The organism is Sphingomonas sp. S2-65 (genome assembly GCF_021513175.1).
In the GTDB taxonomy this organism is placed as follows: domain Bacteria; phylum Pseudomonadota; class Alphaproteobacteria; order Sphingomonadales; family Sphingomonadaceae; genus Sphingomonas.
The window spans coordinates 2042501-2155799 of sequence record NZ_CP090953.1 but is presented as its reverse complement, the minus strand read 5'-3'; the positions used below and the strand labels follow the sequence as shown (position 1 = coordinate 2155799).

Sequence of the window (113299 nt, the reverse complement as noted above, 5' to 3'; positions counted from 1 at the left end):
CCCCGGCCGGCAACGGCGGAGACGCCGTGGCAGGCCTGCCGCCTTGCGTCTTGCCCCTTGTCGCGAGCGCGGGTCAAGTTCCCCTTTGGATTGCTAAGGATCAATCCCTGCCTTACTTCGGGACGGGGTAACGGGGGTGCCAAGTGACGTTGAATGTACGGGCAGCTTCCGGGGCCGGAAGGTCTGTCGCCCGAGGCGCAAGGCCGGCGCGCGGGGCGCAACACATTCTCGCCCTGGACGGGCTCCGGGGCATCGCCGCGCTCGCGATCATTCTCTACCATCGGCGCTGGTGGGCGGCGAGCGACCGGGATTTCCTGCAACACGCCTATCTGGCGGTCGACTTCTTCTTTCTGCTGAGCGGGCTCGTGATTGCGCGCGCCTATGAAGCCGGTTTGCACAGCGGGGCGATGCGGTGGACGGACTTCGCCTTGCTACGCGTCGTCCGCCTTTACCCGCTTCTGGTGATTGGCGCGCTTCTCGGTGCCTTGTTCCTCTGCCTGCGCGGCGTCGCCGACCAAGATTACGGCCTCGTAGGGCGGGCGCTTGGTGGCTTGCCGTTCGCGGGATTGCTGCTGCCGCTTCCGCCGATGCTATTTGAGCTGCCCTTCGCTATGAATGAGCCTTCCTGGACGTTGTTCTTCGAGCTCGTGGCGAACCTCGCCTTCGCCCTTGCCGCACCGCGTCTGTCCAATCGCACGCTCGCGATCACGATCGCGATCTTCGCCGGCTTGCTGATCCTCGTCGCAGTCCAGTTCGACGGATTGAACACCGGCTGGCGCTGGGAAACGCTCCACGGCGGCGCGGCCCGTGTCGGCTTTTCCTTCCTCCTCGGTGTCGGGCTTCATCGGGCTGCCAGGTGCGGTCGCCTGCCGCGCCTCCAGGCTGGCTCCTGGTTGCCGGCCGTTTTGCTGGTGGCGGTGTTCTGTCCGTCCCTTTTCCCCCGCACCATGAACGCCAGCTATGACATAGCGGCGGCGATGTTGCTGTTTCCCGCCATTATCGTCCTCGGGTGTAATTGCCGGCCCACTACGCGAGTCGCGCCTCTTCTTCGGGGCGCGGGTCTGCTTTCGTATCCCGCTTATATCATCCATGTCCCGCTTCTGGCGCTGTACGAAGCAATGATTTGGCGGCTTGGCCTGCCCAATCTCGTTATGCTTGGTTTGGGAACGGCAGCTACGGGAGTCGCTGCCTGGCTCCTCGCGCGCTATTATGATGCGCCGGTGCGGAAGGTGCTCGGCATGCGCCTGGTGCGTCGTCGCACGACGCGATCACCCCAGGGCTGATGCAAGCGGCTCGCGCCGTTCGACAAGGCCAGCCATGCGAGATGGCGCGACGCTGCCGCCGAGCTTGCGTCGCGCGAGCAGCGCGAGGGTTGTCCGGGAGCCGACCAGTGCGCTCGAAAGGTGCCGCATCTCGCCGGCATCTGCGGGGACGGGTGGTCGCAGGCGCCAGAGGCCCCCGGCCAGCATGGCGCGAATGATCGCGCGGCCCACGCCGGGTTCGCGCGCGAGACGCTTCAAGCGATCAAGCACATCGGGATGAAGGGCATCGGCAAAGCCATGCTTGCCGTTAAGCATCCGGGCCGAGATCGCCGCCTGCAGCGGCAGGAATGGCAACTCGGGCGCTTGTCTTGCCGCGGCGTCGAGGTCCGATACTGCCAGATCCCACAGGCCATGCCGCGCCTGAACACAGGCACGCTGGAGGAGCGCGGCCCGGCGCACTTGGTCGTGGTTCTCGCCGTCGAACAGCCTCTCATAGGCCTCAAGCGGGACCTGGTCGCGAAGTCTGAGAAAGATCTGCCGGTCATAAACCTGCCATACGGCTTCGCTGGTGGCCGCGCTGTGAAGCGCACGCCCGGGACCGCGAACCCCGTCATGCTTGCGCTGGTCGAACATGAGCCTGTCGACAAAGACCATAGGAACCGCAAGTGCCAGGCGCACGAACATGTCATAATCGAGCGATCGCAGCATTGACTCGTCGAACGGTCCCACTGCGTCATAAGCCGCGCGTCGAACTAGCGCGGCATTGTGCATCACGAATGCGTCTTCAAGAAGGTGACGCAGGATCGAGCCCTCGGCAAGATCGGGCCAGTAGCCGGTGCCGAGATCAGTGCGCCTGCCGTGAGCATCCTCCCGAAAACGCGAATATCGCCCAAAGGCGCAGCCCGCGTCGGTGCGTTCCATCGTATTGAAGAGCGCATCGACCGCGCCCGGCCGCAGCACGTCGTCGTCGTCGCAGATCATCACGTGCGCGCCTGACGTCAGACGCAATCCCAGGTTGAGCGCCGCCGACTTTCCTGAATTTTCCTGGTAGACATAACCGACCCGCGGGTCTCTTCCAGACACGACCTCGCGCGTCGCGTCCGTCGATCCGTCGTCGATGACGAGCACTTCGTCGTCGCGCCCAAGCTGCGCTCCGATCGCATCAAGTGCCTGGGGCAGAAAACCCGCGCGATTATACGTGGGAACGAGGAAAGTTACGCGCTTCAATCCGGCACCCTGCGCGTGACCCTGGAGATGTCGTGGAGCCCGGATTCCCGACCGCTTGCCGCGCTTTGCCCGATGATGTCCTTTCGGGTTGTACCGGAGCCGCTCGGAGGTGTGAGCAAACCAAATTCCGTTTCCATGGCGCGAATCTGCCGGTCGTTGCCGCCGGAAATGTTGCCGACACGCAGGCCGGCCTCCTGGGTGCCAGGCCATTCGACAAGATCCAGCCAACCGTCTACTCGCCGGTGATTGGAGCCCTGTCGTTGCGCCATCCAGAAAAACCAAATGTCGTCCCCCTCGGGACAGAATCGGGTGAATGCGCACCTGTCGAGGACATCGGGATGCAGACTCGCCGGCGGGTATAAAATGCCGCCGACTCCAGTGGGGAAGAGCCGCCCGTCTTTTCCGGCAACAATCCGGGACGTTGCCGCTTCCCAATCCGTATAGGGCGCCAGGCGACCGTCCTCTCTGAAATGCAGCATATGCGCGCGCCAGGCGATGATCGCCGGATCTCCTGCTTCGTACCCGCGGACGAGCCCGGCCAGCCAGTCGGTCGGATAATAGACATCGTCGTCGGCCGTGACATGGAATGCGAGCGGAAATGCTTCCAGCGCGGGCACGAGTTTCTTGTAGGAGCGCAATTCCTCGCAAAGCCTGATCTCGAGCCCGTGCGCCGTAAGCGCCCTGCTTTCGTCCGGCAGTGTCGCCAGGTCGCCTGGTGCGAGCCAGAGGATGGTTCGGTCGGCCAGCAAGGATTGATCGAGCAAGCTGCGCAGCGTCAGGTGAAGCGAAGAGTAGCGCGCCCGATGAGAAGTGACGTTCACGACGAGCGCGCCAGGGAGTCCATGCCGCACGCCGCCGCGGTTGCTGGGAAAGGCCTCAACCGCACGCATCGCGGCATGCGTCGCTCGCCGCAGACGTGACCGTGCGAGCATTTGCCGAATCCGCCAGATGCCGCGCATCAAAACCCCCTGCTGCCTTTTCGGCGCTGGCTCCTAATCGGTCAATTGGTTGTTGCGCTGCAGCGACTCCCCGCTCGCCTATGCGCCGGTGACAGTCTATCGAGACACATAGGCATGGTCCTGCGTCATCGCCTGACGCGAAGGATTGCTCTCAGGAGTGCAGCTTGAAGATCCTGTATATCGTCCATGATCTCCATGATTCTGCCGTCGCGCGGCGGGTGCGCATGCTTCGCGAAGGTGGCGCCGATATATCGGTTGCAGGCTTTCGACGCCTCGAAAACCTGCCCGCGGAAGTTGCGGGCGCCGGCGTCATCGATCTCGGGCTCACTCGGGACGCACGCTTGGCGCATCGTGCGCTCGCAGTTCTGAAGCACACAGTGATGCCTGGAAAACTGATGGCAGCCGCACGCGACGCCGACGTCATCATCGGTCGGAATTTGGAAGCGCTGGCGCTCGCCTTGCGTATTCGTCGCGCCAACCCTGCGGCGGCAATCGTCTACGAGTGTCTCGACATCCACCGGATGCTCCTCGGACGGTCGCTTCCTGCTCGGCTCGTGCAGGGCATTGAGCAAACGCTGCTTGCTGGAGTCGATCTGCTCCTGACATCATCCCCTGCGTTCTTGCGCGAATACTTCAGCGGCCGCCCGGGCATGGCTGCGCCTGCGTTGCTTCTCGAGAACAAGCTCCTGAGGCTCGACAGCGCTCCACCGGTCTCGATTGCATCACCTCCGGGGCGGCCTTGGGTGATTGCGTGGTTCGGAATGCTTCGCTGTACGCGGACCTTCGAGATACTCGCAGGATTAGCCCGCCGCTACGAAGGAAGGGTCCAGATCCGGGTGGCCGGGCGACCATCGCCGGCAATTTTCCCCGACTTCGGGCAGCAGATCGCGAGCGTGCCGCACATGCACTATCTCGGGCCGTATCGAAGCGACGAGTTGCCGCAGCTATATGCTGGCTGTCATTTCGCCTGGGCAATCGACTATTTCGAGGAAGGGCTCAACTCGCGCTGGCTCCTTCCCAACCGGCTGTACGAGGCAGCGGCCTTCGGCGTGATTCCCATTGCCCTGGGTTCAGTCGAGACCGGACGGTGGCTCCGCGAGCGAGACGCAGGCCTTGTGGTCGACGATGCTCTTGAGGGACTTGAGGTGCTGGAGACGCTCGACAGCGGGAGGGTGGCGACCCTTGCGGCGGGCGTCGCCGCCATTCCTCAGGGGGATCTGATAGCAACCCGCGTCGATTGCGACGCTTTGGTTCGGGCCCTCGAGGCGGCGCGGCGATGACGATCAATCTTGCCGACATCCTCGTCGTCATTCCTTGCCTAAACGAAGAAGCGCATCTGCCCTCGCTGCTTGAGCAGTTGCTCACCGATGACGGAGACTTTCTTCTCGTTGTGGCGGACGGCGGAAGCGACGATCGAAGTCGCTCTATTGTGAAGGAGGTGGCTTCGCGCGACGCTCGGGTAGTTCTGATGGACAATCCCGGCAGGCTTCAGAGCTGCGGCGTCAATCGCGCGGTCCAGCAGCACGGGAACGGCCGCACCTTCCTCGTACGGATTGATGCGCATTGTGCATACCCAGCCGGTTATGTTCGCGGACTGGTTGCGACCGCAAGGCAAGTCGAGGCGGTGTCGGTGGTCGTGCCTATGGTCACCATGGGGGTGACCTGCTTCCAGAAGGCGTGCGCCGCCGCCCAAAACTCGGTGCTCGGTACAGGGGGATCCGCGCATCGGCATTTAGGTTCGGGTCGCTTCGTCGATCACGGGCACCACGCCTTGATGCGAATATCAGCATTTCGCCAGGTAGGCGGGTATGACGAGACCATGTCGCATAACGAGGATGCCGAACTCGACCATCGCCTGAGCAATCTCGGCGCCATTTGGCTCGAACCCAAGCACGCGATCACCTACTTTCCCCGCCGAGCGCCGCTGGGGCTTTGGAAGCAGTATCTGGGCTATGGGGGCGGTCGTGCGCGCACGCTTTGGCTTCACCGCATGCGCCCGCGGTTGCGCCAGATGCTTCCGCTGGCGGTTCCGGTGTCCATTCTGCTTGCCCCGGGCGCACTCTGGTGGCCGGTTCTCGCGCTGCCGTTGCTCGGCTGGCTTTCGCTTAGCCTCGCGGCAGGTATCGTGATCGGCGCCCGCACGCGGTCGCCATGCGAAATGCTGGCGGGGGTCGCCGCTATGATCATGCACCTAGCGTGGGGATGCGGCTTTCTGCTCGAATGGGCTCGACGCGGCGCGGCGCGCTAACCGGTCTGGTTGCTTCGCGGGTTATTGCCTGGGTCTCGTGCGCCGTGCGACGGCATCGCGGCCGGCCACCCGATCCCACGACGAGCGTCAGGTGGACGCCTGAATGTCGGCGGGACGAACAACAGCTTCAGAGCGGTGCGAGGCGCCAGAGCCGTGATCGCCACTGACCCCGCCAGGCTGATGATCGAAACGATGATCGGCGTGAGGACGCCAGCTTGGTGCAGCAAGGGGCTATTGAGGGTACCGAGCCACCAGGCAAGCGGGACCATAACAAGCAAATGGGTGAGATAGATAGGGAGCGTCATCCGGCCAAGACTGCCGAAGAGCCGCCGCGTGCCGCTCCATGATGCGAGCACTTCGCCCAAGAAGATGGCGCCATAGATGCCCGTCGCTACCGCCACAAAGCGAAGGATCCCGCCGCCGATTACGCCGGTAGCGAGGCGCGCAAGCAACGCGAGCATGATGAACGCCACGGCCGAGACGACGAAGGCCGGAAGCGGCGGAAGCCGCGAAGCTCGAACAATCCTTGGCTTGAACGCATAGCCAGCATAAAAATAAAAGAAGTAGGAGAGGGCGCCGCGAAGATAATAGTCGCTCGCGAGCAAGTGGAAGCCATACCGATCAAGATGCCAGGTAGTCATCCCAAGCATTGCCATTGCCACCCCGGCAGCGAGTGAGGCCCAGAGCCACGGAGAGCCCCGGCCGAGGACCTTGCCAAGAATCGCATAGGCTCCGAGGCTCCAGATGAACCAAAGATAGGACGACGGCAGGATGAACGCCGTGATCAGCTGCCACCAATATTTTCCATGTGCCGTGTCGTGGAAGTTTGGAAACAGCGCGAACAGCATCCAGTCGATAGGTACCCAGATGAGGAGCACCCACAGGATCGCTCTCAGTCTTCCGTGCCACAACGCTCCCCAACCACCATCGAGGTGCCGGCGCGAAAACATGCCGGATATGAGGAAGAACAACGGCATTCCAACCGGCGTAAAGATGCCGATCGCGTTTCGAAGCCACGCTTGTGCATACCCTGCACCTTCGACAAACAGCGCCCCATGCGAAAGGACGATGATCAGGATGATTAGCCCTTTCGCGGTGTCGGCCCAATGGAGCCTGCCCGCGACATCCTTCGCTCGATCGATATCCAAGTTCCACCCCCCGGCTTTAAAGCGAACATAGGGGCAAGGATCCGCGCATGTATAGCGCGGTTTGAACTCGTCGTGGGGAGAGCGATGCGAAATGAGACAGGTGGCCTTGGACCGCCGCGGTGCGCGAGTTGCGGATGGGAGCGGAGGCCGCTAGGCACATAGACGGTTTCGCTCTGACACCTGGTGCGAAATCCTAGCGGCGATTCTGTCGCGGAAGGCGTGGGCGACCGGCGGTCAGCCTAGCATAGAAACGGGCGGATACGCCATGACCGACGGAACCGTGATATTGGGCAGCCCGGACGGGTTCGGGCGCATCGCAGGGCCTCGCGCGCGCTCGCGGGCGCCCGCTATTGCCGTGCTCCTGATCGCCCTTGTGCTGGGTTTGCTGGCGACCGGCTATGGCTTGTGGCGCGCTCAACAGCCACCGGCGCGCGCGTCGGGCGGGCCGAGCGCGGTAGGGGATAGCGCGCGCCGTGCCCTGCCGCGTGAGCCGATGCCGAAAGTCGAGCCGCTCGCCCTCAAACCGGTCGCTCCCGACGACGCTCGGTCGATCAACGCCGCTGTTCCTTTCTCAACCGCGCCTAACCCGTTCGCCCGAGCCTTCCGCTTCGTCGGTGAAAATGCCGATCTCGCTCGCGCGACTGACTGTCTCGCCGCTGCGGTGCTGTACGAAGCGGGGAATGATGCCGTGGGCCAGAGGGCCGTCGCCCAGGTTGTGCTCAATCGCCTGAGGCACCCCGCTTTCCCGCACAGTGTCTGCGGCGTGGTCTTCCAGGGGCATGAACGCAACACAGGATGCCAGTTCAGCTTCACTTGCGACGGTGCTCTGGCCCGCCGGCCATCCCCGGCGCGTTGGGCGAGCGCCCGTGCCATAGCGGCTGGGGCGCTCGCCGGCAGCGTTTACGCGCCCGTCGGTCTCGCGACGCACTATCACACCGACTGGGTCGTTCCTTATTGGAGCTCGAGCCTCGAGAAGATTGCGGCGGTCAGCACCCATCTGTTCTTTCGGTGGAGCGGCGGCTGGGGCCAGCCACATGCCTTTGTCGCGAGCTACGCGGGAGCCGAACCGGTCATCGCCAAATTGGCCGCGCTGTCGCCGGCGCACCGCCCGTCCGACGCGCTCGCGCCGGAAGATGCTGCAGCGGACCTCGCGGCAGAAGCCATTCTGGAGATTGACTCAGCGCCATCCATCCGCAGCTTTTCTCCAATCGCCTCCAATCCAAACGCGTTTCTCGTGACCCTTGGACCGGACGTCTCGGCCGAAGACTATCCGCGGCTTGCCGGCGAGGCCTGCGGGGCGCGCCCTCGTTGCGTCTTCATGGCTTGGCGCGAGGCTGCGAAGACGCCCGCTGCACTCCCGGCTCCGACTTCGAGGCTCGAGGAGATGTCGTTCCACTATCTTCGTGATCCAGCCTTTTCCGGCCCACGCATGCGTTGGGACTGCGTGCGCGCCAAGCGGGCCGACCCCGCACAATGCTTGAGCAGGCAGGCCGGAGCTGCTGCGACCGCTAGCGGTTCCGCCACACCCTGAACGACGAAATAGACATGTCCCCCGAGCCATCGGTAAAGGCGCCACTTGTCTTCACCGCGACGTTCATGACAGGGTAAAATGGCTCAGAAAACGGGTTTCTGGCCTGATACGTTTCAATGCCATCGACGAACCAAGTGATATAGTCGCTCTGGATATCGAGTGCATAGCGATGCGCGGCGGATGCGATATTGCTGATGCCATACGCCGAAGTCGCATCCACCCACATGCTTCGCGTGAAGCTTCGCTGGTTGACTGGACCACCATGGATATTGGCGGAGATGTCGCGCTCGAAATCCCAGCTGGCATTTTGTCCGAAGCCTTCATAGACGTCGATTTCCGGCGGCCATCCACGAACACCGATCAACCAAAGCGCTGGCCAGGAGCCCCGGCGAGTGGGCATGGTCGCGACCCACTCATATTGTCCGTAGGTGAGCTGCGTTTCGGGAGTGTTGCGGCCGCTCAGCATCGCCGCGCCGTAGTAATAGCCCACGCCTCCATAGTTGATCGGCGTAGCCAATGCCTGGCTGTGCAGTACGAGTTTGCCGTCCTTCGTCGAGAATGGTGCCTCGGCCCCTGGGTGCAGGACATTGTCCAAGTACAATCCGTTCTCGCCATTCGCCGGCTGGGTGCGGCCATGGGTGAAGGAAGTCGAGAGCACGCCCGGACCACCCTTGTCGGACCAGCGCACGGTCGCCGGGTTCATGTCGTAGCTTAGCGTCCCGGTGGGGTGAAAGGTGCGGGGCGCGCGGAAACCGGTGTTGATTGGCGTCGACGGGGAAGCTCCAGCTATCGAGGTCAGGATAGCTGTCGAGGTGCCGGGATTGGCGCCCATCGGCGCCTCAGGGAAGCTGAGCTTGAAGTGCCCGCCTTCCTTGGTCTTCAAGATCTTGATAGTGACCGTCTGCACGAGAGGATCACCCGGGCGGAATACGATAAACTTATCCAGCCCCTGGAAATGGGTGCCGGATATCGCATAATTGGCACCGCTGCCATTCGCAGTCTTCACGCGCACGTGCACCGTGTTCGGCGTTGCACGATCGAGTCGAACCGGCACGTCGACCTGGGTAGCGTCCAACGGGTAAGTGAGGTCGCCTATCGATACCGTTGCCATTGCCGGGTAGGTATATTGCGCAATCGGCTCAAGCCCAGCAACAACTGAAGTGGTCGGCGTAGGGGTCGGAGAGGGAGTGGGGGCGGGGACTGGCACCGATGCGACTGGCGAAGTCAGCGCGGGCTCAGCCACGACGATCGCGCCAGATCCGCCCGGCTGGGCACCACCCGACCCCCCACAAGCGGAGAGAACGGAAAGCAGGACGGGAATACACACCATTTTGGAAGTCACCGGCATCATCCTGACAAGGGAGCGACACGCGCCCTTCATAGATCGATGTGGTAACTAAGGTATTAACTATGCGCTTCGTAGTTGGGGAGTCTCCGATAGGGAGCCCTTCGGAGTGGGCGCCTTCAGCCTTGGATCAGCCAAAGAATAGCGCCCCAGGCAAGCAGCGCCCCGACGAGCGCGACGGCCGCGCGAACGGGCCGAGGCCAGCGCCGAAGCACAGGTTCGGCGGTCTCCCATTCCGATGACCCTAGGAAAAGCGTCGTGACATTGGATTGCTCGAACGCAGCAGCGACCTGTTCGTCGGCTAGATATTGGAGGAACTCGCATCCATAATGATCCCCGGCTCGGCGCACTACCCGTGCCGCGAGGCTGCCGCGTCCCGGCAAGCCGAGATGGACGACGGCTCCGAGAGGAAGTTCTCGATCGCTCCGAACATTGAAGCCACTTTGCGAGAGATCGCTGACGGTCACATCGACCGGTTGCCGATCCGGGCCGCGCAAAGTGCTGGCCTCCTCAAGCATCCGCCGCCCGCCGACCCGACGCTCCCCGGTTTGCGAAGCCGCCCCGGGGGTAGATTTGAAAAGGCCCATCATGCTCATTGGCTAGGCGAAACTGGTTTCCGAAATGTTAACAGGAAGCGTGCATGTTGCTACAACGTTCGACGACTACGAACGACGCACGACACTGAGACAGCTTCGTTCCGCCGAGGAAACGATTTGCATTGAGATAATTTCTGAGCGAGGAAGTGTCTGGGTACGCAATGGTTAACGAGCAAAGTCTCGTAGGAGGGGCGATGAAAAACCGAGAGGTTCTGAGTCTTGGTCGTTCGCCAATCTCGCAATTTGATCGACCTGGTATCGCCGCCCCTTGGCTGCCCGACCACCCCGAACCTCCAAGGGCCTTGCGACAATTCCGGGGTATTCTCCTTGCGGCGTTGATTAGCGCGGTCATTTGGGAATTCGCTTTCGACGCCCTCTTTTGAGCGGAAGTCAGCCCGAACCGCGCGCCGTCAAGACGGCAGGTATCGTGAACACCAAAATCCGGACATACAGTGACAGCGACTGTGAGCGCGCGAAGGTCACGTCCATTGCGACGCGGCGACGATAAGAGACATTGTTGCGCCCACTGATCTGCCAAAGACCCGTGATTCCCGGGCGCACGCTTAGGTAATCGGTTACATACCGGCCGTAACGCCGCATCTCTGAATTGGTGATCGGGCGAGGCCCTACAAGGCTCATCTCGCCGGTCAGCACGTTCCAAAACTGCGGAAGCTCATCGAGGCTGCTCACCCGCAAAAAGCGTCCAACCAGCGTGATCCTTGGATCCTTCTTCAGCTTGTGGTCCCGTAGCCATTCCGCGCGGGCCTCCGGCGAGGTCGCAAGCAGCTCCTTCAGCCGCACGTCTGCATCGGTCACCATTGTCCTGAATTTGAGGCAATAGAATTTCTTGCCAATGTGTCCGACCCGTTCGTGACGGAACAGAATAGGCCCGCGATCGCCGACCAGCATCGCAAGCACGATCAGGATCAGGATTGGGGCGAAGAAGGCGAGCGCGAAGGCGGCGCCTCCGATGTCGATCGTGCGCGTCAGCCGCGACAGCCTCGGAGCGAATGCGGGCGCGTCGGAAGTAGCCGGTAGATGCGGCGCTATCGTTCCTTGCAGCATCATGGTCTTCCCCTGCACCCCGTCCTGCACGCGCGAGGCGATAGCCGCCTGCGTAGCGGCGCTGCATCCCTCTGTCGCTTGTGCGGACGGAGAATTCAAGGAGCCCCCTCGCATGTGCAGCACGATCTTGCGCGTGTCTGATCGCTGGCTCGGATCGGCCCGAGAAGCAATAACAAACGTGCAGATAATTGTTAGTTGTTGTTCGTATCCGGGACAGGAACGATCACGGCCTGAGTAGAAAGCAAGTTAGGAATAGTATGTAGACGGACTTTCGGCCTTGGAGTTCGCTGGAACAGCGCTCATGGAACGACCGGGTGCGCCCCTCGCATCTAGATGGCCAGTGCGCTCGACCGCCACGTCCCTTTCACCGATAGCCGCGTATGCCGCGCCAGCGCTTTCGGCTCCCGGGGCACTTTCCGGGCCGCGCACGCGAGGCCGGCCATCACCATCGTAGTCGAGAAGCTGAACGGGCCGAATGCCTGAGTCTCGATCGTGAGGCGCACTGCGACGTAGCTCAGATAGGCCGTGAAAAGTATGCCGAGATCTGTTGGAGCACGCGCCGTTCGGACGATCAGAAGGAAGAAATGGCTGAGCACTACCGTTGCGTACAGCATGAGCCCGACGATCCCGAGATGTACGAGGATTTCGATGAACGTGTTGTGGAAATTAAAACCAGTGCGCTCGCCGATACCGGCGAAGAGCCACAGTCCTTCGGCCTCGATGTTCCCATGATACCAGAACGCATTGTAGCCCAGACCAAGCGCAGGCCGGGTTTCGATAAGTGCAAACGCGCGCTCCCAGATATAGGTGCGGCCAGTCAATGTGGGATCCTTGCCCGTTGCTTCGAGCAGCGTTGCCGTCAAGGGTTCCCGCCAGAAGCTCTGCAGCGCAGCGGCGATCGCCGCCAATCCACCGAGCGCCAGAAAGCTTGCTGTACGCGTCTGAGAAGACAGGAGACGCGATATGTTCCATCCGACCATCGCGACCATCCCGAGGAGACACGCGACTAGCGCACCGGTCGATTCTGCCCGACGCAATATCCACAGGTCTGTCGAGAGAACCAGCAGGGCGAGCAGCGCGACGATGAGGCGCCGGTCGCGCAGCGACGATATGAGCATGGCGACACCCACGAGAACGCCAACGGCCGCCGTGTCGGCCGCCGTGTTCTTGCTCCCGAACAGCCCCGCAAAGGCCGTCGTCACCCGCGACGCACCACCGCCTCCCCATCCTACGTCGCGTCCGAAAAGAAGGTTCGATACCGCGAGAATTGCAAAGGCCGTGAAGATGCCGGCGAGCGCCTGCCTACGATCCGTGCCTGCGCCGATCGTCGCCCCGATCATCACGGTCAGGAAATACTGGACCCCGTAGTAGAACGTGCTCTCGGGTTTGAGCGACCACAGCGCTGAGAGCACGGCAAAGGCTGGCAGCAGCAGGATCGGGGCAATGGTGAGGAGAAGCCCTGGAAAGCTGCGCCAGCGAACAGCAATGTACGTTGGCATCAGCAGGAGGATTAGGAGAACGCCTTTGGCGCCGAAGCTGTAGGAGAACAGGATCGCACCAAGCGCGACGGCCGTCCACACCCCGTCGAACCATCGCAGCGGGTCGCCGGCGCCAGGACGATGCGGGGGACGCGCGATACCCGTAGTTGCTAACACCATTGGCTCGCCAGCTCAAAGTCGACGTTCAGAAGTAGCGCTCGCCGATCCGAACTGTGTCACCGGGGCGCAGCCACACGGGCTTGCCCTTGCCGAGCCGATACTCCACTTCCGGACCACCCAGGTGGCGCACGAACACCTTCGATTTGCTCGCGCGATAGGTGTAGCCGCCCGCTGTGGCGACGGCCTGCTCGACCGTCAGGTCCGTGGAGTAGGGATATTGGCCCGGACGGCTGACCTCCCCGAGGATGTAATAGGGGCGGTAGCTCAGCACCTCGATGCTCACTCGCGGATCGAGGATGTAGCCCGAAGCCAGCTTGTCGGCGATTGCTTTTTGCAGCTGGGCGACGTTCAGGCCCTTGGCGATGATGTTGCCGATCAGCGGAAAGGCGACGTCGCCCGCAGGGCCGACGGCATATTCGCCGTTCAGCGATTGCTCGCCATAGACCACGACACGGATCTTGTCGCCGGAATCAAGCGTGTACACGGGCGGTCGGTCGCCTGCGTCTTGCGCGAGGGCGCTCGCGGACGCCCAGAATGATCCCGCGGCGAGGACAAGCAGAAGAACCCGGATCAGGTTGCGAAACAACATGGCAATCACCCCACACGCACTGTCGGCGTGCCTATCACCTTGCACTGCGGCAGAAAAGGCGAATTGCTGGGAGTCTGTGCCAAGCTGAGGCGTTCCCGCTCAGGTGTCGGAGAGCCATGACTGCGTGGCGGTCGCGAGCGCGTTGGTATTGACGCCGGAACTTTGACCAGGATTGCCGGTCTGCCTGACTGACACGACCCAGTTCCGCGGTTCGTCGAGGATGACGGCGGAGAGCAGCCCGGTCCGGTATGCCCCAGTGTCGACCGCGATCCGATTGTGTCGGATTTCGGCTTCACCGACGATGGAATGCCCATGGACCACGATCGCGCCATAAGAGCGCTGATCGGCGAGGAACGCCTCGCGAATCCACAGCAGATCCTCACCGGATTGCCGATCCAGCTTGCGCCCAGGTCGCACCCCTGCATGGCAGAAGAAATAGTCTCCTATCCGCAACGATAGCGGCAGATCGCGAAGCCAATCGATTGTCTCGGGACCGATCGCCTGTGCGGCGCGTACCGCGAATGCGGGGCCAAATTCGTGCTGTTGCGGAGGCGGGGTGTCAAAGCTGGCGAGCGTCGCCGCGGCGCCGTGCGCGAGCCACAGGCGCTGCGCGGCCGTGTCTCCTTCGATGGTATGCAGCAGCGCCTGCTCGTGATTCCCCAGAAGCACGGTCGCGCGTTCGGATTGCCGGGTGACAGAACGCAGGAACCGCAGCACCCTCGCGCTGTCCGGGCCACGGTCGATGAAGTCCCCCAAGATGATGAGGCGGCTAGGAACCTCTGGTGTCGTCGCGATGTGCTGCTCGATTGCCTTGAGCAACGCGTCGAGCAGGTCCCAGCGCCCATGAACATCACCGATCGCAATGAGGCGCTGGCCTGCAGTTCGCGCGCGGCGGCTGCGCCAGCCGCGGATCATGGGCGCCTCGAATGCCCGACTGTGGATTTCGATCGCCATTGCCGCTGCTTACACCGGCCGTTCCATGGCGGCCAGTGTGCAGCCTGTGCGGAATGGAACATCGCCATGCCTATCCCGGTGTTGCCTGTGCGCGGCCGGACGCGTAAGCTCGGCTGGGCATGCGGTACCGGGGCCGGGCCATGCAGTACCGGGGATTTGAGTGGATCGGCCCTTCATCAGCTTTGCGATGGCCAATCATAATGGCGAGCGCTTCATTCGCGATGCGATCGGCTCCGCCCTCGCGCAACGAGGCGTCGATGTTGAGCTTCTCGTTGTCGACGATTGTTCCTCCGATCGAAGCCCGCTGATTCTGGAGGCCGCCGCTCGCGCCGATCCGCGAGTGCGCGCGTTCCGGCTCGACCAGAATCGTGGGCCCGCCGGCGCTCGCAACGTTGCCTTGGCGGCAGCCCGCGGCGACTGGTTCGCGGTCCTCGACAGCGACGACCTCTTGCATCCGGACCGCTCGCTCCGCCTGATAGCGGAGGCGGTGAATGCCGGCGCGGACATGATTGCCGACGACCTCCTGGTTTTCGATCACGAGCAAGCTGACGCGGTGCACATGCACCTGCGCCGGGACCGCCGACAGGGCAGCCAGTGGATCGAGTTGCCTGACTATCTCGCCGAAACGCGGATGTATGGCCGTCAGCCTAATCTCGGCTTTCTCAAGCCGATGTTCCGACTTGATTTCCTGCGCCGTGCCAAGCTTGTCTACAATGAAGACCTCCGCATCGCCGAAGATGATGATCTGGTGCTGCGCGCGCTCGTAGCCGGCGGGCGTTATCGACTGCTGCCGCAGCCAATGTATTTTTATCGCAAGCACGGCACGTCGATTTCGCACCGTCTCTCGCCTGCGAACGCCGGTCGAATGCTTGCAGCCGCTGCGATGCACGAGATGCTGCTTGTGGACGCGGGCGCGCCGGTGCTGCGAGCCTGGCGTGCGCGTATGCGCTCGCTTCGGCAAGCCCATGGCTTCACCATGCTGATCGACGCCCTCAAGCACAGAGATGCGGCAAAGGCACTCCGCACGGTAGTCGCAAATCCCCGAACCCTTTTGCTGCTGCGCCAGCCGATCGCCGCGAGGGTGCGACGTCTGCTGATGTACCTGCGGCCGAAGACTGCACGGCGGCCGACCGGGCCGGACGCAGTGCTGTTTGTCAGCCGCCAGCGCTTGATCGGTGCGACCAATGGCAGCTCGGCCTATCTTCTGGGGCTTGCCGGCGCGGTGCGCGCCGCCGGCCTCGTACCGCACCTTTTGCAGCCGTCGCCGCTGCTGTTCGGCCGCACGCCCTTCTTCCGCCTACGTTCCGAGATGGCAGTGTTCGAAACGATCATGGTCAGGCGGGGTTGGCGCGTCGGAAGCTGGCTCATCGCGGCTCGAGCGGGCATATTCGGCGCAGCGACACTCGCTGTCGCCAAGCGCGCTTTGCGGCGCGCCGGTTTCAAGGGGGCGTGGACTGCCGAGCGGCTCGCACCCTATGCGATCGCTGCGCCTTGGCTGGCGGAGGACGTGCAATATGTCGCGCGACATGGACGGGGGCGCGGCCATGTCGCGATCGCGGATTACGTCTTCCAGACCGAGGCGATCCCTTATCTCCTTGATCCCGGTCGACCGGCCGCGGTCGTTATGCACGACCTGTTCAGCGCGCGCGCAGGTCAGTTCAGCCCCGAGGCGGTCGACAGTGTTGCAGCCCTTGCCGAGGATGAGGAAATCGCCCTGCTGTCGAGAGCCGATGTCGTGATCGCGATACAGGCTGAGGAGGCGGCGTTCGTCTCGCTTAGGGTTCCAGCCAGCCAAGCGATCCTCGCACCCATGGCCGTGCCCGCCGTGCCCGATCCGCAACCTGGCGACGCCGAGACGCTCCTGTTCGTCGGAAGCAATACCGCACCCAATGTGCATGGCCTCACCTGGTTTCTGGAGAAGGTCTGGCCGCGTATTGCCGAGGCGGCGCCTGGAACCCGACTGTTTGTGGCGGGCACCGTCGGAAGCGCCGTCACTGCTCCTCATGGGGTTGAGCTGCTGGGGCTGGTTGACGATCTTGCCGCGCTCTACTCCCGCGCAGGCATCGTGATCTCGCCGTTGCGGCAGGGCTCGGGCCTCAAGATCAAGCTTGTCGAGGCGATTGCGCATGGCAAGGCCTGTGTCGTGACCAGCGTGACGCTTCAGGGTGTGGAAACGATCCTTTCGGACGCCGTCTTGCACATGGACGAGCCGGAGCAATTCGCCGACGCCATTCTCGTCCTGCAGCGCGACGATATCCAAAGGGGGGCATTGGCCACGCGCGCGCTGACGGCAGCCCGCACACATTTTGGCCCCGAAGCGGCATTTGCAGAATTCCGCCTGTGGTTGGCCAGCGCTCAGGAGACATGCTCAGGGCGGAGTCGCGAAACGCCACACGCGGATATAGTCGATCTCTATGCTGGCGGGGAAGCGCGTGCTGGCGTCGGGGTTTCCGGGCCATCTGCCTCCTATGGCAAGGTTGGCAATTAGGTGCATCGGCTGGTTCATGTCTGCGGGAGTCGGGATCGTGGCTACCTTCGCGCCGTCGACAAAATAGTCGATCGTGGCAGGTGTCCAGAGCGCGCCGTAGACGTGGAACCCGGTATCGTTCGCACGGGCACCCTTTTTTGTCACCGAAGCCGCAACGGTGGAATGAACGCTGTGGAAGGTCGTGGCTGGCTTGTCGCCATGGGCCTCGAGCACATCGATCTCCGGCGGCCACTTGCCGTTCGACGGAAGAAGCCAGAACGCCGGCCAGACCCCCTTGCCAGAGGACCAGCGGGTGCGGATTTCGAAATACCCGTAGGTCTGCGCGAAGCGGCCGCGCGTGGAGATCATCCCTGAGCTATATCGGACATTGCGGATTGCGCTGTCCCGGATTTTGGGCGGCTCGCGTCCGATCGCCTCCTGCACCGTGGCGAGCTGCGCAGGGCTCAGTGGGTTCGCAGTGATCGTCAGGACCCCGTTCCGCATCGTGAAGGGATCGATGCCGAGCGAGAGGAAGGACCGGTCGGCATAGACCTGCAACTCACGATTGCCCCACAGCGTCCGCTTGGCGATGCCGGGCTGATCGCGCGTCGGGTCGTAATAGGCGAAGATCCAGCGGTGTTCGTCAAGCGCGGCTGAATCAAATTCTTCGCGGAAGCTCGGCACCAGCCCCAAAGCAGCAGGAGGCCCGGCGCGAGGTGACCGAGCGGCATGATCCTGGGCCGAAAGGCCCGCCAGTGCGGCGCCGGCGATCGCGCAGGCTCCCGCGATCCACGAGGTGCGTCGTTTCATTCCTGCATCCTGACCCTGCCGGCCCGGCCTGTCCAGCCGCACCCGTTACTTGCCGCGCGCGGCGCGCCGCATCGAATTGGGGAGATCTGCCTGACACCTTGTTTGCCGATTCCTACGAACGCGGTAAGAGGGTGCAAGCGGGAAGAGTAAAAGGGGCGATTGTGTGAGGGGCGCGGGCATGCAGGCGCTTGGCCGTTCAGGTCGCCAGATCGTGCCGGTTAGTACTTTCCGCTTCGGCAGCTGGTGGTCCCGCGGGTTCCTGTTTGTGGCCGCGGCCCTTCTGGCCGCACCCCCGCTCGTCGCGCTCGCGACACGCTACTGGACAACGGCGCAGGGCGCTCAGGGCCCGATCATCCTCATGACCGGCGCGTGGGCCCTGGCTTATGAACTAAGGTGCCGCCCGCGCCTTCTCGCTCCTGGCGATCTTCTTCCTACAGTCGCCTGGCTGTCGGCGTCGCTGGGCCTCTATGTGCTGGCACGTATGATCGGACTGCTTGCGCTCGAATGCGTTGCTACCTGGTCCGCGCTCGTAGCAAGCCTGTACGGATGCGCCGGATGGCGCCTCGTGAGGGGGGGTGCGTTTCCGCTGCTATACCTGCTTTGCCTTGTGCCTTTGCCCTACACGCTCGAAGTCGCGGTCACCGGCGCTCTCAAGCTGGCGACCGCGGGCTGGGCAGTGCGTCTGCTTGGAGCGGAGGGCTGGGATGTCGCCAGTAGCGGCGGCATGCTGTACATCGACCAGTTCGAACTAGTGATGGAGGCGGCCTGCTCGGGCCTGAATTCGATATTCAGCCTGACCGCGATCGGCCTTTTCTATGTCTACTGGCAGCGGCGTAGAACGCTTGTGGAGGCGATAGTGCTCACCGCCGCGATCGTGCCGATCGCCATCGTGTCCAATGTCGCGCGCCTTGTGATCGTGCTGATCCTCGTCCATTATCGCGGGCAGCAGGTGTTGGCCACCATCTTGCACCCCGCGGCCGGCTTGCTGATGTTCGCAATCTCTCTGACTTTGTTGGTCGTGCTAGACGCGGCGCTTCCCAAGGCAAAGGCTGGGCGGCAATGAGCGAACTGGATCGCAGGGCCTTCCTGCTCGGCGGCATGCTCGTGGTCGGTGCCGCCGCCGCGGCCGCGGCGCGTCCCAGCCGGCGTGCTTCCCCGATATCACAACAGGCGCTCGAGCAGGCGATTCCGACCATGCTGGGCCCATATCGCAGCGTCGATAGCTTTGACGTGGTGCTTCCGCCCCAGGACGAGCTCAGCCGGCGCATCTATGACCGCTATATCGCTCGGGCCTATGTCGCGGCAGGGCGGCCGCCGATCGTGCTGGTCATCGCCTATGGAAGCACGCAAGATTATGGCTTCCAGCTGCATCGCCCAGAGACCTGCTACCCGGCCTCGGGCTGGGACCTCGGGCCGTCGCGGCAAGTCGCGCTGAGCCTTCCGGATGGTCGCGGCATCAATGGCAAGTCCATGTCGGCCGACCGTCCCGGCCGGCGCGAGCAACTCGTCTACTGGACCCGGATCGGCGGCAGTTTCCCGGTCGACTTGTGGCAAGGTCGGCTCGAAATCATGCGGGGCGCCCTCCACCGTCGCGTACCCGACGGGGTCCTCGTGCGGCTCTCGACAGACTCCCAGTCCCCAGCTGCCGCGATCGATACGCTGGTCGACTTCAACACGCGCCTTCTCGCTGCCCTGGCCCCCGAAGGGCGTGCGCTCCTGCTGGGGCCGTCATGAAAAATTGCAGCTCATCGGCGAAAGGCGCCTGGCCGAAGGCGCAATACGACATAGGTGATCGTGGCAAACAGAAGCAGGATTGCGCCCGGATGATAGCCGCTGTTCCCAGCCAGATTGGCGAGCGCGCAACCCGCAGCGGGCGGGAGATAGGCAAGCGGCGTGTCCCCCTCCACCTCGGGGCCAACCGAGCGCTGCAGGAACAGGCTCGCGATGACACCGAACAGCAAAACTGTGATCCAGTCATAGGGGGTATGCATGCGCTGCTCCGATGCGGATTGAACATGGCATTAGCCGCGGTATTGCGCAAACGCATCCCCGTGGCGGCAAGCGTCGTTGCTGGCCTGCTTCTTGCCGGGTGCGATGCCGAAGTTCCGGCCGGACAAGTCCTCGCGACAGTCGACAGCAAGGCTCTCACGCGTCGCGACCTGCAAGCCGAGCAGAAGGCTGCAGGCGAAACGGGGATTGTGGATCTCGCGGGACCGGCGGGCGTGGAGCGGCTTGTGTCGCGCGAACTGCTCGTACGCGCGGCGGAGGCACGTTCGCTTGCCCTCACTCCGGAATATCTCGCCGCGGTGCGGCGCAGCCGTGATGACGTCCTGATTGCCTTGCTGCGCGATCAGGTCGCAGCGGATCTGCGCACGCCTGCACCGGCCGAGCTGAACCAGTTCATCGCCGCACGACCCTGGATGTTCCGCGAGCGGGCGTTTCTTACCCTCGATGGCATATCCACAAATACCCTGCCGGGGGATCAGGCAAGCTTGCAGGCAATGCCGTCGCTCAACGATGCTGCCTTAGCACTAGCGGCATCCAGGCGTCCTGTTGCGCGCTGGCAGCGCCGCGTCGACACCGCGGAACTGCCAGCCGGCGATGCGCGGCAGCTTGCCTCCGCAGGCGTTGACGCGGCTGTTGTACTCGTAGGAGCCGAGCGCACCCGCATCGTGCGCGTCCTGCGGCGCGAGCCGGTGCCCATCACCGGCGAGCAAGCGGTGGCTGTCGCCGACGCTGTTGTGCGCCGCACCAAGCTCGAACGTGCCCTCGATGCGGTAATCGCGCGCGAGCGAAGGCAGGCCACTGTCCGATATCAGGAAGGATTTGGTCCGGCCCGGCAATGACGTCGCTGGTGAGCAACGAAGAAACGTGCGAACGTCTTCTAGGGCGGCGCAGCCGCTGCCTTGGGGAAGTACCATGACTGGCCAATCAGAGACGCTCGCTCCGCGCAAGCCCGTCGTGACGGTGATGCGATTGTTGCTCGCCTGGCTTGCTGTGGTCGCCGCATTTTTTGCATGGCAAACTGCCGAATATCAGGGCCTAGTAGCGCGTTTTGCAGAATGGCAGTTTAGCCGCTTCGGTGGCTTCTACCCGCTGGCATCGTTACTGTTGCTCGTCTTCCTGTTCGGTGCCCCGGTTCTGTATACGCTTTCGGCACGGGCCCACAGGCAGAATGGCAACATCGGTACGCCCTTCTCGCAGGCCCGCGCCCTGTTTCGCTTCCTCGCCTGGGTCGCCCTGACAATGGGCCTAGCCGCCAGCGTTGCGCTGTTGCTCGCCGTCACGGCATCGATGGGTTCGGGAGCTCCGGTCACACTCGATCTGGCTTCCGCGCGAGGGGTGATCCCGGACAACGGCCCTGCAACGCTCAAGGGCACTGTCCTCCTTGATCGTGTCGCAACGATGGGTGCTGACACGCCGCTCGGCGGGTGGGAAGTGCGGTTCGTGCCTGTCGTGGGGGGGCGCGGTGGGCCTATCCGATTTTTCGTGCAAACGCGCGAGCCGCTCGGCAAGGCCACGGCCGCTTCGGTAACCGGGTCTCTGCAGCGCAACGGCCTTCGTGGGGACCTGATTCCGCTTTTCACCAATGCTGGGTACCGTGTCTCGACGCCGCATTACGTGCTCTACACGGACGCTAGGGCCATGCGGGTTCCCTATCTGTGGACCGCGCTGCAATATGGCCTAGTCGCCCTGGTGTTCGGTCTGGCGGCATGGTTCCAGCACCGGCGGAGCCGAAGGCTTCATCCGCGCACGCCCAATGCTGCGCGACCTGCTCTTTGAGCGTCATAATCATATGCGTTTACCAAACCTTCAGGCCTATGTGCGATATCGCTGCTCATGGTGGACGAGCGTCTTCTCTGGCTGATGGCGATGGTAGCGGCCTCTTCCGCGGTTCTCGCCGCGTCGCGCGATGCCGGGCCGCGAGGGGCCTCCGCCGCGATGGCCGTTACGCCGTTAGGCGAGGCGGAAGAGGCGGTGATCGAGGGTGCGCGGGTCGTCGTAAAGCGCGCGCCAGATGGGCTCTTCTATGTTAATGGAATGGTCAACGGGACTCGGATCCGATTTCTCGTCGATACAGGCGCGACGGCGCTCGTTCTGGCACCACAGGATGCAGCGCGCGCCGGCGTCGTTTCGTTGTCCAGCCAACCTGCGGGCGAGTTGCAGACTGCCGCGGGTGCTACGTCGATGGGCTGGGCAAGTGCTCGAAGCCTGGAAATAGCCGGTCGTACGCTGTCGAAAGTTCGGGCGGCCGTGCCCGGCAGTCATCTGAAGGTCTCGTTGCTTGGTCAAGATGTGCTGCGCAGACTCGGCTCTATTACCCTCGACGACGACCGCCTCGTGATTGCCGCGAGCACAACGTCCGCTAGGCCGGACTGAGCCTCTCGTCGATCCGGTACAGAGCCGTCGCAGCCAAGGCCGAGCGACGGCGCCGGCGCAGCGATGTTCCTACGAAACCGATGCCCAGGATCATCAACGCCCAAGTACCCGGCTCGGGAACCGCGCCAGGGCCGGGGGACGGCGGCAGCACGGGATTGCCGGGGATTCCCGGTTGCGGATCGGTCGGATCGGACGGGTTAACCGGGTCGGCAGGATTGTTGGGTGCAGTCGGCGTCGGGGTCAACACCGGGCCATCTGGATTTGACGGCGTCCCTTGTCCACCCGAAGGGGCCGGGGCTGGGGGGGTGGCCGGAGCGCCGCTCGGCGCTGGCGTCGGCACAGTCACCGGAGGGTTCGAGCCGCTACGAAACACAACACCGCCCGGTAGTCCAATAAAGCTTGCTATCTGGGGCGCCGATGTGCCCCCGCGGCCGCCCTGGAGGTCCTGCGGCAGCAGCGAGAGCAGGCCCTGTTCAACGAGTGGCCCGGTCTCCTGATCACCCGCCAGCACGCTGCCGTCAGCAGGAGCGGGCGCAGTGGCGGATGCGCCGAGGTCTGCGGCGTTCGAACCGGGCATCCGTCCGCGACGAGTGCGCGCGAGCTTGTCGACCCGGGTGCCAATTCCGCTGAGCGTCGAAGGGGTTGCCACAGTGGCGGCGAACGCGCTCGCTTCGGTCTCCGCAATCGAGGCCGCCGGCATCACGAGTTCACGTTCGTTCCGGAATGCAAAGGCGAGGACAAGCGTGAGTCCGGCAACCGTCAACGCGAGCTTTCGCTGCGCGCGCAGCTCCGAAGGTGCAGCAGAGGCGGATTCGGACGTCATGCTGCAAGCAGCGTAGGCCCGGCAGCAATGCGACGCAACCGCCGATTGTGGGTCACCGTCCCATCGCGGGAAATCCTGCAGGCGCCGGTAACCCGCGAGATCTTCAAGCCGGGAGGTTTGATCCATCGACTGGGCGGGGCGCGCCGGCGTTCAACGGACGGCAAGCAAGGCACGCCGGAGCGGGCCAGCGCAGATTGGGCAATGACCGATGAAGCATTCGCGGAAGGCCCGTTCAGAAGACTGAGCACCTTCTCGTGAGGACTGCGAGGCTGAATTGAGTTCCTGCATTCTCGCAAGAGACCTTGACGTGGTTACGACGGGGTCGGGACCAGCCCAATCAGTCGCTACCTTGGGTTCGTAACACGCGCCTGGGGAGCATGTTGACCGCCCAGCCGTTATGTACTTTGCGTTACACTGGCGCCCGGGGAGGCCCGAGCACTGCGAGTCATCGTCGACTGCGGAACGAGGGGCGACATATGTGGCAGGTGACCTGCGTCAAGCACACAATGAAGGCGGCCTTGCCCTTTAGCCACCAAGTCCGCACCTGGTGGCGCAGATCACATCCTACGCAGATCGGGCCGCAGCACGAGAGCGTCGTCGAAGGCGGATTTGACCATGTCCGCATGCTGCGCAAAGGTGGGCTTGCGCTTGACGGTTCCAGGATTCTCGAAATCGGATCGGGTTGGTTTCCGATCATCCCGCTGATGCTGCGGGTCGCCGGCGCACGAACAGTCTATATGGCAGACGCCTATCCGCTTCTGGATGCAGCCGGCGTGCGGCAGGCACTCGCGTTCCTGTCGGCCAACGAGAGTCGTATTTCTTCGGGGCTTGAGGTCGGGTGTGAGCGGATGGCCGAGCTTGTCGCGGCAGCAGATCGCGCAGAAGGGAAGGATCTGCCTGCGTTGCTCGAGCAGCTCGGCATTGTATATCTCGCTCCATTCGACGTTGAACGGGAGATGCCAGTCGTCGACGCGATCGTCAGTCATACAGCGCTGGAGCATATCCCTCCCTCGGCCATCGAGGATCTCGTGCGCGCCGTTCACTCTGGACTGCGCAAAGGCGGGCTCATGTCGCATGGGATCGACAACACCGATCACCGCGCCCACAACGACCGGCGCCTTTCACGCTTCGACTTCTTGAAATATGACGGCTGGGTTTGGCGATTATTTTGCCTCGATCCGCAAGACTACACAAACCGATTACGCCATTCGGAATATATGGCCTTGTTCGAACGCAACGGTCATCGCGTCATCGCCGAGTCCACCTTTGTGGATCGGAGGGCAATGGCGTCGCTTACCAGAGCACGGCTTGCAGCCCCCTTCAAGGACAGGCCCCGAGAGGATTTGGCTACCGCGTGGTCCCACATCCTCACGCGCAGCCACACCCGTGACGATTGGCATGGATGTTAAGGGAGCACGGCTCGTGGGACTAGGGTGGAGACGAGGGAGGTCGGGCGTCCGCCGTAGCGGGCGTGCCGATCATTTAGCGGCCGGACATGATCTCGATGGTGTGCGGCGCCTGTCGCGGCGCTTGTCGTAGCTGATGAGGCCAAGCCGGGATGTTGGACCTGGATGCACGGCTGAATAGCCCGGCCTCCGGTGCCTCCCTGAACCTATCGGCATCGTAGCCGCCGTATCCCAGGAACCACGGCGCGTTCAGCAGGCCGCTCGGCAGCGCTGCTACGCAGGATTTATCGCTGACCGCATGGGCGTCAGGAGCAGCTAAAAAAGAAAGTCTTTCCCACCGGGGACGACCGCAGTGCGATGTTGATGCCGCTCTTCGTGCAGCCGATCAACCGCCGACGTCCTCCTTGCTAAAGCCCACATTCGATGCTGCGCGGTGGGTCTCCGGGGGCGGAGGCTTTCATCTGGTATTCGGCTCGTCCTTGGCCGCAGCCAACCTTGCATCATCCGCACCGAAAAGCCGATCTTGCTCCAGAGCTTCCTTGGTTTGCGAGCCTCTTGCTCGGCTCAGCGTTCCTCCCCGCATCGCGCCATTGCAGGCGTCGCGATCGACGGAGCCGCCGATGCCGCTACACGTCCCGGGGCTTGCCGCAGCTCTCGGAAAGTGAACTCGATGACATCCCCTGTGCTCATCCGTCCGTCCTCAAGGGTTGCTCTGCCAATTCCTTCAGGGGAGCCTCTTTAGGGTCGCGCTTTTCACGTCGGTGGCTCATCACCTAGGCGATGATTAGTGCGAAGAGCGCCCAAAGTGCCAGTGAAAGGCCCAGTCCGACTACAATGCCCTGAGGGCCCTTGATCCGTTTCAAGCGAGGAATGACTGCAGACTGTCTGACGATGCGATTGAAGTGCACGTGCGTCGTGACGCTGGGAGTCCGCATAAAAGACCGACGGTGGTGGGGCATCATTCGTCCGGTAGGTGATCGACTTGTCATCATGGCGTCCTCATGGGCCGTGACATATACCAAGTCTCCACTCCGCCTGTGGTTCCAAAGCTCTACTCCAGCCGACCTGGCTGGCGCGCAGTTTTGATACCCGCGGTTCTGATCTCCATAGTCGGGGAGCTCGCAGGATGCGAAGCACTGGGTGATCCTTGGAGGCAGCATGCGTTGGTTGCCGACGCCAGGCGAGGCGTCGAAGGAAGGCGAGCCTGCACTCTCGGCTGCTTGCGGTAGCTGCGTGATCCACAACTCCCGGGTGGAACCAGGATTACTATGGGAAAAAACCGCTGATCGTCGGTAGCGCGGGCCTCGTCTATCAAACATCATAGGTTAGGAACTGGGCGTCTTCAGTATATCTGCTTTTAAAGTGCTTGGTGATTGCGTTTGTCTGTGAGAGGGTTGCGTCATAAAACTGTAACAGGCGGACGGGGGGATCATGCGTCTCGAACTCGTTGTAGCTCGCAAAGGCCTTGTCACGGCGATGGCCTTATCGATCGGCGTGATGGTGATCTTTGGTGCAGTCGCCGACGTGATTCTCATGACCTACCCAGGCCCAACCCTGCAGGAGACGCTCCACCGGCTTTCTCTGATGCGAGATGACAGCATCCCTACTTGGGTCTCATCGTTTCTACTGCTCGGCTGCGGAGTGTTGCTGGCGGTTTCAGCGCGGGCAGCTGCGGAGAGTTCGCCTCTCTACGTAAAGAGTTGGTTGCTTCTCGCCTTGGTGTTCCTCTGCCTGTCGATCGATGAAGTGGCGATGGTCCACGAGTTGACCGGAATCATCTTGAGGAAGGTTGATCCGTCGGTACGTCAGCTGGGGAGCGTATTTCGCTATAGCTGGGTTCTTGTCGCCGTTCCTGTCCTGGCCGTTCTCGGCGCGGTTTTGCTGCGCTGGTTCCTTTCGCTAGATCCGCGCACCAAAATCCAGTTTACCCTGGCAGGCATACTCTACCTTGGAGGCGCCGTCGGAATGGAAATGATCAACGCAGGCTTGGAATCGGCTGCGGATGGTCACAACGGTCCGCTTTATGCTCTATCAACCGCGCTTGAAGAAACGCTGGAGTGCGTAGGCCTTTTGACCTTCATCCATGCGTTAATGGATCGCCTCTCGCGAATCTCCGCCGTGGTTGTTTGTTCCTTCGCACCGGCACGGACGAAAGTCGAAGATCGCGCTATCCCGATGTCGACGATGTTAGGGCAAGAAGCAGATGGCCAAGGCTCGCTGCAGCCTGAGCGCTCGCGTTGCTGCGGGCACTCGCCCCTCGTTTAAGGGAGCAGCTCATCGGCCGGCGGCACCGGGAGACCCGGCCAATCTCCGGCTTGACCGAATCGCTTGGGCAAAGGGACTTAATGGGAACACTGGAGTCGTCACCGCGCGCGATCCTTTAGCCCTTGTGGTGGAACGGCGGCTGAATCCGCGGGCAAGCAGCCGAAAGTCCGGTTTCTGGGACCTTCGGCTGCCCTGCATTTGCTCGAGAAAGGGACTATCGAGCATTTGCATGCTATCATGGCGAAAAAAGCGGGGAAGCCGCGCAAGTTCCGAGCCGATCCCGATCCGGGACTAGGCGGCCCATTGCAAGATCGTGGCAATGGCGGAAACCAGTATGGTGGCTCCCATCGCAGTGCACAGAAGGCCCAGCGCAAGTGCTTCCAGGCGTTGCAGGCGGCTCATTGCGACGTCCGCATCTCCGGGTTCAGAGCGTCGTAGGCAGCGGCTATCTCACGCCAACGCTGAACACCTGCCACATCGCCGGCAACTGCCAGGTCACGCACGCGCCCAGCTATGAACGCCACTGACGCCACGCCGTGGATCCGCTCGACCGCAAGCGCCTCAGCCAGCCGCTCCTCTCGGGGTGTCATATCGGCCTCGGCGGCCGTGAATGGCCGGGCACCGTCGCAGCACTGCTCCCCGGAGTGATGGCCACGGTCACTCGCAGCCGATTCCATCCCCATCCCGGTCAAGCTTGCGACTGTACCCGGGGTCTCCACGACGGACCGGTGCCGCACCGGCCGCACGTGCTTGCGAGCAGTTCGCGAAATATGCGCCCTCGCCAGACTGGATCGCAGTCCTGCGCGCCGTAGAAGCACCAGGCGCGGTCCGCTTCCGACGCTGCGTATCAGCCGGCGCGGTGGTGATGGTTGCCACGAGAGCGAGAAACCCGATCGCCGATGGTACCATCCTGATCCCCTGTTGGAGAGGAAGGCGCCCGCCACGATCAAAGGCGGCGGGCGTCGACAAAGTCATTGCGGGTTGGGGCCGACCGGCACGACCATCGGCGCGGGTGAAGAACCGCTGAAAGACACCGGCAAATCCTCTTCCACGAACGCGGTGATGTGACTTCCCGTAGGGATGCTTGCGCTCGTACCGGTAAGAAAGAAACCCGCCACGGGCACCAGCACCGCTGCGCCGACGACGCCAGCCGTTCCCGTGACACCCTTATCGTCAACTTGACCCGTTAGCCGGATCTGAACGCCGTTCGCACGGACGTAGAGGATGCGCGCCTCGATCTTCCCCGACTTGCCCCACATGCCCTTGTTGCGGACGTGGGTGATCTCGCCCACTGCCGGGCTGCCGACCGGGATCACGACTTGGCCATCGACCATGACGGGCTCTGCCACTTCGAGGTTGAAGCGCTGACCGACCCGCAACTTCTTACCTTTGGTAGTGAGTGCTTCAACTGTTCGAAGGGGAACAGAGGTGCCCGAACGCAAGATGGACGAAGTAGGCGCGGCTACCCGTGCGCTTGAACCCGCGTTGATCACCGTGGCTTGCGGCGGCTGAATGCTCGCGGTTGTTTGAGCGCGCACAGCAGGCGCGAACAAGAACGCTGCCGCAGCAGCTCCTGCCAAATATCTCATTATATCCTCCCCTGTCTTGACGACAGGCGAAGTCACACCTTTGGCGATGTTCGTGTCAAGAAGAACCTCGCCGAAGATGACAGCAGGATAGGCGAGAAAAACCATCTTGGGACGGAACAGTCTGGCGCGCCCTCCATTATGGATGTAAATACATCCAAATCCCCCGGATGAACCCTGGGTCGCGCGGCCGGATAGTCCGCTATCCGGCCGCATAATCCTACGGTGCGAAGCTAGGTCGGAGCGATGCGTCCGCGCAAGATGTGCAGCCACTTCAAAAGCGAGGCCTTGGCAGCAGGAGTCAGCGCTACGAATCTACGTCGGGAATCTTTTACGTCGGGGGTTTGTTCGATAAGCCCGCGCTCGGATAGCGTGCCGATCCACCGCAGCGCAGTTGTGGGTGGGACGGCTGCGGCAATGCAGCAACTGCTGACACTCACCTTTCTTCCTCGTTCGCCTGCAATGAAGAGGTCCAGAAGGATGTCCCAGCCGGGTTCACCGAAAAGATCGGAGTGGCCGGAAAAGCACGTATCGCGTGCTCGGCGTGCGTCATAGATGCGGCTTGCCAGCTCGACGACAGAGACCTGTGTCGAATCGGTTGGCGCGTGACTTTCAAGCTGGCGATAATGGGTAAGCACGCCTTCCAGGTCGGAAAGCACGCTATCGACGGTCAGCGCGCCGCCACGATATGCATCAGTAGCCATGCTGGCGCTCCCGCTCGCGACGGTGGGCGGTCGTCAACGGTCTACCCTGGAGGACCAAGCGCGCGCGCACGACGGCTGAATTGTAAGGATCGCTTAAGGTTGCTGCTGACATGAACCTCGCCGCATGAACCTTTCTTATGATCGCGCCCGCGCTCTTGCCGATGAGATAATCGGCATTTGCCACGCCCTGGGCGATCCGCATGCCGGAGACTGCGTCGAAGTAGGGATCGAGCATCTTGCCAGGACCCTGCAGATCAGTTCGTTGCGTGAGGAAGCGGCGCCTTGGGGTCATTCACAGGATTCCCTCTCGCCGAAAGCTGATCACGCCACTCCTGGCGACGACTAAGTGGTCGTGCAGGCTCATGTCGACCAGCTTGCAGGCCAGGGCTAACTTACGCGTCATGTCCTTGTCGGCGGCGCTGGGAGTCGGATCGCCCGAGGGGTGATTGTGGATCAGGATCAAGCCCGCGGCGCCGATCTGCATGCCGTGATAGAGCACGTCTCGAACATAGAGCGTCGCCGCATCCAGGGCTCCCTGACTGACGAACTCATGAAGCAGCTCGTTCTTGGTGTTCAGGTAGAGCACATGGATCTGTTCGGTGCTCTCATGCTGCAGCATGGTCCGGAGATAGATTTCCAGGTCGTTCGAGTTGCCGATGCGCAGCCTGGCCGGGATCTTCTCTCGCAGGAGCGACAGGTGGGCGCGGTGTACCGCGGACAGAAGTCCGGCGACCTCGGCCCTGCCTTCGAGCTGCGAGGCCAGGAAGTTGGTATCCGCAGCGATAGTCGCGCTCAACGAGCCGTTGGTCTTGATCAGATCCCGGGCGAGGTCTCCCGAGCGGGAGTCGAAGAAGGGCCGGAGGAGCTGCTCCAGGGCGCGTCGTGACCGCGATGCCGCAAGCGCGCGGAATGGAGAAAGGTAGCTATGACCAGGAGCACTACCATGGCGTAGCTCCAGAACGCGCTCGTCACCCAATAAAGAAAGGGGAACAGCTTGGGATCCAGCATCCTGAGCAGATGCCCCGCTACCTGAACTGTCTGCAATCCCATCAAAAGAATCGGCCACAACCTGTTCGCCTTTATCATCAAGGCGAGGAAGGCGATCAGCATCGCGGCATCGACCGCGAGCACGCCAAGCTCGACATTGGCCCAGCGGGCTGCCGCCGGTGACGCTGCCAAGGCAGAGCCGACCGCGCCCGCGATAAAGATAGCTGCCGTTGTTCGCTCCGGGGCTCCCCCTCGCCAGAAGGCATAAGAGAGACTGGCGAGCAGAAGCAGCAGGAAGATCTGGACGTGGGGCATGCCGGCAGCGGACCACCGGCATGCCCGCGCGTCAAGCCGCTGCCACCAGCCGCAACGAAGCTGCTTCTTGTCCAGCCTCCGCGGTCTTCGGAAACGGAGGGCAGGGCCACAGGTCGCCCCAGGATGTAGGAGTGGCCCCTAGCTTCGCGGCAATCGCGCCGAACTGCAGGTGCGCCGCGACGATCGCCTTACGCGTTTCGAATGCCGCGTCCATGGCTGTCTGAAGCTGGTCGAACGCAGCTTGGGTTGCATGCGGCGGCAGCTCGATGCGCTGCGTCTCGGCGGCCGTGACACTGACCAGATCGGCCAGATTGCGGATGTTGGTGTCCGCACCCCTCTCGCCGGCAATGATTGCCTTTGCGACAGCAATGATCGAGCTTTCGTGCTGATGATTGGACATGCGCTTCCCCTTTCCCGCGGAGCGCCTGCTTCGCGGGTTGCATTGTTTCGACAACGGCGGAGAGCTAGTTCAGCAGAACCCGGCCGACGCCGAGAATCGCATAAAGAAAGAGACTAAGGCCACCGAATAGCATGACGGCCGCCAGCGCCGCGAACAGCGCCAAGGCGACGCGCCCCGTGGTTCCGATGTCCTTTGGCTCTACCTCACCGAACAGGCGGAGAAGACCGGTCCAGGTGGGGGGGGCGGCGACTTCAAACGAAGCACGAACCTCCTGAACCTGGCTGCCTTGGCTCCCTCCATCAGCTTCTGCCGAAACGTTGAATGAGGCTGGAATCGTGGTGTAGACAATCTCTGGCGGATCACATGTGACTCGGTCATATCCGCCCTCGGCGTAGATCCTTGCCGCCTCCTCGCGCGTGCTGGCACCAAGGATCGATCTGGCGCGGTCGAGGCGCTGGTCGATCGCGGTTTTGGACACTCCCAGCAGACGCGCCATCTCCTTGGACGTTCGGCCATCCCGAACCAGCATCAGGCAATCGATCTGGGGCTGGGTCAGTTCGTCTAGAGCTGGCATGCGAGCGAATCTTCCATCGGAGAAACCTCTTCAACAGCGCAGATGCGATGACGTCAAATCGCACTGCACTGCTGGCCGCCCGCAGTGGCGTGGGCGCGCGCTATCGGCGGCACGGCCGTAAATTGTAGCGTGTCACGAACTTGGGCCATTGCGCCACCGCACCCGCTGCGAGAAGTGCACACCGCAAGTCCTGTCCGCAAGGGGTCACGATCCTAGCCACCAACCGATCGTGGCTCCGACCGACAACCTCGTAGCGTAGCGCAGGCGCACGCACGATCAGGTGCCCGGTCAGACGTTTGCCGGTCACGGTGGCACCGAGCAGCCTCACGGTTACCTCGCGAGCCTTCGACGCCGACATGGCTGGGCAGGGATAATCGCGAGGGCAGGGCTTACCCTTCAGTTCGCGGCTGTTAACCCCAGCCACACGCAGCTTGGTCCCGTCTGCGCAGGTGAAGGTGTCGGCGTCATAGATCAGGGTGGGACTGCAGCTACGCAGCGCTGCGGCAGCAAGGAAGGTCAGCATGCCATCTACTGACCGGAGCGCAGCCGGGGGGCTAGAGCGAAACGCGACGTAGATGATCCACGCCCCGGCTGCGGAGACGAGGAGCATGACACCAGCTACCGTGCGGTCGCTAGAGTGGAGTTCAGCTGGATGCCACCCGGCGTTCGGACCCGGTGGGTCCTCGCCGCTGCGGCGCGCGTGGCGCGAAGATCTGGAGACGTAAGCAACAAGGCGAACGCCGCTTCGCTCAGGCGGCTATTGCGTGGGCGTCGTGTGCTTGAAGATGCCGAGCCGCACCAATAGAAAGGCCGGGAACCGGCCGAGCGAGGCTGCCAATGCGCGTTCTGGGCACCCCGCGGCGCGATGCGTGAAGGGGCGCGGGACCAGCGGTGCGCGCACTGCGTCTGTAAACAGCCACAGGGTTCGCGCACTTTCCGTTTCCTCGCGCATGCTTGCTTGCCTCGGACCGGGGGCGCGGCGGCGGCTGGCGCACGGATTGCGCGCGCACGCCGCCGCGCCTGCGGTGTCGGCAAGAGCGCGTCCTTGCTTGTTGCGCATCACGTTGCCCCCGACCGCGCTCTACGGCGTTGGGCGCCGCCGGGCCGCGCTCCGCGCGTCCCGGCCCTGCGGGTGACGATCGCTGGCGCATGGGCTGCGGACGGCGCTGGCGCGCCGAAGTCGCTCGGCCGGTCCCGGTCAAGCGGGTTGGCCGCCGCGCCCTTCTAGGCCCGCTCGGGCGGGCCGCAACCCGGGCGCTGCCCGGGTCCTCCACTGCCATTCCGGCCTTGCAGGTGCGTCCCGCCCTGCACCGCGGGCCTTCAGGGCTTCCTCGCCGCCCACCCCGCTTTCCGGGGCCGGTTGCGGCTTTTGAGTGAGGAGGGTGGATCGTGGCCAAGGATCGCGGGCGTCGGATGCGGGGAGAGGTGGACGAGCGCGGGGCGCGCGCCTCCCTCTATGACGAGGTCACCGCGCGCGTGGTTGCCGAGTTGGAGGCCGGGCGCTTTCCCTGGGTGCAGCCTTGGGAGGCTGCCGCCGCTGAGCCGGGCCTGCCGCGCAACGCCGCCTCCAACCGCGCCTATTCGGGGATCAACGTCCTGATCCTGTGGGGCTCGGGTGTAGCGCACGGCTATGCCTCACAGGGCTGGCTGACCTTCCGGCAGGCGCTGGAGGCGGGCGGGTGGGTGCGCAAAGGCGAGCGCGGGACCTGCGTGGTCTATGCCGACAAGTACACGCCAGACTCCGAGAAGGAGCGGGTGGCGAGCGAGGGCGGCGAGGCCCGCGCGGTGCCCTTTCTCAAGCGCTTCACCGTCTTCAACGTCGCGCAGTGCGACGGGCTGCCCGAGCGGATGCTCGCCCGTGCCGAGCCACTGCCGCCGCGCGAGATCGTGCCCGTCGCCGAGGCGCTGATCGAAGCGAGCGGCGCGGACTTCCGGGTCGGCGGAGCGCAGGCCTATTACGCGCCCGGCACCGACCATGTGCAGGTGCCGCCGCAGCCGGCCTTCCGCCACCAGGTCGACTATTACCGCACCGCGTTGCACGAACTCGGCCACTGGACCGGCCATGCCAGCCGCCTCGCGCGCGACCTGACCAGCCCATTCGGGAGCGCGGGCTATGCCCGCGAGGAGCTGGTCGCCGAGCTTGGCTCGGCCTTTCTCTGCGCCGCCCTCGGGATCCAACCGAGCGTCCGCCATGCCGACTATCTGAGCAGCTGGCTCGAAGTGCTGCGCGCCGACAACCGCGCGATCTTCCGTGCCGCCAGCCTCGCCAGCAAGGCCGCCGACTATCTGCTCGGCTTCCATGCGGGGGCTTCGGCGGTGGGAGAGGCGGCATGAGCCTGCTCACCCCCGAGCTTCGCGCCGCCCTGCGCGCGCAATATCGCAGCGACGCCACGGACAAGCGCCCGCTCGCCAAGCTGTACCACCCGCTCTCCGCCGCGACATGGCTGGCGAGCGAGCTGTCCGACGACGGCGACGCGCTGTTCGGGCTCGCGGACCTTGGTTTCGGCTGTCCCGAACTCGGCTGGTTTTCACTTCACGAGGTCGAGTCGCTGCGCCTGCCCTTCGGGCTGCGCATCGAGCGCGACCCACATTTCTCGACCGATCTGTCGCTGTCCGACTGGGCGGCATGGGCCCGCAAGACGGGCTCGATCCTCTGGGCTGAGGCACTGCTGCGCCGCGCGCGCGCGGCCGCATCGGAGCTGGCCGACCGGTTTCCGCGGTCCTGAGGGCGGGAAGGCGTGCGGCGCGCCTTTCCGCCGCTTTTCACGCGCCGGTCCCTTCGGATCCTGACGGATGGCGCCCACGAGGAGCAAGGTCATGAAACTCGACTTCATTCCGCTCGACCGCCTCTATGTCGACAAGGCGAACATGCGCTTCGCCAAGCGCCTGCCCGATGTCGCCGACATACTGCCGAGCGTGCGCAAGCGCGGCATCCTCCAGACGTTGATCGTGCGTCCGGGCAAAGACGAGCGCTTCGGCATCCTCGCGGGCGCGCGACGCTTCCGCGCCGCCGGGATCGTCGCCGCCGAACTCGCAAGCGCGGACGAGGACGCGCCAGAGCCGTACCTCCTGCCGTGCGCGATCCTCGATCCCGGCGACGATGCCGGCGCCGTCGAGGCGTCGCTGATCGAGAACCTGGCTCGGCTCGACCCCGACGAAGTCACGCGCTGGGAAACATTCGTCCGGCTCGTCAAGGAAGGCAGGTCGCCCGACGAGATCGCCGACACCTTCGCGCTGCCGGTGCTCGCCGTCCGCCGCACGCTCGCGCTCGGCAACCTACTGCCGCGCATCCGCGACCTCTATCGCCGCGACAAGATCGACGGCGCGACGGTGCGGCACCTGACGCTCGCCAGCAAGGCACGGCAGAAGGACTGGCTGGCGCTGTGGGACGCGCCCGACACCCACTGCCCGACGGGCTGGCAGCTGCGCGGTTGGCTGTTTGGCGGGCAGGCGATCTGCGCCAGCTACGCCCTGTTCGATGTCGAGGCGAGCGGCGTCGCCTTGGTCGCCGACCTGTTCAACGAACAGCGCTACCTCGCCGATGCCGACGCCGACGCCTTCTGGAAGGCGCAGAACGAAGCCATCGAGCGCGGCGCGTCGCCTATCTGGAGGCGGGCTGGACGGGCGTCGAGATCGTGCCGCCGAGCGAGCACTTCCAGGGCTGGGAATATGAGAAGACCCCCAAGCGCAAGGGCGGGCGCGTCTTTATCGACGTGCGCGCCAGCGGCGAGATCGTGTTCCACGAGGGCTATCTCAGCCGCAAGGAAGCGAGCCGCATCGCGCGCGGCGAGGTGCCGCAGGCGAGCCCCAGGCCGGTGCGTCCGGAGATCACAGGGCCGATGCAGGCCTATCTCGACCTGCATCGTCATGCCGCCGTGCGCGCCGCGCTGCTCGACCGCCCGCATGTCGCGCTGCGGCTGATGGTCGCGCATGCCATTGCGGACTCGCCCTTCTGGCACGTCTCCGCCGAGCCCCAGCAGGCGCGCAGCGATGCGGTGCAGGAATCGATCGAATGCTGTCGCGGCGAGACGGTGTTCGATGCCAAGCGCCGCGCACTGCTCGGCCTGCTCGGCTTCGATCCCGAGGCGCCGACGGTGTGTGGCGGCCAGGTCGAAGGTGCGGAAGGGGACCGGCTGACTGCTATCTTCCTTCGCCTGCTCGACTTGCCCGACCCAGCTGTGATGGACGTCGTGGCAGTGCTGATCGGCGAGACGCTCGCCGCCGGGAGCCCGGCGGTCGAGGCGGTCGGGATCGAGCTGGGCGTCAACATGGCGCGCTGGTGGCAGGCCGACGAAGCCTTCCTTGAGTTGCTCCGCGACAAGGAAGTGCTCACCTGCATCGTCGCCGATGTCGCCGGCAACATGGTCGCCAACGCCAACGACGGCGAGAAGGGGAAGACGCTCCGCAAGATCATCGCCGATCATCTCGGCGGCGTGGACGGACGCGCCAAGGTCGACAAGTGGGTGCCGCGCTGGATGGCCTTCCCGCCCTCCACCTATACCACGCGCGGCGGCGTCGGCACCGTGTCTGCTTATGCCAGGGCCGAGGCGGCGCGGCCCGCCGCGCCGGCGCCCGAACCGCAGGCGATCGCCGCATGACCCTGTCCGGGGCGGCGTCCCGCCGCCCCGCTTTTTCCTGGCTATCTGCCCGCGTGCCGGATGACCTTCTTAGTCACGCCGCACAGCGAACATGGGTCGAGCCGGCGCTCGAACCCGCCGCTTCCCGCAAGCTCGCGGGTCTTGTGGTTGGCGTGCTGCCGGACGCTAAGGCCGAGCCGCTCAGTGATGCAGTCGTCGCACACCGGCTCGGGCGCCAGCCGCTCGATCAGTGCCCGGACCTGGTCCAATATTGTCATTATGCTCCCCCTGGCTTCCGCCTTGTAGCGCGTTCGGCGGGGCAGCACAGCCGGGCTGGGGCGAGCCGGATGCCGTGCGTCGGCCATGCCGGTGGGAAGCCTGGAGCACCCCCTTGTGCTGCACGCAGCGCAGGCGGCCTCTTCCACGATGGCCGTCTGGCACCGCGCGGCCTGAGGCCAGCAACGGCGTCGCCGGCTTTCTTCCCCGGCTCGGGGCTTCGCCCCTGCGCCTTCCTCGCGAGGCAAGAAAGCCAGCTTTGGCCGTCCTCCGCTGCGCTGCGGCCCGGCTCCGTTCGGCCGGGTGCATGCCGGCCGCTGGCGGTGCCTGCTCGACGCCATCGAGGCCGCACTGGCGCGGCTTCGAGCAACCAAGGAGAAGTATCATGGCGACCATCGGCAGCTTCACTCGGGACGACAACGGCGTGTTCACCGGCACCATCCGGACCCTGACACTCAACGCCAAGGCGAGCATCAAGCCCTCGAGCAAGGATCACGACAAGGCCCCCGACTACCGGGTCACGACCTCGGCAGGCGTCGAGTTCGGCGCCGGCTGGACCAAGACCTCGCGCGAGGACCGGCCCTATGTCTCGGTCAAGCTCGACGATCCCTCGCTCCCCGCCCCGATCTACGCGACCCTGGTCGAGGGCGAGGGCGGCCAGCACAACCTCATCTGGTCGCGCTGAGCAGCAAGCGCCTCGCGCCATCCGGCGCGGGGCGCACCGCCACGGGGGTGTCGAAATGCGGGCACGCGGTTTTCGACACTCTTCGCGAGGTGCCCGTCCTGCCAACTCCGGTGCCGTTCGAAGCAACGGGATGCAGGGCATGGACAGCGACGACATCGACCGGGCGACCCGCGCGAGGCGCGGCTCGCCCTTCCTCAATACCGACCAGGCGGCGGCCTATCTGGGGCTGTCGGGGCGCTCGCTGAAGCGCTTGCGGGTGCGCGGCGAGGGGCCGGTGTTCCGTCGCCACTGCCGCTTCGTCCAATACCATATCGATGACCTCGACGCGTGGAGCCGCGAGCACAGCGCCAAGGGAATCCGCTCGTGAAGCGGCCGGGAAGCCCCACCGAGGCGCCGCTGCTCGCCTGGGGCGAGGCCCGCTTCGCCCACCGCCAGCGCCGGCTCCACCATCTGCGCCTTGCCGTGCTCGGCGGCGCCGGGCTGGTGCTGCTCGTGGTTCCGCCACTCTATGCCCCCGCGCCCCGGCTGGTCTGGAACGCCAGCGCGAGCGCACCCATCGGGCTCTACTGGGTGTGGCCCGGCGACGCGCCGGCGCTCGGCGACATGGCGGTCGCCTGGGCGCCTGCACGCTGGCGCGCGCTCGCCGGTCGGCGCCATTACCTCCCGGCCAACGTGCCGCTGGTGAAGCGCGTCGTCGCCGTACAGGATGACTTCGTCTGCGCCTCCGGCCCCCAAGTTCTCGTCGAGGGCAGGCTCGTCGCGACCCGGCTGGCCCGCGACCCGAGCGGACGAGAACTGCCCTGGTGGCAGGGCTGCCGCCGGCTCGCGCCGGGCGAGTATCTGCTGCTGATGGACGCGCCGGGCTCGTTCGACGGGCGCTATTTCGGTATCACCGGCCACCGCGACCTGATCGGACGCGCGAGGCTGATATGGTGACCTTGCGCATGGTCGCCGCGGGGCTGTGCCTCGTCGCCCCTTCGGCGCAGGCCCAGGTGTCGCGCTGGTCGGCGGAGATCACCGCCGCCGCCACGCGCTGCGGTGTGCCGGCAGACTGGATCGCGCGTGTCATGCAGGCCGAAAGCGGCGGCCGCACCCGCCTGGCCGGCCGGCCGATCCGCAGCCCAAAGGGCGCGATCGGGCTGATGCAGCTGATGCCGGGTACCTGGGCCGAGCTGCGGCGCGACCTCGGTCTCAGCGACGATCCCGACCAGCCCGCCGACAATATCGTCGCGGGCGCCTGCTACCTCCGGCGCATGCACGATCGCTTCGGCTATCCGGGACTGTTCGGCGCCTACAATGCCGGGCCCGCGCGCTATGCCGCCTGGCTCGCGGGACAAGCGTCGCTGCCGGGCGAGACGGTGGCGTATCTGCGCAATGTCGGCGATGCGACGGCGACATCGACAGCGGCCGCTAACCCTCGGACCGACACGCTGTTCCTCGTACGCCGCGAAGGTCAACAGGCTTCCCCATCCGCAGCCGGCCAGGCACCGGGAGCGGCGCTGTTCGTGCTTCGCCGGGAGGTACCGTGACGTGGCGAGGGTGGGAGGGCTCGTCGTGAAGCCCCAGCATGACGGCCGCCGAAGCGGCCCTCAAGGCCCATGGGTGCCCCCCAATTTGCTGCGCAAATCGGTTCCCCCCATGTCCGCTTCGCGGCGCCTGCGCTTGTGCTCCGGCGGCCCTGACCGCCGCTTCGCCGCCCGTCCCGAAAGCCTTGTCCTCGATGGTGAGGACCAAAAGCGGAGACAGGCAATGGCACAGGTTCAATCCATCTCGGCCGCGGCCGATCACGTAATGGCAGCGCTGGTTTCCGGGCTCGAGATCGAGTTCGGAAGGCCCGCAGGGACTGCCTTGGCGGCGCGGTTCCTCGCGGCCGAGGAAGTCGATTTCCACTGGGATGCACGGATTCAGGAATGCTGGATCGGCAGCTATTGCCGCGGCGACGACGCGGAGATCGAGCTCGATCGAGTGCGGATCCTCGGGCGGATCGACGGGCGCTGGTTCGTCGCGGTGATGCTCGTCGACGGTGACGGCAACGCACACGGGATGCTCGGCAGGCGCAGCTTCGGGCGCGCGAAGCCGGCGAAAGCGGCATTCGCGGATGCATGAATTCCGACCGCGATCGAGCCGGGAGGCGCTGCCGTGCAGGCGGCGTGTCCCGGCTTTGTTTTTGCGCCGGGTGAAGGGGGATCAGGGAAGGAAGGGAAAACAAGATAAAGGCAGCGTCTCGCGACACTGGCCAAGTAACTGTCTGCACATCGTTTTTCCGCGAGACGCGCGTCGTACGCCACGAGACATGTGCCGTAGTATTGGCGGAAAACCGTGGTTTGCTCCGCGGTTGCGCGAGACTCCGGGGGCGCGGCGGTGAGCGACGACGAGTTCACCCCCAGGTTCGGCAAGTCCAAGGGCAAGGACGGCAAGCGCCTCGCCAAATATGGCGCGCGCGTGCTCGCCGCCGCGCGGTTGGCAGGCAGCAAGACCGGCGTCAGGGCGCACCGGTTCGACGGGAGCCGGATCGGACGCGGCGCGAGCATCGGCCGGCTGCTGTCGAGCCGCGACCGGCTGGCCGAGTTTCGCGGGCGCCGCGCCATCGTCAAGACGCGGCTCGTGCGGACGGGCGGCAAGGGGCTTGCCGGCGCGCGCGCGCACCTGCGCTACATCCAGCGCGACGGCGTCACCCGCGAGGGCATGCCGGGCGAGCTCTACGGTCGCGACATGGAGGCCGCGGACGGCAAGGCGTTCCTCGATCGCTGCGCCGGCGATCGCCACCAGTTCCGCTTCATCGTCTCTGCCGAGGACGGCGCCGAATATCCCGACCTCAAGCCCTATGTGCGGCGGCTGTTGGCGCAGGTCGAGCACGACCTCGGCACCAGGCTCGACTGGGTCGCGGTCGACCATTTCAACACCGACCAGCCCCATACCCACATCATGCTGCGCGGCGTCGATGACCGCGGCGAGAACCTCGTCATCGCCCGCGAATATATCGCGCATGGGTTTCGCGAGCGCGCGGCCGAGCTCGTCACCCTGGACCTAGGCCCGCGCACCGACCGCGAGATCCACGACCGGCTGCGCCACGACGTCGAGCAGGAGCGGTTGACTGCTATCGACAGGCGACTCCTCCGAGTTATGGATGCCGAGCGCATCACCGGCCGGGCGCACAACGATCCCTTCCAGCAGGCAATCGCGACGGGGCGCCTGCGCAAGCTCGGCGCCATGGGTCTGGCCAAGGATCTGGGCGGTGGCCGTTGGCAGCTTGCGGACGGGCTGGAGGAGACGCTGTGCCGGATGGGCGAGCGCGGCGACATCATCCGGCTGATGCAGCGCGCGCTTACCGCCCGCCGGCTCGAGCGCGCGCAAGCCGACCGCGTGATCGAGGAAGGGCTGCGGGCCCCTTTGGTCGGACGCGTCGTGCACCGCGGGTTCTCGGACGAACATCGCGATCGCCACTATCTGATCGTGGATGGCGTCGATGGACGCGTGCACTATCTCGATATCGGACGCGCCGATGGTGTCGAACCGACGCCCGAGGATGCGATCATCCGGGTGGCGCCGCGCCGCGTCGAGCTCCGCGAGGTCGACCGGACGATCGACGCGGTCGCGCGGGCAAGCGGTGGCCGCTACTCGGTCGAGCTGCACCTGCGCCATGATCCCGACGCCAGCCATGCATTTGCGCAGGCGCATGTTCGGCGCCTGGAGGCGATGCGGCGCGCCGGCGTGGTGGAGCGTCTCGAGGACGTCAGCTGGATAATTGCCGACGATCATTTGGACCGCGTCGTGGCTGATCAGCTGCGCCAGTTGCGCGACCGGCCCGTCCTGATCGAGATGCTGTCTTCGCTTCCACTCGAGCAACTGACTTCGGCGGATTCCCCGACCTGGCTCGACAAGACGATCACTGGAGGCGAACCCTTGGTCATCCGGGATGCGGGCTTCGGACGAGAGCTGCGCGACGCGCTCGCTGCGCGACGGCAGTGGCTGGTAGAGCAGGGACTTGCCGATGCCGACATCGGCGACGGCGTGCGGCTGCGGCGGAACGCCCTGGCGCTGCTGCAACGGCGCGAACTGCTGCGCCTCGCGGGTGAGGTTGGCGAGCAGCTCGGAAAGACCTTTGTCGAGTCGGCGCATGGCACGCGGATCGAGGGGCGACTTACCCGCCGCGTTGAAACCGCCAGCGGGCGCTTCGCGCTTGTCGAGCGTAGCCGGGAATTTACGCTGGTGCCGTGGCGGCCGGTTCTCGAACGACAGCTGGGCAAGCCGGTTTCGGGGATCATGCGGTCGGACGGCGTCAATTGGCAGTTTGGCCGCTCACGCGGTGGCCCGTCGATCTCCTGACTGGATCGCCGTTTGCGGGGAACCAACTGCGCTCAGCGACGATCCTCCAAAACGAAGCTGGAGGCCGGTGCTCATGTCCAACAAGCGGAGCGCAAAGCTCGTCGCCCTGGCGGTCGCAGGAAGTGCCGCGGCCTTCCTAGCGGTCCGGGCCGTTCAACAAACCCGGGGACCGGACGAGGAGGCGGACGAGGCCGCGACCTACCCGCCGCTCAACACGCTGAAGCCGGTTGGGGAGAATATATGGATCGTGGACAGCGGTCCGATCCGGCCTGGCGGCGTGGCTTTGCCGATCCGGATGACGATCCTTCGACTTTGCAGCGGCGACCTGCTGATGCATTCGCCGACGGAGATCACCGAATCCCTGGTCGACGAGGTGCGCGCGCTCGGGCCGGTGCGTCACCTGGTTGCGCCCAATATCGCGCATTGGACGCTGCTTGGGGAGTGGCAAACCCGCTTTCCCGATGCGCTGACATGGGCAGCACCGGGGCTGCGCGATCGTGCGCAGGTACGCGCTTCCGGATTGCGGCTCGACCGGGACCTGGGCGAACGCGCGCCGCCCGAATGGGACGGAGAGGTCGACCAGAGTCTCATCCGCAGCACCGCTTTCTCGGAAGTCTATTTCTTCCATCGCCAATCGCGCACGCTGATCCTGACCGATGTGGTGCAGCACATGCCCTCGGACAGGCTGCCGGCATGGACGCGCGCGTTCGTCCTGCTCTCGGGTGCCCACGCCGGCACGACGCCGCGCTATTTGCGCGCGATTCTGCGCTTGCACCGTCGCGAGGCCGCGAGGGCGTTCGACGAGATGCTGGGGCTCGCCCCAGAGCGCGTGATCTTCGCGCATGGCGAATGGTTCGAGCGCGATGGCACGAACTGGCTACGGCAGGCGCTGTCGTGGCTGGTGTGAGGATCAAGGCGCGGGCGCTGCGCTGGACACTGCTCGCAGCGAGCCTGTTGTTCGCCGGCCTGGGCGTGCTGTTCCTCTTCGGAGTGGACGCGGCGGCGAGCCTGTTCGGCGTTCCTGCGACCCGTCCGGAGAGCCAAGGCTATGTCCGCGCCGTCGGCCTGCGCGACCTCGCGCTCGCCGGCTATATCGCCCTGCTCACGCTGTACGCCTCGGCCCGCGCTGTGCTCCTTGTGCTGCTGGTGACGCTGATCACCCCGGCAGGAGACCTGGTGCTGGTTAGGACCGCTGCCGAGGGAGAGGCCGGGCAGATGGTGCTGCATGCCGCCAGCGGCCTGTTGTTTGCCGGGCTGGCGGCAGGGGTTTGGACCAGCATGCGAAGCCGCGAGGCTGCCGAGCGCAGGTGAGAGGGTCATCCCGTGCAGCTTTGGGACCCGGTGTTCTACAACGGCCGCGCTCCGCCAACCGGACGCGCTGACCGGGCCACTCCGACGAGAGTGTGTTAAAGCCGGAGGCGTATCGCGGCGCGAGCCTCAGAGGCCGAATGGCCAGGTGTCGTCCGGACCCGCCTGTTCGGGACCGGCGGTCGCCGTAACCGCCTTGGTGGTGTCGAACCAGACGAAGGCGTCGAACTGGGCTGCGAGCGATGCCTCGGAATAGTGGCTCCAGCGCTCCGTATCCGGGCGGTAGATCACACCAATATAACGCTCAAGTCGCTCTTCCAGCAGCGCCTCGCGCAGCTGGTCCGTGGCGACTTCCTCGCGCAGATCGAGCAGGAAGCGTTCGACCCCGCTCTCGTGCAGGATCCGCTCGAAGCTGTCGGAATGCGACGGATTGACCGCCTTGATCTTCATAGGCGCATCCCAGTCATCCGCAGCCGCGACCGATCCCGCATGGGTCCCGAAGCCGATCAGGCAGGCCGTGTCCCCGTACCTCTCGCGCACAAGCTGGCCCAGGTTCAGTTCGTCCCGGCTCTGGCCCATGTCGGTAAAGCGTGCGTCGCCGATGTGGCTGTTGTGGGCCCAGATCACCGCCTTGGCGGCCGGGCCCTTGCGCTGCAGCAGCACGTCCAGCGTGTCTGCCATATGCTCGTCGCGCAGGTTCCAGCTTGCCGCCGAGCCATAGTACATCGCGCGGTAATAGGCTTCGCCATTGGCGACCAGGCGCGCATTTTGCACCGCGTCGAGGAACGAGTCCGGATCGTCCGGCGCATAGAACGGCTCGCGCTCGATCAGGGTTCGCAACATCTGCACGACGCCAGCCTCGCACCGGCCATAGCCTTCGCTCTTCGCGACATGGCCATAGACTTCGGGCTGCTCCTTCCACGGCTTGAGGCAGCCGTAGAGCTTGCGCGCGTCGGCAGCGGTGGCTGGATCGATCCTGTCGAGATACCCGATCACCGCCGCGACAGACGCGCTCATATTGTAGAGGTCGAGGCCGTGGAAACTGACGCGTTCGGCCTCGGCTCGCGTGTGGTTGTGCTCCCGTAGCCAGCCGATGAATGCGGCGAACTCTTCGTTGCGCCACATCCAGGTCGGAAAGCGCGTGAACGCCGGCGCAGCTTCGGGCACGCGCGGCTTGTCGCGGACAAAGCGGTCCAGCACCGCCGCGTCGGGCCAGTCCGCTTCGACGGCAACCAGCGTGAAGCCATGCTGCTCGATCAAGCGCCGGGTGATCGCCGCGCGTGCGCGGTAGAATTCGGAGGTGCCGTGGCTCGCTTCGCCGAGGCAGACCACGCGGGCATCGCCGAAGCGGTCGAACGCGCCCGCGAAGGAGGGGTCGTCCAGGTTCGGCAAAGGCTCGGCAGCTTCGGCCACCAAGTCGGCCAAGCGGGTCAGGTTGTCGACGGGCATCATCCTCTCCCTCCGATCACCAACGCTGCTGCCGCGCCAGGGTCGCATCGCATCCACTAACCCACGTTTGAAACACGATTTTTGCCGGAACGGCGCCGCGGCCGGGCGGTTCAGGAAGTTGCTGGAGCACCGATGGCCATGCAAGTCACCGCTGCTGTCAAGACTTGTCCCGGCACGATGCGGGTCAGGCGCATCCCGAGAATGCCACACTAGAGGAGAGGCACGATGACGGACCACAAGAAGAAGGGCGACTTCGACCAGAGCCGCAAGCACGACGAGGGTGGCAACAAGAAGCAGGACAACAGCGACAACACGCCAAGCCGCAACAACAACCAGAATGCAGGGCATGGCGGCCATAAATGACGGCGGCGGCCCCTCAACGAACGCGGTGACCGGCCGACGCTGTCCTACGGGCAGTCGGCACCTGCGCGTTCGAGCGGGAGCTGGATAGTCTGGCTGGCACCAAGAACGCAGGTGGCGTCACCCGGGAGATCCTGACGTTCTAGCCGCGGTGGAGCGACATTCGAGGCTGAGCCCGCCGCACTGAGTCGCGCGGGCGGAGGCCCGCATGACTCCTACGAAGCTCCTCTTCGGCCAGATGCTGATCGTCGCGGCGATCGTGCTGGGTGGCGTGTGGACCGCCACCCAGTGGGCGGCCGCATCTCTGGCCTATCAGCCCGAGCTTGGCGCACCGTGGTTCCTCCTCGGAAACACACCGGTCTACGCGCCCTGGGCAATCTTCCCCTGGTGGTTCCATTTCGACGCCTATGCGCCGGTGGTATTCGACGAAGCAGGCAGCATCGCAGCCGCCAGCGGCCTGCTTGGCTGCGGCGCGGCGATCGCCGGGTCGGTGTGGCGCGCACGGCAGCAGCGTAACGTCAGCACCTATGGCTCGGCGCGCTGGGCCGGCTCGCGTGACATTCGTGCCGCGGGCCTTGCGGCGGAGGCGGGCATCTTCCTCGGGCGGCTTGGCGCACGCTATCTCCGCCATGACGGCCCCGAGCATGTCATGGCCTTCGCGCCCACCAGGTCGGGCAAGGGCGTCGGCCTCGTCGTACCGACGCTGCTCAGCTGGACCGGTTCGACCGTGGTCCACGATATCAAGGGTGAGAACTGGCAGCTGACCGCCGGCTGGCGCTCGTGCTTCTCGCACTGCCTGCTGTTCAATCCGACCGATCCGCGATCGGCGCGCTACAATCCGCTGCTCGAGGTGCGCCGCGGCGCCGAGGAAGTCCGCGACGTCCAGAACATCGCCGACATTCTTGTCGACCCCGAGGGGGCGCTCGACCGTCGCAATCACTGGGAGAAGACCAGCCATTCGCTGCTCGTCGGCGCGATCCTGCACGTCCTCTACGCGGAGGAGGAGAAGACGCTGGCCCGGGTCGCGGCCTTCCTGTCCGATCCCCGGCGTCGGTTCACCGAAACGCTCCACGCCATGATGGCGACGAACCATCTCGGTAGCGACGAGATGCCGATCGTGCATCCGGTCGTGGCGTCGGCGGCGCGCGAGGTACTCAACAAGTCCGACAATGAGCGATCGGGCGTGCTTTCGACTGCGATGTCGTTCCTCGGCCTCTATCGCGACCCGACCGTCGCGACCGTCACGGCGGCATCCGACTGGCGCGTCGAGGACCTTGTCGCCGCCAAGCATCCGGTGTCGCTCTATTTGGTGGTGCCGCCGAGCGACATCAGCCGCACCAAGCCGCTGATCCGTCTGGTGCTCAACCAGATCGGACGGCGCCTGACCGAACAGCTTCACGCCTCGGGCGCGCCCGGACGGCACAAGCTGCTGATGATGCTCGACGAGTTCCCGACGCTCGGCCGGCTCGACTTCTTCGAGACGAGCCTCGCCTTCCTCGCCGGCTATGGCGTCCGCGCCTTCCTGATCGCGCAGAGCCTCAACCAGATCGAGAAGGCCTATGGCGAGCACAATTCGATCCTCGACAATTGCCATGTCAGGATCGCCTTCGCAACCAACGACGAGCGCACCGCCAAGCGGATCTCCGACGCGCTCGGCACCGCCACCGAGCAGCGTTCGATGCGCAACTATGCGGGGCACCGCCTCGCGCCCTGGCTCGCGCATGTCATGGTCAGTCGGCAGGAGACTGCCCGCGCGCTGCTGACTCCCGGCGAAGTCATGCAGCTGCCGCCGACCGATGAGCTGGTGCTTGTCGCAGGGCACCCTCCGGTCCGGGCGCGCAAGCTGCGCTACTTCGAGGAGCCGGCGTTCCAAGCGCGAGTGCTGCCGCTTCGCGCGGCAGAGACCGCGGACCTTCCGCCAGCGCGTCCAGACGACTGGCAAGGGCGGGTTCGCCCGGTGGACGATCGGCTTTCCGCCGAGATCGCGCAGAGCGAGGAGGAGGGCGGCGGACTCGAACAGGCTCGCCACCCGGCCCACGAAGCCGAGCCCCCAACTCCTGTCGACCTTACCCCTGCAGGTCCGCTCGGCCTGGGCGAGGACGACGCAGATCCGGCCGCAGACAAGCGCATGCTCGACCAAGCGGCCAGCGCTGCCCGGCGCGCCTTCGCGATCGACATGGCGGACGCACGGTCCGGCGATCTCGAGATGGAGTTCTGAGATGGTCGAGCGCGTCCGCCACCAGCTCTTCCTCGACAAGCCGCTCAGCGATCGGCTCGAGGCGCTCGCTGCGAAGCCGGGCGCGTCCAAGTCCGCGATCCTAGCCGATGCGGTGACGGCCTGGCTCAACCGGCGCGGCACGTCTGAGCTCGAGGAGCGCTTCGCGCTTCGCCTCGACCGAATGTCCAACACCCTAGGCCGTCTCGAGCGCGACAGCCAGGTCGTGCTCGAGACGCTGGCGCTGTTCATCCGCTTCGAGCTCTCGATCCAGGCACCGCTTGCCGAAAACGACCAAGTCGGTCGCGCGCAGGGGCGCGCGCGCTTCGAGGCCTTCGTGACGCAGGTCGGTCGTGCCGTGGCGACCGGGCACCGCACGCTTCTTCCCGGGGAGGAGGGTCGATGACCGGTACGCTCTCCGCCGACCGGCAACGCGCGATGCTGCGCACCGCCATGGGACCCGACATCGCCGCGGCGCTTGCCGACCCGCTGGTGCTCGAGATCATGGTCAATCCCGACGGGTCACTGCGCCTCGACCGGCTCGGCGAAGGCAGGATCGATACGAGCATCGTCCTGGAGGCCGCGCAGGTCGACCGCATCGTCCGCCTGGTTGCCAGCCATGCCGGTGCCGAGGTGCATGCCGGCCAGCCGATCATCTCGGCGGAACTGCCGCCGCATTGCGAAGGCCGTGCCGGCGAGCGCTTCGAAGGCGTGCTTCCGCCGGTATCGACCGGCCCCTGCTTTTCGATCCGCAAGCCCGCCCAGCGTCTCTACACGCTCGACGACTATGTCGCCGACGGCATCATGGACGCTGCCGCCGCTGCGACCTTGTGCGCGGCCGTAACCCAGCGGTTCAACATCCTCGTTGCCGGCGGGACCAGCTCGGGCAAGACCACGCTCGCCAATGCACTGCTCGCCGAGATCGGCTGGATCGATGCGCGGGTCATCCTGATCGAGGACACGCGCGAGCTGCAGAGTCCCGCGCCGGACACGGTGGCCTTGCGGACGCGGCCGGGGCTCGTCTCGATGACCGACCTCGTCCGCTCGACGCTACGCCTCCGGCCCGACCGCATCATCGTCGGAGAGGTGCGCGGCCCCGAGGCGCTTGACATGCTCAAGGCCTGGAACACCGGGCACCCTGGCGGGATCGCCACGGTCCACGCCAATTCGGCCGAGGCCGCGCTCTACCGCATCGAGCAGCTGGTCCAGGAGGCGGTGGTCACCGTGCCGCGTCGCCTGATCGCCGAGGCGATCGACGTCGTGGTGTTCATCGCAGGCCGCGGTGCCCATCGCCGCATCGATACGATCGCGCGCGTCTCCGGCGTCGATCCGGACACCGGCGCCTACGCGCTCGCCCCCTTCCACCTCGCAAACAAAGGAGCTTGACCGATGAAAACGTTCAATGTGCCCGCTTTTGGGCCAAGCCTGGCCCTACTAGCCCTCGCGAGCGCGGCCGCATGCGCCGCGACCCAGGCCTATGCCGCCGGGTCCGGCATGCCCTGGGAGGAGCCGCTCCAGCAGGTGCTGGAGTCCGTCCAGGGCCCGGTCGCCAAGATCGTCGCGGTGATCATCATCATCTCGACCGGCCTGACGCTTGCCTTTGGCGAGACCGGTGGCGGGTTTCGCAAGCTCATCCAGATCATCTTCGGCCTGTCGATCGCCTTCGCGGCATCCAGCTTCTTCCTGTCCTTCTTTTCATTCGGCGGCGGGGCGCTGGTCGGATGATCGGTGACGGCCAGCATGTCGACGGGTTCGAGGCGCCGCTGCACCGCTCGCTCGCCGAGCCGATCCTGCTCGGCGGCGCGCCGCGAACGATCGCGATTGTCAACGGCACCGTCGCGGCAGCACTCGGCCTCGGCCTCCAGCAATGGATCGCCGGGCTGGTCGTCTGGGCGCTGGGGCACACGCTCGCCGTGTTCGCAGCCAAGCGCGACCCCGACTTCGCTGCGGTGCTGGCTCGACACCTCCGCCAACGGGGACACCTCACATGCTGAACCTGCGCGAATATCGCGGACGTGCCGACCGGCTGGCCGACCATCTGCCCTGGGCCGCGCTGGTCGCCCCCGGTGTGGTGCTCAACAAGGACGGCAGCTTCCAGCGTACGTTGCGCTTCCGCGGCCCCGACCTTGAGTCCGCGACCGAGGCGGAACTGGTTTCTGCCTGCGCCCGTGCAAACAACGTGCTCAAGCGCTTCAGCTCGGGCTGGGCGCTCCACATCGAGGCCGAGCGCCACGAAGCGCTGGGCTATCCGGAGAGCAGCTTCCCCGATGCGGCGTCATGGCTCGTCGAGGAGGAGCGCCGGGCAGCCTTCGAAGCCGCAGGCGCTCATTTCGAGAGCCGCTATTATCTGACGCTGACCTTCCTGCCGCCTGCCGACCAGGCGGACAGCGCCGGCCGCACGCTGGTGGAGCGGAGCGGCGATAAACAAGGGCGCGACTGGCGCCAGGCACTCGAGGGCTTCGTCGCCGAGACCGATCGCGCGCTCGACCTCTTCTCCGGCTTCATGCCGGAGATCGCCGCGCTCGACGATGCGGCGACGCTGACCTTCCTGCACGGCCGGATCTCGCCGCGCCGCCACAGGATCGCCGTGCCTGACACGCCGATGTACCTCGACGGCCTACTCGTCGATACGCCGCTCACTGGCGGGCTCGAGCCAATGCTCGGCGAGCTGCACCTGCGCACGCTCACGATCCTGGGCTTTCCCAACGCGACGCGCCCGGGAATCCTCGACGCGCTCAACCACCAGGACTTCGGCTATCGCTGGGTCACCCGGTTCATCGCGCTCGACAAGGCCGACGCAACCAAGGTGCTGACCCGGTTGCGCCGGCAATGGTTCAACAAGCGCAAATCGGTCACCGCGATGCTCCGCGAAGTGATCTACAACCAGCCGGTCCAGCTGCTCGACAGCGACGCCGACAATAAGATGGTCGATGCAGATCTGGCACTCCAAGCGCTCGGCGGCGACCATGTTGCCTTTGGCTACCTGACCACCACGATCACCGTGGCCGACGCGCATCGCGCGCGGGTCGAGGACCAAGTTCGCGCGGTCGAGCGGATCGTCAACGGCCTCGGCTTTACCTGCATCCGGGAAGGCGTGAATGCCGTTGAGGCGTGGCTGTCGAGCCTGCCGGGGCAGGTCTATGCCAATGTCCGGCAGCCGCTCGTCCACACGCTCAACCTGGCGCACCTGATGCCGCTATCGAGCGTCTGGGCGGGGCCGGTACGTAACCGCCATCTCGATGGGCCGCCGCTACTCCTTGTCGAGACCAGCGGCTCGACTCCCTTCCGCCTGTCGACGCATGTCGGCGATGTCGGCCACATGATGATCGTCGGACCCACGGGCGCGGGCAAGTCGGTCCTCCTCGCGCTGATTGCGCTGCAGTTCCGCCGCTACCCAGGCAGCCAGGTCTACGTTTTCGACATGGGACGCTCGGCGCGCGCGGCGACGCTGGCGATGGGCGGCGGGCATCACGGCCTCGGACTCGGCGGCGATGCCGGTGAAACGATCGCCTTCCAGCCGCTGGCCGGGATCGACCGGGAAGAGGAGCGTGCCTGGGCCGCCGAGTGGGTCGGCGCACTGATGGCCCATGAGAAGGTCGCGGTTACCCCCGAGGTGAAGGAAGCGGTCTGGTCGGCGCTGACCAGCCTCGCGAGCGCCCCGATCGAGGAGCGTACCCTCACCGGTCTCGCGCTGCTGCTCCAGTCCACGGCGCTCCGCTCGGCACTCGCGCCCTACACGCTCGAGGGTCCGTTCGGCCGGCTGCTCGACGCCGCGGAGGACGATCTTCGCATGGCCGACGTCCAGTGCTTCGAGACTGAGGCGCTGATGGGCACGGGCAGCGTGGTCGCACCCGTCCTGACCTATCTGTTTCACCGGCTGGAGGAGCGGTTCACCGGCCGCCCGACGCTGTTGATCCTGGACGAGGCCTGGAAGTTCCTCGACCATCCCCTGTTCGCCGCGCGCATTCGCGAGTGGCTCAAGACGCTCCGCAAGAAGAATGTCGCGGTGATCTTCGCAAGCCAGAGTCTCGCGGACATTGCCGACAGCGGCATCGCGCCGGCAATCATCGAGAGCTGCCCGCAGCGCATCCTGCTTCCCAATGCCGCGGCGATCGAACCGCAGGGCCGCGCCGCGTACGAGCGGTTTGGGCTGAACGACCGGCAGATCGAGCTCGTCAGCCGGGCCACGCCCAAGCGGCATTATTACCTGCAGTCGTCGGCGGGAAACCGGCTGTTCGAGCTGGGCCTGGGGCCCATCGCCCTGGCGCTGTGCGGCGCCTCCGACCCCGCCACCCTAATGCGTATTGATACGCTGCTCGCCGAGCATGGCCGGGCTGGTTTCGCCGCCAGGTTCCTTGATGACGCCGGCCTCGACTGGGCCGCGGCGCTGCTCCCCCAATTCCCCGATCCCCAAGCCAAGGAGTAGAAGTGATGCCTATCCTCACCCGCAAATACCTGGTCGCGACCGCGCTCGGCGTGGCTGCCGCAGGCTCGCTCACCATGGGCTTCGCCACGTCGGCGCGCGCGCAGGTCACCGTGTTCGATCCGAGCAACTACAGCCAGAATATTCTGACCGCGGCCCGCACGCTCCAGCAGATCAACAACCAGCTCCAGTCGCTTCAGAACGAAGCGCAGGTGCTGCTCCGGATGGACAGGAACCTGAAGTCCATCGACTTCCCCCAGCTCCAGGGGCTGCTCGACAAGCTCGATGGCATCGACCGGCTCATGAAGCAGGCGCAAGGCCTCGATTTCCGCGTCGACCAGCTCGATGCCAGGCTGCGCGCGCTTTATCCGCGCGCGTTCGACCCGGCCTCGACGCGCGACCAACGGCTGCAGGCTGCGCGGGCCCGCTACGACGCGAGCAGCGATGCCTTTCGCCGGACGATGGCTGTCCAGAGCCAGATCGTCGAGGCCTCGCGCGACGACGCGGAGGTACTCGCGGCGGCGATCGCGCGAAGCCAGGGAGCCGACGGCTCGCTCGCTGCCGTCCAGGCGACCAACCAGCTTCTCGCGCTGACCGCCAAGCAGCAACTCGCGCTCCAGCAGATGATGGCTGCGCAGTTCCGCGCCGATGCGCTCGAGAAGCAGCGCCAGCTGACCGAGTCCGAAGCGTCGCGCGCGGGAACGCGCAAGTTCCTCGGGAGCGGCAACGCCTACACCCGCCAGCAATAGCGAGACCGGTCGCGGCGGATCGTGCCCCCGCCGCTGCGACCGCAGCCCGCGGGGCCCTGGCTACCGCTCCCCTCGCCAGGGTCCCGCGGCACCCAACTCAAGGACAGGCCCGTGAACGACCTGAACGTGATCGACCGCTTCATGGCCGACTTCATCCGCTACATCGATAGCGGGTTCGGCCTGCTCGGTCCCGATGTTGGCTTCCTGACATCGGTGCTGATCGGCATCGACATCACCCTCGCCGGCCTGTTCTGGGCAATGGGCGGCGAGGACGACATCATCGGCCGCTTCCTCAAGAAGATCCTCTACATCGGCGCGTTCGCGCTGATCCTGAACCGCTTCTCGTCGCTCGCAGACATCATCTTCCGATCCTTCGCGCAGGCGGGCCTCACCGCGGGCGGCGGGGCGCTCGCCGCAGACGACTTGCTGCGCCCGGGACGGCTCGCCGGGACCGGGTTCCAGGCCGCGTGGCCGCTGCTCGACCAGGCGAGCGAGCTGCTCGGCTTCACCACCTTCTTCGACAACTTCCTGACGATCATGGTGCTCCTGATTGCCTGGCTAGTGGTGATCGTCGCCTTCTTCATCCTCGCGGTGCAGATGTTCGTCTGCATCCTTGAGTTCAAGTTGACGACGCTGGCCGGGTTCATCCTGGTGCCGTTCGCGCTGTGGAACCGCACCAGCTTCCTGGCCGAGCGCGTGCTCGGCAACGTCATCTCCTCGGGTATCAAGGTGATGGTGCTCGCCGTCATCGTGGGCATCGGCTCGGGCTTCTTCACCGAGTTCACCTCCGCGCTCCAGGGCCAGGAGCCTGATATCGGCCAGGCGATGACGCTCGTTCTCGCCAGCCTGGCACTGCTGGGGCTGGGCATCTTCGGGCCCGGCATCGCGTCCGGCCTCGTCTCCGGCGCCCCGCAGCTTGGCGCCGGCTCGGCGGTCGCGACCACGGCACTCGCGGCCGGGGGCTTCGCTGCCGCCGGCGGCGCAGGTGTCGCCGCCGCGAAGGGGCTTGCGGGCACCGGGCTCGGCGCGATCCGTGCGGGCACCTCGATGGGCTCGGCGGCATCGACTGCCTACAAGCTTGGCCAGGAAACCTCCGGATCGAAGAGCGTCGGCGCCGGCATTGTCGGTGTCGCGACTGCGGCACGCGGCGCTGCCGCCCAGGGCATGGGCAGCGCGCTGGGACTTTTCGACGCCACCACCCAGGGCCGCCGCGCGGCATGGAATGCGGGAACGACTGGCGCAGGGTCCCCCGGGGAAACGGCGCCCGCCGCGTCTAGCGCCATGCCCGGCTGGGCACGCGACCTCCAGAATACGCAATCCCGCCGTCACCACCGCCAGATGGCAGTTCACGCCCTGCAAGGCTCGGATCGCGGCGGTGGCGGCGCCACACCCGACATCAAGGAGAAGGACTGATGCGCTTCAAACGTGCCGTCCAGCGCTACGGGCGAACGGACGAACCCGAGACACCCTATCAGCGGGCTGGCCAGCTCTGGGACGAGCGGATCGGCTCCGCCCGTGCCCAGGCGCGGAACTGGCGATTGATGGCGTTCGGCGGACTGGTGCTGACCATCGGCCTTTCCGGGGGACTGGTCTGGCAGTCGATGCAGAGCCGCGTCGTGCCCTATGTCGTCGAGGTCGACAATCTCGGCCAGGCGCAGGCGGTCTCGCCGGCGGCGACCGACTACCGGCCGACCGATCCGCAGGTTGCGTGGTTCCTTGCCCGCTTCATCACCGACGTCCGCGGGCGCTCGCTCGACCCGGTGCTGATGCGCGAGAACTGGCTTCATGCCTATGACTTCGCGACCAAGCGCGGCGCGATTTTCCTCGGGGAATATGCCCGCTCGGCGAACCCGTTCGACGCAGTCGGCGAGAAGACCGTGTCGGTCCAGGTGACCAGCGTGGTTCGGGCCTCGGCGACGAGCTTCCAGGTCAAATGGTCGGAGCGCGCCTATGAGCGGGGCAGCCTTGCCGGGACCTCGCGCTGGACCGCGATCGTCACCGTCCTGCTCAAGCCCCCGCGCGACGCCGAGACGCTGCGGAAGAACCCGCTCGGCCTGTATGTCGACGCGATCGACTGGAGCCGGGAGCTTGAGACCCCCGCCGACCATGTGCCGAGCGCGGCGCCGAAACCTATCCCGGATCCCAGCGTGGCCGGCGGATCGCCGCTCGATCTCAGCCTAGGCCCGCCCTCCCAAGCCCAACCGGAGATACGCCGATGAACCGCATCCTGCTTGCGGCCAGCGCGCTCGTCGCGGTGCCCCCCTTCGCACAAACGTCGCCTCCTCAACCGCCTCAGTCCGCCAACGTGGGACCCGGCTCCCCGGCGCCTGCTGCAAATCCCGTCGCTCCTCCGCCGCCGGTAGCGCGTCCCCCGATACGCCATCGCCACAGGCCATCGCCGGCCGAGCTTCGGGTTCGCAGGGCGAACAAAAAGGCGACCCAGGAGCCCGCCGCACCTGCCTTCGTCAACGCCGTTCAGGTCTATCCCTATGCCGATGGCGTCCTGTACCGGCTGTTCGCCGCGCCCGAGCGCGTAACGGACGTCGCCCTGCAGCCCGGCGAGGCGATCGTCTCGGTGGCCGCCGGCGACACCGCCAGGTGGACCGTTGGAGACACGACGAGCGGCGCTGGCGATAGCAAGCGGGTCCATATCCTCGTGAAGCCGTTCACGGCCGGACTCTCGACCAACCTCGTCATCACAACCGATCGGCGCGCATACCATCTCCAGCTCGAGAGCACGCCGGCCACTGCGATGGCCGCGCTATGCTGGACCTATCCGCAGGACGAACTGATCGCGATCCGCCGCCAACAGGCGTCGGCGGAAGCCGCAAAGCCTGTCGCGGCGAGCCTGGCGGTCGAGCAACTCGACTTCGGCTACGCCGTGAGCGGAGACAAGCCAGGCTGGCGGCCGCTGCGCGCCTTCGACGATGGCCGCCAGACGTTCATCGAGTTTCCCGCAAGCGTCGGCGTCGGAGAAGCCCCGCCTCTGTTCGTCATCGGCGATCGGGGCGATCTCCAGCTCGTCAACTACCGTATGTCGGGCCGCTTTTATGTGGTTGACCGGCTGTTCGATGCCGCCGAGCTACGCTTGGGAGCGAAGAAGCAATCCGTTGTCCGGATCAGCCGCACGGCCGGCGACCGGCCGCGTCGGCAGCGGAGGGCGTCATGAGCGAGCCCACGCCCACTACTACGGCTGCGCCGAAGCTCGACCCGGAGACGCTTGTGCTGCGCGGCCGCCCCGGCCGAGTCATCCGCTTTCGCCGCGGCGCGATCATCGCTATCGCGGCGTTGGGTTCGACAGCGATCGTCGGGGTCACTTGGCTCGCGCTCAAGCCTGCAACGTTCCGGATCGTCGCCGGCACCGACGACCAGAAGGACATTGCAAGTCGGGCTCCCGACGATGCACTTGCCGGCGCGCCGAAAAGCTATGGCGACGTGCCGAAGCTCGGGCCGCCACTGCCCGGCGACCTCGGGCGCCCGATCCTGCGCCGGCAGGAGGCCTTCGGGGAATTACCGCCCGCAGGCTCTTCGGACCATGCCGCACAAGCGGCCGAAGCCGAGCGACAGCGGCTTCTCGCCGAGCGCAAGGCGGCCCGCCAGTCCGGTGTCATGATGCAGCTCGGCAGCTCCGAGCACGCAATGCGCACTGTTCCATCGGCCGCTATGCCGACGGCTGCGCCGGCCCGGGAAGGAGGTTCGGCGACGATCGCCGTCGATCCCGCGCGCGATCCCGGCAACCAGCAACGCAAGGCCGACTTCCTCGCCAGCAAGGACCAGACCAGCGACATCAACCCCCACGGTCTGGTTGCGCCGGTCTCGCCATATACGCTGAGCGCCGGCAGCATCATCGCCGCGAGCCTGATCACGGGGCTCAACTCGGACCTGCCCGGGCTCGTCACCGCCCAGGTGACCGAGAACGCCTATGACAGCGCCACCGGCCAGCTCCTGCTCGTCCCGCAAGGAGCCCGCCTGATTGGCAGCTACGACAGCGTCGTGGCCTATGGGCAAAGCCGGGCCCTGGTTGTCTGGCAGCGCATCGTCTTTCCGAACGGCAGTTCGATCCGGATCGACAATGTGCCCGCGACCGACACGGCTGGCTATGCCGGCCTGGACGACAAGGTCGACGTCCATACCTGGCAGCTGCTCAAGGGTGTGACCCTGTCGACGTTGCTCGGGGTCGGCACCGAGCTGAGCCTGGGCAATAGCGAAGGCGACCTCGTCCGCGCGATCCGTGAGTCCGCCCAGCAGGGCACCTCGCGCGCAGGCGACCAGATCGTCACCAAGAAGCTCAACGTCCAGCCGACCCTCAAGGTGCGGCCCGGCTGGCCACTCCGCGTCGTGGTGCACAAGGACATCGTCCTCGCACCCTCGCCGCGCCAGGAGCGATAACATGCCTGACATCAAGCTCGCGCAGCTGCGCGACCGCACGCCAGTCAAGCTCAGCATTTCGGTAACGCCGGACCTGAACCAGGCTCTCAACGACTATGCCGCACTCTATGCTCAGGCCTATGGCCGGGAGGAGCCGGTCGTCGATCTCATCCCGGCGATGCTCGTCGCGTTCATCGAGAGCGATCGCGGGTTCAAGAAGGGGAGGGCGAAATGAGCGCTGGCTCCCTTCCGACCGACCCCGAAGCGATGGATCCGATCGCCGTGCGGATCTCCGCTGCGGTGAAACTGACGGGCATCTGCCGCTCTACGATCTACGAACTGATCGGGGAGGGCACCATAGAGACCGTGAAAATCGGCCGGTCGACCTTCATCCTTTATCCGAGCCTGAAGCGGCTGTTCGAACGGAACTGACGTGGCCATCAGATTGCCGACTGGCGGAGCGGGTTTTGTGCGCTTGAGGTGTGAACACTACGACCGGAAGTAGGCAGCAAGCGGTGAGGCAGGTTCCAGCGGGGCAGGCAGCATTGCTGAGGTGCGGGGTTAGTCAAGACCAGTCTTTCCAAGGGCCCAATAAGCTTTCGTGATGACACGCCCGGTAGGAAACGATCGCGGCCGCAGGCCCTGGCGAAGCCGCTGGATCGTCCCCGCATTCCCGGTCAGCACGAGGGATGCGCCATCCACGGCGGCCTCAGCGAGCGTCGCTTCCATTGCCGCGAAGTGCGAATCGTCGCCTCTCCGTGCAACCAGCGCCACATCAAGGAGACCAAGGTGCTCGGCGACCCGTCGTGCACTCTCGACGTCTTCGACGGTGAGGCAAGCCGATACGAGACGCGTCGGGTCCTGGTGGGTTGCCGCATAAACGAGACCTATCGAGGTCTCGTCACCGACGATGACGAGCGGGGCCCCGCACGCGCGAGAGGTCCAGCGATGCGCGCGGGCCGAAGATGCTGCATTCGTCACCGGGCGCAACAGTACGGAGCCAGGCGCTTCCGGGTCCTTCGCCATGAGCATAGCCTAGAATGCACGTTCGCCCGGTGGACGGGTTCCACTCGACCGGCGTGTAGGTCCGCGTGACGAAGGCCGAGCCCATCGCGATCTGCACCTTCTGTCCGGGCAACCAAGGCACATCCGCGAGTGCCGGCCCCTCCAGCGTGATCAAATGGAAGCGGTCGGCCAATCGCTCGGTTGCCACGATGGTCGCCGTTTTCATCCACAGGCGCATCATCGCCTTGCTCAACCGCCCCGGTTCTCTGGTGGAGCGTTCCTGCAACCCCGCGGCCGGCATCACGATACCTTCACGGTAAATGCATTGCCTCGGCTTTCATCGGGAAGGGCAAACGAGACGTAACCGTTGGCAGCGTTGCGGACATAGCCCTGATATTCTGGCTCGAAGGCGTTTTCGCCGAGGATTACCGCGCCGGGCTTCAGCCAGGGCTCGACCAGCTTGAGCACTGGCAGGTAGAGCGAGAAGGCACCGTCCACCAGCAACAGGTCGACCTCGCCGCCGATTGCCTGGAGCGTCTCGAGCGCGTCGCCGGTGCGGATATCGACAAGATCGGCGAGCCCCGCCGCATCGAGGTTCGCCCGCGCGCGTGCCACCTTGGTTGGCTCCATCTCGCTGCCGATGAGATGACCGCCGCCATTGTCGCGCAGCGCGGCCGCAAGATAGATTGTCGAAATTCCCATCGATGTGCCGAACTCGACCATCCGGGTCGCCTGGCGGGCTCGCGCCATCGCGTAGAGGAAACGCCCATAGTCCGGCGAGACCGCCAGGAAATTGTCGGCGTAGCGGTGATAGATGGTCGAATAGTCGGCCTGCTCGTCCGCAAGAATGTCCGAGATCATTTGCTCAGTGCCGCCCGGGCCGTTGAACGCGGTCGTCATCGTCTCGAGATGTTCGCGATCCGACGCTTCGGCCTCTTGGTGCAGGCTCCTCAGAAGATCGGCGACACGGCTGCTGTCCAGAGTGTTCATGCATGCTTCCTATATCGATGCGGCCTGCGCTTCCGGCCTCGACGGGGTGACGCCGACCGGATACCGGGCACCGAGCATGTCGTCATTACGAAGGCCGGACAGAATGTTATTCGATCTCGCCATTGCGCCCGCCTGCTGTGGGTGCCCGCCTTGCCGATCCTAAGCGACGCCGAAGACTTCGATTGGAGCGATCCAGACGAGGTGCCGCGCCCGATCGTGGCGTTCGGTGCCGAGATGTCCGACACGGGTGGCTTCGAGCTTGAGCAGCACAGCCACAGAAAGGGCCAGATGATGCTCGTCCAGCGCGGTGCGCTCAGTTGCGAGGTGGAAGGCGGATTGTGGATCGTCCCGCCGCGCAGCGCGATCTGGATACCGGGCGGTGCGCTCCATGCCATCAAGGTGACCGGCATGCTCGAAGGCTATAATGCGTTCGTCGATCCTGCCGTGGGCACGCAGTTACCGCAGACATGCTGCGCGGTTTCGGTGACACCGCTCCTGCGCGAGCTTCTGACCCGTGCTGCGCGTCTGCCCTATTTCTATGAACAAGATGGCGCGAACGCGCGGCTGGTGGCGGTGCTGCTCGACGAACTGGGTTCGGCACAGGTCGAGGATCTACATCTGCCAATGCCGCGCGATCCTCGCCTGCGCAAAATTGTGGATGAAATGATGGCTTCGCCCGCAGATCGGGGCAGCCTGACGGTCTGGGCGAAGCGCGCCGGCATGAGCGAACGAACGCTGGGGCGTCTGGTATGTCGGGAGACCGGCATGAGCTTCGGCCGCTGGCGCCAGCAGTTCGCCATCGTGCTTGCGGTAAAGTGGCTCGCCGGGGGCGCCTCGATCCAGCGCGTGGCTGGTGACCTTGGCTATGAGAGCGTGCCCAGCTTCGTGACGATGTTCCGCAAAGCGCTCGGTACGTCCCCGGGGCGTTACATGGCAGAGCGTCACTCGAGCTGATGACCCCGCGATCGCACGACGGTGCGTTACTGACGGTTTTCGGGAGAGACAGCCGGTCTTCGAAGGTCCTGCTTTGAGCGCCAGCGCCGCCTCCTGATTGGTGGGAATGGTTGAAGGTTGACGCTTGAGGGCTGTTGCCGCCACGGCTTGGTGGTGATCAGCCTGTCTCTTGAACACGCACGGCGTGTCGTACTCGCCGCTCAGGGCTTCACGAGCGGTCGACGGGAACGGCCAACCCCCGCACACCTGCGGAAGACCATCGATCAGCTCGGGCTTTTCCAGATCGATAGTGTGAACGTGCTGACGCGGGCCCACTATCTCCCCGCGTTTTCTCGGGTCGGCAGTTTCGATCGCACGTTGCTCGAGCGCGACGCCTGGGGTCCCAAGCGTCAACGGCGCCTGTTCGAATATTGGGCGCACGAAGCCTCGCTTCTTCCACTCGATCTTCATCCGCTCCTGCGCTGGCGTATGGCTCGCGCCGAACGGGGCGAGATTGGATACCAGGGACTGAAGCGCTTCGCTGGGGAGCTTCGTCCTCAGGCTCAGGAAGTGCTTGATCGGATCAGGGGCGAGGGAGCGTTAACCGCTGCCGACTTCGAGAATGGCTCAAGCAGAAGCGGCTGGTGGGAATGGAGCCAAACAAAGCATGCGCTCGAATGGTTATTTTGGGCAGGCAAGATCACGACGGCCACGCGCCGCGGCAGTTTCGCGCGGGTCTACGACCTGCCTGAGAGGGTACTGCCTAGTGCCGTTCTCGATCTTCCCACCCCTGAGGTCGGAAGCGCGCAACGCGCGTTGATAGAGCGGAGTGCCCGAGCGCTTGGCGTGGCCACCGCCGCTGACCTGCGTGACTATTTCCGCTTGAAGCCAGACGAGGGGGATCATGCGATCGCAGCGCTCGCGGAGGCCGGCACCCTCGTTCCCGTCCGTGTCAAAGGCTGGAGCCAAAAGGCTTGGATGCATCGCGACGCGCGCTTGCCTCGCCGAGTTCACAACGCCGCGCTGCTTGCACCGTTCGATCCCCTGATATGGGACCGTAGTCGCGCGGAACGCCTCTTCGGATTTCGCTATCGGATCGAGATCTACGTGCCGCAGGAAAAACGCACGCATGGCTATTACGTCCTGCCCTTCCTGATGGACGAGGCGCTAGTCGCGCGCGTCGATCTCAAGGCTGACCGGCAGGCCGGCGTACTCCTCGCGCACCGCGTAACGCTTGAGCCCGGTGCTCCGAACGAAACCGTCGCGCGCCTCGCGGACGAGCTGAGTAGGATGGCTTCGTGGCTGGGCTTGGAGGCAGTCAGGATCGGTGAGACGATCCGGCGCTCCTGATCGGCACGAGGGCGAGCTTCCCGGAAGGCTGGAGAACTGCAGCGATGGCTGGATTTGGGCGCATTGCGGCCCTCGACTTTCCGCGGCTTGGGAGTTTTGATGCCTCCGCCGAGACACCAAATGCCGCCACTCGACGAGCACATCATGGGCCTCGCGCGCCGCGTCGCGCGAAGTCGATAGAGACCACGTTACCACCATCGGCAGACTTGCTGCTGCCGCTGTCACCGACGCGGAGTTGGTCGAGGTAGTCGGACCAGTGCTGCATCATCCGCACCCGCTCCTCCCAATACTGGCCGCGAGCATAGGCGCGCCGAACGCCATTGTTCTCCATGTGCGCGAGCTGCCGCTCGATCGCATCCGGATTCCAGAGGCCCATCTCGTTGAGAAGCGTCGCCGCCGTTGCGCGGAAGCCGTGCGCGGTCATCTCGTCGCCGCTGTAGCCCATCCGCCGAAGCGCGAAGGTGACGGTATTCTCCGACATCGGGCGTTTCCACGTGTGCATTGCCGGGAAGACATAGGGGCTGTGGCCGGTCAGCGGCCGCACCTCGCCGAGCAGGTCGAGCACCTGACGCGACAACGGCACCTGATGCGGCCAGCGCATCTTCATCTTCTCGGCAGGGATCGACCAGACGGCACGGTCGAGATCGAACTCGCTCCACTCGGCCCGGCGCAGTTCCCCAGGGCGCACGAATACATGCGGCGTCATTCGCAGGGCGAACTTGGTGATTGCGTGGCACGAGCAGTCCTCGATCGCGCGAAGCAGCACCCCAACTTCCTTGGGGCGGGTGATCGCGGCGTGGTGCTTCGTCTTCGGGACGATGATGGCACCGCGCAGGTCGCGCGCCACGTCGTGCTTCGCCCTTCCGGTCGCGATGCCATAGCGAAACACGCGGCTGATGACGCTGCGCATGCGGCGCGCGCTCTCGTAGCGGCCTGTCGCCTCGATCTTGCGCAATACCGCGAGCACCTCCTGCACTTCGATCTCCCCGATCGGCAGATCGCCTAGGAACGGATAGATCATGTCCAGCAGCCAGCGCACCTTGCGGAGCGTCACCTGGGCGCGTTCCTCGCGGGTGATCTTTACGAACCACTCTTCCGCCACGCCCTTGAACGTGGTGTTGGCGTCTATCTGTGCACGAAGCTTTCGACGCTTCTTCTCGACGAAAGGATCGGTGCCGTCGGCCACCATCTTGCGTGCGGCATCGCGCTTTTCGCGCGCCTCGGCCAGGCTGACCTCCGGCCAGACCCCGAGCGCGAGCGCCCGTTGTTTGCCGAGGAATCGGTAGCTCAGGCGCCAGTACTTGGCGCCGTTGGGCATAACCAGAAGGTAGAGGGATCGACCGTCGCCGAGCTTGTAGGCCTTCGCCCGGGGCTGGGCGTTCCTGATCGCGAGTGCCGTAAGAGCCATGTTGGTATCTCCGTCCGAAAACGGGCGAATCCAGGGCCGAAATAGACCAACAATGCTGTTGGTATGTCGGCGAACTCACCCGAACCTCGTCGGAAAAGATAATTGAAAAAGGCCTTGGCCCCCAGCCACTTACGCGACGTTGATGGACGTCACCGGACTGGAAAATGGTGCCCAGAAGAGGACTCGAACCTCCACGACCTTGCGATCGCCAGCACCTGAAGCTGGTGCGTCTACCAATTCCGCCATCTGGGCACGGGGTAGGCCGGCGCCTCTAGGGGAGGGCCGGTGGGCTTGTCAACGCACATTTCGCGCAAATACGCGCAGCATGGCCAAGCCGCTTGCCGTTTGGCCCCGTGCGCGGCATGGGAACGGCCACTGGACACATAGAGGCAGGCATGAAGGACAGGCTGGTAACGCTGATCGGCGGCGGGGGATTTCTCGGCCGCTACGTCGCACAGGAACTGTACCGCACCGGCGCGCGCATCCGCATCGCGCAGTCGCGGCCGCGCGATGCCTTTTTCCTCAAGCCTTTGGGGGGCCTTGGCCAGACCCAGCTCATCGCCGCCGATGTGACTCGGCCTGACACGATCGCCCGCGCGATTGAGGGGTCGGACCTCGTGGTCAACCTGGCCGGCACCTTCGGCCCGCGCATGCAGGCAGTGCATGTCGAGGGCGCCCGCACCGTCGCGCAGGCCGCGGCGCGTGCGGGTGTCCAGGCGCTGGTGCACCTTTCGGCGATCGGCGCGGACCCCCATTCCGATTCGGACTATGGCCGTACCAAGGGGCAGGGCGAGCGCGCGGTGCTCGACGTCTTCCCCCAGGCCACGATCCTGCGCCCTTCGGTCGTGTTTGGCCGGGAAGACGCGTTCGTGAACCGCTTCGCCGGCATGATCTCGCTGCTGCCGGTTGTACCGGTGGTGCGCGGCACGGCGCGCTTTCAGCCGGTCTATGTCGCCGATGTCGCCCAGGCGGTGCTGGCCGCGCTGAGCGATCCCCCGGCGCATGGCGGCAAGACCTATGCGCTGGGCGGCCCGGACGTGATGACGCTCGCCGAGCTGCACCGCTGGATCGCCGGCGCGCTCGGGCGCAAGGTGCATTTCGTGGAGCTGCCGGATGCACTCGGCGGCCTGCTGCCGATGCTGCCGGGCGCGCCGATCAGCAAGGATCAGTGGCGCATGCTCCAGCACGACAACATCGTCGATGCCGGCGCCGAGGGGCTCCAGGCGCTGGGGGTCTCGCCGACCCCGCTGGCGACGGTGGCGCCTGCCTGGCTGGTGCGGTTCCGCCGCAACGGCCGCTTCGGCGCGCTCGGCCAGACGGCCTGACAGGCCATCGCCGCGGCCAGTAGCGGCCGCGGCACCATGCAGGGGCGGGAAACAGCGAATGAACGAATACCTCGTGGCGATCCTGCTCGGCATCGTCGAAGGCATCACCGAGTTCCTGCCGGTTTCCTCCACCGGCCACCTGATCCTCGCCAGCGAGCTCATGGGCTATGATGCCGCGCAATGGGCGGTGTTCAACATCGCGATCCAGCCCGGCGCGATCCTGGCTATCGTGGTTCTGTACTGGCGCACCTTCCTGGCCGTCGGGCGCGGTTTGCTGAAGTGGGAGGCCAATTCGGTCGCGTTCGTGCGCAACCTGCTGATCGCCTTCGTCCCTGCCGTAGCGCTGGGCCTCGCCTTCAACGACCAGATCGAGGCGCTGCTCGAAAACGCGCAGGTCGTTGCCTGGGCGCTGATCGCCGGCGGCATCGCCATCCTGGTGGTCGAGCGGCTGGCGCGGACCGAGAATGTGCTCGGCATCGCCGGGGTGTCGTTCGCACAGTCGGTGAAGATCGGGCTGGTCCAGTGCATCGCGATGATCCCGGGCGTCAGCCGCTCGGGCGCGACGATCATGGGGGCGATGGCGCTGGGCATTGATCGCCGGACCGCCGCCGATTTCAGCTTCTTCCTGGCGCTGCCGACCCTCACCGGTGCGACCGTGCTGCAGCTGTTCAAGCATCGCGATGCGCTGACCGCCGACAGCTTCGGGCTGATCGGCGTAGGCTTCCTTGTGTCGTTCTTGGTGGCGCTGGCGGTGATCAAGGCGTTTCTGGCGGTCGTGACCAAGCACGGGTTCGCCCCCTTTGCTTGGTACCGGATCGTTGCCGGCGCCGCGGCGTTGGTATGGCTGTCGATGCGATAAGGCCGTTTCGGCCTCTTCTTCTCTGCTGAAGATGCGAGAAGCCATCTGCAGTAGGAACAATGTTGACAAAATAGGTCAGCGTAGCTGTCTTACTGGTTGAATCCTGCGTGACTTGAGCGCACCGCATCGCTAAACGTGCGCCATGGCAAATGATGCGATGTTGAAATTCGTGGCCCTCGAGCAGGCTTACCCGGCCAAGCGTCCAGCCGAACTGCGCGCTGAGGATTTCCAGGAGATCGCGAACCGCTACGCGGTTCCCGACGCGGAAGCGCAGGCAGGGCGGTGTTCGCAATGCGGCGTGCCTTATTGCTCGGTGCATTGCCCGCTTCACAACCATATCCCCGATTGGCTGCGGCTGACTGCGGAGGGTCGGCTCCAGGAAGCCTATCAGCTGTCCAATGCCACCTCGACCATGCCCGAGATCTGCGGCCGCATTTGCCCGCAGGACCGGCTGTGCGAGGGGAATTGCGTGATCGAGTTCTCCGGCCACGGCGCAGTGACGATCGGTTCGGTCGAGAAGTTCATCACTGACAAGGCCTGGGAAGAAGGCTGGGTGGAGCCGGTGCGCGCCGGTCCGGACAAGGGCCAGTCGGTCGGAATTATCGGCGCGGGCCCCGCCGGGCTCAGCGCCGCCGAGTATCTGCGCGAAATGGGCTATGCCGTGCATGTCTATGACCGGCACGACCGCGCCGGCGGGCTGCTGACCTATGGCATTCCCGGCTTCAAGCTGGAAAAGGACGTGGTGATGCGCCGCGTCGCCCGGCTGGAGGAAGGCGGCATCGTCTTCCACACGAGCTTCGAAGTTGGCCGGGACGCAAGCCTCGACGAGCTGCGCAGCCGCCACGACGCGGTGCTGGTCGCCACCGGCGTGTACAAGGCGCGGGCCATCAAGGCGCCGGGCGTCGGCGCGCGGGGCGTGGTCGAGGCGCTGGATTACCTAACCGCTTCCAACCGCAAGAGCTTCGGCGACGCAGTGCCCGCCTTCGACGACGGCAGCCTGAACGCTGCGGGCAAGCATGTCGTGGTGATCGGCGGCGGCGACACGGCGATGGACTGCGTCCGCACTGCGGTGCGTCAGGGCGCGGCGTCGGTGAAGTGCCTGTATCGCCGCGACCGGGCCAACATGCCGGGCTCGCAGCGCGAAGTCGCCAATGCCGAGGAAGAGGGCGTCGAGTTCGTCTGGCTTTCCGCGCCCGAAGCGTTCGGTGGCAGCGACACCGTCTCCGGCGTGCGCGCGTCGCGGATGCGGCTCGGGGCGCCCGATGCCAGTGGCCGCCGCTCGCCCGAGGTCGACCCCGGCGCCGCGATGAACATGCCCGCCGACCTTGTGATCAAGGCGCTGGGATTCGAAGCCGAGGATCTGCCCAGGATGTTCGGCGCGGAGACGCTGGGCGTCACGCGTTGGGGCACGCTGCGCACCGACGGGCGCACGATGATGACCAGCCTCGACGGCGTGTTCGCTGCAGGCGATATCGTCCGCGGCGCGAGTCTGGTGGTCTGGGCGATTCGCGACGGCCGCGACGTGGCGGCGCACATGCATGCCTGGATGCGCGCGCGGGCGGCCTCCGCCGTGCGTGCGGCTTGAAGGATTTCGACATGAAGACAATGTTCGCCGCAATCATGATGGGGGCCGCAGCCCTGGTGCCTGCCCCGGTTCAGGCCGGTGCCGTGCTCCAGGCGAGCAGCGCCAGACCCGAGGCCGACCGGCTGGTCGCGGTGATGCTCGCCGACGCCGCGATGATGGACGTCGCCGGGCGCGCCTTCACCTATGGCATGGAGCAGCAGCTGGCGAATGACCCCGCCACGCAGAAGCTGTACGCCGCCAATCCGGGCATGAAGGAGCATGTCGCGGGGCAGGTGCGCACCGAGTTTCTCAAGGTCATGAAGGCCGAGCTGCCCGCCCTGCGTGGCGACGTGTCGCAGCTGATCCAGGCCGACATGACCGCGCCCGAGATCACCGACGCACGCACGTTTCTGGAAAGTGCCACCGGGCGCAAGATGGCGGCGCAGATGTACCGCTCGATTGGAGACAAGCCAGACCAGAGTCAGGAGCAGATGCAGCAGGCGGCGATGGCGTCGCTGATGCGCTCGCTCACCCCCGAGGATTATCCCGCGCTGCTGGCGTTCGGCGGCAGCCCGGCGGCACAGAAGCTGCAGGCGCTCAACCCCAAGATCACCGCCGCCAGCCAGGTATGGTCCAGCCGTCTGATCGCCGCCAACGAAGCCCGCATGAAGACGCTCGCGGCGCAGTCCGCCGCGGAGTTCCTGAAGGGCAAGAAGTGAGCGCGCGCCGCGTTGCGCTTGCGCTGCTGCTTGCCCCGCTCGCGCTGCCGGTCGCAGCGCAGGCGCAGAGCGTAGTCGCGCCTGCCCGGACCGCCCCGGATCCCGCGCGGCTCACCGCCGCACGCAACCTGATCGAGCTCATGCTGCCCGCGGCCCAGCGCGATCAGATGATCGAAGGCATGATCCGCCCGATCATGGGCAATATCCGTCAGTCGATGGAGCAAGTGCCCGGGTTCAACGATGCGATGGGCAAGGATCCCAAGGTCAAGGACGCGTTCCGCCGTTTCATGAAGGCACAGGAGGATCGCAGCATTGCATCGCTGCGGACCGGCATGCCGGGGATGGTTGAAGCGATGGCAGGCGCGTATGCGCGCCGCTTCGACGTAAAGCAGCTCGCCGAAATCCGCGCCTTCTTCGAAACGCCCACCGGGCACGCGTACATGACTGCGTCGTACACGATCATGAGCGATCCCGACATTCTCGCCTGGCAGCGGGACCTGATGACGCGCTCGATGAGTCACATTCAGGAAGATGCCGAAAAGTTTCTTGGCAGCCTTCCCGCTCCCAACGCCGCGGAACCTCGCTTATGACCGATCTGCACGCCGAACGTGACCGCCTTGCCCGCGAGGGCATGTACCGCCCCGAATTTGAAGGCGATGCCTGTGGCGTCGGGCTGATCGCGGCGACCGACGGCGTCGCCTCGCGCCGCGTCGTCCAATCGGCGATCGATGCGCTCAAGGCGGTGTGGCACCGCGGCGCGGTCGATGCCGATGGCAAGACCGGCGACGGCGCCGGGCTGCACGTCGATCTTCCGGTGCGCTTCTTCGACGATGCGATCGCGATGGGCGGGCACCGCGTGCTGCCCAACCGCCTGGCGGTCGGCATGATCTTCCTCCCGCGCACCGATCTGGGCGCGCAGGAGACCTGCCGCACCATCGTCGAGAGCGAGATCATCGAGGCCGGCTACACCATCTATGGCTGGCGCCAGGTGCCGGTCGATGTGTCGGTGATCGGCCTGAAGGCGCAGGCGACGCGCCCCGAGATCGAGCAGATCATGATCGCGGGCCCGCTACCCGACGCGCAGGACGAGGCCGAGTTCGAGAAGAACCTGTACCTGATCCGCCGCCGCATCGAAAAGCGCGTGATCGCGGCGCAGGTCGGCGGCTTCTACATCTGCTCGCTGTCGGCCCGCTCGATCATCTACAAGGGGCTGTTCCTCGCGGAATCGCTCAGCGAGTTCTACCCAGACCTCAAGGACGAACGCTTCACCAGCCGCGTGGCGATCTTCCACCAGCGTTACTCGACCAACACCTTCCCGCAATGGTGGCTCGCTCAGCCGTTCCGCTGCCTTGCGCACAATGGCGAGATCAACACGGTTCGCGGCAACAAGAACTGGATGCTCAGCCACGAGATCAAGATGGCCAGCATCGCGTTTGGAGAGCAGAGCGAGGACATCAAGCCGGTGATCCCGGCCGGCGCGTCCGACACCGCCGCGCTCGACGCGGTGTTCGAGGCGATCTGCCGCTCCGGCCGCGATGCGCCCACGGCCAAGCTGATGCTGGTGCCCGAAGCCCCGGGCGACGACACGCCCGAAAGCCATGTGTCGATGTACAAGTATCTCGCCAGCGTCATGGAGCCGTGGGACGGTCCCGCCGCGCTGGCGATGACCGACGGCCGCTGGGCCGTCGCCGGTGTCGACCGCAACGCGCTACGCCCGCTGCGCTATACCCAAACCGCCGACGGCCTGCTGATCGTCGGGTCGGAGACCGGCATGGTGCCGGTGCCCGAATCCACCGTGGTCGCGCGCGGCCGCATGGGCCCGGGGCAGATGATCGCCGTCGACCTCGCCGAGGGCCGGCTCTACACCGACGCGGAGATCAAGGACCAGATCGCCGGCGAGGCCGATTATGCCGCGATGATCGGCGAGTTCCTGACCCTCGACGAACTGCCCGACGGCCCGTCCGACGCGCATTACGACCGCGCCGAACTCACCCGCCGCCAGGTCGCCGCCGGCCAGACGCTGGAGGATATGGAGCTGATCCTCGCGCCGATGATCGAGACCGGCAAGGAAGCCGTCGGATCGATGGGCGACGACACGCCGCTCGCGGTGATTTCGGACAAGCCGCGGCTGATCAGCCAGTTTTTCCGCCAGAATTTCAGCCAGGTCACCAACCCGCCGATCGACCCCTTGCGCGAACGCCATGTGATGTCGCTCAAGACGCGCTTCGGCAACCTGGCCAACATCCTCGACAAGGAAGCCAACACCTCCAAGGTGCTGGTGCTCGAAAGCCCGGTGCTGACCAACGCGCAATGGCACCGCCTGCGCGCCTATTTCGGCAGCCAGTGCGGCGAGATCGACTGCACCTTCGACGCGAAGGGCGGGCCCGAGGCGCTGCGCGCCGCAATCACGCGCATCCGTTACGAGGCCGAGCAGGCGGTGCGCGCCGGCTGCACCGAGCTGTTCCTGACCGACGAGCATCAGAACGAGGAAAAGGCCGCCATCGCCGGCGTGCTCGCCGCCGCCGCGGTCCACACCCATCTGGTGCGGCGCGGGCTACGTTCCTACGCCAGCGTCAATGTCCGCTCGGGCGAATGCCTCGACACGCATTACTACGCCGTGCTGATCGGCGTCGGCGCGACGACGGTGAACGCCTATCTCGCCGAAGCCGCGATAGCCGACCGCCATGCGCGCGGCCTGTTCGGCGACCTCACGCTCGACCAGTGCCTCAAGAACCACCGCAAGGCGATCGACGAGGGGTTGCTCAAAATCCTCTCCAAAATGGGCATCGCGGTGATCTCGTCCTACCGCGGCGGCTATAATTTCGAGGCGGTCGGCCTGTCGCGCGCACTGGTGAACGACTTCTTCCCCGGCATGCCCGCCAAGATCTCGGGCGAAGGCTATGCCTCGCTCCATCTCTCGGCGATGATGCGGCACGAAGCGGCGTATGACCGCGCCGTCGCCGCGCTGCCGATCGGCGGCTTCTACCGCCAACGCCATGGCGGCGAGACCCATGCCTTCTCCGCCCAGCTGATGCACCAGCTTCAGACCGCGGTGTCCACCGACAGCTATTCTAGCTATCTCGCTTTCTCGCGCGGGGTGCGGGATTTGCCGCCAGTCTACCTGCGCGACTTGCTCGAATTCAACTTCCCGCAGGAAGCCATCGCCATCGACCAGGTCGAGGCGATCACCGAAATCCGCAAGCGCTTCGTCACCCCCGGCATGTCGCTCGGCGCGCTCAGCCCCGAAGCGCATGAGACGCTGGCGATCGCGATGAACCGGATCGGCGCCAAGGCAGTGTCGGGCGAGGGCGGTGAGGACAAGCTGCGCTACAAGCCCTATGAAAATGGCGACAACGCCAATTCGGTGATCAAGCAGGTCGCCTCGGGCCGCTTCGGCGTGACTGCCGAATATCTCAATGCCTGCGACGAGATCGAGATCAAGGTGGCCCAGGGCGCCAAGCCCGGCGAGGGCGGCCAGCTGCCCGGCTTCAAGGTGACCGAGTTCATCGCCAAGCTGCGCCACGCCACGCCTGGCGTCACGCTGATCAGCCCGCCGCCGCACCACGACATCTATTCGATCGAGGACCTGGCGCAGCTCATCTACGATTTAAAGATGATCAATCCGCGCGCGCGGGTGTGCGTGAAGCTGGTCAGCTCGGCCGGCATCGGTACCGTCGCCGCGGGCGTCGCCAAGGCGCACGCCGACGTCATCCTGGTTGCCGGCCATGTTGGCGGCACCGGCGCCAGCCCGCAAACCAGCGTGAAATACGCCGGCACCCCTTGGGAAATGGGCCTGAGCGAAGTCAACCAGACGCTCACCCTCAACGGTCTGCGCGGCCGGGTGAAGCTGCGCACCGATGGCGGGCTCAAAACCGGGCGCGACATCGTCATCGCCGCGATCCTCGGCGCCGAGGAATTCGGCATCGGCACGCTCAGCCTGGTGGCGATGGGGTGCATCATGGTCCGCCAGTGCCATTCCAACACCTGCCCGGTCGGCATCTGCACGCAGGACGAGAAGATGCGGGCGAAGTTCGTCGGCACGCCGGAAAAGGTCATCAACCTGATGACCTTCATCGCCGAGGAAGTCCGCGAGATCCTCGCCAAGCTCGGTTGCACCAGCCTTGACGAAGTGATCGGCCGCACCGAACTGCTCCGCCAGGTCAGCCGCGGTGCCGAGCATCTCGACGATCTCGACTTGAACCCGATCCTGGCCAAGGTCGACGCGACCGACGCCGAGCGCCGCTTCTCCTTGAGCACCTTCCGCAACGAAGTGCCCGACAGCCTCGACGCGCAGATGATCAAGGACGCCGCGCCCGTGTTCGCGCGCGGCGAAAAGATGCAGCTCACCTATTCGGTGCGCAACGTCCACCGCGCGGTCGGCACCCGGCTCTCGTCCGAAGTCACCAACAAGTTCGGCATGTCGGCGCTCCAGGACGGCCACGTCCATGTCCGCCTGCGCGGCAGCGCCGGCCAGTCGCTCGGCGCCTTCCTGTGCAAGGGCATCACGCTCGAGGTGTTCGGCGACGCCAACGATTATGTCGGCAAGGGCCTGTCGGGCGGCGTGATCGTCGTGCGGCCGATGGTCAGTTCGCAGATCGAAAGCCGGCACAACACCATACTGGGCAACACCGTGCTCTACGGCGCCACGTCGGGCCGGCTGTTCGCCGCCGGCCAGGCGGGGGAGCGCTTCGCCGTCCGCAACTCGGGCGCCGACGTCGTGGTCGAAGGCTGCGGCGCCAATGGCTGCGAATATATGACCGGCGGCACCGCGGTGGTGCTCGGCGAAGTCGGCATGAACTTCGGCGCCGGCATGACCGGCGGCATGGCCTTTATCTACGATGCCGAGGGCAACTTCCATCGCCGTGCCAATCCGGAGAACATCGTCTGGCAGCGCCTCGCCTCCGCCGCGTGGGAGGCAAAGCTTCGCGGTCTGGTCGAGGCGCACGCCGTCGCGACCGACAGCAGATGGTCGCGCGGGCTGCTCGAAGATTGGGAGCGCAGCCTCACGCACTTCTGGCAGGTAATACCCAGGGAAATGCTCAGTCGCCTGGCGCATCCGCTCGACGACACCGTGGCCCTGATCGCGGCGGAGTAGAGTTCTGATCCTCCCCCGTCGGGGGGGGACGCGCCGCACCAGCGGTGAGCGACGGAAATCCCGGCCCAGGCTCTGCGCGCATTTGCCGCGGCCCGCTTCGAGGCTATACCTTATCCCCCGGTTCGACGGGGTAGGCTGCGGATCCTGGCTGCAGCTGCGCAAGCGGTAGGGGGGTCTGATGGGATTGCTGTTCGCGCGCATGGGAGCGGTGGCGCTGTTGGCGTCGGCCGCGCCGCTTCAGGCGGGGCCGGGGCTGTCACCGGCGGAGAAGACGATCGACCGCACCGTCGATGCCGAATTCGATCGGTCGGTGGCCCTGCTCCAGAAGCTGGTCGACCAGAATAGCGGCACGCTCAACCTGCCGGGCGTCGCCGCGGTCGGGGCGATGATGCATTCCGAGCTCGAGGCGCTCGGCTTCACGGTCAGCTGGAGCCCGATGGATGCCGTCGGCCGCGCCGGGCACCTGATCGCCGTGCGCAAGGGGCACGCGCGCGCGAAGCGGCTGCTGCTGATCGGCCATCTGGACACTGTGTTCGAGCCGAGCTCGCCGTTCCAGAAGTTCGTCCGCAACGGCGACCGGGCGGAAGGGCCGGGGGTCGGCGACGACAAGGGCGGCATGGTCGTGATGCTCGCCGCCCTGCGGGCAATGCAGGCCGCGGGCACGCTGAAGCGCGCCAATATCGAGATCGTGCTGACCGGCGACGAAGAGGATGCCGGCAGCCCGGTCAGCATATCGCGCGCCGACCTGATCGCGGCGGGCAAGCGCGCCGACATCGCGCTCGATTTCGAAGGCCTGGTTACCGAGAATGGCCGCGACATGGGATCGATCGCGCGGCGTTCGGCGATCGACTGGACGCTGACCGCCACCGGCAGGACCGGCCACTCCTCGCTGATCTTCACTGCCGATCAGGGCGACGGTGCCGTCAATGAACTGGTCCGGATCCTCGCCGCGTTCCGCAGCGAACTCCCGGAGCCGAACCTGACGTTCAACGCCGGCGTGATCGCCGGCGGCGCCTCCGCGTCGGTCGACGAGAGCGGCACCGGCACCGCGCTGGGCAAGACCAACATCATCCCGGGCAAGGCCGTCGCGGTGGGCGACTTCCGGACCTTGAGCGACGCGCAGACCCAGAGGGTGCGGGCCAAGATGGAGGCGATCGTCGCCGCGCATGCGCCGGGAACCGATGCGCGGATCAGCTTTGGCGAAGGCTATCCGGCGATGGCGCCGACTACGGGCAACGCGCGGCTGCTCGAGCAGTTGAACGCCGTCAATCGCGACCTCGCGTTGCCGGAGATGGCGGCGCTCGACCCGCTGAAGCGCGGCGCCGGCGACATCTCGTTCGTCGCCAGGGATGTCGACGGGCTGGCGGGGCTGGGGCCGTACAGCACGGGCGATCATGCGCCGGGTGAGACAGTGGATCTGGACAGCATTCGCCGCCAGGCCAAGCGTGCCGCTATCCTGATGTCGCGGCTGAGCAACCAGCCCTGACCTAGGAGCGGCACCACATCCGAGCCTAAAGCTCCCATGGTTGTCGCCAGCTTGCCGCCAACGACTGTCGCTGATACGGTTCATATACGAAACGTATAGCGGGAACGAACCTTGGGCATCGTCAACATCGAAGACGAACTTCACGAGCAGCTGCGCAGGGCAAGCAAGGTTTCCTGCCGCTCGATCAACGCCCAGGCGGCCTTCTGGATCAAGATCGGCATGCTGTGCGAGTTGAGTCCGCAGCTGACCTTCCAGCAAATCGCCGTCCGTGAGCTCAAACAGGCCGGCGTCGATCCTGCAGATGCCGGCGCGGCGTCGGGGATATGATCAAGTCCGCTGCGGAAATCGCGCTGATGGCCGAGTCAGGGCGTCTTCTGGCGTCGGTCTTTACGCATCTCGAAAGCCTGGCGCTCGCCGGCCGGACGACGATGGAGATCAACGACCTGGTTGAAGACTTCATCGTCCGCCAGCTTGAGGCGCGGCCGGCAAGCAAGGGCCAATATGGCTATGGCTTCGTCTTGAACTGTTCGAGGAACGCCGTCGTGTGTCACGGCGTCCCTTCGACTGACGAGGTGCTGCAGGACGGCGACATCGTCAATTTCGACATCACGCTGGAAAAGAACGGCTACCTTGCGGATTCCAGCAAGACCTTCCTGATCGGCGAAGTGGCGCCCGCCGCGCGGCGGCTGGTGGCGACCACCTATGAGGCGATGTGGAAGGGCATCCTCGCGGTCCGTCCCGGCGCCAGGCTCGGCGATATCGGCTACGCCATCGAGCGTCACGCCAAACGCGCCGGCTATTCGGTGGTTCGGGAATATTGCGGGCACGGCATCGGCCAGGAGATGCATGAGGATCCCCAGATACTCCATTTCGGCAAGCCCGGGACCGGATTGACGCTGCGGGAGGGCATGGTTTTCACGGTCGAGCCGATGCTCAATCAGGGCCGCAGGACGGTTCGCACCGAGGACGATGAATGGACCGTCGTCACTGCCGACGGAAAACTGTCGGCGCAGTTCGAACATACCGTGGCGGTCACCGGCGACGGCGTTCGCGTCCTGACGCTGCGGCCCGATGAGACGCCACCGCGAGGATGACGCGCGGCGGCCCTTTCAGGGTGCTTCCTGCGGGGTGAACCAGAAGCTCAGGCGGTCCGCGGCGATCGTGATCCGCCGGCCCGCCATCCAGCCGCCGCCCACGAAACCGTCCCGGCCGATCAGGCTGGTGTCGCTGCCTGTCGTGGCGCACGGCTTGATCGCGAACGAACAGGCGCGCGCCGCCTCGCCGCCAATCGCGAGCGGCAGCGCAAGCCCGGTGCGGATGGCGATCACGCCGGCGGCGTTGGCGGTGGTGGCATCGCGGAGTGGCCCGCTCGCGAAGCGTTGGGCATAGTGCTCGCACAGCAATTCCCCGCCGGCGCCGCTGTCGAGCAGCAGGAAGGCATCGTCGCCGGCGATCCGGGCATGAACCAGCGGAACCTCGCCTTCCCAATATAGCGCAACCCCCGGCTGCGCCGGGGCGTCTTCCCCGATCATCAGGCGCCGCGCGGCATAATCGAGCGTCACGACAGCCCCCGGGAATGCATCCAGCGGAGAGAGGATGCCAGCGACGTCGAGACCCGGCGGGAAATCGAACAGGATCGCCGGTACGTCGCGCGCCGCCGCGCCCGCCTGAAGCGAGCCAATCCGCACAGTGGTCGCGGCGATCTCGCGACCGCTTCCATCCTCGACGCTATGCGCGACGCCCGGTGCGAAACGGATGCCGCTCCGTTCGCACCAGCCGCGCGACAAGGCGCTGTGGGGCGCGCCGGTATCGACGATGAAATACCCCCGCTTCCCATCCACTTCCGCCTCCACGATCGGAATCGGCTGGTCGAACAGGAACGGAGCCGATCCAGGCCGGACTCCGTGTCCCGCCTGGCCGAGAACGACCGCGGCATCGACCCGCCGGCGATCGACCGCCGCCCACCGCTCGTCATACGTAGGCGGGATACCCATCGCCGCGCACGCGCGCGCCAGCCGCAATCGCGCGAGCGGCGAGGAGAACGCGCCGGCGTCCCGATCCGCGAGCGCTGCAACCGCCGCCATATCGCGCCGCGCGATGGCGATGCCCAGGCGGTGCGTGGCGGCGTGCTGCGGAGACATTTCGGCGGACCCGTGCAACAGCGCCTCGCCCAGCCGGCCAGCGTCGCTCGCGTCCCAGGCTGCCACTTCAGTCCGCCAGGATCGAGTGGCCCCGGGCTGCCGGCACTGGCGCCCGCACCGCCTCGCGCCACACCGTGCCATACAGCTCGATTTCAAGCCGATCCAGCAGCGGCCGCAGCGCCGGATCGGCCGCGCGCGCGCGCAGCAGCCGCGCTACCCGTCCATCGGCGTCCCACAAATGCTCGCAGGTTTCGCAGATATGGTCGGTCGCCAGCGCGGCGTCGTCCAGCAGCCCTTCCTCGGCCAGCCAGCGCAGCGGCAGGCGGAACCCGGCAAGGCGGATCAGCCGCAACAGCTGGTCGTCGCGCCAGCGCCGCCAGACCGCCGCCAGCCCGTCGGCCGCCGCCGATCCATAGTCGAATGGATGCCGTCCCGCCGCCCCGTAGGACAGCGACGCGCAGCACGGCCCGGTCGATCCGTCCTCGCGAATGAAGGGGCCGGTCGCCATGCACGGCAGGTCCAGGTCCGGCCCGGCGCCGTCCAGCCCGAAGGTCTCGGCACCGCGCCCGATCGCATAGACCGGCTGGACCATCAGCACGGCCGCCTCGCCCAGCTGCGCCTGCAACGTGGTGATGATGTCGCCGGTGGCGGCGGTCCCGTCGTCGCAGATGCGGACGATCACGCTGGGGGCGAGCGGCAGCACCGCGTTGACCGCCCGGGCAAGGCTTTCGGGCCGCAGATGCTCGGCATGGAACGCGTCATAGCCGAAGTCCCAGCAGTCGACCGATTGCCCGAGCGCCGCGGTCACTCGCGCCGCCTGGCGGTCGTTGCCGCCCCAGGATCCCGACGTCACGACCGACACCTCGATCGACGCCGCTTTCGCGGCACGCGCCAGCAGCGCGATCTCGCCCAGCGCGAGCGTCGGCTCGCCCCCGGTGAAGGTGATGTGGCGAAGGCCCAGTTCCGCGAGCGCCGCCAGCTCGGTCGCCCAGCGCGCGGCGGCGTCGTGGCCGAGCAGCGGAAATTGCAGTTCGGGCGCGCTGGAGGTGACGCAGTGCGCGCAGCGCAACGGGCAGCGTCGCGTGACGCTGAACACGATGTTGCGCCACGCGTTGCGCTGGAAGCGCAGCAGATCGCCGGGCGTTCCCTCGGCCGAGACGACCGCCGGGCCGCTCATTCCGCGGCGACGAGCAGCGCTTCATCCTCGGGATCGCCCAGGACGTAGCGGCGCAGCTCCTGCGTCGGGCGCGGCGTGACCGCGATCGGCAGCGCGAGCAGCAACTGATCCTCGGCCAGCAATATCTGCTTGGCGAGAAGGTCGTCGATCACCGCGTCGATCGTGCCGTCGGCGACCTGCTGCGGATATTTGCCGCGCAGCGCGTCGGCCAGGCCGTGGCGCGTGCCGATATCGTCGAGCAGCAGGAACAGGTCCTGCGCCAATCCACGCAAAGTGATCGTGCTGCTCTCGCCGCTGCGCGAATCGGTGATCTGGACGAACCCCGGGCCGATCACATATTCGCATCGCGGCAGCGCGCGCGCGTCCCAGCTCTCGATCCAGGGCGCCACCGCCTCGCGCAGCTGGTCCATGTACAGCGACGTATCGCTGATCCGGCTGCACTCATATTCGAAGAAATACCCGATCTTGTACGGGTCGACCATGCCGTCAGGAAAGTTGAACCGATAGTCGACGCGAAGCTCATAGGCGTCGATCCCGAAATCCTTGCGGAAGTCGAACAGCGGGCTGAAGCGGTGAAGCTCGATGAAGTTGGCATTGCCCGAGGGCGGCTGCAGGTGCGGGATCTTGCGGATCATCTCGATCATGTCGAGATACCAGTGCGTCTCGTCCCCCGGAAACCCGCACAGGATGTTGTACGAAAGCTTCACGCCATATTCGCGCGACCATTTGAGGAAGCGGACCTGACGCAGCCCAGTGGTGCCCTTGCGCATCAGCTTGAGCACCGGGGTGGAGAAGGATTCGATGCCCGGCTGCACGCGCAGCGCCCCGGCCTCCTTCATCAGCGCGACTTCCCATTTGTCGAGATCGGAGCGCGTTTCGTAGAACAGCTCCAGGTCCAGATCCTGGTCGCGCATCATCTCGAAGATCTTGATCCGCGACTTGCGCGAGATGATCCAGTCGGTCGCGGTGAGCTTCGACACGCCGTGCAGATGCGCGAGCATCAGGATCTCCTCGACCACGCGCTCGGGCGCCTTTTCGCGGAACTTCAGCAGGTCGCGGTTGATCCCGCAGAACACGCAATGGTTCTTCTGCCCCCACCAGCACCCCCGCGACCCTTCGAACGGCAGCGCCTCGATGTCGAACTGCACGCCGCTCCGCGCGCTGACTCGCTCCACCTCGTCGAAATAGGGGAAGTAGTTCGGCATCGGGCTGAGGTTCATGTCCTCCAGCGCCTTGCCCGGAAGGATGTGCACCGCGCCATCGCCATACCAGGTCACGCCCGGGATCGCCGAAGTCGGCTTTCCCTCCGCCCGCAGCGCAAGGAAGGTCCGGAAGCTTTCCTCGGCCTCGCCCATGAAGACGTGGTCGACTGCATGCGGCAGCGCGCGGTGGCATTCCTGCCCCATTTCGCCGTCGAAGCACGCGCCGCCCGCGATCACGACGATGTCGGGGCGAAGCTTCTTGATCCGCGTCGCGACCGCCAGGCTCGCCATCACTTGGTTGAACGTCGCCGTGAACCCGACCACCGCCGGGTTCGCCGCCAGGATCCGCGCGGCGGTGTCGTCCAGAAACGCCGGAATGACCTCGTCGCGCAGCTGCGCGACATAGTCCCGGTCGTCGAACGGCTTGGGCAGCGTCAGGCGGCAGATCAGCTCGAGAAATGCGTCGCTGTCCAGCGCGTCGGCACCGAAGATGTCGACCGCGAACAGATGCTCGCCCAGCCCGTACAGCGCGCGCTCGTCGGACATCGGCGTCGCCGCCGCCAGCCCCATGCGGGCGACCAGCTCCAGATTGGGAAAGATCGAGGCGCTGGAGACGCCCGCCTCGGCACAAATCCGGTCGAGGATGCCCAGCGCGATCGATGGCCGGGTGGTCGTCGCCCAGGGCATCGACACGAACAGGATTTCAGCCGATGCCGGCACCAGCGGTCCTTGCATGTTCATGCCGCGCGCTCCCGTCCGGCGATCTGGTCGACATAATCTTCATAGCCCTCCAGGCCCGAAGGGCGGGTCGCCGGGTCCGCGCGCCAGCGTTCCACCAGCCGGATCGCCATCCGGTCTTCGCCGAACAGCCGGCTGACCAGCATCCCGATCCGCGCCTCGATCTCCGGCACCGCCGAGCGCTCCTGGAGATAGGTGACGACTGCGGGGTTGCGCATCAGATAGCTGCAAAGGTCGCACGCATCGTCGGGCAGGGGGCCCGAAAGCTCCTCGGCAAGGCCATCCTCCTGCAGCCACTGCCAGATCTCGGAAAATCCCACGGTGCGGATCAGCTGGAGCAGCGGGTGCGACATGAAGTCGTCATGCACCTGCGCGAGCGGACGGGTGCGCGCGTCGCCGAACTGGAACGCGTGCTTGCGCGTCTCGACAAGGTTCAGGCAGCATGGCGCGACGCTGCCGTCATAGCGCACCACCATTCCCTGCGTCAGGCACGGCTTCACCCACGGGCTGTATTTGGTGCTGACCTCCAGCGCCATGTCGGTTGCCCGGCCTTCGGTGCGGATGCGCTGCGACGCGACCTGCACGCCCTTCACCGCCCGGATCCGCGCCAGTATCTCCAGGTCGAGATCGCTTGGCGGGTCCTGGTAGCTGAAGCGGATCGTCACGCGGTTTCCCGCGTCGCGCGCGGCCTCCACCGCGTTGATCACTGTCTCCATCGTCACCCAGTCGAGATGATAGGCGTCGATCGACACGTCCCAGCTCGTGATCCCGGGGAAAGACGCCACCAGTTCGTCGGCAAGACGGCGGTTCTTGCCCCAATGGCCCGCGGTCACCACGCCGCAACCGATCCCCACCGCGGCCGCGGCATCGGTCAGCAGCTTGACCTGGCGTCGTGCCAGAAAGGGCTCGCCTCCGGTGAAGCTCAGGCTGCGGATCCCGCGCGCGGCAAGCTCGGGCATCTGCGCGGCATAGCGCTCGGCGATTTCCACCGGCATGGTCGTGTGCCCCAGGTCGGGCGACGCGCTGACGATGCAATGCTCGCAGCGTAGCGGGCAGGCCAGCGTCATGCTGAAAGTGACATGATGCCCGGCGATCGCCTGGAAATCGGCGAGTTCCTCCAGCGTCATGTCCGTCGCGGGATCGGGGGCTTCGGCGAGCAGCATCGCCACATCGTCATGCATCGGCTTGTTCCTGTTCCCTGATCACGGCCAATCCCGCGGTGGTGGCCGAAGCGAAGATGTCGCGCGCCGCCGCGCGGGCGAGTCCGGCGACCGGCTCGGCCGCCACCGCGGCCTTGATCTTGCCCGCGAGCGCCCGGTCCCCGAACAGAGTCGAGCACACGTCGCAGGGATGCGCTGTGGTGCCCTGGGTGAGTGGGTGATCGGGCGCGATGTCGCTCAATATCTCCAGCACCGGCGCGAACCCCACCGCGCGCAGCATCAGCAGCAACGGATCGTCGAGCCACGCCTCGCGGAGCGCCACCAGGCCCTGGGCCGCGCTCGACGCGTCGAACGGGTGGTGCGGCTCGTCCATCATCGAGGAGCAGCAGGGGCGGGCGCTGCCGTCGGACATCACCAGCGGCCCCGTCGACAGGCAGGGCCAGGCGGGCGCGGCGCGGTCGCCCGATGCCGGCGCCTCGCGGTCGGCGGCCCGTCCGACCGGACGCACCGACTGGACGACGATCTCGACCGCCGGCAGCGCCTCCACCAGCGCGTCGTACATCGCCTCGTCCTCAGGGGTCGCGGGGTCGTCGATCGCGACCCGCACGGTCAAGGCGGCACCGGTCGCGGTAATCTCGCGCACGGCGATGGCCACATTGGCCAGCTTGACCTCCGCGGCATGGAAACGGTCCCAGCTGATGTTCCAGCTGTCGATGCAGGGCAGTGCCTCGATCACCTTGCGGCGCAGCGCGGCGCCGGCTGCCCAATATAGTCCGGTGACCAACGTGGTGCGGATACCTGCGTCCCGCGCAGCGCGCGAAAGCGCCGCGACATGCTGGAGCGCCAGCACCGGCTCGCCTCCGGTCAGGCTGATGCTGGTCAGCCCCCGTCGCGCCAGCTCGGGCATCTCCGCGCAATAGCGTGCGATGTCGGCCGACGGGATCGAGACAAAGGGATGCATCGCGGCCGGAACGGTCGCCGCGGAGCAGTGTCCGCACGACAACGGGCAGGCCTTGGTCAGGCTCAGCCCGAGATGATGTTCCCCGGCGCGCTGGAGTGAAACCAGGTCCGGCGCCGCCATCCTGATCGACGTTGCCAACACGGGCACGCCCTCCCTCTGCTGGAGCCCCTCTGCCGGGGCAACACCCGCCTCGAATACGGGGACCAAGAGGGCGGTCATCCGATCGGCTCCCGTCGATCGGATGACCGCTCACCCACCCAGCAAAGTCACGCGCGGCGACACGCCGTGAACCTTGGTCCACGCCCGGCTGCTATCGCCTGTGGTGCAACGAAGACCTTCTGGCTGGATCGCGTCGGCGGATGTTCAGCCGCCGGGTCGCGTCACGGTCCCGATCTTGCCGAGCTTGCCGCGAATGTCGCGCAGCTGAACTTCCTCGACTTCGGCGCGCATCGCGCGTTCCTTGGCGATCTGGCCGACTTGCTCGACGAGCGACGATGTCGATACGGAAACATTGTCGGTAAATGCATTGACACTGTAGCTGTCGGATACTTCACTGCCGCCGCCGGCTCGCATCGAGACGAGTTCCGCGACAGTCATCTGATCGATGGACTTCGCCGCGCCCGTAATTCGAACGCTCTTCAAGTCGTCGACTTTCTTCGAAAGATGTACGTTCAGTTTCGAGTCGGGCATTTTCATCTCCTCTTTCAAGAGCATCTGGCAATGCAGTCGGGTATTACCGAGGTGCAATGTCTGCCTGAGTCTAGGGGGAGTCAAGTCTGCGCGGTTATTAGAACAGTTCCCATCTATCCATAATGGCGCATGCGATAAGTCGCGTTCTGATCGCGTAAAAATAGAATCCAGGTTTCTGGGTAACTTGCAGGGCTACTTTAAGGGATTTGCCGGACATGCTCTTCCGTCTCTCCTCCCACCCACGCGCGCTGGAAAAACGCCCCAATTTGGAGTGCTGCCATAATGGACTCGGATCTGCTCCGAGCGAGTCACGCTTCCCGCGAGGTCGAGGTCGAGGTCAGACCGCTCGACGCGCTGCTGTCGGGGGTTGGCCGCCTATTGCGGCGGCGGCAGGTCGGTCGTCTCCACCGTCACATAGCCGGTCGTGACCTGCACCTTGGGGATCGACGCCGTCCAGCGCGCCAGATCGGCCAGATATTTGTCATAGGCGCCGTAGAAGTCGAGGAACGGCTGCTCTAGCCGCTGCATCGCCTTGGCCGCGAAAGCGGGAAACTCGGCGTCCGGCACAGCGGGCACTTCGGCCAGGACTTCGCGTGCCGCCGCGCAGAAGCCCGGCTGCGCCGGCGGCTGGGCGAAATAATTGTACAGCCGGGTCATCGCGACATCGAGCGTGTTGAGCGAGCCATATTGCGCCGTCAGCGCCGTGTAGGATTCAGCGAACCGCGCGCTGCGTGTCCGGATCAGGTCGTTATAGCCGTTCGCCACGGTGTGCGCCGCGTCGTTGCAGCCCAGCGCCGCGACGTTCAGCGCCACGCGGAAATGCCACACCGTGCCCGCGCCGCTCAGGCTGCGATTGGGCGTGGCATAGGTCCCGTCGGCCAGCTTGGGCGGCAGCGTCAGGTTCGGCGCCGAACTCGCCGGCGGCGTCGGCTTGGGCCCGGGCATCGGCGGCAGCGCCATGTAGGGCGGCGCCACCGGCGGCTTGACCCGCTCGGCACAGGCGGCGGCGATCAGCGGCAGGGTGAGCAGGCAAAGGCGAGCAACGGTACGCGACATCAGACACACTTTCCCGGGACCAGCCGCCCCGCCGCAAGCCCGCCTCGACGAGCCGGCATTCTTTTCAGGCGGCGCGCTTTTCCAGGGCCTGAACGGCCTCGGCCATCAGCGCGGCGATGATGTCGGCGACCGGCTCTTCCTTGCGGACCATGCCCACCGACTGGCCGGCCATCACGCTGCCATGCTCGACATCGCCGTCGATCACCGCGCGGCGCAGCGCACCCGCCCAATAATGCTCGATCTGCAGCTGCGCCTCGGCCATCGCCACGCTGCCCTCGTCCAGCAGCTGCGCGACTTCGCGCTGCTTGGCGGTGAACAGCTCGCCCCCGGCGTTCTTCAGCGCGCGGACCGGGATCACGGGGAGCCGCGGGTCGATCTGCACGCTGGCGATCGCGTCGCGTGCCGAGGCGCGGATGAATGCCTTCTTGAAATTGGCATGCGCGATGCTCTCGGTCGCGCAGACGAAGCGGGTGCCCAGCTGCACCCCCGCCGCACCCATGTCGAGATAGCCCGCAATCGCCTCGCCGCGGCCGATCCCGCCGGCGACGAACACCGGCACATCATGGGCGACTTCGGGCAGGATCTCCTGTGCCAGCACGCTGGTCGACACCGGGCCGATATGGCCGCCGGCCTCCATGCCTTCCACCACCAGCGCATCGACGCCCGATCGGATCAGCTTCTTGGCCAGGGACAGCGCCGGCGCGAAGCAGATCAGCTTGGCCCCGTTCCCCTTGATCGCGTCGAGCGACCCCGTCGGCGGCAGTCCGCCCGCCAGCACGATATGCGTCACGCCATGATTCGCGCACACGGCGATCAGGTCGAACAGCTGGGGGTGCATGGTGATCAGGTTCACGCCGAACGGCTTGTCGGTCAGCGCCTTGGTCCCGGCGATCTCGGCGTCGAGCAGCGCAGGCGTCATCGCCCCGCACGCGATCACGCCAAACCCGCCGGCGTTGGAGATCGCCGCCACCAGATTGCGCTCGGACACCCAGGACATCGCGCCGCCCAATATGGCGACCTCCGATCCCAGGAATTCGCATCCGCGCGCCATGCGGCGGCTCAGGCGCTCGGCGCCGACAGTGTTGCCAATGGTCATGGCCGACGCCTAGCCGCCTGGAGCGCGTGCGGGCAAGCACAACGCGCGGCGTGACGTCATTCGTGGGTGATCTCGTAATCGATGCGGATCGACACCCAGGCGCCGACCATCTCCTTGCCGCCCACGCGCGGGGGACGCACCAGGAACTGGAACGCCGCCTGCCGCACCGATCCGGCGAGCCCCGAACCACGCGGCGATTCGCCCAGCTCCTGGCAATCCTCGACATGGTAGCGCGCGGCCGTCCGGCACGCGATCAGCCCCCAGCCGGAGGTTCGCGCCCGGCTCGACATATAGGTCGACAGCTCCGCCCGCGTCGGCCGGCGATACCATTGCGCGGCGTAGAGCGGCTCGCCATTGGGCGCCTTGCCCGCGACCTCGCTGTCGCCCGGCATCCGCCCGCCGCCGCTGCCGGCCTCGCCGCTGTCCGACCCCGCCTCGGCGCCGGGCGCCTGCGCGCGCGAGGGCAGCTTGGCGATGTCGGCCGAGCGATATTCCTGCCGTGTCATCGGAAGGATGCCGTCGGGCAGCACGATCGGCGGCGTCGGCAGCGGCGGCGCCGTCGGCCGCACCTCGGGCGGGCGCACCGGCTGCGGCTTGGGTTGGCTGCGCGACGCCCGCTCGGGCGCGGCCTTGGCCCGGCTTTGCTCGGCGGCCTCCTCGCTGTCGCCGGTGCTCACGTCGAAAGTGGTAGTACGCGCGCCGTCTTCCACGCCCGGCAGGTCCGGCGCCATGAACAGCAGCAGCAAGGCGATCAGCGCTTCGACGAGCAGCGCGAGCAGCATCGCCATGCCGCGCCGGCCCAGCGTCTCGCGAATGCGCGTGGAGGCGAGATAGGCGGCCGAAGCCATGATCCTGCTTAGCCCCCGAACCTCGACATGGCGTTCAGCGCATCAACCGTATCGCTGCGGCGGAACTAAGGCGCGACCCGTACGGGATCAGGCGGCGTCCGGCTCGGCGTCGAGGCCATAAGCGGTGTGCAGCACCCGCACCGCCAGCTCGGTGTAATCCTCTTCGATCAGCACCGACACCTTGATCTCGCTCGTGGTGATCGCGAGGATGTTGATCCCGCGCTCGCCCAGCGTCTTGAACATCGTCGCCGCGACGCCGGCATGGCTGCGCATGCCGACACCCACCACCGAGATCTTGGCGACGCGCGTGTCGTGCGTCAGATCCTGGAAGCCGATCGCCGCCTTGGCCTGGTTCAGCGTCTCGATCGATCGCGCCAGGTCCGACGACGGCACCGTAAAGGTCACGTCGGTCGCGCTTGCCGAGCCCGAGCTCTGGTGCGCGATGTTCTGGATGATCATGTCGACGTTGATGTTGGCGTCGGCGAGCGGGCCGAAGATCGCCGCGACCGCGCCGGGCTTGTCGGGCACTGCGGTCAGCGTGATCTTGGCTTCGTTCTTGTCGTGCGCGATGCCGGTGATGAGCTGGCGTTCCACGTCTATCTCCTCTTCGCCGACGATCATGGTGCCGGGCAATGTGTCGGCCATCGGCGCGTCCTCGCCGGTGAACGACGACAGCACCTGAACGCGGACATTTTCCTTCATGGCGAGCCCCACCGAGCGCGTCTGGAGCACCTTGGCCCCGACGCTGGCGAGCTCGAGCATTTCTTCGTAGGTGACCTTCTTCAGCTTGCGCGCGCGCGGCACGATCCGCGGATCGGTGGTATAGACCCCGTCGACATCGGTATAGATGTCGCACCGGTCGGCCTTCATCGCCGCCGCCATCGCAACTGCCGAGGTATCCGATCCGCCACGCCCCAGGGTGGAGATCCGCTCGTCCTGCGCGACGCCCTGAAAGCCCGGGATCACCGCCACTTCGCGCTTGGCCAGGCTGGCACTCAGCGCGCCGGTGTCGATGTCCTCGATCCGGGCCGAGGCATGGGCGTCGCTGGTGCGGATCGGCAATTGCCAGCCGAGCCACGACCGCGCCGGCACTCCGATCGCCTGCAACGCGATCGCCAGCAGCCCGCTGGTGATCTGCTCGCCGGCCGAGACCACCACGTCATATTCCTTGGGGTCGTACAGCGACGATGCTTCGCGGCAAAAGCCGACCAGCCGGTCGGTGTCGCCGGCCATCGCCGAAACCACCACCGCCACTTCGTTGCCCGCGTCCCATTCGCGCTTCACCCGCGCGGCGACGCTGCGGATGCGTTCGATCCCGGCCATGGAGGTGCCGCCGAACTTCATCACGATACGGGCCATGGGTGTGTCGGGTCCCCCGGGACTTGGGTAGGATGGGGCGTCCTGATAGGGGGGCTCCATGGCCAACGCAACTCAAGCAACGATTGACCCCCGCGAAGCTGCGCATTTCGGCAAGCTGGCCGCGGATTGGTGGAACCCGCGCGGTTCCTCGGCGATGCTCCACCGGCTCAACCCCGCGCGGCTCACCTTCATCCGCGACGCGGCGAACGCGCATTGGGACCTCGATCCCGCCGGCTTCACCCCGCTCGCCGGCAAGACCGCGATCGACGTCGGCTGCGGCGCCGGCCTGCTCGCAGAGCCGCTCGCCCGGCTCGGCGCAACCGTCACCGGCCTCGACGCCGCGCCCGAGAATATCGGCGCCGCCCAGGCCCATGCCGCCGCCACCGGCCTTCCGATCGAGTATCTCGCCTGCGGGATCGAGGATCTGCACGACCGCCGGTTCGATCTCGTCACGTCGATGGAAGTAATCGAGCATGTGACGAACCCGGCCGCCTTCGTCGCCGGCCTCGCGAACGCGCTGGCGCCAGGCGGCCTGCTGATCCTCTCCACCCCCAATCGCACGGCGCTCTCGCGCCTGGCGATGATCACCTTCGGCGAAGGCACCGGCGCCATCCCCAAGGGCACGCACGACTGGAACCAGTTCCTCGCCCCCGACGAACTGATCGCATTGCTCGAAGCCGCCGGGCTGCGCGTCACCGCGCGCACCGGACTGACCTTCTCGCCCGCGCGCGGCTTCGTCACCGCCGCGGACGAGACGCTCAACTATCTGCTGAGCGCCGTCCGCGCCTGAACTACCGGCTGGCCGCTTTCGGGCTCATGTCGAGCACGAACACCGGGCCGACATCTATCGTGTGGTCGCCGGTCGCCAGGTGCAGCGTCGCGACGATCTCGCCCGCGGCATAGTCGCGGTCGGCGGTTCCCTTCACGTCGAACATCTTCCACTCGGGACCGACCTCGGCCTCGCCGCGGAACACGGTCGTGTAGGGCTCCTTGGCGAGTGAGACTTGGACGTTGGCGACCTTGGCGGTGGCCGCCTCGCCCTTCGCCTTGCGTCCCCAAAAGGCGAGAACCAACTCGTCGCCCTTCTTCACCGGCTTGGTGATCTGCGAGATCAGCCCGATCGTGTAGGGCTTGTCGGACCCGCCCGGCACGACGATCCGCAGCGCCTGCCCACCCTGCACGCTCGCGTCCTTGCGCGCCTTTGGGGTGTCGCGCAGCCCATAGACGGTGAAGGCCGCCGGCGCGGGCACGTTGATGATCTTGTTTTCGATGCTGTCCTGGGCGCGCGCCGCTCCGGTCAGGCTCAGCGCCGTTGCCGCGATGACGGCAAGGATCGGTCCCTTCATGCTTCTCTCTCCCCTTCTTGTTTGCGGAGAGGCTATGCCTTCGCCCGGCGGCTGGCAACGCCGGCTGAAACGCTCGTCAGAACAGGCGTCCGCCGTTCGGCACCGGCACCGACGGGCGCACCAGCACCACCTTGCCGTCGGCATCGGGAAAGCCGAGCGTGAGCACTTCGGACATAACTTTTCCGATCTGGCGCGGCGGAAAGTTCACCACCGCGGCAACCTGCGTGCCGACCAGTTCCTCGAGCCGGTAATGCTCGGTGATCTGCGCCGAGGATCGCTTGCGCCCGATCGCCGGCCCGAAATCGATCACCAGCTTGAAGGCAGGCTTGCGCGCTTCGGGAAAGGGCAGCGCCTCGACGATCGTGCCGACGCGGATGTCGACGGCAAGGAACTGGTCGAAGCCGATCGTCTCGGCAGCGGGCGCATCGGCGTCATGGCTCATGTGCATGGGCACGCTTTTCGCAATACCCATCCTTCCCCGCAAGGGCGCGCGGAAGACTCCACGGAGGTATGAACGCTTGTAGCGTGGAAGTTCACTGCGGAGGGTGACACCCCTCCGACGCGCTAACGCGCGCCACCTCCCCTTGCAGGGGAGGATCGCAGGTAGATCGGCAAGCTAGATTTCTTCTTATCCTCCCCTGCAAGGGGAGGTGGCAGCCCGAAGGGCTGACGGAGGGGTGTCACCGTTGCCGGAAAGCGCCGCAGCCCGACCAGCCTCATTCCATGTGGAAAGATCACCCCACCTCCGCCAGCGCAGCCTCCACCACCGCCGGCCGCGCTTCCTCGCCCAATTGCTCCATCGTGCATTGCCGCGGCGCCTTGTCCGGCCGCCAGCGCAGGAACCCGGTGCCGTGCCGGAACCGCCGCCCGCTGACATGGTCGTACCGCACCTCCGCCACCAGTTCGGTGCGCAGCGGCTGCCACTCCGCCGATCGCTCGGTCGACCAGCGGCTCGGCCCGCCCGGGGCATCGCCGGTGAACCCCGGCGCCTCCACCAACCCTTCCAGTTGCACCGTCAGCGCCGGCCGGTCCGCCGCGGCGAGCCCCGAGGTGAAGCCGACATGGTGCAGCAGCCCGGCCTCGTCGAACAGCCCGAGCAGCAGCGATCCCACCTCGCGTTTCTTGGTGGCATAGCGGAAGCCACCCACCACGCAGTCGGCGCTGCGCAGCCGCTTGACCTTCAGCATCGCCCGCTCGCCTGGCCGGTACGTCTCCTCCAGCCGCTTGGCGACGACACCGTCCAGCGCTCCGCCCGCGGCATCCAGCCATTTCTGCGCCGTCGCGCCGTCCTGCGTCCGCGGCGACAGGCGCAGCATCGCGTTGCCATGCGCGGCATGAAACGCTTCGAGCACACCGCGCCGTTCGGCCAGGGGCGCTTCGGCCAGCATCCGCCCCTCCAGCGCCAGGCAGTCGAACAGCATCAGCCGCGCCGGCGTCTCGGCCGACAATTTGCGGATGCGGCTTTCGGCCGGGTGCAGCCGCATCTGTAGCGCCTCGAACGACAGTGTCGGGCCGACCGGGATCAGCAACTCGCCGTCGAGCACCACCTGGTCGACTTTCAGCGCCGCAATGCCCGCGACGATTTCGGGGAAATAGCGCCCCAACGGCTTGCCCGACTTGGAGTGCAGCGCGACCTCGCTGCCCTTCTTGAACACCAGGCAGCGAAAGCCGTCCCATTTGGGTTCGAACTGCCAGCCATCGCCCTCGGGCAGCGCCTCGACCAGCTTGGCTTCCATCGGTTCGATCGCGTCGATCATCCCAGCCAAACGTTGACGCCCGCCCCGGGTTGCGGAACAGCGCCGCCATGGCCGAGGTTAAACTGCACCCAAGCTGGCTCGACCCGCTGCGCGACGAATTCGCCAGCCCGTACATGGCCGCGCTGCGCGAATTCCTCCTGGCCGAGAAAGCCGCAGGCAAGCGCATCTTCCCGCCGGGCTCCGACTGGTTCCGCGCGCTAGACCTGACGCCCCTGGAGCAGGTCCGCGTCGTGATCCTCGGCCAGGACCCCTATCACGGCGAAGGCCAGGCGCACGGGCTGTGCTTCTCGGTACAGCCCGGCACGCGTACCCCGCCCAGCCTGGTCAACATCTACAAGGAGCTGGAAAGCGACCTCGGCATCCCCCGCGCGCGCCACGGCTTCCTCGAACATTGGGCGCAACAGGGCGTGCTCCTGCTCAACGCCGTCCTCACCGTCGAAATGGCCCGCGCCGCCGCGCACCAGGGCCGCGGCTGGGAGCGCTTCACCGACGCCGTGATCCGCCTGGTCAACGCCCGGCCCGAACCCGTCGTGTTCATGCTTTGGGGCAGCTACGCGCAGAAAAAGGCGGCGTTCGTCGACTCCACCGACCGCGGCGGCCGCCACCTGGTGCTCAAGGCTCCACACCCCTCGCCGCTATCGGCGCACACCGGCTTCTTCGGCTCCAGGCATTTTTCGAAGGCCAACGCCTTTCTGGAAAGCCACGGCCAAAAACCCATCGACTGGGCGCTGCCGGAACTCTGAATCAAATTCTCCCTGGAACGGGGAGGGAGGCCGCTCCCGCAGCGAGGGGTGGAGGGGGCTCACCACAAGCGGCCCCGCCCGTGGCGGTCCCCCTCCACCATGCTGACGCATGGTCCCCCTCCCGTGCCCCGGGGGGTGCTTACTCCGCCGCGATCGAGCTGCTTGCCACCGTCGCCGCTGCCGAAGCCGCGACCGTCTTCGCCGCCGGCTGCTTCGCCGCGAACTGCTTGCGGTAGGTCGCCAGCGCCTGCCCGACCACTTGGTCCATGTTGTAATAGCGATACGTCGCCAGCCGCCCGACGAAGGTCACATCGCTCTGCGCCAGCGCCAGCGCCTCGTAGCGCTTGAACAGCGCCTGGTTCTCCTCGCGCGGGATCGGGTAATAGGGGTCACCCTCCGCCGCCGGATATTCGTAGGTGATGCTCGTCTTGGGCGAGGTCTGCCCGGTCAGATACTTGTATTCGGTGATCCGCGTGTACGGCACCTTTTCGTTGGGATAATTCACCACCGCGACGTCCTGGAACCACTCCTGGTCGATCGTCTGGTGCTCGAACTTCAGCGAGCGGTAGGGCAGCTTGCCATAGCGGAAGCCGAAATACTCGTCGATCGGCCCGGTGAAGACCAGGTGATCATGGGTATAGGCCTCGCGCACCTGCGTATAGTCGACACCCAGCAACAGGTCGATATTGGGATGGTCGAGCATCCGCTCGAACATCTTGGTATAGCCCTCCAGCGGCATCGCCTGGAAGCTGTCGTTGAAATAGCGGTCGTCGGTGTTGGTCCGGGTCGGCACGCGCGCGGTCACTGCCTTGTCGAGCTCCGACGGGTCCATGCCCCATTGCTTGCGGGTATAGCCGCGGAAGAACTTCTCATAGAGTTCCTGGCCCACCGCCGAGACGACGACATCGGCCGAGGTCTTGATCTCCGCCACCGGTTCCGCGCGGGAGGCGAGGTACGCCGCGGCTTCCTCGTCGGTCTTGAGGTCCAGGTCGTACAGCTTGTTCAGCGTCGTCCGGTTGATCGGGATCGGCACCAGCTGCCCGTCGACCTGCGCCAGCACGCGGTGCTCGTAGGGCCGCCAGTCGGTGAACTGCGACAGATAGTCGACGATTTCCTGCGAATTGGTGTGGAAGATGTGCGGGCCATATTGGTGCATCAGCACGCCCGCGGCATCCAGGTGATCGAACGCGTTGCCGGCGATATGCGGGCGCCGGTCGACCACCAGCACCTTCAGGTTGGATTGCGACGCCAGCCGCTCGGCCATCACTGCGCCGGCAAAGCCCGCGCCGACGACCATCACGTCATAATGCTTGGCATGCTCGGCCGGGTAGCGCGTCGGCGACACGATCGGCTGGACATGCTCGGCCTTGATAAGCGTACCGTCGATAAGCTCCCACATGCCCTGCGCGGTATTGTCCCACGAGATCTGGGCCAGCGTCTCGTCGACCTGGGTCCGCCACGCGCCCTCGGTGCGCGACAGTTCCAGCGCCGCGTCGCACGCCGCGATGAATTCCTCGGGCGATCCGGCGATCTTCACCGCGTCGATGTCGCCATAATGGCGGATCACGTCGGTGATCGGCGTCGACACCACCGTCTTGCCGGCGGCGAGATATTCGGGGGTCTTGGTCGGGCTGATGAAGCGCGTCGCCTCGTTGATCGCGAACGGCATCAGCGCCACGTCCCAGCCGCGCAGATAGTCGGGCAGCTCGGCATAGCTCTTGCCGCCGGGGTAATGGAGGTTCGGCCGCTGCGGCAGGTCCTCGGGCGCGATCTTCACCACCGGCCCGACTACGACGATCGAGTATTCGGGGCGCGCGTCGGCCAATGCCGCGAGCAGCGGGAGGTCCATCCGCTCGTCCACCACGCCATAGAAGCCGAAGCGCGGCCGCGGCAGCGCGCGCTGGTCGGCGGGATCGACGCCCTCGCTGCGCGCCTTGGCGAAATGCGCGACTTCGACGCTGGAGGGGAAGGGGTGGATGTTCGGGTGCCGGTCGCGCTTGGCCTCGTACAGGCTGTAGCCGCCGGTGAACACCAGGTCGGCCTGTTGCAGCAGCCGGGTCTCGAGCGGCAGCAGCTCGGGCGGCGCGCCCTTGAAGTTCGCCAGCTCGTCCATGCAGTCATAGACCACGCACTCGGCGGCGAGATGCTCGGAGAAAGGCAGCATCATCGGGGTGTAGTACCAGCGGACCAGCGGCCCTTCCTCGCGCCCCATGAAGGCGTCGAGCAGGTCCTTCAGCGTCTCGGTCTCGTTCGCGCGGTCGAAGCCGACCGGGAATTCGGGAATGGCGACCACCACGCCGCTCTGCGCGCACACCCGCGTGGCAAGCCGCGGCTGCGTGGCGCCGGCCACGTCGGTCCGCGGCTCTTCCCAGAACACCACCCGGCTGTCGCGGGCGAAGCGCGTCATCAGGTGCTGCGGGCGCTGAAACACGAAGTCCCACCGCAAATGGCTGAAGCAGATCAGCGTCGTGCCGGACGTGCCGGGTCCCTTCGTAGCGCTGAGAGAAGGAACGGCAGGCAGGCTCGATGGCTGCATAAATGGGAACCTTGCTGATGAATGAACAAGAAGAACGGAGAGTTCCTGCGAAAGTTCCGATTGCGCAGGACTACAACTCCTTGAGTTGATGTAGGTTTATTTAGGGCGAAGTTCTTCGCGGGACTCGATCGCAAGTGCAACGATTCGCACGGCGCACCGTTGTCGGTCGTGGAACCGCAGTGCAGCCTGGCACCAAGGGGAGCGAGCGCGTGGATCATCTAGAACTCTGGGGCGGTCCGGAGTGCACCGTGAACCGCATCGGCGACCACTTCCAAGACCAGTCGGTGCTCAGCGGCCACCATGACCGCGAGGACGATCTCGACCGCATGGCCGATCTCGGCCTCGCCGCGGTCCGCTATCCGGTGCTGTGGGAGCGGATCTCGCCCGACGATCCCGACCAGCACGACTGGCGCTGGAGCGACCGCCGCCTCGCCCGCCTGCGCACCCTCGGCATCCGCCCGATCGCCGGCTTGTGCCACCATGGCAGCGGCCCGCGCTACACCGACATGCTCTCGGACAGCTTCGCCCCGGGCCTCGCCAGGCACGCCCGCGCCGTCGCCGAGCGCTATCCCTGGATCACCGAATGGACCCCGGTCAACGAACCGGTGACCACCGCCCGCTTCTCCGCGCTCTACGGCCATTGGTATCCGCACACTCAGAACGAGCGGTCCTTCTGGCACGTGCTGCTCAACCAGATCGACGCGGTGCGCCTGTCGATGCAGGCGATCCGCGCGGTGATCCCCCACGCCCAGCTGATCCAGACCGACGATCTCGGCCGCACCTTTTCCACCACCGCGGTGCGCCAGCAGGCCGCCTATGACAATGCCCGCCGCTGGATGAGCTGGGACCTGCTGTGCGGCCGCGTCACCCCCGCGCACGATTTGTGGAAGCGGCTGTGCGGGCTGGGGTTTGAGGATCGGCTGCGCGCCATCGCCGACACGCCGTGCCCGCCCGACGTCATCGGCGTGAACCATTACCTCACCAGCGACCGCTTCCTCGATCACCGCGTCCAGCGCTATCCCGCGCACACCCGCGGCGGCAATGGCCGCCAGCAATTCGCCGATACCGAGGCGATCCGCGTCCTCACGCCCCCGCCGCCCGGCTTCATCGGCGTGCTGCGCGAGACCTGGGAGCGCTACAACATCCCGATCGCCATCACCGAAGCGCATAATGGCTGTACCCGCGAGGAGCAGATGCGCTGGATGGCGGACGCCTGGGACGCGGCGCACCGCCTGCGCGCCGAGGGTGTCGATCTGCGCGCTGTGACCAGCTGGGCGCTGTTCGGCAGCTGCGGCTGGAACACCTTGCTCACGCGCCCCGGCGTCTACGAACCCGGCGTGTGGGACGTCAGCGCCGGCAGCCTGCGCGAAACCGCGATGGTCCCGCTGCTCAAGGGGCTGGGCTCCGACGCGCCGAAGCATCCGGTGATGGCCGGCCAGGGCTGGTGGCGCCGCAACATCCGCATCGAACATCCGATAACCCGCCGCCCGGCGCCGATGCGCGAGCATCTGCTGTCCCCCAAATGGACCGACCTCGGCAACTCGCCGCCGGTGCTGATCGCCGGCGCCACCGGCACGCTCGGCCAGGCGTTCGCCCGCTATGCCGCGCACCGCGACATCGTCCACGTCCTCACCAGCCGCACCGAGCTCGACCTGGCCGACCCGGCGAGCATCGATGCCGCGCTCGACCGCACCAAGCCCTGGGCGGTGATCAACGCCGCCGGCTGGGTCCGCGTCGACGACGCCGAGGACGATCCCGCCGCCTGCATGGCCGCCAATGCCGACGGCGCCGTTCGCCTGGCCGAAGCCTGTGCCCGGCGCGGCATCCCCACGGTCGGCTTCTCCAGCGACCTGGTGTTCGACGGCGCCGCCGGCCGCGCTTATGTCGAAGCCGACGCGCCCGCGCCGCTGGGCGTCTATGGCCGCAGCAAGGCGCAGGCCGAGGCCCGCATCGCCGCGCTGCCCGGCAAACATTTGATGGTCCGCACCGCCGCGTTCTTCTCGCCGCACGATCCGCACAACTTCCCGGTGCATGTCGTCGAGACCCTCGGCCGCGGCCAGCGCTTCGCCGCAGCGTCGGATTCGATCGTCACCCCCACTTATGTACCGCATCTCTGCAACGCGGTGCTCGACCTGCTGATCGACGGCGCCGACGGCATCTGGCACCTCGCCAACGACCAAGCGCTCAGCTGGGCCGAGTTCGCGGTGCGCGTCGCCGAAGCGACCGGCCTCGATCCCAGCCTGGTCGACGCGGTCCCGGGCGAAGCGCTGGGCTGGAAGGCCAAGCGCCCGGCCAACGCCGCGCTGGCAAGCGAACGCGGCATGGTCATGCCGTCCTTCACCCGCGCACTCGACCAATTCGCGCAAACCCGAGCGAGCCGGCACGTAACCGAACACCGCAACGCCGCCTGAACAATCCTCCCCGGCACGGGGAGGGGGACCATGCGCAGCATGGTGGAGGGGGCTCTCCACCAGCGATTCAACCCTTCGTCATCCCGGCCTCGAGCCGGGATCCCGCTTCTTCTGCCAACCCAAGGCAGCGGGACGGCTCAAGGCCAGGCCGACATGGAAGAACCGCTCACCGCCCCGAATTGTCCCCCACTTCGGTCGGCGGCCGCTTCAACATCGCCACCGCCCGCGCTTCCTGCTCCAGCGCATCCTCGCGCCCGGCATGCGACGGCGGCACCACCGGCACCACCAGGCACACGCTCTGCGCCGGCAGCACGTCGCGCCAGTCCTGGATCAGCTGCTTGAACGCCTTGCCCACCGGACGGATCTTGCGGTCCAGGTCGAACAGCCCCAGCGGATTCACCGTCCCGTTCTGCTCGCGCAGCGCGGTGTCCCAGTCCACCTGGTCGGTCAGCGAATACCAGGTGAAGCCCACCGTCGGGATGCCGACATTGCGCAGCCGCAGGACATTGGCCCATTCCTTCCACAGCCAGTTCACCGCCTCGTCGCCATTCGGGCCCTGGTGCAGATTGGTTTCGGTATGCATCACCGGCAGGCCGTAGCGGCCATAATATTGCCGGGTGATCTCGGAATATCCGAACACCTCGCCGGACGCCTTGGTCGATCCATCGGCGTGCACGCGGTGCTCGTTGGTCCAGTAATAATCGGTGCCCAGGATGCAGTGCTGCTTGAGCTTGCGGCCCAGGAAGAAGTGATATTCCTCCCGCGTCATCCCGCAGTCCATCAGATACTCGTACATCTCGCTATCGACCCGCCGGCCATAGTTCAGGTCCAGGCTCAGGAAGCGCTTGGCGTTCATCACTTCGGCCGGGCCGATCGCCGCGGGGCTGTCCGCATGGAAATATTCCGAACTCTCGCTCTGGATGAAGATCGCGTCGGGCCGACGCTTCAGGATCGCTTCCATCGCCAGCACATTGGCCTTCACGATGTGCTTGAGCGCCGTGACGAAATGGCAGTCGCCCGTCAGCTGCTCGTTCCACCAGCCATATTGCGCCGAAAAGGTCGCGCAGATGAACATCTCGTTGACCGGGGTGTAGAGCTGGACCCAGTGATAGCGCGCGGCGAACGCGGCGGCATAGCGCGCGAACAGTTCCGGAAAGTCCGGGTTCTGGAAATTGCCGATCCAGTCCGGCACGCCGAAATGGCAAAGGTCGACGATCGGAGTGATGTCGCGCGCGCGCAGGTCGTTCAGCGCGCGGTCGGCAAACTCCCAGTCATAGCGCTCGGGCCCCAGGAACGTGCGGTGCAGCGGCGGCCCGAAGCGGAGATACTGGATCCCCATCTCCTCGACCAGGTCGAAATCCTCGCGCCACCGGTCATAATGGTGGCACAGTTCCATCTGGTCGATGCGGGTGCGGCCCTGGTTGACCGTCGGGATGCTGTTCTCGATGCCGGTGGCGAACATGAAATTGGCCATCGGAACTCCCAGCATCACCTACGTCTCAAGGGCCAACGCGGCGAACGCCGGCAAGGTTGCCGAAAGGGAGTGGCCCCATACGCATCGTCACCCCGGCCTCGAGCCGGGGTCCCGCTACTGTCACCGCCAGAAGAAGCGAGATCCCAGCTCAAGGCCGGGATGACGTAAAAAATCCTCCCCGGCACGGGGAGGGGGACCAGCGAAGCTGGTGGAGGGGGGGCTCCACGGGCGAACCGCGTGCGGCGAATACCCCTCCACCACCAGCTAGCGCTGGCGGTCCCCCTCCCCCTCCGGGGGAGAATCGAGAACCGCGTCCTCCAGGAGCCCTGCTAGGCCCTCAACCCAACCAGTTCCCGGCGAAGGCCCGTCCTTTCCTTTGTCACCCCGGCCTTGAGCCGGGGTCCCGCTACCTTCGACCCGCCAGAAGAAGCGGGATCCCGGCTCAAGGCCGGGAGGACGGGAGCTTCAACAACTAACCGAAGATCCTCCCCCGGAGGGGGAGGGGGACCGCGCCCGCAGGGCGTGGTGGAGGGGTATCCCGCTCTCGACAGCGCGACACCCCTCCGTCACGCTTGCGCGTGCCACCTCCCCCTCCGGGGGAGGACTAATAAAGCTTGCGGTCCCTCCCGCGCTAGGGAGCGTAGAACACCCCACCCCTCAAACCACCGGCAACCCCGCCAACAGCTTGTCCAAAGTCACCGGATAATCCCGCACCCGCACGCCGGTCGCGTTGTAGATCGCGTTCACCACCGCCGCGCCCGCACCCGAAATCCCCAGCTCGCCGATCCCCTTGGCCTGGAGCGGGTTCGCATGCACGTCGCGCTCGGGCAGGAAGGTGACGTCGATCGGCGGCACATCGGCATGCGCGGGGACATGATATTCGGCGAGATCGCGGTTGACGACCTTGCCGTTGCGCCAGTCGTGCACCGCTTCCTCGGTCAGCGCCGCGCCGATCCCGAACACGATCCCGCCGATGCATTGCGATCGCGCGGTCTTTTCGTTGAGGATGCGTCCGGCGGCGAAGGTCGAGACCCAGCGCTTCACCCGCGTCTCGCCGGTGTGGACGTTGACGTGCACTTCGCAGAAATGCGCGCCGTACGATGCCTGGGTGACGTCCTCGTCCATCTTGCCCGGCTCGACCGCACCGATCGTCTCCATCCCCGCCGCGATGTCGCCCAGCGGCGTGGCGCGATTGTCGGCGATGACCTGCCCGTCCTTGAACGTCACGCCGTCGGGCGCGACGCCCAGCTTCTCCGCGATGCGTTCGCGCAGCGACTGGCACGCGACATAGACCGACGTGCCGCTGCTCCCCGCGCCCCAGGATCCCCCCGACCCCGCACCGGGCGGATACCGGTTGTCCCCCAGCTTCACTTCGACCTGGTCAAGCGGCTGCCCTAGCAGCTCGCCGGCGATCTGCGCCAGGATGGTATAGGTGCCGGTGCCGATATCGGTCATGTCGGTCTCGACCACCACGCGCCCATCGGCTTCGATCGCCACCCGCGCCTGGGACGGCTGCAGCTTGTTCGAGCGTGCCGACGCCGCCATGCCGTGCCCGACCAGCCACTCGCCCTGACGCAGCCCGCCCGGCGTGCGGTTGCGCTGTTCCCAGCCGAACTTCGCCGCGGCATCGTCATAGCATTCCACCAGCCGCCGCGAAGAGAAAGGCTGATCCTTTTGCGGGTCGGCCGCGGGCTCGTTGAGTTTCCGCAGCGCCACCGGATCCATGTCCAGCGCCTCAGCCAGCTCGTCCATCGCGCATTCCAGCGCCAGCATCCCCGCGGCCTCGCCCGGCGCGCGCATCGATCCCGACAGCAGCCGGTTCATCGGCACATTGTCGTGGGTGATCCGCCGCGCGTCGCCGGCATACAGGAACTGAGTGGCGATGCCGGCGGGCTCGAAGAAATCCTCTTCGGGCAGATTGCTGCCGATCGTCTCGTGGCCGATCGCGAGCAGCTTGCCCTCCGCCGTCGCCCCCAGCCGGATACGCTGGCGGGTATTCGACCGGCGCACCGTGGCGTCGAACACCTGCTGGCGGCTCATCACTGTCTTCACCGGCCGTCCGACGACCTTGGCCGCCAGCGCCGACGCCACCGATTCCGGGGCGATGCCCAGCTTCGACCCGAAGCCGCCGCCGACATAGCGCGCGATGATCCGCACCTTTTCGGGCGCCAGCGACAGCGCATCGGCGAGCTGCTGCCGGTCGGATGCCGGCATCTGGTACGCGCCGTAAAGCGTCAGATTGCCCTCCGCGTCCCAGCTCGCGATCGAGGCGTGCATCTCCATCGCCGCGCTGTTCTGGCTCGGCGTCGTCCAGACATGGTCGACGCTCACCGCCGCGCCTGCCATCGCCGCGTCGATGTCGCCCTTGCAGCTATGCGCTTCCATCACGCCGTCGGGCGGCGTCACCGCCGCGTCCAGGCGGCCGTCGAAATCGAACAGCCCGGGTTCCTCGATCCATTCGACCTGCACCGCGTGCGCGGCGTCGCGCGCCTGCTCGAACGTCTCGGCGACGACGATGGCGATCGGCTCGCCATGATATTGCACTTCGCGCACGCCCTGCACCGGCGTGGACTTCTGCCCGCCCTGCTGCGAATTGCGGATGAAATGGTCGAAGTCCCAGAAGATGTCGATCACGCCCGGCATCGCCCGGGCAGCGGCGGCATCGATCCGAGTCACGCGGCCGCGCCCGAACTTCGCGCCGATCAGGAAGCCGTGCGCGACATTGTCGACCTGGTATTCCGCGGCATAGGTCGCGCGCCCCGCGACCTTGAGCGGGCCGTCGACGCGGTCCAGCGGCCGGCCGATCACTGCCTGTGCGTCCAGGTCGAGCAGGCTGTGCTCGACCGGCGTGTCCATCGTCAGGCTGACGGTATCGGTCATGCGTGCATCTCCACCGCCTGGTGCAGCACCGCGGCGAGCGTGCGCCGCGCCAGCGGGATCTTGAAGTCGTTATGGCCGTGGCCACGCGCGCCTTGCAGCAGCGCGTCGGCGGCGGCGTCGAAAGTGGCGGGGGAGGGCGCCTGCCCGACCAGCGCCGCCTCCACCTGCGCGTCGCGCCACGGCAGGTGCGCCAGCCCGCCGAACGCCAGCGACGCCGATGCGATGCGCCCGTCCGCCACGTCGATCACCGCCGCGACCGACACCAGCGCGAAGGCGTAGGACGCCCGGTCGCGCACCTTGCGGTAGATCTGCACACCGGGCGGGGGCGGGGGCAGCTGGATCGCGGTGATCAGTTCGCCTTGCTCCAGCACATTCTCGATATGCGGGGTGTCGCCCGGCAGCCGGTAGAAGTCGCCGATCGGGATCGCGCGCTCCGAACCGTCGGCGCGCAGCGTGTGGATCGTCGCGTCCAGGGCGCGCATTGCGACGGCCATGTCGGACGGATGCGTCGCGATACAGTGTTCCGACGTGCCCAGAACCGCCAGAATGCGATTGAATCCTTGCCGCGCGGAACAGCCCGTGCCGGGCGCGCGCTTGTTGCAACCCATTGAATTGTCGTAGAAATAATAGCAGCGGGTGCGCTGGAGCAGGTTGCCGCCGGTCGACGCCTTGTTGCGCAGCTGCCCCGACGCTCCGGCCAGCAATGCCTTGGCCAGGACGGAATAACGCTCTCGAATCAAGGGGTTGGCCGCCAGGTCCGAATTGGGCACCAACGCGCCGATCCGCACGCCACCGTCAACCAGAGGCTCCACTTGATCCAGCGGCAACCGGCTGATGTCCACCAGCTTCTCCGGCGTCATCACCTGCAGCTTCATCAGGTCGAGCAGGTTGGTGCCCCCCGCAATGAACCGCGCGCCTTGGGCCGCGGCACTGGCGACGGCATCCTGGGCGGACTCCGCGCGGCTATACTCGAACGTCTTCATGCCTGCGCCACTTCGCGGATCGCGTCGACGATGTTGGGATAGGCCGAACACCGGCAAATATTCCCGCTCATCCGCTCGCGGATCTCGGCATCGTCCAGTTGGGGAGCGCTGGCCACGTCCTCGCTGACGTTGCTCGCCCAGCCGCGCCGCGCTTCGTCGAGCATGCCCACCGCCGAACAGATCTGCCCCGGCGTGCAATAGCCGCACTGATATCCGTCATGCTTGACGAACGCCGCCTGTAGCGGATGCAGCGCCTCGGGCGTGCCCAGCCCCTCGATCGTGGTGATCTCGTCGCCCTCGTGCATCACCGCCAGCGTCAGGCAGCTGTTGATCCGCCGCCCGTCGACCAGCACCGTGCACGCGCCGCACTGGCCATGGTCGCAGCCCTTCTTGCTGCCGGTCAGCCCCAGGTGCTCGCGCAGCAGGTCGAGCAGCGACGTGCGCACGTCCAGCTCCTCGATCGCGTAGGTTTCACCATTGATCGAAAATTGCATGATCGCCCTTTCCCAGGATGACCACGCAAACGTTCCGCGAACTCGGCGTATCCGTGCAACCGACTCGCGATAAGCTAGTAGCGCCGGTTCTTCCGCAGGATACCGCCCAGGATCAGCAGGAACGCGGCCAGCCGCACCAGATACACCCAGGCGCGATGTTCGTCCGGGATCGATCCCAGCGCCAGGATCAGCTGGCTGATGCCCAGCAGCAGGAATGCCGCCGCGAAATACAGGAACAGCGTGTCGCGCGTGTCGCGCCAGAAGCGCAGGAAGAACAGCGCGGCGACGGCAAATCCCGCCGTCACCATCCCCGCAAGGATGTCGACCAGCATTACGCGTCGTCCTCCAGGTCCCAGATGAAGCCGAACAACAGCACCGACACCGCCGACAGCGACAGCAGCAGGCGCACGATCCGGAAGTCGATCCATGCGATCAGCAGCATGTCGATGATCACGAACAGGTTGTTGACCGCCAGCAGTGCGAAGCACGCCGTGCTCCACAACAACAGCCGCGCGCCGCTGCGCCGATAGCTCCGGCCGAGCAGCACCGCGCACAACAGGCTGGTGGCGAAGCAGAGCAGATAAACCACCGCAGGGAAGATTGCCGCCATGCTCAATCTCTCCGCAGCTTGAACGCGTCGGCGAACTGGCTCACCGAGGAGGCGCCAGCGGAAACGATCATGCGGCGCACCGCGTCGGGCCGCTGCGCATATAGTTCGGCCGCAGCACCGGCGAGCTGGTCGACTTGCTCGCCGACGGGCTGATAGCGGATCGCATCGGGCGCGTCGCGAACCAGCAGCCCGGCCGCGATCAGCGCCTCGGCGCTTTGCGACACCACCAGATCGCTACTGCGCATCGCGACCACCAACTCGGCGCAGCGCCAGGCTCGCTCGGGATGCTCCCTCAGAAAGCAGAGCAGTTCCAGCGACCATACCGAACGGAAGGTCGAGCGGATGAAACTGGAAACTTCTTGCTTGGCCGGCATGCCTCGGGACGTCTCCCACCACGATCTCCCCCGTTCGTCAGCGTCCTAACGCCTTGATCCCCGGCTGCAACCTCCTGCGGACGCAGGCGCCGTTCTCTTCCCCTGAATTCAAGCCCCTGCTATATCGCGCCCCGGCCAAGGGGCCCCGATACCGCCTTCGATCGAACCAAGGCGCCAGGAGAGTGACTTGTGAACGTCGAACCGTCCCGCGATGCCCTTGACCGCCGGCAACTCGTTTCTGCACTTCGCAGCTTGCGCCGCGGCGACTTCTCGGTGCGTTTGCCCGAAGACCTGCCGGGGGTGGACGGCGAGATCGCAGCCCTCTTCAACGAGGTCGTTACGCTCGAAGGCGACATGACCGACGAGTTCGACCGGCTGTCGCGTGTGGTCGGCAAGGAAGGCAAGATCACCCAGCGCGGCCACGTCCGCGGCGCTACCGGTGGCTGGGAAACCAAGCTGCGCGCGGTGAACGAGCTGATCGACGACATGGTCCAGCCGACCGCCGAAGTCAGCCGCGTGATCGGCGCGGTGGCCAAGGGCGACCTGTCCCAGTCGATGACGGTCGAGATCGACGGGCGTCCGCTGCGCGGCGAATTCCTGCGCATCGGCAAGGTGGTGAACACCATGGTCGAGCAGCTGGCTTCCTTCGCGTCGGAAGTGACGCGCGTGGCGCGCGAAGTGGGCACCGAAGGCAAGCTCGGCGGCCAGGCGACCGTGAAGGGCGTCGCCGGCACCTGGAAGGATCTGACCGACAACGTCAACGCGATGGCGACCAACCTTACCGGCCAGGTCCGCAACATCGCCGAAGTGACCACCGCCGTTGCCTCGGGCGACTTGTCGAAGAAGATCACCGTCGAAGTAAAGGGCGAGATTCTCGAGCTCAAGAACACCATCAACGTCATGGTCGACCAGCTCAATTCCTTCGCGTCGGAAGTGACGCGTGTGGCCCGCGAAGTGGGCACCGAAGGCAAATTGGGCGGCCAGGCGCGCGTGGAAGGTGTCGCCGGTACCTGGAAGGATCTGACCGACAACGTCAACCTGATGGCCGACAACCTCACCGGCCAGGTCCGCAACATTGCCGAAGTGACGACCGCCGTGGCATCGGGCGATCTGTCGAAGAAGATCACCGTCGACGTGAAGGGCGAAATCCTGGAGCTGAAGAACACGATCAACGTGATGGTCGATCAGCTCAACGGCTTCGCCTCGGAAGTGACGCGTGTGGCCCGCGAAGTGGGTACCGAGGGCAAGCTCGGCGGCCAGGCGCAGGTGCCCGGTGTCGCCGGCACCTGGAAGGATCTCACCGACAACGTCAACCTGATGGCCGACAATCTCACCGGTCAGGTCCGTAACATCGCCGAAGTGACGACCGCCGTCGCCTCGGGCGACTTGTCCAAGAAGATCACGGTGGACGTGAAGGGCGAGATCCTGGAGCTGAAGAACACCATCAACGTGATGGTCGACCAGCTGAACGGCTTCGCCTCGGAAGTGACCCGCGTGGCCCGCGAAGTCGGCACCGAAGGCAAGCTCGGCGGCCAGGCGCAGGTGCCCGGGGTTGCGGGCACGTGGAAGGATCTGACCGACAACGTCAACCTGATGGCCGCGAACCTCACTGGCCAGGTCCGCAACATCGCCGACGTGACGACCGCGGTGGCCAAGGGCGACTTGTCCAAGAAGATCACCGTGGAAGTGCGCGGCGAGATCCTGGAGCTGAAGAACACCATCAACGTCATGGTCGACCAGTTGAACGGCTTCGCCTCGGAAGTGACCCGCGTGGCCCGCGAAGTGGGCTCCGAGGGTAAGCTCGGCGGCCAGGCGCAGGTCGAGGGTGTCGCCGGCACCTGGAAGGATCTGACCGACAACGTCAACCTGATGGCCGGCAACCTCACCGGCCAGGTCCGCAACATCGCCGAAGTGACCACCGCGGTGGCGCGCGGCGACTTGTCCAAGAAGATCACAGTGGACGTGAAGGGCGAGATCCTAGAGCTGAAGAACACCATCAACACGATGGTCGATCAGCTCAACGGCTTCGCTTCGGAAGTGACGCGCGTGGCCCGCGAAGTCGGTTCGGACGGCAAGCTCGGCGGTCAGGCGCAAGTGCCCGGCGTCGGCGGCACCTGGAAGGATCTCACCGACAATGTGAACGCGATGGCCGCGAACCTCACCGGCCAGGTCCGCAACATCGCCGAAGTGACCACCGCCGTGGCCAAGGGCGATCTTTCCAAGAAGATCACCGTCGACGTGAAGGGCGAGATCCTCGAGCTGAAGAACACCATTAACACCATGGTGGACCAGCTCAACGGCTTTGCCTCCGAAGTGACCCGCGTGGCCCGCGAAGTGGGTACCGAGGGCAAGCTCGGGGGCCAGGCCCAGGTGCGCGGCGTCGCCGGCACCTGGGCCGATCTCACCGACAATGTGAATTTGATGGCGGCGAACCTCACCGGTCAGGTCCGCAACATCGCCGAAGTGACGACTGCCGTGGCGAAGGGGGATCTCTCCAAGAAGATCACCGTCGACGTGAAGGGCGAAATCCTGGAGCTGAAGAACACCATCAACACGATGGTGGATCAGCTCAACGGCTTCGCCTCGGAAGTGACCCGCGTGGCCCGCGAAGTGGGTACCGAGGGCAAGCTCGGCGGCCAGGCGCAGGTGCCCGGCGTCGGCGGCACGTGGAAGGATCTGACCGACAACGTCAATCTGATGGCCACCAACCTGACCAACCAGGTGCGCGGCATCGCCGACGTGGTGACCGCGGTGGCGCAGGGTAACCTCAAGCGCAAGCTGACCGTGGACGCGAAGGGCGAGATCGCCGCACTGGCCGAGACGATCAACTTCATGATCGACACGCTCTCGACCTTTGGTGACCAGGTGACCAACATGGCCCGCGAAGTGGGTATCGAGGGCCGGCTGGGTGGCCAGGCGCGGGTGCCGGGCGCCGCCGGCCTGTGGCGCGATCTCACCGATAACGTCAATCAGCTTGCGGCGAATCTCACCAATCAGGTTCGCTCGATTGCCGACGTGGCGACTGCGGTGACCAAGGGTGATCTCACCCGCTCGATCGCGGTGGAAGCCTCGGGCGAGATGGCCGCGCTGAAAGACAACATCAACGAGATGATCCGCAACCTCAAGGATCAGACCTTGAAGAATGCGGAACAGGACTGGCTCAAGACCAACCTCGCCCGCTTCTCACGCATGCTCCAGGGCGAGCGCGATCTGTCGACCGTCTCCAACCTCATCATGTCCGAACTCGCGCCGCTGGTGAACGCGCAATACGGCGTGTTCTACGTCACCGCCCGCGACGGCGACGAAACCACGCTCCAGCTCGCCGCCAGCTACGGCGCCGAGAGCAGGGACCAGCTCAAGACCAGGTTCGCGCTACGCGAAGGCCTGGTCGGCCAAGCGGCCGCCGACAAGCGCCCGATCCTGCTCGAGAACGTACCCGGCGACTTCCTCCGCATCGGCTCGGGCCTCGGCCATTCCGCGCCAGCCAACGTCACCATCCTGCCGGCCTTGTTCGAGGACGAAGTGAAGGCGGTGATCGAGCTCGCCTCGTTCAACGACTTCAACGAAACCCATCAGAGTTTCCTCGATCAGCTGATGGAATCGGTCGGCATCGTGCTCAACACGATCGCTGCGACGATGCGCACCGAGGGGCTGCTCAAGCAGTCGCAGCTGCTTACCCAGGAGCTCCAGGCGCGCCAGACCGAGCTCACCACCAAGCAGGAAGAGCTCCATAACACCAATGAGGAGCTGCAGGAAAAGGCGCAGCTGCTCGAAAACGAGAAGCGCCAGGTCGAGGCCAAGAATCTCGAAATCGAAATGGCCCGCCGTGCGCTGGAGGAAAAGGCCGAGCAGCTCGCGCTCACCTCCAAGTACAAGTCGGAGTTCCTGGCCAATATGAGCCACGAGCTGCGCACCCCGCTCAATTCGCTGCTGATCCTGTCGAAGCTGCTTTCGGACAATCCGCAGGGCAATCTCAACGAGAAGCAGGTCGAGTTCGCCCGCACCATCAATGGCGCCGGCTCCGATCTGCTCAACCTCATCAACGACATTCTCGATCTGTCGAAGATCGAGTCCGGCACCGTGTCGATCGAACTCGGCGAGATGCCGATGGCCAGCCTCAAGCAGCACATGGAGCGGACCTTCCGCCAGTTGGCGGCCGACAAGAATCTCGACTTCAACGTCCAGTTCGACGCGAACCTGCCTGGAACGGTGCGCACCGACGAGAAGCGGCTCCAGCAGGTCGTCCTCAACCTGCTGTCCAACGCCTTCAAGTTCACTGCCCAGGGATCGGTCACCCTCCAGGTCCGCAGCGTCGCCAGCGGCTGGAGCACCAACCATCCGGTGTTGCGCAACGCCGATCAGGCGATCGCCATCGCAGTCACCGACACCGGCATCGGCATCCCGGAAAACAAGCAGAAGCTTATCTTCGAGGCGTTCCAGCAGGCCGATGGCACCACCAGCCGCAAATATGGCGGCACCGGGCTGGGCCTGTCGATCAGCCGTGAGATCGCGCGCCTGCTCGGCGGCGAGCTCCAGGTCCGCTCCAACCCCGGAGAGGGCTCGACCTTCACCTTGTTCGTGCCGCTCCAGGCGGTGGCCCCCGTCGGCAACGGCCTGCCCGGCACGACCGCGCGCTACGACAATAGCGGCGCGATGGTCCCCACCGCGCTTCCCAGCGGGTTCGAACTCTCCGACGATCGCGACAATCTTCAGGGCGATCCCTTCGTGCTGATCGTCGAGGATGATCCCACCTTCGCCTCGATCCTCCTCGACATCGCGCGCGCAGCCGGGCTGAAAGGCATCGTCTCCACCGCCGGCGCCGGCACGCTGGCGATGGTGCGCAAGCTCCAGCCCGATGCGATCACCCTGGATCTCGGGCTGTCCGATATCGACGGCTTCGTCCTGCTCGACTTGCTCAAGCACGACCCTCAGACCCGGCACGTGCCGGTCCATGTCATCTCGGGCGCGGACAAGGTGACCAAGGCGCTCGACCTCGGCGCTTTCGGAGTGGTCGAGAAGCCGGCCGATCAGGACGCGCTCGCCGCGGTGTTCGGAGCGCTTGCCGACCATGTCCGCACCACGCCCAAGCTCGTGCAGCTGGTGCCCGAGCAGGCGGAGGCACTGCACTCGGTCGCCCATTCGGTGCCCGAGCTCGCCGGCGCCAAGATCCTGATCGTCGACGACGACATCCGGAACATCTATTCGCTCACCAGCGTGCTGGAGAGTTACGGCGTCGAGGTCTCCCATGCCGAGCGCGGCCGCGACGGCATCCTGATCCTCGAACAGACGCCGGGGATCGACATCGCCCTGATCGACATCATGATGCCGGAAATGGACGGGTATGAGACGATGCAGCAGATCCGGCAGCGCCCGGGGCTGGCCGATCTCCCGCTCGTGGCGGTCACCGCCAAGGCGATGAAGGGCGACCGTCAGAAGTGCCTGGATGCGGGCGCTTCGGACTATATCGCCAAGCCGGTCGACATCGATCTTATGCTGGCGCTGCTGCGGGTATGGATTGCCCGTTCGCGCGAAGCGGCGCAGACGGTCGACATGATCGTGGCCGAGCCGAACTGAAGTGACGATGCGTACAACGCTTCCGCCCGCGCCGCACGCGGCCGCCGCGCCGCTGGCGATGCCACCGCCCCAGGCGGCGCTGCCGCCGGCACGCGTGCTGCTGGTCGATGATGACGAACGCAACCTGCTCGCCATCTCGACGGTGCTCGAGGAAGTCGCCGAAGTGGTGGTGGCGAATTCGGGCGAGGAGGCGCTGCGCCAGCTGCTCAAGGGCGAGTTCGCCGTCATCCTGCTCGACGTCTATATGCCCGGCATGGACGGCTACGAGACGGCCCAGATCATCCGCTCGCGCGAACAGACCAAGCGCGTGCCGATCGTCTTCCTCTCGGCGGTGAACAAGGAAGACCAGCACCTGATCCGCGGCTATGCGATGGGCGCGGTCGATTATGTCTTCAAGCCGGTCGACCCCACGATCCTGCGCTCGAAGGTCGCGGTGTTCGTCGACTTGTTCACCATGACCAAGGAGATCCAGCGCAAGGCCCGGCACGAGCAGGCGCTGCTCGACGCCAATCTGCGCGCTAACGCCGAGCGGCTTCGCGCCGAGCAGGAATTGCGCCGCGCCCGGCAGCAGCAGGAAGCGATCATCGAATCGCTGCCGATCATCTTGTATCTCGAAGACGTGCATGCCTCGCCGCGCATGCCCAAGTTCGTGAGCGGCAATTTCTCGGCGGTTACCGGTTTCGACTTTGGCGATCTGGGCCGAACGCCCGCGATGTGGGTCGACCGCCTGCATCCCGACGACCGCGCGCGCGTGATCGATGCCATGGCCGGCCGGCCGTTCGGCCGTTCGCTGTCGGTCGAATATCGCTGGCAGTGCGCAGATGGGCACTACAAATACTTCCTGGATCAGGCCGTGCTGCTGCGCGACGGCTCGGGCAATCCAGTGGAATATGCCGGCACCCTGCTCGACGTCACCGAGCGCAAGGAGCTGGAGATCCAGCTGACTCAGGCGCGCAAGATGGACGCGATTGGCCAACTGACCGGCGGCATCGCGCATGATTTCAACAATCTGCTCGCCGCCGTGCTCGGCGGCCTGGGCATGATCGAGCGGCGCGTGGCGCTGAGCGAGGACCAGCGCAAGATCGTCGGCATGACGCGGCACGCCGCGGAACAGGGCGCCGGGCTGGTGCGGCACCTCCTGGCCTTTGCCCGCCGTCAGAAACTCGCGCCCGCGGTGATCGGGATCGACAACCTGTCGGCATCGGTCACCGATCTGCTCGCCCACACTCTGGGGGGCCTGGTCGAGTTGCGCTGGGCGCTGGAACCCGATGTGTCGCCGGTCTTCGCGGACTCCGCGCAGCTCGAACTCGCGCTGATGAACCTCGTCATCAACGCCCGCGATGCCATGCCCGACGGCGGCACCATCACCGTCTCGGCCCGCAATGCCGAGATCCATTCGCCCGCCCAGGCCGGCCTCGACCTCGCGCCGGGGCGCTATGTCGTGTTGTCGGTGCAGGACACCGGCTGCGGCATCGAACAGCATATGCTCGACCAGGTGCTCGAACCCTTCTTCACCACCAAGGCGGTGGGCAAGGGCACCGGGCTCGGGCTCAGCATGGTCTATGGCTTCGCCCAGCAATCGGGCGGGGCGGTCCGCGTCGACAGCGAAGTCGGACGGGGTACCTGCGTCGAGATATGGCTTCCTGAAGGTGCGGCGAACCAGGCGAACGATGCCACGCCGATGCTGGCCGAGTTCATCGGGGCGCCGCCGCGCTCGCTTACCATCCTGCTGGTCGATGATCACGATGCGGTGCGCACGACCACCGCTGCCCTGCTCGAGGATCTCGGACACCGCGTCACGCACACCGCCGATGCGGGCTCGGCGGTGGAGCTCGCGCGGCGCGATCCGCATGCGTTCGACCTGCTGATCACCGATTATGCGATGCCGCGCACTTCGGGCACCGAGCTGGTCCGCCAGCTCCGCGCCGTCTGCCCGGCGATCCCCGCGCTGATCATCACCGGCTATGCCGATACCGACAATCTGCCCGCCAGCGATTCGGTCGCCATTCTCGAAAAGCCATTCAGCCCGGAACAGCTGGAAGCCGCGCTGCACGGTACCATGCCCGTGCTGCGGCAGGAGCAAGTCGCCTAGCCGCTAATTCCACGCACAGGATCAAGGGAGCGCCCGATGGACTCGAACGCCTTTAGCCGCCGCGAAATGGTTCGCCTCATGGGCCTCGGCTCCCTCGCCACCGCCGTCCTGCCCTCGGCCGCCTGCGCCGCGGACCAGCCCCGCCGCAAGCTCGGCTATGCGATCGTGGGCCTGGGCAGCTACGCCACGCGCCAGATCATGCCTCGAATCAAGGATTGCGAGTTCGCCCGGCTCGCCGCGCTGGTCAGCGGCACGCCCGAGAAGCTGGAGCGCTATGGCAGCGAATACGGCATCCCGAAGACCCACCGCTACAGCTATGCGGACTATGACCGCATCCGCGACAATCCCGACATCGATCTGGTCTATGTGATCCTGCCCAACTCGATGCATGCGGAATATTCGATCCGCGCCAGCCGGGCCGGCAAGCATGTGCTCTGCGAAAAGCCGATGGCGGTTTCCGCCGCCGAGTGCGAGGCGATGATCGCGGCCGCGCGCAAGGCCGACCGCAAGCTGATGATCGGCTATCGCTCGCGGTTCGAGGCGCATAACCGTCACGCCATCGAACTGGTCCGGACCGGCTTCGTCGGAAAACCGACGCTGATCACCGCCGAGCATGGCTTCAACGCCCAGCCCAACCAATGGCGGCTCGACAAGCCGATGTCGGGCGGCGGCTCGATGATGGACATCGGCATCTACAGCCTCAACGCGGCGCGCTACCTCGCGGGCGAGGAGCCGGTCGAAGTCAGCGCGATGGAATATACCGACCGAAGCGATCCGCGCTTCCGCACGGTGGAGGACCGCATCGACTGGCAGATGCGCTTCCCCTCCGGGCTGATCGCGAACTGTGTCTCGCGCTACACCTCGAACCACAACGCCTATCGGGTGACCGGGGACAAGGGCTGGGTGGGGATGGAGCCAGCCACTTCCTATGAGGGCCATCAGATGTGGGTGCGCGCGAACGGCAAGACCGAACCCCGCACCGTGCCGGCTTTGCCCAAGAACCAGTTCGTCGGGCAGCTCGATCACCTTGCCGAGTGCGCGATGAACGGTCGCGAGCCGATCGTTTCGGGAGAGGAGGGCCTGCGTGATCTGCGGCTGATCGAGGCGATCTATCGCTCGGCTCGCGAGCACAGCGCCGTCAAGCTGGCGTAGCGGCCTCCTGATTCGGTCTCTGCGGATAGCTCCGCCTCTAGCGGCCGCTCTCCACTGGAAGCTTTCCGCCTAACCCATATCAAAGCCGGCATCTTTCGGGCCAAGCCATTGGAACTACGGCGGATCAGCTGGGTTCGGCGTGTACGGAGGAGCCCGCATGCTGGCAATGGATTACCGTGGACCGTATCGCGTCCGCCTTTCTGAAAAACCGATGCCCCGGATATTGCACCCAGAGGATGCCATCGTCCGAGTCACGCGCTCGTGCATCTGCGGGTCAGATCTGCATCTGTATCACGGCATGGTTCCCGACACGCGCGTCGGCATGACCTTTGGCCATGAGTTTTGCGGGATCGTCGAACAGGTCGGGCCGGAGGTTCAGAACCTCAAGGTCGGCGACCATGTCCTCGTCCCGTTCAACATCGCCTGCGGCAAATGCCATTTCTGCAAGCAGGGGCTGTTCGGCAATTGCCACGAGTCCAACGCGCAGGCGACGGCGGTCGGCGGCATATACGGCTATTCGCACACCGCCGGCGGCTATGACGGCGGCCAGGCCGAATATGTCCGCGTGCCCTATGCCGATGTCGGCCCGACGGTCATCCCCGACTGGATGGACCCCGATGATGCGGTGCTGCTCACCGACGTGGTACCGACCGGCTATCAGGCCGCGGAGATGGGCGGCATCCAGAAGGGCGACACGGTCGTAGTGTTCGGCGCCGGTCCCGTCGGCCTGATGGCCGCACGCGCCGCCTGGCTGTTCGGTGCCGGACGCGTGATCGTGTTCGATCACATCGATTATCGCCTCGAGTTCGCGCGCACCTTCGGCCCGGCCGAAGTCTACAACTTCAAGGAAGTCGACGATGTCGTGGTCTTCCTCAAAAAGACCACCGATGGCCTTGGCGCCGACGTGGTGATCGACGCCGTCGGCGGCGATGCGAAGGGCAATTTCCTGCAGACCCTGTTAGGCGTCAAGCTCAAGCTCGAAGCCGGCAATGCGATCGCGCTGCATTGGGCGATCAACGGCGTGAAGAAGGGCGGGATCGTCTCGATCGTCGGGGTATACGGTCCCACCGGCAACATCGTCCCGATCGGCAATGTCGTGAACAAGGGGCTGACGATCCGCGCCAACCAGGCGTCGGTCAAGCGGCTGCTGCCCAGGCTTATCGAGCATGTCCGCCTCGGGCACATCAATCCCAAGGCGATGATCACGCACAAGGTGCCGCTCGCCGACGTGGCGGACGCCTATCACATCTTCGCCGCCAAGCTGGACGGCTGCATCAAGCCGGTGCTGGTGCCCAATGGCGGTTGAGCAGGAGCGGACCATGAACCTTCCCGTCAAGACCGAGAGTCCTCGGCTCGTGGATACCTCGACCATAACGGGATGGGCGGTCGACGCCGATCCCGACAACGATCCGACCTATCCCATTCGCGACCAGACCGCCGACCATGGGCTTTCGAAGGCGTGGAACCGGCCGGTGGTGCAGCAGCCCGATGTCGAGATCCTACAGTCGATCGAGCATATCCGGCAGCCCGCCGTGGTCGGCACGTCGACGCCGCCTGCGGGCGTCAGCGGGGCGATCCGCCGGATCGCCTTCCGCTGGAGCGAGTCCAACTGGATCCACTGGCTGCTGCTGATGGGCGCCGACCGGATCAACGTGGTCGAAGGCGTGGTGGAAGACCTCGCCCACGCCCGCGTGCCCAACATCCCCGCGGAAATGGGCATCCGCTCGGAGCTTCAGTTCAACAAGCGCGGTTTCGCGAAAAAAGCCGCCGTGGTCACCGCGCTTTCGGCGGTCGCCATCGCGCTGGTCGTGCGCCGCCGCGGCGATCGTGACGCGCCGGTCGATCCTGCCTGATCGGCCTGCCTCACCGGTCTGCGTGATTGCGGCGCCTGGGCTTCGGCTCAGGCGCCGCGATTGCGTTTGGGCTCAAGGATAACGTCAAGCCGCCGCGATCCCTCGGCCCTAGGCTCCAGATGCGGGTACCGATGCCCGCCCGGGCATTCGATCACGACCTCGCGCTCGCGCTTGCCGGTTCTGGTCCGCAAGTGGAGCTCCGTGCCCTCGCCCGCATCGGTAACCGCGCGTCGGAGCACCTCGGGCGAATAGTCGCGGCCGTTCACGCCCAACAGCGTCGCCCCGTTGGTCAGCCCCGCCTGAAACGCGGGACCCTCCCACAGCACGTCCTGCAGCTTCCCGTCATCGCCGGCGGTAAGCCCCAGCGAGAAGGTCAGGTTGACGATCCCGGACACCGCTTCGACATTCGCCCAATAGGCACTCGGCTCGGGGCGGTAGACCAGCTGATAGCCGCCGCGCTCCAGCCCGGCGAGCGGGGCGCTTTCCTGCTTGCCTTCCAGCTTGCCGAGGAAAAACCCCTTCCAGTCGAACGGGGCGAGGTCCTGCAACGCCGCCACGACATCGTCGAAGCTATAGGTGTTGGTCGACCAGTCGCCTTCCTTGTCGCTGCCGAAGAACGCACGCGCGAAGTCGTCCAGCGAGTGGCGCTCCTTCGACAATTCCCGCAGCCGGGTATCGACGTCCAGCCACACCAGCGATCCCTCGCCGTAATAATCCTCGCTGCGCTGCCAGCTCGCCCAGGGCAGGGCGCCGCGCGCGGTGATGATCGGATCGCGCGTGGTGTCGCTCATTGGCCGCCAGCGGCTGCCGGCGCGCACGTCCTGGGTGGCGGCGGTAAGTGCCAGCGTGCCCAGCGACTGGTCGCGCGTCCACAGCCCCGACCGCGCGCAGAGCACCCGATCCCAATATTGGGTCTGCCCCTCATACACCCACATCAGGCTGTTGCGGATCGGCCGGTCGAAGCTGGGCGTCCACGAATCGGCGCCGCGGCGATGCTTGCCGTTCCAGCTATGGATATATTCGTGCGCGATCGTGTCGCGGCGCGAGAAGCGCTCGTCCCACCGCGTGAAGTATTCCGGGATCGTCGCTGCCTCGCACGATCGATGATGCTCGACGCCGATGCTGCCGATCTCGTCGCTCAGCGCGAACAGGATCTCGTACCGGTCGAAGGGCCTGGTACCGAACAGCAGGTCGGCCTCTTCGATCAGCGCGCGATGCGGGGCGATCTGCTCCGGCGTTGCCGCGAGTAGCTCGGCACTGTCCGCCGCCATGTTCAGATGAACCTGGTCGCGCGCGTCCAGCGCGACGCGGCGGAAGTGCCTGCCCGCGAGCACCGGCGAGTCAACCAGAACGTCCAGCGGCACCGGCGCGAAGCGGGTCTTCCCATCTTCCGTTCCGGCGACTTGCAGTGCGCCGGCCAGCTGCCATCCCTCAAGAAGGGTCACACTGGCTTCCACTTCGATCCCGCGCGCATAATAGCCGGCAGGATACAGGATCACCGTGTTCCATTGGAGCATCAGCAGATCGGGGCCGACCACCACTCGCCCTTGCGCGGCGTCGGTCGGGGACAGAAACTGGAAATGCAGGTCGAGCGCCGCCACACCCTCGGGAACATCGACGGCAAAGGCATGGACGTTCACCGGGTGCCGCTTCCAGCGTAGGTCCTGCCCGTTCGCCTCGATCTTCAGCCCGGCGAACAGCTCGATCGGTGCCTGTGGAGCGTGATAGCCGGGCAGCCATTCGGGAAAGAGCAGCGTCATCGGCCCGGGGGCGGCCACCGGAATGGTCTCGTGCACCCTGAAGATGCGCCGGTCGACGTCGCG

At 65.9% G+C, this 113299-nt stretch carries 107 protein-coding genes and 1 tRNA gene (1 of these 108 only partly in view); 58 read left to right on the top strand and 50 right to left on the bottom strand.

Features of this window, described 5'->3' with window-relative positions; genetic code table 11:
* The first annotated feature begins 143 nt into the window (after window positions 1–143).
* Complete coding sequence (locus LZ586_RS10170; protein ID WP_235076184.1) at window positions 144–1283, top strand: acyltransferase family protein; 1140 nt, start codon at window positions 144–146, stop codon at window positions 1281–1283.
* Here the strand turns inward: LZ586_RS10170 and LZ586_RS10165 are convergent.
* Together LZ586_RS10165 and LZ586_RS10160 are read right to left on the bottom strand one after the other, a co-directional pair.
* A complete protein-coding gene (locus LZ586_RS10165) occupies window positions 1269–2489 on the bottom strand; it encodes a glycosyltransferase family 2 protein (RefSeq protein ID WP_235076183.1) in 1221 nt (406 codons plus the stop codon). The genes LZ586_RS10170 and LZ586_RS10165 overlap by 15 nt on opposite strands.
* Window positions 2486–3448 (bottom strand): hypothetical protein, encoded by a 963-nt coding sequence (locus LZ586_RS10160; protein ID WP_235076182.1) that lies wholly within the window; start codon window positions 3446–3448, stop codon window positions 2486–2488. Before LZ586_RS10160 ends, LZ586_RS10165 begins: the two co-directional genes overlap by 4 nt.
* A 164-nt stretch (window positions 3449–3612) precedes the next feature.
* Between LZ586_RS10160 and LZ586_RS10155 the strand changes: the two genes are divergently transcribed.
* Both LZ586_RS10155 and LZ586_RS10150 read left to right on the top strand, forming a co-directional pair.
* On the top strand, window positions 3613–4728 hold the full coding sequence (locus LZ586_RS10155) for a hypothetical protein (protein WP_235076181.1): 1116 nt from the start codon (window positions 3613–3615) through the stop codon (window positions 4726–4728).
* Window positions 4725–5696 carry a glycosyltransferase family 2 protein gene (locus LZ586_RS10150; protein WP_235076180.1) on the top strand — a complete coding sequence of 324 codons (972 nt, stop codon included), beginning with the start codon at window positions 4725–4727 and terminating at the stop codon, window positions 5694–5696. The genes LZ586_RS10155 and LZ586_RS10150 overlap by 4 nt, the downstream gene beginning before the upstream one ends.
* Here LZ586_RS10150 and LZ586_RS10145 read toward each other — a convergent pair.
* Complete coding sequence (locus LZ586_RS10145) at window positions 5693–6844, bottom strand: acyltransferase family protein (RefSeq protein WP_235076179.1); 1152 nt, start codon at window positions 6842–6844, stop codon at window positions 5693–5695. The two genes, LZ586_RS10150 and LZ586_RS10145, sit on opposite strands and share 4 nt — an antisense overlap.
* 265 nt (window positions 6845–7109) lie before the next feature.
* Here LZ586_RS10145 and LZ586_RS10140 point away from each other — a divergent pair, with 265 nt between their 5' ends.
* Window positions 7110–8375 (top strand): cell wall hydrolase, encoded by a 1266-nt coding sequence (locus LZ586_RS10140; protein WP_235076178.1) that lies wholly within the window; start codon window positions 7110–7112, stop codon window positions 8373–8375.
* Here the strand turns inward: LZ586_RS10140 and LZ586_RS10135 are convergent.
* From LZ586_RS10135 to LZ586_RS10110, 6 genes are all read right to left on the bottom strand, one after another.
* Window positions 8353–9486 (bottom strand): family 16 glycosylhydrolase, encoded by a 1134-nt coding sequence (locus tag LZ586_RS10135; protein ID WP_235076177.1) that lies wholly within the window; start codon window positions 9484–9486, stop codon window positions 8353–8355. The two genes, LZ586_RS10140 and LZ586_RS10135, sit on opposite strands and share 23 nt — an antisense overlap.
* A gap of 353 nt (window positions 9487–9839) precedes the next feature.
* On the bottom strand, window positions 9840–10310 hold the full coding sequence (locus LZ586_RS10130) for a PilZ domain-containing protein (RefSeq protein WP_235076176.1): 471 nt from the start codon (window positions 10308–10310) through the stop codon (window positions 9840–9842).
* A 396-nt stretch (window positions 10311–10706) separates the two neighbouring features.
* Window positions 10707–11384 (bottom strand): sugar transferase, encoded by a 678-nt coding sequence (locus LZ586_RS10125; RefSeq protein WP_235076175.1) that lies wholly within the window; start codon window positions 11382–11384, stop codon window positions 10707–10709.
* Window positions 11385–11710: 326 nt separating this feature from the next.
* On the bottom strand, window positions 11711–13039 hold the full coding sequence (locus LZ586_RS10120; RefSeq protein WP_235076174.1) for an O-antigen ligase family protein: 1329 nt from the start codon (window positions 13037–13039) through the stop codon (window positions 11711–11713).
* Window positions 13040–13064: 25 nt separating this feature from the next.
* On the bottom strand, window positions 13065–13523 hold the full coding sequence (locus LZ586_RS10115) for a polysaccharide biosynthesis/export family protein (RefSeq protein WP_235076173.1): 459 nt from the start codon (window positions 13521–13523) through the stop codon (window positions 13065–13067).
* 204 nt (window positions 13524–13727) lie between these two features.
* Complete coding sequence (locus LZ586_RS10110; RefSeq protein WP_235076172.1) at window positions 13728–14582, bottom strand: metallophosphoesterase family protein; 855 nt, start codon at window positions 14580–14582, stop codon at window positions 13728–13730.
* A 160-nt stretch (window positions 14583–14742) separates the two neighbouring features.
* Between LZ586_RS10110 and LZ586_RS10105 the strand changes: the two genes are divergently transcribed.
* Window positions 14743–17070 (top strand): glycosyltransferase, encoded by a 2328-nt coding sequence (locus LZ586_RS10105; RefSeq protein WP_235076171.1) that lies wholly within the window; start codon window positions 14743–14745, stop codon window positions 17068–17070.
* Here the strand turns inward: LZ586_RS10105 and LZ586_RS10100 are convergent.
* Window positions 16951–17859, bottom strand: coding sequence for a family 16 glycosylhydrolase (locus LZ586_RS10100; RefSeq protein WP_235076170.1), 909 nt, complete (start codon window positions 17857–17859; stop codon window positions 16951–16953). The genes LZ586_RS10105 and LZ586_RS10100 overlap by 120 nt on opposite strands.
* A gap of 178 nt (window positions 17860–18037) precedes the next feature.
* Between LZ586_RS10100 and LZ586_RS10095 the strand changes: the two genes are divergently transcribed.
* Together LZ586_RS10095 and epsI are read left to right on the top strand one after the other, a co-directional pair.
* Window positions 18038–18922, top strand: a complete 885-nt coding sequence (locus LZ586_RS10095) for an archaeosortase/exosortase family protein (RefSeq protein ID WP_235076169.1) — start codon at window positions 18038–18040, stop codon at window positions 18920–18922.
* Complete coding sequence (epsI, locus tag LZ586_RS10090; RefSeq protein WP_235076168.1) at window positions 18919–19593, top strand: exosortase-associated protein EpsI, V-type; 675 nt, start codon at window positions 18919–18921, stop codon at window positions 19591–19593. The genes LZ586_RS10095 and epsI overlap by 4 nt, the downstream gene beginning before the upstream one ends.
* An 11-nt stretch (window positions 19594–19604) precedes the next feature.
* Here epsI and LZ586_RS10085 read toward each other — a convergent pair whose 3' ends face one another.
* On the bottom strand, window positions 19605–19850 hold the full coding sequence (locus tag LZ586_RS10085; protein WP_235076167.1) for an XrtV sorting system accessory protein: 246 nt from the start codon (window positions 19848–19850) through the stop codon (window positions 19605–19607).
* A 24-nt stretch (window positions 19851–19874) separates the two neighbouring features.
* Between LZ586_RS10085 and LZ586_RS10080 the strand changes: the two genes are divergently transcribed.
* The 3 genes from LZ586_RS10080 to LZ586_RS10070 all read left to right on the top strand — a co-directional run bounded on the left by LZ586_RS10080 (window position 19875) and on the right by LZ586_RS10070 (window position 22239).
* Entirely contained in the window at window positions 19875–20705 is an 831-nt protein-coding gene (locus LZ586_RS10080) for a hypothetical protein (protein ID WP_235076166.1), read from the top strand.
* A 73-nt stretch (window positions 20706–20778) separates the two neighbouring features.
* On the top strand, window positions 20779–21642 hold the full coding sequence (locus tag LZ586_RS10075; RefSeq protein ID WP_235076165.1) for a hypothetical protein: 864 nt from the start codon (window positions 20779–20781) through the stop codon (window positions 21640–21642).
* Window positions 21643–21699: 57 nt separating this feature from the next.
* Window positions 21700–22239, top strand: a complete 540-nt coding sequence (locus LZ586_RS10070) for a TIGR02281 family clan AA aspartic protease (RefSeq protein WP_235076164.1) — start codon at window positions 21700–21702, stop codon at window positions 22237–22239.
* Here LZ586_RS10070 and LZ586_RS10065 read toward each other — a convergent pair.
* Window positions 22226–23062: a PEPxxWA-CTERM sorting domain-containing protein gene (locus tag LZ586_RS10065; RefSeq protein WP_235076163.1), complete on the bottom strand. Its 837-nt coding sequence runs from the start codon at window positions 23060–23062 to the stop codon at window positions 22226–22228. The two genes, LZ586_RS10070 and LZ586_RS10065, sit on opposite strands and share 14 nt — an antisense overlap.
* A 27-nt stretch (window positions 23063–23089) precedes the next feature.
* Between LZ586_RS10065 and LZ586_RS10060 the strand changes: the two genes are divergently transcribed.
* The 3 genes from LZ586_RS10060 to LZ586_RS10050 all read left to right on the top strand — a co-directional run bounded on the left by LZ586_RS10060 (window position 23090) and on the right by LZ586_RS10050 (window position 26733).
* Complete coding sequence (locus LZ586_RS10060) at window positions 23090–23320, top strand: hypothetical protein (RefSeq protein WP_235076162.1); 231 nt, start codon at window positions 23090–23092, stop codon at window positions 23318–23320.
* Between the two features lie 218 nt (window positions 23321–23538).
* Window positions 23539–24471, top strand: a complete 933-nt coding sequence (locus LZ586_RS10055; RefSeq protein ID WP_235076161.1) for an SAM-dependent methyltransferase — start codon at window positions 23539–23541, stop codon at window positions 24469–24471.
* A gap of 1428 nt (window positions 24472–25899) precedes the next feature.
* A complete protein-coding gene (locus LZ586_RS10050; RefSeq protein ID WP_235076160.1) occupies window positions 25900–26733 on the top strand; it encodes a hypothetical protein in 834 nt (277 codons plus the stop codon).
* 398 nt (window positions 26734–27131) lie between these two features.
* On the opposite strand, the gene LZ586_RS18290 is transcribed toward LZ586_RS10050, so the two are convergent.
* The 9 genes from LZ586_RS18290 to LZ586_RS10010 all read right to left on the bottom strand — a co-directional run bounded on the left by LZ586_RS18290 (window position 27132) and on the right by LZ586_RS10010 (window position 31299).
* Window positions 27132–27323 (bottom strand): DUF6961 family protein, encoded by a 192-nt coding sequence (locus LZ586_RS18290; protein WP_413777281.1) that lies wholly within the window; start codon window positions 27321–27323, stop codon window positions 27132–27134.
* 67 nt (window positions 27324–27390) lie between these two features.
* Window positions 27391–27642, bottom strand: a complete 252-nt coding sequence (locus LZ586_RS10045; RefSeq protein ID WP_235076159.1) for an excalibur calcium-binding domain-containing protein — start codon at window positions 27640–27642, stop codon at window positions 27391–27393.
* A 62-nt stretch (window positions 27643–27704) separates the two neighbouring features.
* Window positions 27705–28427 carry a hypothetical protein gene (locus tag LZ586_RS10040; RefSeq protein ID WP_235076158.1) on the bottom strand — a complete coding sequence of 241 codons (723 nt, stop codon included), beginning with the start codon at window positions 28425–28427 and terminating at the stop codon, window positions 27705–27707.
* A 125-nt stretch (window positions 28428–28552) separates the two neighbouring features.
* Window positions 28553–29023, bottom strand: coding sequence for a winged helix DNA-binding protein (locus LZ586_RS10035; RefSeq protein WP_235076157.1), 471 nt, complete (start codon window positions 29021–29023; stop codon window positions 28553–28555).
* On the bottom strand, window positions 29013–29258 hold the full coding sequence (locus LZ586_RS10030; RefSeq protein WP_235076156.1) for a hypothetical protein: 246 nt from the start codon (window positions 29256–29258) through the stop codon (window positions 29013–29015). Before LZ586_RS10030 ends, LZ586_RS10035 begins: the two co-directional genes overlap by 11 nt.
* Window positions 29259–29315: 57 nt before the next feature.
* On the bottom strand, window positions 29316–29819 hold the full coding sequence (locus LZ586_RS10025) for a JAB domain-containing protein (protein ID WP_235076155.1): 504 nt from the start codon (window positions 29817–29819) through the stop codon (window positions 29316–29318).
* A gap of 17 nt (window positions 29820–29836) precedes the next feature.
* Window positions 29837–30325: a hypothetical protein gene (locus LZ586_RS10020; RefSeq protein ID WP_235076154.1), complete on the bottom strand. Its 489-nt coding sequence runs from the start codon at window positions 30323–30325 to the stop codon at window positions 29837–29839.
* A 31-nt stretch (window positions 30326–30356) separates the two neighbouring features.
* Entirely contained in the window at window positions 30357–30725 is a 369-nt protein-coding gene (locus tag LZ586_RS10015) for a hypothetical protein (RefSeq protein WP_235076153.1), read from the bottom strand.
* 64 nt (window positions 30726–30789) lie between these two features.
* A complete protein-coding gene (locus tag LZ586_RS10010; RefSeq protein ID WP_261345996.1) occupies window positions 30790–31299 on the bottom strand; it encodes a helix-turn-helix transcriptional regulator in 510 nt (169 codons plus the stop codon).
* A gap of 1413 nt (window positions 31300–32712) precedes the next feature.
* Between LZ586_RS10010 and LZ586_RS10005 the strand changes: the two genes are divergently transcribed.
* The 4 genes from LZ586_RS10005 to LZ586_RS18235 all read left to right on the top strand — a co-directional run bounded on the left by LZ586_RS10005 (window position 32713) and on the right by LZ586_RS18235 (window position 35897).
* Window positions 32713–33633 (top strand): ArdC family protein, encoded by a 921-nt coding sequence (locus LZ586_RS10005; RefSeq protein WP_235079777.1) that lies wholly within the window; start codon window positions 32713–32715, stop codon window positions 33631–33633.
* Window positions 33630–34025, top strand: a complete 396-nt coding sequence (locus LZ586_RS10000; protein ID WP_235076151.1) for a DUF2958 domain-containing protein — start codon at window positions 33630–33632, stop codon at window positions 34023–34025. Before LZ586_RS10005 ends, LZ586_RS10000 begins: the two co-directional genes overlap by 4 nt.
* A 91-nt stretch (window positions 34026–34116) precedes the next feature.
* Window positions 34117–35220, top strand: a complete 1104-nt coding sequence (locus LZ586_RS18240; RefSeq protein ID WP_319937975.1) for a ParB/RepB/Spo0J family partition protein — start codon at window positions 34117–34119, stop codon at window positions 35218–35220.
* Window positions 35139–35897, top strand: coding sequence for a hypothetical protein (locus LZ586_RS18235; protein ID WP_319937974.1), 759 nt, complete (start codon window positions 35139–35141; stop codon window positions 35895–35897). The genes LZ586_RS18240 and LZ586_RS18235 overlap by 82 nt, the downstream gene beginning before the upstream one ends.
* Before the next feature lie 41 nt (window positions 35898–35938).
* On the opposite strand, the gene LZ586_RS09990 is transcribed toward LZ586_RS18235, so the two are convergent.
* Complete coding sequence (locus LZ586_RS09990) at window positions 35939–36154, bottom strand: hypothetical protein (RefSeq protein ID WP_235076150.1); 216 nt, start codon at window positions 36152–36154, stop codon at window positions 35939–35941.
* A gap of 383 nt (window positions 36155–36537) precedes the next feature.
* Here LZ586_RS09990 and LZ586_RS09985 point away from each other — a divergent pair, with 383 nt between their 5' ends.
* The 8 genes from LZ586_RS09985 (at window position 36538) to LZ586_RS09950 (ending at window position 42474) form a co-directional block, all read left to right on the top strand.
* Window positions 36538–36837, top strand: coding sequence for a DUF736 domain-containing protein (locus tag LZ586_RS09985; RefSeq protein WP_235076149.1), 300 nt, complete (start codon window positions 36538–36540; stop codon window positions 36835–36837).
* A gap of 139 nt (window positions 36838–36976) precedes the next feature.
* Complete coding sequence (locus tag LZ586_RS09980; RefSeq protein WP_235076148.1) at window positions 36977–37204, top strand: helix-turn-helix domain-containing protein; 228 nt, start codon at window positions 36977–36979, stop codon at window positions 37202–37204.
* Window positions 37201–37773, top strand: a complete 573-nt coding sequence (locus LZ586_RS09975; protein WP_235076147.1) for a S26 family signal peptidase — start codon at window positions 37201–37203, stop codon at window positions 37771–37773. The genes LZ586_RS09980 and LZ586_RS09975 overlap by 4 nt, the downstream gene beginning before the upstream one ends.
* Window positions 37767–38366: a lytic transglycosylase domain-containing protein gene (locus LZ586_RS09970; protein WP_235076146.1), complete on the top strand. Its 600-nt coding sequence runs from the start codon at window positions 37767–37769 to the stop codon at window positions 38364–38366. The genes LZ586_RS09975 and LZ586_RS09970 overlap by 7 nt, the downstream gene beginning before the upstream one ends.
* Window positions 38367–38586: 220 nt before the next feature.
* Window positions 38587–38943, top strand: coding sequence for a hypothetical protein (locus tag LZ586_RS09965; protein ID WP_235076145.1), 357 nt, complete (start codon window positions 38587–38589; stop codon window positions 38941–38943).
* A gap of 255 nt (window positions 38944–39198) precedes the next feature.
* Window positions 39199–41163: a relaxase/mobilization nuclease RlxS gene (rlxS, locus tag LZ586_RS09960; protein WP_235076144.1), complete on the top strand. Its 1965-nt coding sequence runs from the start codon at window positions 39199–39201 to the stop codon at window positions 41161–41163.
* Window positions 41164–41236: 73 nt separating this feature from the next.
* The gene (locus LZ586_RS09955) at window positions 41237–42070 is read left to right on the top strand and encodes a DUF4336 domain-containing protein (protein WP_235076143.1); all 834 of its coding nucleotides are present in this window, start codon (window positions 41237–41239) and stop codon (window positions 42068–42070) included.
* On the top strand, window positions 42058–42474 hold the full coding sequence (locus tag LZ586_RS09950) for a DUF4267 domain-containing protein (protein WP_235076142.1): 417 nt from the start codon (window positions 42058–42060) through the stop codon (window positions 42472–42474). Before LZ586_RS09955 ends, LZ586_RS09950 begins: the two co-directional genes overlap by 13 nt.
* Before the next feature lie 126 nt (window positions 42475–42600).
* Here LZ586_RS09950 and LZ586_RS09945 read toward each other — a convergent pair whose 3' ends face one another.
* Window positions 42601–43923, bottom strand: a complete 1323-nt coding sequence (locus tag LZ586_RS09945) for an erythromycin esterase family protein (RefSeq protein ID WP_235076141.1) — start codon at window positions 43921–43923, stop codon at window positions 42601–42603.
* 222 nt (window positions 43924–44145) lie between these two features.
* On the opposite strand from LZ586_RS09945, the gene LZ586_RS09940 reads away from it, so the two are divergent.
* The 14 genes from LZ586_RS09940 to LZ586_RS09875 all read left to right on the top strand — a co-directional run bounded on the left by LZ586_RS09940 (window position 44146) and on the right by LZ586_RS09875 (window position 56467).
* On the top strand, window positions 44146–44283 hold the full coding sequence (locus LZ586_RS09940; protein WP_235076140.1) for a hypothetical protein: 138 nt from the start codon (window positions 44146–44148) through the stop codon (window positions 44281–44283).
* A gap of 205 nt (window positions 44284–44488) precedes the next feature.
* A complete protein-coding gene (locus LZ586_RS09935) occupies window positions 44489–46498 on the top strand; it encodes a conjugal transfer protein TraG (RefSeq protein WP_235076139.1) in 2010 nt (669 codons plus the stop codon).
* Window position 46499: 1 nt separating this feature from the next.
* Window positions 46500–46901, top strand: a complete 402-nt coding sequence (locus LZ586_RS09930; protein WP_235076138.1) for a CopG family transcriptional regulator — start codon at window positions 46500–46502, stop codon at window positions 46899–46901.
* Window positions 46898–47881, top strand: a complete 984-nt coding sequence (gene trbB, locus LZ586_RS09925; RefSeq protein ID WP_235076137.1) for a P-type conjugative transfer ATPase TrbB — start codon at window positions 46898–46900, stop codon at window positions 47879–47881. The genes LZ586_RS09930 and trbB overlap by 4 nt, the downstream gene beginning before the upstream one ends.
* 3 nt (window positions 47882–47884) lie before the next feature.
* Window positions 47885–48220 carry a TrbC/VirB2 family protein gene (locus tag LZ586_RS09920; protein WP_235076136.1) on the top strand — a complete coding sequence of 112 codons (336 nt, stop codon included), beginning with the start codon at window positions 47885–47887 and terminating at the stop codon, window positions 48218–48220.
* The gene (locus tag LZ586_RS09915) at window positions 48217–48489 is read left to right on the top strand and encodes a VirB3 family type IV secretion system protein (protein ID WP_235076135.1); all 273 of its coding nucleotides are present in this window, start codon (window positions 48217–48219) and stop codon (window positions 48487–48489) included. Before LZ586_RS09920 ends, LZ586_RS09915 begins: the two co-directional genes overlap by 4 nt.
* A complete protein-coding gene (gene trbE, locus LZ586_RS09910; protein WP_235076134.1) occupies window positions 48483–50921 on the top strand; it encodes a conjugal transfer protein TrbE in 2439 nt (812 codons plus the stop codon). The genes LZ586_RS09915 and trbE overlap by 7 nt, the downstream gene beginning before the upstream one ends.
* Before the next feature lie 5 nt (window positions 50922–50926).
* Window positions 50927–51667 (top strand): P-type conjugative transfer protein TrbJ, encoded by a 741-nt coding sequence (trbJ, locus tag LZ586_RS09905; RefSeq protein WP_235076133.1) that lies wholly within the window; start codon window positions 50927–50929, stop codon window positions 51665–51667.
* A gap of 111 nt (window positions 51668–51778) precedes the next feature.
* Complete coding sequence (trbL, locus tag LZ586_RS09900) at window positions 51779–53080, top strand: P-type conjugative transfer protein TrbL (protein WP_235076132.1); 1302 nt, start codon at window positions 51779–51781, stop codon at window positions 53078–53080.
* Entirely contained in the window at window positions 53080–53886 is an 807-nt protein-coding gene (gene trbF, locus LZ586_RS09895) for a conjugal transfer protein TrbF (protein ID WP_235076131.1), read from the top strand. Before trbL ends, trbF begins: the two co-directional genes overlap by 1 nt.
* Window positions 53883–54836, top strand: coding sequence for a P-type conjugative transfer protein TrbG (gene trbG / locus LZ586_RS09890; protein ID WP_235076130.1), 954 nt, complete (start codon window positions 53883–53885; stop codon window positions 54834–54836). The genes trbF and trbG overlap by 4 nt, the downstream gene beginning before the upstream one ends.
* Window positions 54833–56056: a TrbI/VirB10 family protein gene (locus tag LZ586_RS09885; RefSeq protein WP_235076129.1), complete on the top strand. Its 1224-nt coding sequence runs from the start codon at window positions 54833–54835 to the stop codon at window positions 56054–56056. The genes trbG and LZ586_RS09885 overlap by 4 nt, the downstream gene beginning before the upstream one ends.
* A gap of 1 nt (window position 56057) precedes the next feature.
* On the top strand, window positions 56058–56270 hold the full coding sequence (locus LZ586_RS09880; RefSeq protein WP_235076128.1) for a DUF2274 domain-containing protein: 213 nt from the start codon (window positions 56058–56060) through the stop codon (window positions 56268–56270).
* Entirely contained in the window at window positions 56267–56467 is a 201-nt protein-coding gene (locus LZ586_RS09875; protein WP_235076127.1) for a helix-turn-helix domain-containing protein, read from the top strand. Before LZ586_RS09880 ends, LZ586_RS09875 begins: the two co-directional genes overlap by 4 nt.
* A 129-nt stretch (window positions 56468–56596) precedes the next feature.
* Here LZ586_RS09875 and LZ586_RS18285 read toward each other — a convergent pair whose 3' ends face one another.
* The 3 genes from LZ586_RS18285 to LZ586_RS09865 are packed head-to-tail and all read right to left on the bottom strand — an operon-like array spanning window position 56597 to window position 58030.
* On the bottom strand, window positions 56597–57016 hold the full coding sequence (locus LZ586_RS18285; RefSeq protein ID WP_413777337.1) for an SIP domain-containing protein: 420 nt from the start codon (window positions 57014–57016) through the stop codon (window positions 56597–56599).
* Complete coding sequence (locus LZ586_RS09870; protein ID WP_235076126.1) at window positions 56937–57341, bottom strand: siderophore-interacting protein; 405 nt, start codon at window positions 57339–57341, stop codon at window positions 56937–56939. The genes LZ586_RS18285 and LZ586_RS09870 overlap by 80 nt, the downstream gene beginning before the upstream one ends.
* A complete protein-coding gene (locus tag LZ586_RS09865) occupies window positions 57341–58030 on the bottom strand; it encodes an O-methyltransferase (protein ID WP_235076125.1) in 690 nt (229 codons plus the stop codon). The genes LZ586_RS09870 and LZ586_RS09865 overlap by 1 nt, the downstream gene beginning before the upstream one ends.
* Before the next feature lie 141 nt (window positions 58031–58171).
* On the opposite strand from LZ586_RS09865, the gene LZ586_RS09860 reads away from it, so the two are divergent.
* Together LZ586_RS09860 and LZ586_RS09855 are read left to right on the top strand one after the other, a co-directional pair.
* A complete protein-coding gene (locus tag LZ586_RS09860) occupies window positions 58172–58984 on the top strand; it encodes an AraC family transcriptional regulator (RefSeq protein ID WP_235076124.1) in 813 nt (270 codons plus the stop codon).
* A gap of 150 nt (window positions 58985–59134) precedes the next feature.
* Entirely contained in the window at window positions 59135–60313 is a 1179-nt protein-coding gene (locus LZ586_RS09855) for a winged helix-turn-helix domain-containing protein (protein WP_235079776.1), read from the top strand.
* 142 nt (window positions 60314–60455) lie between these two features.
* On the opposite strand, the gene LZ586_RS09850 is transcribed toward LZ586_RS09855, so the two are convergent.
* Window positions 60456–61721 carry a tyrosine-type recombinase/integrase gene (locus tag LZ586_RS09850; RefSeq protein ID WP_235076123.1) on the bottom strand — a complete coding sequence of 422 codons (1266 nt, stop codon included), beginning with the start codon at window positions 61719–61721 and terminating at the stop codon, window positions 60456–60458.
* Between the two features lie 165 nt (window positions 61722–61886).
* Window positions 61887–61973 (bottom strand) — tRNA-Leu (locus tag LZ586_RS09845).
* Between the two features lie 143 nt (window positions 61974–62116).
* On the opposite strand from LZ586_RS09845, the gene LZ586_RS09840 reads away from it, so the two are divergent.
* The 9 genes from LZ586_RS09840 (at window position 62117) to map (ending at window position 73863) form a co-directional block, all read left to right on the top strand.
* Window positions 62117–63046 carry a complex I NDUFA9 subunit family protein gene (locus LZ586_RS09840; protein WP_235076122.1) on the top strand — a complete coding sequence of 310 codons (930 nt, stop codon included), beginning with the start codon at window positions 62117–62119 and terminating at the stop codon, window positions 63044–63046.
* 58 nt (window positions 63047–63104) lie between these two features.
* The gene (locus tag LZ586_RS09835) at window positions 63105–63905 is read left to right on the top strand and encodes an undecaprenyl-diphosphate phosphatase (RefSeq protein ID WP_235076121.1); all 801 of its coding nucleotides are present in this window, start codon (window positions 63105–63107) and stop codon (window positions 63903–63905) included.
* Between the two features lie 142 nt (window positions 63906–64047).
* Window positions 64048–65490, top strand: coding sequence for an NAD(P)-dependent oxidoreductase (locus LZ586_RS09830; RefSeq protein WP_235076120.1), 1443 nt, complete (start codon window positions 64048–64050; stop codon window positions 65488–65490).
* 11 nt (window positions 65491–65501) lie between these two features.
* Window positions 65502–66188, top strand: coding sequence for a DUF2059 domain-containing protein (locus tag LZ586_RS09825; RefSeq protein WP_235076119.1), 687 nt, complete (start codon window positions 65502–65504; stop codon window positions 66186–66188).
* Window positions 66185–66778, top strand: coding sequence for a DUF2059 domain-containing protein (locus LZ586_RS09820; protein ID WP_235076118.1), 594 nt, complete (start codon window positions 66185–66187; stop codon window positions 66776–66778). Before LZ586_RS09825 ends, LZ586_RS09820 begins: the two co-directional genes overlap by 4 nt.
* A complete protein-coding gene (gene gltB / locus LZ586_RS09815) occupies window positions 66775–71283 on the top strand; it encodes a glutamate synthase large subunit (protein ID WP_235076117.1) in 4509 nt (1502 codons plus the stop codon). The genes LZ586_RS09820 and gltB overlap by 4 nt, the downstream gene beginning before the upstream one ends.
* Before the next feature lie 178 nt (window positions 71284–71461).
* Window positions 71462–72769 carry a M20/M25/M40 family metallo-hydrolase gene (locus LZ586_RS09810; protein ID WP_235076116.1) on the top strand — a complete coding sequence of 436 codons (1308 nt, stop codon included), beginning with the start codon at window positions 71462–71464 and terminating at the stop codon, window positions 72767–72769.
* 111 nt (window positions 72770–72880) lie between these two features.
* Complete coding sequence (locus LZ586_RS09805; protein WP_235076115.1) at window positions 72881–73096, top strand: ParD-like family protein; 216 nt, start codon at window positions 72881–72883, stop codon at window positions 73094–73096.
* Window positions 73093–73863, top strand: a complete 771-nt coding sequence (gene map / locus LZ586_RS09800; RefSeq protein ID WP_235076114.1) for a type I methionyl aminopeptidase — start codon at window positions 73093–73095, stop codon at window positions 73861–73863. The genes LZ586_RS09805 and map overlap by 4 nt, the downstream gene beginning before the upstream one ends.
* A gap of 15 nt (window positions 73864–73878) precedes the next feature.
* On the opposite strand, the gene LZ586_RS09795 is transcribed toward map, so the two are convergent.
* The 10 genes from LZ586_RS09795 to LZ586_RS09750 form a co-directional block, all read right to left on the bottom strand.
* A complete protein-coding gene (locus LZ586_RS09795; protein WP_235076113.1) occupies window positions 73879–74976 on the bottom strand; it encodes a retropepsin-like aspartic protease in 1098 nt (365 codons plus the stop codon).
* A 1-nt stretch (window position 74977) separates the two neighbouring features.
* Window positions 74978–76087 (bottom strand): radical SAM protein, encoded by a 1110-nt coding sequence (locus tag LZ586_RS09790; RefSeq protein ID WP_235076112.1) that lies wholly within the window; start codon window positions 76085–76087, stop codon window positions 74978–74980.
* Window positions 76084–78030 (bottom strand): RiPP maturation radical SAM C-methyltransferase, encoded by a 1947-nt coding sequence (locus LZ586_RS09785; RefSeq protein ID WP_235076111.1) that lies wholly within the window; start codon window positions 78028–78030, stop codon window positions 76084–76086. The genes LZ586_RS09790 and LZ586_RS09785 overlap by 4 nt, the downstream gene beginning before the upstream one ends.
* Complete coding sequence (locus LZ586_RS09780) at window positions 78027–79208, bottom strand: radical SAM/SPASM domain-containing protein (RefSeq protein WP_235076110.1); 1182 nt, start codon at window positions 79206–79208, stop codon at window positions 78027–78029. The genes LZ586_RS09785 and LZ586_RS09780 overlap by 4 nt, the downstream gene beginning before the upstream one ends.
* The gene (locus LZ586_RS09775; RefSeq protein ID WP_235076109.1) at window positions 79201–80367 is read right to left on the bottom strand and encodes a hypothetical protein; all 1167 of its coding nucleotides are present in this window, start codon (window positions 80365–80367) and stop codon (window positions 79201–79203) included. Before LZ586_RS09775 ends, LZ586_RS09780 begins: the two co-directional genes overlap by 8 nt.
* A gap of 144 nt (window positions 80368–80511) precedes the next feature.
* Complete coding sequence (locus LZ586_RS09770) at window positions 80512–80844, bottom strand: hypothetical protein (RefSeq protein ID WP_235076108.1); 333 nt, start codon at window positions 80842–80844, stop codon at window positions 80512–80514.
* 369 nt (window positions 80845–81213) lie between these two features.
* Window positions 81214–81894 carry a hypothetical protein gene (locus tag LZ586_RS09765; protein WP_235076107.1) on the bottom strand — a complete coding sequence of 227 codons (681 nt, stop codon included), beginning with the start codon at window positions 81892–81894 and terminating at the stop codon, window positions 81214–81216.
* A 64-nt stretch (window positions 81895–81958) separates the two neighbouring features.
* Window positions 81959–82945: an NAD(P)H-dependent flavin oxidoreductase gene (locus LZ586_RS09760; protein WP_413777336.1), complete on the bottom strand. Its 987-nt coding sequence runs from the start codon at window positions 82943–82945 to the stop codon at window positions 81959–81961.
* Between the two features lie 101 nt (window positions 82946–83046).
* The gene (locus LZ586_RS09755; protein ID WP_235076105.1) at window positions 83047–83838 is read right to left on the bottom strand and encodes a hypothetical protein; all 792 of its coding nucleotides are present in this window, start codon (window positions 83836–83838) and stop codon (window positions 83047–83049) included.
* An 87-nt stretch (window positions 83839–83925) separates the two neighbouring features.
* Window positions 83926–85197 (bottom strand): aspartate kinase, encoded by a 1272-nt coding sequence (locus LZ586_RS09750; RefSeq protein WP_235076104.1) that lies wholly within the window; start codon window positions 85195–85197, stop codon window positions 83926–83928.
* Between the two features lie 58 nt (window positions 85198–85255).
* Here LZ586_RS09750 and ubiG point away from each other — a divergent pair, with 58 nt between their 5' ends.
* Window positions 85256–85987 carry a bifunctional 2-polyprenyl-6-hydroxyphenol methylase/3-demethylubiquinol 3-O-methyltransferase UbiG gene (gene ubiG, locus LZ586_RS09745; RefSeq protein WP_235076103.1) on the top strand — a complete coding sequence of 244 codons (732 nt, stop codon included), beginning with the start codon at window positions 85256–85258 and terminating at the stop codon, window positions 85985–85987.
* Between the two features lies 1 nt (window position 85988).
* On the opposite strand, the gene LZ586_RS09740 is transcribed toward ubiG, so the two are convergent.
* From LZ586_RS09740 to LZ586_RS09730, 3 genes are all read right to left on the bottom strand, one after another.
* The gene (locus LZ586_RS09740) at window positions 85989–86543 is read right to left on the bottom strand and encodes a hypothetical protein (RefSeq protein WP_235076102.1); all 555 of its coding nucleotides are present in this window, start codon (window positions 86541–86543) and stop codon (window positions 85989–85991) included.
* Window positions 86544–86619: 76 nt separating this feature from the next.
* Window positions 86620–86991, bottom strand: a complete 372-nt coding sequence (locus LZ586_RS09735) for a tRNA-binding protein (protein ID WP_235079775.1) — start codon at window positions 86989–86991, stop codon at window positions 86620–86622.
* Between the two features lie 286 nt (window positions 86992–87277).
* Complete coding sequence (locus LZ586_RS09730; RefSeq protein ID WP_235076101.1) at window positions 87278–88300, bottom strand: ATP-dependent DNA ligase; 1023 nt, start codon at window positions 88298–88300, stop codon at window positions 87278–87280.
* Window positions 88301–88347: 47 nt separating this feature from the next.
* On the opposite strand from LZ586_RS09730, the gene ung reads away from it, so the two are divergent.
* The gene (ung, locus tag LZ586_RS09725; RefSeq protein ID WP_235076100.1) at window positions 88348–89043 is read left to right on the top strand and encodes a uracil-DNA glycosylase; all 696 of its coding nucleotides are present in this window, start codon (window positions 88348–88350) and stop codon (window positions 89041–89043) included.
* 139 nt (window positions 89044–89182) lie between these two features.
* On the opposite strand, the gene glf is transcribed toward ung, so the two are convergent.
* The gene (gene glf, locus LZ586_RS09720) at window positions 89183–91579 is read right to left on the bottom strand and encodes a UDP-galactopyranose mutase (RefSeq protein WP_235076099.1); all 2397 of its coding nucleotides are present in this window, start codon (window positions 91577–91579) and stop codon (window positions 89183–89185) included.
* 209 nt (window positions 91580–91788) lie between these two features.
* Here glf and LZ586_RS09715 point away from each other — a divergent pair, with 209 nt between their 5' ends.
* Complete coding sequence (locus LZ586_RS09715) at window positions 91789–93990, top strand: family 1 glycosylhydrolase (RefSeq protein ID WP_235076098.1); 2202 nt, start codon at window positions 91789–91791, stop codon at window positions 93988–93990.
* A 166-nt stretch (window positions 93991–94156) separates the two neighbouring features.
* Here the strand turns inward: LZ586_RS09715 and LZ586_RS09710 are convergent, their stop codons facing one another.
* From LZ586_RS09710 to LZ586_RS09680, 7 genes are all read right to left on the bottom strand, one after another.
* Entirely contained in the window at window positions 94157–95464 is a 1308-nt protein-coding gene (locus LZ586_RS09710; RefSeq protein WP_235076097.1) for a family 1 glycosylhydrolase, read from the bottom strand.
* 657 nt (window positions 95465–96121) lie between these two features.
* Window positions 96122–98344 carry a xanthine dehydrogenase family protein molybdopterin-binding subunit gene (locus LZ586_RS09705; RefSeq protein ID WP_235076096.1) on the bottom strand — a complete coding sequence of 741 codons (2223 nt, stop codon included), beginning with the start codon at window positions 98342–98344 and terminating at the stop codon, window positions 96122–96124.
* Window positions 98341–99327, bottom strand: coding sequence for an FAD binding domain-containing protein (locus LZ586_RS09700; RefSeq protein WP_235076095.1), 987 nt, complete (start codon window positions 99325–99327; stop codon window positions 98341–98343). Before LZ586_RS09700 ends, LZ586_RS09705 begins: the two co-directional genes overlap by 4 nt.
* Window positions 99324–99821 (bottom strand): 2Fe-2S iron-sulfur cluster-binding protein, encoded by a 498-nt coding sequence (locus LZ586_RS09695; RefSeq protein ID WP_235076094.1) that lies wholly within the window; start codon window positions 99819–99821, stop codon window positions 99324–99326. Before LZ586_RS09695 ends, LZ586_RS09700 begins: the two co-directional genes overlap by 4 nt.
* A gap of 74 nt (window positions 99822–99895) precedes the next feature.
* Entirely contained in the window at window positions 99896–100153 is a 258-nt protein-coding gene (locus LZ586_RS09690) for a DUF5985 family protein (protein WP_235076093.1), read from the bottom strand.
* Complete coding sequence (locus LZ586_RS09685) at window positions 100153–100431, bottom strand: DUF5985 family protein (RefSeq protein ID WP_235076092.1); 279 nt, start codon at window positions 100429–100431, stop codon at window positions 100153–100155. The genes LZ586_RS09690 and LZ586_RS09685 overlap by 1 nt, the downstream gene beginning before the upstream one ends.
* A gap of 2 nt (window positions 100432–100433) precedes the next feature.
* A complete protein-coding gene (locus tag LZ586_RS09680) occupies window positions 100434–100805 on the bottom strand; it encodes a hypothetical protein (RefSeq protein ID WP_235076091.1) in 372 nt (123 codons plus the stop codon).
* 273 nt (window positions 100806–101078) lie between these two features.
* On the opposite strand from LZ586_RS09680, the gene LZ586_RS09675 reads away from it, so the two are divergent.
* The 5 genes from LZ586_RS09675 (at window position 101079) to LZ586_RS09655 (ending at window position 111476) form a co-directional block, all read left to right on the top strand.
* Window positions 101079–106379, top strand: coding sequence for a HAMP domain-containing protein (locus LZ586_RS09675; protein ID WP_235076090.1), 5301 nt, complete (start codon window positions 101079–101081; stop codon window positions 106377–106379).
* Between the two features lie 7 nt (window positions 106380–106386).
* Window positions 106387–108471: a response regulator gene (locus LZ586_RS09670; protein ID WP_235076089.1), complete on the top strand. Its 2085-nt coding sequence runs from the start codon at window positions 106387–106389 to the stop codon at window positions 108469–108471.
* 36 nt (window positions 108472–108507) lie between these two features.
* Entirely contained in the window at window positions 108508–109623 is a 1116-nt protein-coding gene (locus tag LZ586_RS09665; RefSeq protein WP_235076088.1) for a Gfo/Idh/MocA family protein, read from the top strand.
* A gap of 157 nt (window positions 109624–109780) precedes the next feature.
* Window positions 109781–110929, top strand: coding sequence for a zinc-dependent alcohol dehydrogenase (locus tag LZ586_RS09660; RefSeq protein ID WP_235076087.1), 1149 nt, complete (start codon window positions 109781–109783; stop codon window positions 110927–110929).
* Window positions 110930–110942: 13 nt separating this feature from the next.
* Window positions 110943–111476 (top strand): hypothetical protein, encoded by a 534-nt coding sequence (locus LZ586_RS09655; RefSeq protein ID WP_235076086.1) that lies wholly within the window; start codon window positions 110943–110945, stop codon window positions 111474–111476.
* A gap of 47 nt (window positions 111477–111523) precedes the next feature.
* On the opposite strand, the gene LZ586_RS09650 is transcribed toward LZ586_RS09655, so the two are convergent.
* On the bottom strand, window positions 111524–113299 hold the 3' portion of the coding sequence (locus tag LZ586_RS09650; RefSeq protein ID WP_235076085.1) for a M61 family metallopeptidase. 96 nt of this gene lie beyond the right edge of the window; 1776 of the gene's 1872 nt are visible here — the last part of the coding sequence; its start codon lies off the right edge, out of view; it ends in the stop codon at window positions 111524–111526.

What these genes read in the sequence shown, in the direction of transcription:
- epsI (WP_235076168.1), top strand. Translation starts at nt 18,919, where the DNA reads ATGAGCGAACTGGATCGCAGGGCCTTCCTGCTCGGCGGCATGCTCGTG.
- LZ586_RS09980 (WP_235076148.1), top strand. Translation starts at nt 36,977, where the DNA reads ATGGACAGCGACGACATCGACCGGGCGACCCGCGCGAGGCGCGGCTCG.
- LZ586_RS09790 (WP_235076112.1), bottom strand. Translation starts at nt 76,087, where the DNA reads ATGAGCGGCCCGGCGGTCGTCTCGGCCGAGGGAACGCCCGGCGATCTG.
- LZ586_RS10075 (WP_235076165.1), top strand. Translation starts at nt 20,779, where the DNA reads ATGACTGGCCAATCAGAGACGCTCGCTCCGCGCAAGCCCGTCGTGACG.
- ubiG (WP_235076103.1), top strand. Translation starts at nt 85,256, where the DNA reads ATGGCCAACGCAACTCAAGCAACGATTGACCCCCGCGAAGCTGCGCAT.
- LZ586_RS09710 (WP_235076097.1), bottom strand. Translation starts at nt 95,464, where the DNA reads ATGGCCAATTTCATGTTCGCCACCGGCATCGAGAACAGCATCCCGACG.
- glf (WP_235076099.1), bottom strand. Translation starts at nt 91,579, where the DNA reads ATGCAGCCATCGAGCCTGCCTGCCGTTCCTTCTCTCAGCGCTACGAAG.
- LZ586_RS09940 (WP_235076140.1), top strand. Translation starts at nt 44,146, where the DNA reads ATGACGGACCACAAGAAGAAGGGCGACTTCGACCAGAGCCGCAAGCAC.
- LZ586_RS10100 (WP_235076170.1), bottom strand. Translation starts at nt 17,859, where the DNA reads ATGAAACGACGCACCTCGTGGATCGCGGGAGCCTGCGCGATCGCCGGC.
- ung (WP_235076100.1), top strand. Translation starts at nt 88,348, where the DNA reads ATGGCCGAGGTTAAACTGCACCCAAGCTGGCTCGACCCGCTGCGCGAC.
- LZ586_RS09690 (WP_235076093.1), bottom strand. Translation starts at nt 100,153, where the DNA reads ATGCTGGTCGACATCCTTGCGGGGATGGTGACGGCGGGATTTGCCGTC.
- LZ586_RS09850 (WP_235076123.1), bottom strand. Translation starts at nt 61,721, where the DNA reads ATGGCTCTTACGGCACTCGCGATCAGGAACGCCCAGCCCCGGGCGAAG.
- LZ586_RS09660 (WP_235076087.1), top strand. Translation starts at nt 109,781, where the DNA reads ATGCTGGCAATGGATTACCGTGGACCGTATCGCGTCCGCCTTTCTGAA.
- trbG (WP_235076130.1), top strand. Translation starts at nt 53,883, where the DNA reads ATGAACCGCATCCTGCTTGCGGCCAGCGCGCTCGTCGCGGTGCCCCCC.
- LZ586_RS09835 (WP_235076121.1), top strand. Translation starts at nt 63,105, where the DNA reads ATGAACGAATACCTCGTGGCGATCCTGCTCGGCATCGTCGAAGGCATC.
- LZ586_RS09655 (WP_235076086.1), top strand. Translation starts at nt 110,943, where the DNA reads ATGAACCTTCCCGTCAAGACCGAGAGTCCTCGGCTCGTGGATACCTCG.
- trbB (WP_235076137.1), top strand. Translation starts at nt 46,898, where the DNA reads ATGACCGGTACGCTCTCCGCCGACCGGCAACGCGCGATGCTGCGCACC.
- LZ586_RS10150 (WP_235076180.1), top strand. Translation starts at nt 4,725, where the DNA reads ATGACGATCAATCTTGCCGACATCCTCGTCGTCATTCCTTGCCTAAAC.
- LZ586_RS09765 (WP_235076107.1), bottom strand. Translation starts at nt 81,894, where the DNA reads ATGTCGCGTACCGTTGCTCGCCTTTGCCTGCTCACCCTGCCGCTGATC.
- LZ586_RS09705 (WP_235076096.1), bottom strand. Translation starts at nt 98,344, where the DNA reads ATGACCGATACCGTCAGCCTGACGATGGACACGCCGGTCGAGCACAGC.
- LZ586_RS09970 (WP_235076146.1), top strand. Translation starts at nt 37,767, where the DNA reads ATGGTGACCTTGCGCATGGTCGCCGCGGGGCTGTGCCTCGTCGCCCCT.
- LZ586_RS09680 (WP_235076091.1), bottom strand. Translation starts at nt 100,805, where the DNA reads ATGCCGGCCAAGCAAGAAGTTTCCAGTTTCATCCGCTCGACCTTCCGT.
- LZ586_RS09830 (WP_235076120.1), top strand. Translation starts at nt 64,048, where the DNA reads ATGGCAAATGATGCGATGTTGAAATTCGTGGCCCTCGAGCAGGCTTAC.
- LZ586_RS10070 (WP_235076164.1), top strand. Translation starts at nt 21,700, where the DNA reads ATGGTGGACGAGCGTCTTCTCTGGCTGATGGCGATGGTAGCGGCCTCT.
- LZ586_RS10010 (WP_261345996.1), bottom strand. Translation starts at nt 31,299, where the DNA reads ATGCCAGCTCTAGACGAACTGACCCAGCCCCAGATCGATTGCCTGATG.
- LZ586_RS09915 (WP_235076135.1), top strand. Translation starts at nt 48,217, where the DNA reads ATGATCGGTGACGGCCAGCATGTCGACGGGTTCGAGGCGCCGCTGCAC.
- LZ586_RS09985 (WP_235076149.1), top strand. Translation starts at nt 36,538, where the DNA reads ATGGCGACCATCGGCAGCTTCACTCGGGACGACAACGGCGTGTTCACC.
- LZ586_RS10030 (WP_235076156.1), bottom strand. Translation starts at nt 29,258, where the DNA reads ATGCTCGATCCCTACTTCGACGCAGTCTCCGGCATGCGGATCGCCCAG.
- LZ586_RS09880 (WP_235076128.1), top strand. Translation starts at nt 56,058, where the DNA reads ATGCCTGACATCAAGCTCGCGCAGCTGCGCGACCGCACGCCAGTCAAG.
- LZ586_RS10120 (WP_235076174.1), bottom strand. Translation starts at nt 13,039, where the DNA reads ATGGTGTTAGCAACTACGGGTATCGCGCGTCCCCCGCATCGTCCTGGC.
- LZ586_RS09945 (WP_235076141.1), bottom strand. Translation starts at nt 43,923, where the DNA reads ATGATGCCCGTCGACAACCTGACCCGCTTGGCCGACTTGGTGGCCGAA.
- LZ586_RS09775 (WP_235076109.1), bottom strand. Translation starts at nt 80,367, where the DNA reads ATGACCGCCCTCTTGGTCCCCGTATTCGAGGCGGGTGTTGCCCCGGCA.
- LZ586_RS09840 (WP_235076122.1), top strand. Translation starts at nt 62,117, where the DNA reads ATGAAGGACAGGCTGGTAACGCTGATCGGCGGCGGGGGATTTCTCGGC.
- trbE (WP_235076134.1), top strand. Translation starts at nt 48,483, where the DNA reads ATGCTGAACCTGCGCGAATATCGCGGACGTGCCGACCGGCTGGCCGAC.
- trbJ (WP_235076133.1), top strand. Translation starts at nt 50,927, where the DNA reads ATGCCTATCCTCACCCGCAAATACCTGGTCGCGACCGCGCTCGGCGTG.
- LZ586_RS09780 (WP_235076110.1), bottom strand. Translation starts at nt 79,208, where the DNA reads ATGCATGACGATGTGGCGATGCTGCTCGCCGAAGCCCCCGATCCCGCG.
- LZ586_RS09885 (WP_235076129.1), top strand. Translation starts at nt 54,833, where the DNA reads ATGAGCGAGCCCACGCCCACTACTACGGCTGCGCCGAAGCTCGACCCG.
- LZ586_RS09930 (WP_235076138.1), top strand. Translation starts at nt 46,500, where the DNA reads ATGGTCGAGCGCGTCCGCCACCAGCTCTTCCTCGACAAGCCGCTCAGC.
- LZ586_RS10045 (WP_235076159.1), bottom strand. Translation starts at nt 27,642, where the DNA reads ATGGTACCATCGGCGATCGGGTTTCTCGCTCTCGTGGCAACCATCACC.
- LZ586_RS10050 (WP_235076160.1), top strand. Translation starts at nt 25,900, where the DNA reads ATGCGTCTCGAACTCGTTGTAGCTCGCAAAGGCCTTGTCACGGCGATG.
- LZ586_RS10060 (WP_235076162.1), top strand. Translation starts at nt 23,090, where the DNA reads ATGCGACGCAACCGCCGATTGTGGGTCACCGTCCCATCGCGGGAAATC.
- LZ586_RS18235 (WP_319937974.1), top strand. Translation starts at nt 35,139, where the DNA reads ATGCAGGCCTATCTCGACCTGCATCGTCATGCCGCCGTGCGCGCCGCG.
- LZ586_RS09700 (WP_235076095.1), bottom strand. Translation starts at nt 99,327, where the DNA reads ATGAAGACGTTCGAGTATAGCCGCGCGGAGTCCGCCCAGGATGCCGTC.
- trbF (WP_235076131.1), top strand. Translation starts at nt 53,080, where the DNA reads ATGCGCTTCAAACGTGCCGTCCAGCGCTACGGGCGAACGGACGAACCC.
- LZ586_RS10130 (WP_235076176.1), bottom strand. Translation starts at nt 10,310, where the DNA reads ATGATGGGCCTTTTCAAATCTACCCCCGGGGCGGCTTCGCAAACCGGG.
- LZ586_RS09770 (WP_235076108.1), bottom strand. Translation starts at nt 80,844, where the DNA reads ATGAAAATGCCCGACTCGAAACTGAACGTACATCTTTCGAAGAAAGTC.
- LZ586_RS10020 (WP_235076154.1), bottom strand. Translation starts at nt 30,325, where the DNA reads ATGCCCCACGTCCAGATCTTCCTGCTGCTTCTGCTCGCCAGTCTCTCT.
- LZ586_RS09955 (WP_235076143.1), top strand. Translation starts at nt 41,237, where the DNA reads ATGTCCAACAAGCGGAGCGCAAAGCTCGTCGCCCTGGCGGTCGCAGGA.
- LZ586_RS09810 (WP_235076116.1), top strand. Translation starts at nt 71,462, where the DNA reads ATGGGATTGCTGTTCGCGCGCATGGGAGCGGTGGCGCTGTTGGCGTCG.
- LZ586_RS09965 (WP_235076145.1), top strand. Translation starts at nt 38,587, where the DNA reads ATGGCACAGGTTCAATCCATCTCGGCCGCGGCCGATCACGTAATGGCA.
- LZ586_RS09920 (WP_235076136.1), top strand. Translation starts at nt 47,885, where the DNA reads ATGAAAACGTTCAATGTGCCCGCTTTTGGGCCAAGCCTGGCCCTACTA.
- LZ586_RS10135 (WP_235076177.1), bottom strand. Translation starts at nt 9,486, where the DNA reads ATGGCAACGGTATCGATAGGCGACCTCACTTACCCGTTGGACGCTACC.
- LZ586_RS10110 (WP_235076172.1), bottom strand. Translation starts at nt 14,582, where the DNA reads ATGGCGATCGAAATCCACAGTCGGGCATTCGAGGCGCCCATGATCCGC.
- LZ586_RS09685 (WP_235076092.1), bottom strand. Translation starts at nt 100,431, where the DNA reads ATGGCGGCAATCTTCCCTGCGGTGGTTTATCTGCTCTGCTTCGCCACC.
- LZ586_RS09875 (WP_235076127.1), top strand. Translation starts at nt 56,267, where the DNA reads ATGAGCGCTGGCTCCCTTCCGACCGACCCCGAAGCGATGGATCCGATC.
- LZ586_RS10055 (WP_235076161.1), top strand. Translation starts at nt 23,539, where the DNA reads ATGTGGCAGGTGACCTGCGTCAAGCACACAATGAAGGCGGCCTTGCCC.
- LZ586_RS10015 (WP_235076153.1), bottom strand. Translation starts at nt 30,725, where the DNA reads ATGTCCAATCATCAGCACGAAAGCTCGATCATTGCTGTCGCAAAGGCA.
- LZ586_RS09870 (WP_235076126.1), bottom strand. Translation starts at nt 57,341, where the DNA reads ATGCCGGCCGCGGGGTTGCAGGAACGCTCCACCAGAGAACCGGGGCGG.
- LZ586_RS10140 (WP_235076178.1), top strand. Translation starts at nt 7,110, where the DNA reads ATGACCGACGGAACCGTGATATTGGGCAGCCCGGACGGGTTCGGGCGC.
- LZ586_RS09695 (WP_235076094.1), bottom strand. Translation starts at nt 99,821, where the DNA reads ATGCAATTTTCGATCAATGGTGAAACCTACGCGATCGAGGAGCTGGAC.
- LZ586_RS18290 (WP_413777281.1), bottom strand. Translation starts at nt 27,323, where the DNA reads ATGACACCCCGAGAGGAGCGGCTGGCTGAGGCGCTTGCGGTCGAGCGG.
- LZ586_RS09750 (WP_235076104.1), bottom strand. Translation starts at nt 85,197, where the DNA reads ATGGCCCGTATCGTGATGAAGTTCGGCGGCACCTCCATGGCCGGGATC.
- LZ586_RS10035 (WP_235076157.1), bottom strand. Translation starts at nt 29,023, where the DNA reads ATGGCTACTGATGCATATCGTGGCGGCGCGCTGACCGTCGATAGCGTG.
- LZ586_RS10080 (WP_235076166.1), top strand. Translation starts at nt 19,875, where the DNA reads ATGGCATTAGCCGCGGTATTGCGCAAACGCATCCCCGTGGCGGCAAGC.
- gltB (WP_235076117.1), top strand. Translation starts at nt 66,775, where the DNA reads ATGACCGATCTGCACGCCGAACGTGACCGCCTTGCCCGCGAGGGCATG.
- LZ586_RS09665 (WP_235076088.1), top strand. Translation starts at nt 108,508, where the DNA reads ATGGACTCGAACGCCTTTAGCCGCCGCGAAATGGTTCGCCTCATGGGC.
- LZ586_RS09865 (WP_235076125.1), bottom strand. Translation starts at nt 58,030, where the DNA reads ATGAACACTCTGGACAGCAGCCGTGTCGCCGATCTTCTGAGGAGCCTG.
- LZ586_RS10125 (WP_235076175.1), bottom strand. Translation starts at nt 11,384, where the DNA reads ATGATGCTGCAAGGAACGATAGCGCCGCATCTACCGGCTACTTCCGAC.
- LZ586_RS09755 (WP_235076105.1), bottom strand. Translation starts at nt 83,838, where the DNA reads ATGGCTTCGGCCGCCTATCTCGCCTCCACGCGCATTCGCGAGACGCTG.
- LZ586_RS09735 (WP_235079775.1), bottom strand. Translation starts at nt 86,991, where the DNA reads ATGCACATGAGCCATGACGCCGATGCGCCCGCTGCCGAGACGATCGGC.
- LZ586_RS09825 (WP_235076119.1), top strand. Translation starts at nt 65,502, where the DNA reads ATGAAGACAATGTTCGCCGCAATCATGATGGGGGCCGCAGCCCTGGTG.
- LZ586_RS18240 (WP_319937975.1), top strand. Translation starts at nt 34,117, where the DNA reads ATGAAACTCGACTTCATTCCGCTCGACCGCCTCTATGTCGACAAGGCG.
- LZ586_RS10040 (WP_235076158.1), bottom strand. Translation starts at nt 28,427, where the DNA reads ATGGTTTTTCTCGCCTATCCTGCTGTCATCTTCGGCGAGGTTCTTCTT.
- LZ586_RS10005 (WP_235079777.1), top strand. Translation starts at nt 32,713, where the DNA reads ATGCGGGGAGAGGTGGACGAGCGCGGGGCGCGCGCCTCCCTCTATGAC.
- LZ586_RS10095 (WP_235076169.1), top strand. Translation starts at nt 18,038, where the DNA reads ATGCAGGCGCTTGGCCGTTCAGGTCGCCAGATCGTGCCGGTTAGTACT.
- LZ586_RS10160 (WP_235076182.1), bottom strand. Translation starts at nt 3,448, where the DNA reads ATGCGCGGCATCTGGCGGATTCGGCAAATGCTCGCACGGTCACGTCTG.
- LZ586_RS10065 (WP_235076163.1), bottom strand. Translation starts at nt 23,062, where the DNA reads ATGACGTCCGAATCCGCCTCTGCTGCACCTTCGGAGCTGCGCGCGCAG.
- map (WP_235076114.1), top strand. Translation starts at nt 73,093, where the DNA reads ATGATCAAGTCCGCTGCGGAAATCGCGCTGATGGCCGAGTCAGGGCGT.
- LZ586_RS09760 (WP_413777336.1), bottom strand. Translation starts at nt 82,945, where the DNA reads ATGGCGCGCGGATGCGAATTCCTGGGATCGGAGGTCGCCATATTGGGC.
- LZ586_RS10085 (WP_235076167.1), bottom strand. Translation starts at nt 19,850, where the DNA reads ATGCATACCCCCTATGACTGGATCACAGTTTTGCTGTTCGGTGTCATC.
- LZ586_RS09730 (WP_235076101.1), bottom strand. Translation starts at nt 88,300, where the DNA reads ATGATCGACGCGATCGAACCGATGGAAGCCAAGCTGGTCGAGGCGCTG.
- LZ586_RS10000 (WP_235076151.1), top strand. Translation starts at nt 33,630, where the DNA reads ATGAGCCTGCTCACCCCCGAGCTTCGCGCCGCCCTGCGCGCGCAATAT.
- LZ586_RS09785 (WP_235076111.1), bottom strand. Translation starts at nt 78,030, where the DNA reads ATGAACATGCAAGGACCGCTGGTGCCGGCATCGGCTGAAATCCTGTTC.
- LZ586_RS09670 (WP_235076089.1), top strand. Translation starts at nt 106,387, where the DNA reads ATGCGTACAACGCTTCCGCCCGCGCCGCACGCGGCCGCCGCGCCGCTG.
- LZ586_RS09935 (WP_235076139.1), top strand. Translation starts at nt 44,489, where the DNA reads ATGACTCCTACGAAGCTCCTCTTCGGCCAGATGCTGATCGTCGCGGCG.
- LZ586_RS09990 (WP_235076150.1), bottom strand. Translation starts at nt 36,154, where the DNA reads ATGACAATATTGGACCAGGTCCGGGCACTGATCGAGCGGCTGGCGCCC.
- LZ586_RS09740 (WP_235076102.1), bottom strand. Translation starts at nt 86,543, where the DNA reads ATGAAGGGACCGATCCTTGCCGTCATCGCGGCAACGGCGCTGAGCCTG.